Source organism: Maricaulis maris (assembly GCF_049116555.1).
GTDB lineage: Bacteria > Pseudomonadota > Alphaproteobacteria > Caulobacterales > Maricaulaceae > Maricaulis > Maricaulis maris_C.
In genome coordinates this window covers 115,343-227,713 of record NZ_JAGDYT010000001.1, presented here as the reverse complement: position 1 = coordinate 227,713, position 112,371 = coordinate 115,343, and the positions used below count along the sequence as shown (strand labels likewise).

The following is a 112,371-nucleotide window of genomic DNA, read 5'->3' as shown; positions in this document are numbered from 1 at the left end:
CGACATGGAGAACTGGCACGCCACGCTGAACAGCCAGGGATGGCTGGCGCCGGGCTGGCCGGTCGAGCATGGCGGCACCGACTGGGACTCGGTCAACATGCACATCTTCGAAGAAGAGTGCGCCCGCGCCAATGCACCACGCACGGTCCCCTTCGGACTCGGCATGCTGGGTCCGGTACTGATCAAATTCGGCACGGAAGAGCAGAAGGCGACCATCCTGCCCCGCATCCTGTCCGGTGAGGATTGGTGGTGTCAGGGCTATTCCGAGCCGGGTGCCGGTTCCGACCTGGCCAGCCTCAAGACCCGCGCCATCCGTGATGGTGATGACTACATCATCAACGGGCAGAAAACGTGGACCACGCTCGGCCAGTTCGCCAACAAGATCTTCTGCCTCGTGCGCACCTCGACCGAGGGCAAGCGCCAGGAAGGCATTTCCTTCATCCTGGTCGACCTCGACACGCCGGGCATTGAAATGCGCCCGATCAAGCTGATCGAGGGCGGTTTCGAGGTGAATGAGGTCTTCTTCACCGATGTCCGCGTGCCGGCCTCCAACATGGTCGGCGAAGAAAACATGGGCTGGACGATCGCCAAGTATCTCCTGGGCCATGAGCGCACCAATATCGCCGGCGTCGGTGCCTCCAGCGAGGCGCTCAGCCAGCTCAAGGCCCTCGCCCGCAAGGTCAAGCGCAAGGGCAGGCCGCTCGCCCAGGACCCGATTTTCGCTGCCAAGGTCGCCGAGGTCGAGATCGATCTGGAAGCCATGCGGATGACGAATCTGCGCATGCTGTCCGGCGTCGCCGATGCGCAGGGCTCGGTCTCCTCCATGCTGAAGATCAAGGGCACGGTGATCCGTCAGGCCATCAATGACCTGTCGCGCCGCGCACTGGGCGCCACCGCATGCCCCTTCCCATCCGAGGACGTGATCGGCAATTACGCCATCGCCCCTGCGGAAGCGGCCTCCAACGCGGCCAATTACTTCAATAATCGCAAACTCTCGATCTTTGGCGGATCGAACGAGATCCAGCGCAATATCATCGCCAAAGAAACCTTCGGAGCCTGATCCATGGATTTCACGCCGACTGAAGATCGCCGCATGATCGGCGATAGCCTGCGTCGCTATCTGGCCGAGCAGTACCCGATCGAACACCGCAATGCTGTTGCTTATGAGGGCGACTTCCACGACCCGGCCAAATGGGCCGAGCTTGCCGAACTCGGCATTCTCGGCGCCTTGGTCTCCGAGGCAGACGGCGGATTTGGCGGTGCCGGTTTCGACATCACCACCGTGTTCGAGGAAATGGGCCGCGCCATCTGTGCCGAACCCATGCTGGGCAATCTCATGGCGCTGCGCCTCTACGCGGCGCATGGCGAGGCCGAGCGGATCGAGGCGATCATTGCCGGGGCCGAGAAGGCCGCTTTCGGTTTTGACGAGAGCGACGCCTATGGGGATCTCGACAGCATCACCACACGGGCCAATGGCGACACGCTGACCGGCCGCAAGACCGTCGTCTATGGAGCGCATTGCGCCGATTACATCCTGATCGCGGCGCAATCGGATGGAGGCAAGTTGGGCCTCTATGAAGTCGCTGCTACGGACGCGGAAGTCCTCTCCTACGCCATGATTGATGGCGCCGGTGCCGCGGAGGTCATTCTCGACAAGACCAAGGCGCGCTGCCTGGCCGAGGATGCCCGCGAGGCGATCGAGGCCGCCCTGGATGCCGGCCGTGTTGCCCTGTGCGCCGAAGCCGTGGGCGCGATGGACGTGCTCAAGGTGATGACCAAGGACTACCTGATGCAGCGCCAGCAATTCGGTCGCCCGATTGCACTTTTCCAGGCCCTGCAACACCGTTTGGTCGATTTCTCCATCGAGATCGAACAGGCCCGCTCAATCACCATCTATGCCGCCGCCAAGCTGGACGAAAGCGACAGCAAGGCGCGGGCTCTCGCAGTGGCACAGGCGAAGAACCTGATCGGTCGCGCCGGCAAGCTGGTGGCCGAGGAAGCCGTGCAGATGCATGGCGGAATCGGCATGACCTGGGAGTATTCCGGGTCTCACTACGCCAAGCGCCTGATCATGATCGACCATCAGCTGGGCGATACCGAAGATCAGCTGCGCACCGCCATGGCGTTATCAGACATCGCTGACGGCGTCTGACGAATTGAGAGGCAGGCAAGGCGGATTCGCCACCTGCCTCTCATTTCCTATGCAAGCCATTGTCGCCCTGAAGGAATTGCGGTTCAATCCTGTTTCGGGGCCGGTCCCGGCTTCGTTGGGCGGGAGGCGATTGCGCGCATGCGTGATCTCAAGGCAAGCGCGATAGTCCTGACGGCCATCCTGGTCGCTGGCATCGCCTCGTTTCTGCTGGCCATCCCACCTGGTTTCCTTGCGCCGATCTGGTTGCCCGGCGCCGTCACTCTGACTGCGGTCCTTTTGATCGGATACCGCGCCTTGCCCGCCATAGGCCTGGGCGTTTTTCTGCTGACCCTGACCTACGGTTTCCATGTCCTGGACGCGGGAATCTGGCGCGCCGCGGGGGGCAGCGTTGGCTTCGCAATCGCGGCCATTATCCAGGCTGCGATCGCGCGACGTCTTGTCCGGCCGGCCCCGGACCGAAGCGTCGCGCTTGAAACCGGCATGGAGCTCGTCCGTCTGATCGGGTTCGGCGCCATTCTGGCCAGCATGGTCGGCTCCGCTTTTGCTGCCGCCTGGGTGACTCTCGGTGGTTTCAGCGCATCCGAAATCGACTTCTGGTCCGCCTTCGCGCGGAACTGGGCCGGAAATGCCGTAGCTGCCGCCGCGATTGCCCCGGTCCTGCTCGTCCTGTTCGAGACCAATCGCGTCAGTCGCCGTCGCAAACGCAATATAGGCTTCGTCTTCACGATTCTGGCGACCATCAGCCTCACCACATTTGCGCTCACGCGATTGAATGGACTCGAACTGCGCCAAGAGCATTTCGAAGCGGAAGTCGCCGAAGACCATATTGCCTTGCAGGAAAGCCTGAATGCGGCGCGGCGCAGGCTGGAATCCCTGCAGGGTTTTTTCGCAGCATCTGAAAATGTTTCCCCGGAGGAATTCTCCACCTTCGTCGATATCGCCTTCGACCAACTCGACAGCGTGAGCTCCGTGCACTGGATGGTGGTCGATTCGGATGAGAACATGTCGCGCCACGCCCTTCTGAGGCCGGTCGACGGCGTTCGCAGCACTCCCGGTCGCCGGCTCATGATCACGCCCGATCGAGTGCTGGCCACCGACTATTTCTTCGATGACCTGCCCGACCTCATCGACGCCTCGCTCGCCAGCGGGGCGTTTTCCGCATCGCCTCTGAATGCAAGCGGACCGGCCGCATGGGTTGGCCTTGCCATTCCGGCTTTCGCCGGACGTCAGATCCCCGCAGAACTGTCTGAGCGACGCGAAAGCCTGCGCAGCGTCGCCGTCGGAACCTTCCGTGTCGAGGCCATCCTCGGGTCAGCCTTCTCCAGCGAAGCCGCCCTCTATTCCTATCGCATCCGCGGTCTGGATGCGCAGCGGCGCCCGCTTTGGGAACACGGCCGGCTTCCCGACGGTTTCGCGCTCACAACACGTCGGGAGTTTTCGGTGGGAGGCGAGCTCTGGCAGGTCGATTACATTGCCAATGAGAGCTTCCTGCAGGGCGAGCAGGACTGGGTTTCCTGGACCGTGATCGTGGTCGGATTCTGCTTCATTTCCATTCTCAATGCCCTCGCAATGCTCTCCACGGCTCGCACCGACCTGGTTCAGCGCCTGGTTGATGAGAAGACGGCCGAGTCCCGGAGTCTCTCCAATAATCTCTCACTGATTCTGGAGCATGCCGCCGATGCGATCATAAGCTTTGATCAGGATGGGCGCGGTGTACTTATCAATCCCGCGGCCGGGAAGCTGTTCGGATATGCACCGGATGAACTTGTCGGTGAAGTCATTCATGATCGCATCCACCCGGTCGACATGCGCGGGCGACCGCATACACGTGATGAGTGCGCAATGGTCCAGGAAGCGCTGCGAGACAGCCCCAATTCGGGATATGATCGTTTTCGCCGCAAGGATGGCAGCGATTTCTTCGCCGAATACGCAACCGAAACCATGCGCGACGACGCCGGTCTGCCGATCGGCGCGGTGACCGTTGTGCGCGACATCACAGAGCGAATCCAAGCCGAGGCCGACCGCGAGCGCTTCATCGAGCGCCTGACCCGCGCCAATGAGGAGCTTGAACGCTTTGCCTTCGTCGCGAGCCACGATCTGCAGGAACCCCTGCGTCTGATCTCGAATTTCACCGGCCTGCTCGCCAACCGGTATGGTGACCAGCTTGATGATGCCGGCCAGACCTATATCCGGCACACGCTGAATGCCACCGTGCGGATGCAGACCCTCATCACCGACCTGCTCGCCTATGGACGTCTGAACTCCGATGCCGATGCCACACGGACCGAGGTCGATATGGGCCAGCTGGTTGAAGAGACGTTCAAGACCCTGGGCCCATCGGTGCAGGCCGCGCGGGAGCGAATCCATATCGGCGATCTGCCGGTTGTTCGGGGACACCCGGCCAGGCTGGGTCAGCTGATGCAGAATCTCATCAGCAATGCCGTGAAGTTTCAGCCCGAGGGCCAGGCTGCGGAGGTCTGGATCGGTGCGGAAGACACCGGCGATTTCTGGACGCTTTCCGTGGCCGACAACGGAATTGGCATCAAGCGTGAGTATCGCGAACAGATTTTCCAACCCTTCAAACGCCTGCACTCGCCCGATGCCTATCCCGGCAGCGGTATGGGTCTCGCGATCTGCCGAAAAATTGTTGAATCCCATGGCGGTGTGCTTACCATTTCCGACAATGAGCCTCATGGAAGCGTTTTCCGTTTCACGCTGCCCAAAACCGCTCCCAAGCCCATGCCGGCCCTCGGGGCCGAGCCACCGGAAGCCGAATAATGAAGATTCCCCGCGCTGCCAAAATACTGATTGTTGAAGATAATTCCGGTGACGAATTTCTGGTCCGCGACGCCTTCGAGCGCGGCAAGGCACGCCATGAGCTTGAGGTCGCACGCGACGGCGAGGCCGCCTTGGACCGCCTGCGTGGTCTGGGTGAGCACGCTGAAAAGCCCGTGCCCGACCTCATCCTTCTGGATCTGAACCTGCCGAAGATCGACGGTCGCGACGTCCTCAAAAGTCTCAAGAATGACGATCAGCTTGCCAGTATCCCGGTCCTGATTCTGACCACCTCATCATCCGAGGCCGATGTCGAGCGCTGTTACGCGCTGCACGCCAATGCCTACATGACCAAGCCGTTCGACGCGTTGGGCTATGAGGAGATCGTGGCAGCGGTCGAGGTCTTCTGGCTCGCAACGGCCGTCCTGCCAACAGCGCTGGGCCGGCCTTAAATCTCGTCCACTTTCTGGTCAGCCCATCTGGACGCAGCCGTCCCTGCGGCTATGTTTTGTCCATGACACCCTTTCTCCTATCCGGCCTCCTCCTGCTGACTGGCGCCCAGGACGCACCCGATGCGGACGTCCAGATTGCTCCGCAGACAGAATTCCAGACACCGGAAGAGCGCCTGGACGAGCGTCTCGACGCGCTGGCCATGGCCGGTCCGCGAGAAGCCCCGCCCCTGGTCGACGAGATCCATGCTCTATGGGCACATTCAGGCAGCGACACTGTCTCATTGCTCATGGATCGGGGACGGGTGGCGGAACAGGCCGAGAATGCCGATATCGCCGCCCGCATGTATGATCATGTCACCCAGCTGGATCCGGATTTCGCCGAGGGCTGGTTGGCGGCCGGGCGGATGGCCGCCCAGGCTGAGGACTGGGGTTATGCCCTGGAAACACTCAACACCGCACTGACGCTCGAGCCTCGCCGCTATGACGCCTATCTGACCATCGCGCGACTGCTTGAACGCGCCAATGAGGCCGAGGCCGCCCTGGAAGCCTATGAAGACGCGCTGGCCATCTATCCGGCTCATGAGGCCGCCACCGAGGCTCGCGACCGGCTGCTTGCCCTGTTGGCCGGGCGGGCGCTCTAGCCCTTGCCCCTGACCGACCTCATTCCAGCGGGCCTGGTTGTCGGCCTCGCCGCCCTGATCGCCATCACCTGGACACTCGCCAGGCGAGCCATCACGCGCATCGAGACCCGCTTTCCTCCGAAGGCCGAATTCATCACCGTCGACGGCGTACGTCTGCATGTTCGCCAGACCGGGCCGAAGACCGGCCCTGCCGTCCTCGTCCTGCACGGTGCCGCGTCCAATCTGGAAGAACCGCATCTCGCCCTCGCTGACACCTTCACCGGGGAAAGGGTCATCTGGCTGGACCGCCCCGGCCTCGGCTGGAGTGACCGGCCAGACGGCCTTTGGTCGCCGCAACGCGAAGCGGCGCTCATCGCCCGCCTGCTGGAGACGATCGAAACCGGTCCGGTGACGGTCATCGGACATTCCTGGGGCGGCGCCATTGCCCTGCGCCTGGCGATGGATCATCCCGATCAGGTCGAAAGTGTCGTCCTGATCGCACCGGCCCTCTCTGCCTGGATCGGCGATGCAGCCTGGTTCAACACCGCCAGTTTCTGGCCGGTTCTGGGTCCGTTGATCACGCATTTCATTGTCCCGCTCATGGGTGAGGGACAAGCTCGCTCCGGCGCCGTCAGCGCATTTCACCCGGAGCCGGTCCCGGACAACTATCTGGAAAACTCGGCCCTGCCGCTCCTGCTTCGCCCCTCCACCTGGCGCGCCAATGCCCGGGACATGATGGAAGTGAACCACCATCTGGAGACGCAGGAAGACCGCTACGAAGACACACACCAACCCACCGCGATCATCAATGCGCGCGCGGATACGGTCTTATGGGCCCATCGACACGGCGGAATGGTGTCGCAGCGCATGCCTCGCGCGTCGCTGCATTGGGTGTCCGGTGCCGGTCACAATCTGCACCATCACCACCCCGCCATCATACTGGAAGCCGTACACAAAGTGCGCGAGCAGGCCCGCAACACGGCGGGAAATACCGCGATGACTGGCCCCGCCGCTTGAGGCTGGGCAGGGCTGGAACTAGTCTCCGCCTCCGTCCACCAGAAAGGCTTCTCCCATGGCATTTACCGATACCGCGCCCCAGACCCAACGTGACGAATCCGACGCCATTGGCGGCGCCGCCCGCGAGCAGCTGAAGGCCTTTGTGGCACGCATCGAACGCCTCGAAGAAGACAAGGCCAATGTCATGGCCGACATGAAGGAAGTCTATGCCGAGGCCAAATCCTCCGGCTATGACACCAAGATCCTTCGCAAGGTCATTGCCCTGCGCAAGATCGACCGCCATGAGCGCCAGGAAGCCGAAGCGCTGCTGGAATTGTATCTCGGTGCTGTCGAGGGCTAGACTGACGGCCTCACCAGGAGGCTCGCTTGGTCCGCAAGATCGACGAAAAGAAGACGCGACGCGCCTTGCGGCGGCTCGAAAGAGCCCGCAAGGCCGCCGCCGATTCCGACGCGGCCAAGATAGACCTGTCCGAATGGGAGGGCGAGTTTCTCGGCTCGCTGGAAGAAAGGCTCGAGAAGTTCGGCTCGGCCTTCAATGACCCGGACAAGGGCAATACCGACGAGGCCCTCTCGGCCCGCCAGGCGCTGAAGCTTCGCGAGATCGAAAAGAAGGCCAAGGGCAAGGCCCGCAAGCCGATGTCACGCGGCAATGGCTTCAAGCGCAAGTCCGGCGGGCCCGCTCCACGCGGTCGCGACATCTACGACGACATTGCCGAGGATCGGGAGACTGAGATCGGCGCGGCCGCGCCGGTCGCGGAGACGCCGGGCCCGGACCGTTTGCCCCCTGACACATCACCCCAGCAAAGGCGGGCCGGCTTTCGGGTAATATCCGGTGGCAATGACACCCCGGATGGCTCGGAGTCCTGATTAGCACTTCATTCAGGGTTAATCCGTGTTTCGCGCGCGCGCCGGACCCGGCCTGCCTATCCTGATCTTCAATAGAGATCGGGATAAGTGCCATGTTTCAGGACATCGACGTCTTCAACCACCACGAGCAGTCCCTGTTCGAGGACCTTGAAAAGGCCCAGCGCGCCGGAATTACCAGCGCGGCAGGTCGCGAGGCCTTCTCCAATGCCATGACCGAGCTTGACCGGCTGGTCGAGGACAAGGAGACCCAGATCTACAGCCATCTGGCAGCCGACCCGCTGACGCGCGATTACATCTCCCGCCTCGACGGACAGATTCACGGGCTCTCCAGCCGGATCGACATCCTGCGGACCCATATCGAACTGGGTCTGATGGACAGCAGCGATGAGCGGCCCGACCTCGACCCGTCCCTGCATCGACTCATGCGCCAATTGCGAGCCCGTTTCCGCCGTGAAGCCGCACTTATGCCGATCTATGCCGGCTGGCTCGATCGCAGTGCCAACCAGGCCGCCGCCCCACATTGACGTCACCCGGCCGATGACGCACCAAGGCAGGCCTGCATCGGAGGCCTGCCATGACGCCCGCCCAATCCGCTTACTGGCGGGATTTCTGCGACGCGACCGGACACGATCGCGCGCCGGACGATATCTTTGCCTTTGGCGACAGCGAAGCACTGGCAGATGAATTGCTGGCTCTTGTCCTGATCGACCGCAAGAAGGCGACCGCCTCACATGTGCGCTGGTACGGGCCCGACAAGGAGCCGCTGCCCAAGCCGGGCGATCTGGCCCTGGTTCTCGATGGCCGCGCCGCACCGGCCTGCATCATTCAGGCAAGCCGGGTCGATATCCATCCGGTCCGTGAGACGACTGAGGAATTCGCCTGGACCGAAGGGGAAGGCGATCGCTCCCTCGCCTGGTGGATGGCAGCCCATATCGACTATTTCCAACGCGAAGCCGAACGAGAGGGTACGACTTTCGATGTTGGTGACGAGGCCGTCTTTCACCGCTTCAACCGTGTCTGGCCGCTGCCCGCCAGCGCCCTCACACCATGAAAACGGGCCGGCGCGCATGGCAGCGCCGGCCCATTCCGTCCCCCACCCCCGCGGGGCAGGCCTCCTCCCGTGGCGGGGAGGCTTTTTTCTGTGATCAGCCGGCGGCGCGTACGCCGTCGACATCCAGCTCGTACTCCCGGACCTTGCGATAGAGCGTCGAGCGCCCAACGCCGAGACGGCGGGCAACTTCACTCATCCGGCCGGCATAGGTCTCGATGGCAAACTCGATCAAGTCACGCTCGATATCCTCGAGTGAGCGCAGATGTCCGCCTTCATCCATGATGTCGACCGGTCCGAACTCGGCGCCCGCCGCGACATCACCCGCAGCCAGCGTCTCCGCCATATTGGCCAGAGCCCCGGTATCCGGCATCTCGCCAATCTGCGGCGTCAGTCCGGAAATCTGCGGGAAGTCCTCCGGCTTCAGCACATCGCCGTCCGAAAGGACGACAGCGCGGAAGACGGCATTCTCCAGCTGGCGCACATTGCCCGGCCAATCGAAATGGGTGAGGAGGGCGTGCGTTTCCGGTGCCGCGTCCTGGATCGACTTGTTCTCCTGGGCATTGAAGCGACCGATGAAGTGGCGCACCAAGGCCGGGATGTCATCCTTGCGTGATCGCAGCGACGGCACCTCGATCGGAAAGACATTCAGACGGTAAAAGAGGTCTTCGCGGAAGGCGCCAACGGCCACTTGCTCAGCCAGGTCGCGATTGGTCGCCGAAATGATGCGGACATTGACCTTGACCGGGCGCTTGCCGCCAACCGGGTCGACTTCGCCTTCCTGCAGGGCACGCAGCAGCTTGACCTGCATGTCCAGCGGCAGTTCGCCAATCTCGTCGAGAAAGAGCGTTCCGCCATCAGCTTCCTGGAACTTGCCCATATGCTTGCCGACCGCACCGGTGAAAGCGCCCTTCTCGTGACCGAACAGGGTGGATTCAACGAGGTTTTCAGGAATGGCACCGCAATTCACGGCCACGAACGGGCCACCGGCGCGCTTGGACGCGGCCATGATGGACCCGGCGACCAGCTCCTTGCCGACGCCGCTTTCCCCGGTGATAAGGATCGGAATATCCGACTGCGCTGCCCGTTCACCAAGGCGAACGACCTGACGCATGGCCGGTGCACCGGCAATCATGTCGGAAAAACCCAGCGTACCCTCGGCCTTGCGGCTGAGCCGCTTGACCTCACCCGACAGGTTCTGCACGCGCAGCGCGTTGCGGATCGACACTGTGATGCGTTCCGGGCTGGCGGGCTTCACGAAGAAATCGACCGCACCGGCGCGCATCGCTGCCACAACCGTCTCAATACCCCCACTCGCGGTCAGCACGATGACAGGCAGGTCCGGCTGTTTGCGCTTGAGCGCCTCCAGCGTCTCCATCCCGTCCATGCCGGGCATGATCAGATCGAGCAGCATGACATCAATCCCCGGCGATGCCACGCGATCCAGGGCAGCCTCACCGCTGTCGGCGGTTTCGGCCCGATAGCCCTGCTTCTCGATCACCGCCTGAAGAAGGCGGCGCTGTGTCGGATCGTCATCGACGATCAGAACTGATTTCACCATCACCCACGCCTTTTCGGTCGCTTTGTTATCTCGCCGGGCCTTTTGGCCTCACCACTCCTGCGAGCGGGGCGTCTATGCGAACCGTTATGGGACACTTGTCTAAATTTGACGTTTAAGAGACGGCAACGACCGGTTAAGCATAAGGATCAAGACCGTCTTAACGGACTGGCCCACGCAGGATGCCTGCTCGCTTATCATGGCTGTTTCTCCCGGATCCCCGACCCGCTGGCCGTTTGCGCGGCATGATGTCTTTGCCAACCTGGCGGAAGAGTACCGCATGCGGGTTATCCGATCCCTGCCGGGGATGATCGTCTGGCCGGCGCTGATGTTCGCCCTGGTCATCGCTGCGCAGCTGGCGACCGTGATCAGTTGGGGCGCGGCCGGCGGCCCGGAGACCGGCTTGAGCCAGGGCAGTGCCATCTTTCTTGGCAATATCATCGGTTATTCCGGCCTGGGCCTGATCATGTGGGCCTGGATGAAGCGCTACCAGGCGCACCGGCCGGTCTTCGCAATTTTCCCCCTGCGCCTTTCAGATTTCCTGGCAGCGGCTCTGGTCATGGTCTTCATGGTGTTGATTGCCAGCCCGCTGACCCTGAGCTTCCACGAGTTCGCGATGGCCGAACCGGACCTGACACTCGCCGGCGGGGCCAGCCGGGACGACCTGTCCAATGTCGACGATTTCATCGGCGCGGAAGCCAGCCTCTGGCTGCTCATAGGCCTGACCCTGATCGCCGCCCCGATTGTCGAGGAAGTCCTCTTCCGGGGCTGGATGCTGCCCATGATGATGGCCCGCGGCGTGCCCGCGCTTTTCGCGATCATCATCTCCGCCCTGGCCTTTGGGCTGGTTCATATCGCCCAAGGGCTGATGGTGATGACGTCGACCTTCTTCCTGGCGCTGGCGTTGGGTGCCGCACGGGTTTGGACAGGTCGCCTTGCCGCCCCGATCCTCGGCCATGTCGCCAATAATGCATGGGCGGTATTCGCGGTGCCCTACCTGATCTCACTCGCTCCGGCGACCACGGGCAATTGACGCCACCGCCCCTCGGGTCTAGCGCTAGGTCATGAGCCAAAAAGCCGCCACCTCCCCCCGCCCGCCAGCTCCCCTTGTTCAGTTCAATGGCGCCAGACCGCCAACCCCGGACTGGTTTCTCAAGGCCCTTGATGTTCCGACCGATCGCGGCAGCGTGTCGGTCGAGGACGCAACGATTTGCTGGAAGGCCTGGGGCAAGCGCGGCGCGCCCGGCCTGATCCTTGTCCATGGCGGGGTCGCTCACAAGGACTGGTGGGACAGTATCGCCCCCTTCCTGTCCGAGACCCGCCGCGTGGTCGCGCTCGACCTCTCAGGCATGGGAGACAGTGATCATCGCGACCGCTACAGCATGGCGACCTACGCGCTGGAAGTCCTCGCCGCGGGCCAGGATGGCGGTGCCTTCGAGGCCGGCAAGCCCTTCCTCGTTGGCCATTCCTTTGGCGGTTTTGTCTCTGTCGCCACGGCTATGGAACATGGCGACCAGCTGGCCGGGATTGCCGTGCTCGACAGCCCCATCCGGCCCAGCCAGGAACAGCGCCGCTCGTCACCGCCCTCGCGGGGCGGCATGATCTATAATTCCTTCGACGCGGCATTGGCGCGCTTTCGCCTCCTGCCCGAGCAAGGCTGCGAGAATGCCTTCCTGCTGGACCATATCGCCCGGCAATCTCTGAAGGAGATCACTCGGCCGGACGGCACGCAGGGCTGGACCTGGAAATTCGATCCCAAGCTCTGGGACAAGCTGGATTATGACCGCCCGCCACCAGCCGATATTGTCGACGCTCTGAAAACCCGGATCGCCCTGTTCCGGGGCGCGGATTCGCGTCTTGTGAATGACGAGGTCTGGGCCTTCATGGGCGACCTGTTCGGACCGGAAACGACCATGGTGTCGATCCCGAATGCGGAACACCATCTCATCCTCGATCAACCGGTCGCCGTCGCGGCCGGATTGGAAGTCCTGACCGGTCCGGGCTGGGGCTGAAGCTCCGGTTTTTGTCGATCAGTCTTCCGGGTGACGCCGGAGCTCGCGAGCCACATCATCCGGCAGCGCGTCCGGCGAGGCCGTCGTGGCCTTGCGCAGACCGCCAATGATCGTGACCACAATCACCAAGGCCAGCCAAACGCCACCGATCTTGAGCCCGATGGGCCAGAGATAGGCGAACTCGATCGAGCCGAAATTGAGGAACTCCCGCGCTGCCATCCCGGCAAAGACCAGAAGGGCGATCACGGCCGACCAAAGGGCGAAGGGAATGCGCATGCGGAACTCCGGACTGGCAGCAGCCCGACCAGTCTAGGCCAGTGGATTTTCTACAACCACCCCTTTTGTCGGGCCCGCCGTGCAGCCTCGATCCGGTTGGCCGCGCCCAGCTTGCTGATCGCGCTGTGCAGGTAATTGCGTACGGTACCGCGAGCCAGACCGGACGCCTCCGCCATGGCCGCACTGTCGAGCCCGGCCTCGGCCAGTCGCAGGAGACGACGCTCGGCATCACTGAGCGGATCAGCTTCGTCCCAGGCGCGCGCTGCCAGCTCCGGTGCCACCACGCGCTCGCCCGCCATCACCCGCCGGATCGCGCCGGCCAGGTCAGCTGACGGTCCATCCTTGAGAATGAAGCCGGACACGCCCGCCTCCATCGCCCGACGCAAATAGCCGGGCCGATCAAAGGTCGTCACGATCAACACACGGGTGCGCGCGTCCTCCCGACGCAGGAGGTCAGCCAACTCCAGCCCCGTCATGTCCGGCATCTCGATATCAGTGAGGACCAGATCGGGATCCTTGCGGCGAACAACGTCATGGGCTTCGCGCCCATTGCCGGCGAGTCCGACCACCTCGATATCGCGCTCCAGGCCCAGAAGCGTCGCCAGCGCGTCGCGCAATAGGGTCTGGTCCTCGGCGATCACGACCTTGATCATTGCTGCGCTCCGAATCCTTGCGTCTTGGTCGGCAGGGTCGCCGTCAGAACCGTTCCGCGGCCATCACTGCCCGGCGCCACGTCAAGTGCACCACCCAGCGCTTCAAGGCGAGCGCGCAGACCGCTCAGCCCGCCCCCGGACGGGTCGGCATCGCCGCACCCATCATCCTGGATAGCAAGGCAAACCACATCACCCTGTTTTGAAAAGACAAGCGCCGCGTCACCTGCGTCGGCATGGCGGATGATATTTGTAACAGCCTCGCGCACAACCATGGCGAGGGCGGTCGAGACCTCGTCCGAAAGCTGCGCGGCATCCGCGGCGCCATCAAGACGGGCCGAGACGCCGGTATCGGCGAGGCGCTGGACGCCTTCGCTCATCGCCTCGCCCAGCTTTCGGCCGCGCAGGCCGATCACCGCTTCCCGCATATCGGCCAGTGCCTGGCGGGAGATCGTCTGGATCGCCCTCAGCTCGGTCAGCGCCCGATCGGCGTCCTGGCCAAGAAGGCGTTCGGCGATCTCCGCCTTCAAGGTAACAGTCGACAGGGTCTGGCCAAGCAAGTCATGCAAGTCGCGGGCAATGCGCTGACGTTCGGCCTCTGCTCCCTCGCGGGCGGCGCGACTGCGGGTCTCCTCGGCTTGATCCGCCTCGCGTTCATGGCGCGCCGCGATCATCGACCCGCCGGCGGCCATCGCGCCCAATCCCGCCAGGGCAAGCGCGAAGAGCGGGGTCGGCGCGTAGATCCAGATGGCGCTGATCCCGGTCACCGCAAGAAGTGCCATGGCCGCCCACAGGCGCAGCGTCCAGTCGAGGCGGCCCAGCATGGCCGCAGCGAAGACGAAATAGACGCCGCCACCAAGCGTCTGTGGAACCAGCAGCAATCCAAGCAAGCTGGTGATGAGGGCTGCAGGATAGACCGTCCAGTCCATCCGCCGCATGACAAAGACATACAGACCGATGAAGCCGGCCATGCTGACCAGCCCCAGGGCCGCTTCGAGTCGCGTCGGCGGCAGGTAGAGCCAGCCGAAAAAGAACATGCCCAGATAGAGCAGGTGTATCCACGGCCGGTTCGGCGATATCAGCGTGCGCAGGGCAATCACGGATCCGTCAGCCTTTCTCAGGCCATTGCCGCAATCAGGCGGCGATAGCGGTTCGATTCCCATGAAAGCCCGGCAGCGGCCAGCAGGTAAAGGCCGCTCACCACGAGCGGAATGCCGACCAGGCTGTATTGCGGCGCGAGGAAGAAGATCGCGGTTACGGCCGCGACCCGGACAATCGCATGGACCATGCAGACCCTGGAGGCATAGCCCCAGCCGATGATTGGCCAATGCAGGCTCATCCCGATCGCGAGGGTGAGCGGGGCGGCCTGGGGCGCGGTCCAGATGACGATCATGTGGATCGGCCAGAGCAGGTTGATGGCAACAATGGCGGCTGTCGTAACTCCGGATAGGGGCGATTTCGCCTTCATGAAGGGGGATTTGAAAACACCCTGCAAGAGGATGCCAAGCGGGAAGATGGCGCCCGAGAAGGCGGCCGCCGTATAGGCCCAGTCAGTCGGATCCATATAGGCGCCGGCAATGGCGAGGCCTGCCCAGTAGATGGCGCCAGCGACCGGCAGTGACACCCCGCCACCGGCTTCAGCGCTGTAGCGGCGGCGTTCATTGAGGAAGACAGTTTTGAGATCGGTCATGGGGAAACTCCTTTGTCTGTCCTCATGCTGGACGGGGCGCTCGGCGACGGGCAGACACAGGCGTCACCTTTCGCGCATGACAGCTGTCACCTGCGGCAAATGGCGCTGCCATCTTGGCGGGGCTTTCAACGCGTGCTATCCGCTCGAAACTGAATTTGACGGAGGTAGAGACCAATGGCGTCTGATTATGTTCGTGGCGAAATGGACATCGCCGACCAGAAAGCCACCTTTGGCGGATTCATCGCGGTTTCGGTGTGGGGCAGCCTGCTCACCGTGGTGAGCGTGCTCTACCTCACCCTCGTCTTTGCTGTGGGCATGGACTGGCTGGGCGGCCTGATCGCCACCGCCGTGGTCGGCGGCGTGCTCGGCCTCGCACTCGGCATGAAGACATCCTGGTATGTCACCCTGGGCGGACTTTTCTTCTTCAGCCTTGTCTGCGGCGGCATTGTTCAGTTGTTCGGTATGGTGTTTGGCGGCTGATTTCCTCGCCGCCCCTTCGCACTGCACAAAATTTCCCAGTTTCCGGTCTAGAAATTTCCCGGAGGGGCCTTCCCCTCACGGGAGAATTCGCGCATCCTCGCCGCATCGAGCCATGAGCGGCGGGACGAAATGCGAATTGCCATTCTGAAAGAACGACATGCGGGCGAGACTCGCGTGGCAGCCACCCCTGAAACCGTCAAGAAATTCGTGGCTGCCGGCCATGAAGTCGCCATCGAGAAGGGCGCGGGCCTGACCGCCGCCGTGACCGATGAGGCCTTTGCTGATGCAGGTGCGAAGATCGGCACCGCAGCCGCAACACTCAAGGGCGCCGACGCGCTCTTCGCGGTGCGCAGCCCGGACGAGGCGACGCTGGCCAAGCTGAAGGGCGTCCTGCTGGTCTCCCATCTCAGTCCGCACGGCAATACCAAGATGGCGGAAGGCCTGGCCAAGGCCGGGATCGACGCCCTCGCCATGGAATTCGTGCCGCGCATCACCCGCGCCCAAGCCATGGACGCGCTGTCATCGCAAGCCAACCTCGCCGGCTACCGCGCCGTGATCGAGGGTGCAGAGCTTTATGGCCGCGCCTTCCCGATGATGATGACAGCGGCCGGCACGGTCGCCCCGGCCAAGACCTTCGTGATGGGGGTCGGCGTGGCCGGTCTGCAGGCCATCGCCACGGCGCGCCGCCTCGGCGCCATTGTCACCGCCACCGATGTCCGGCCGGCGGTGAAGGAACAGGTCGCCTCGCTCGGTGCAAGATTCATCGCCGTCGAGGATGACGAGTTCAAACAAGCCGAAACCGCCGGCGGCTACGCCAAGCAGATGTCACCGGAATACCAGGCCAAACAGGCCGAACTGGTGGCCAGCCACATCGCCAAGCAGGACATCGTCATCACCACGGCGCTGATCCCCGGCCGCCCGGCCCCGACCCTGGTCAGCAAGGCCATGGTCGAGACCATGAAGCCGGGCTCGGTCATCATCGATCTCGCCGCCCCCAATGGCGGCAATTGCGAACTGACCAAGGTGGATGAAGTCGTCGAACACAAGGGGGTCAAGATCGCCGGCTATGGCAATCTCGCCGGCCGCCTCGCCGCTGACGCCTCGGCGCTCTACGCCAAGAATCTCGCCAATCTTCTGCCCCTCCTCGTCAATGAGGACGGCGGCCTCGCCCCGCACTGGGATGATGAAGTCATCCAGGGCATGGCGCTGACCAAGGATGGTGCCATCGTGCATCCGAGCCTGGTGAAGGACAACGCGTGAATCGACTTGTAGGATACGCACAGCTGGGATTTGGAGCCACGAGTTGCGTGCTCGTCGGTCTGAGTGTTGTGGCCATGTTCGACGTGGTGGCGATCTCTGGCAGCGCCGATGCGAGCGGCGTACACGGCAACCAGTTCGTCCAGTTCAACCTGTTCGCTTTCGGCTGGAGCCTGATCGGCTCGATTCTTCTTATTGTTGGTGGACTGCTTCTGACGAAGCGCACCACGACCGCGGAGTAAAACGAAATGGAAGCCGTTGATCCCGTCATCTTCCGCCTGGCGATTTTCGTCCTGGCGGTCTTCGTGGGCTATTACGTCGTCTGGTCGGTGACGCCGGCCCTGCACACGCCGCTGATGGCCGTCACCAATGCCATCTCCTCGGTCATTATCGTCGGCGCGCTTCTGGCCGCCACGGCGACCGCGACCGGTGGTGGTGATGCCGCCGCAACGGCCGAGGCCGCCGGCGGTGCCGGCTTCTCCCGAGGCCTGGGCTTTGTCGCCATCATCCTCGCCAGCGTGAACATATTCGGCGGCTTCCTGGTCACCCAGCGCATGCTCGCCATGTACAAGAAGAAGGAGCGCTAGGGATGTCCGCGAATCTTGCAGCTCTTCTCTACCTCGCCTCGGGGATCCTGTTCATCTTCGCGCTGCGGGGCCTGTCCAATCCGGAAACCGCGCGCCACGGCAATTTCTTCGGCATGGCCGGCATGGCCATCGCCATTGTCACCACATTGCTGGCCGTCAATCTGGACTGGACCTCGATCGCCCTGATCTTTGTCGGCGTCATGATCGGTGGCGGGATCGGAGCGATCATCGCCCGCCGCATCCCGATGACCGCCATGCCGCAGCTGGTCGCCGCCTTCCACTCGCTGGTTGGCCTCGCCGCCGTGCTGGTGGCTGCCGCGGCCCTGTTCGCTCCGGAATCCTTCCACATTGCCGATGCGATGGGTGGTCTGAAACCGCTTTCCCTGTTCGAGCTGGCGGTTGGTTCAGCGATCGGTGCCATCACTTTCTCCGGCTCGGTGATCGCCTTTGCCAAGCTGAACGGCAACATGTCCGGCGCGCCGATCCTGCTGCCGGCCCGTCACCTGCTGAACATCGCCATGGGTGGCTTCATCGTCATCATGATCGCCTTCCTAATGGCGTCGGGCGGCGACGCAAAAACCGCTTTCTGGCTGATCACCCTGGCCGCTTTCGTGCTGGGCGTGACGCTGATCATCCCGATCGGCGGCGCCGACATGCCGGTCGTGGTGTCGATGCTGAACTCCTATTCCGGCTGGGCCGCCGCCGCGCTCGGCTTCACGCTGGAGAACACCGCGCTTCTGGTCACCGGTGCGCTGGTCGGCTCGTCCGGCGCGATCCTGTCCTACATCATGTGCAAGGGCATGAATCGCTCCTTCATCTCGGTCATCCTGGGCGGGTTTGGTGAGACCGGCGACGCCGCCGCTGCCGCCGGTCCGCAAGGCAATGCCAAACAGGGCTCGGCTGAGGACGCCGCCTTCGTGATGAAGAATGCCGGCAAGGTCATCATCGTGCCGGGCTATGGCATGGCCGTCGCCCAGGCCCAGCACGCGCTGCGCGAGATGGGCGACATGCTGAAGGCCGAGGGCGTCGACGTCGCCTATGCCATCCACCCGGTCGCCGGACGGATGCCGGGCCACATGAATGTCCTGCTGGCCGAAGCCAATGTCCCCTATGATGAAGTGTTCGAGCTGGAAGACATCAATTCCGACTTCTCGAACGCCGATGTGGCCTTCGTGATCGGTGCCAATGACGTCACCAATCCCGCCGCCGAGGACGATCCCGGCTCGCCGATCTACGGCATGCCGGTCCTGCAGGTCTGGAAGGCGCGCACGGTCTTCTTCATCAAGCGCTCGCTGGGCTCCGGCTATGCCGGCGTCGAAAACCCGCTCTTCTTCCGCGACAACACGATGATGCTGCTGGGCGATGCGAAGAAGATGACAGAGAGCATCCTGAAGGCGCTGGACTAGATCCTTCAGCTGCGGTTCAGCCTCGCTGAGGCAGGCTGGACCGCATGCTGGCCGAACTCGCCCTCCTCTTCACCGATCCCGTTGAGCCTGACTGTACGTTCAATGGCATGCCCCTGCATGGGCGGGTCCAGGTGGTGGAGAGCTTTCCCGATATCCGGGTTGAGGTCGTCACCAGCTTTCCCGACCTCAAGGTGGAACGCGTCACATCCTTCCCGGACGCGTGCGGAAAGTGGGAATTCGTCGACAGCTTCCCGGATTTCACGATCGAGCTCGTGACCAGCTTCCCGGACCTCAAGATCGAGTATGTGACGAGCTTTCCGGGACTGCCGTAAGGGGCCGGACCCTCCAATCACATCCGGGCGTCAATCGGAAACATATCCGCACTTGAACTCCGAAACGAGGAAGGACGGCACATCCGAATCGACAGCTCCCTCGATGGTCGACCCACTGACAAGCCTGACCTCACCCCAAAAGTCGCATCGACCACCAAGGGCAGGGAGGCCTTGGTGGCGACCGAAGTATTTGATGTAAAGCCGCTCTTGGTCGCCATTCGGGGCTGCGACGTCGACAAACGCCAACGAGCTTATATATCCCGATCCAATGCGAGGCACTGAGACTCCGACCACACGCTGATTTCGCAACTCGGTTTGATTCGCGAGGGCATTGCCGGATGCAAGGGATGTCGCGACACCGAGGATCGTGAAAACGGAAATCGCCATTATAGTGGTTGCCTCCCGGGCACACACCCCACCAAAAATCACTTGCCGAGATAAAGCCGTATCCGTTTCTTCAGCTCAAGGGGCTTGCCCGCGTAGCGGCCGCTTTGCGGCCCTTGACCTGAAGAAACGGATACGGCCCGCTGGCTGACAAGAGATCTATGGTCCCCTCTGCGCAAGCCGCCTCGAGGCGATCCACCTCGCCGCAAAGCCGGGCGGAAAATCCGTTCAACGAACCCCCGCCAACCCGCGATAGACATAACCGGCAAATTTCGGCGTCCGCGGCTCATAATCCGCTTCCAGCCGGTCGATCCGGAAACCGCCTTGCTCGATCAGACGGTCCATCGGGCGGGTCAGATGACAGCCACCGCCGGTGAGTTTCCAGAACGGCTCCAGGCGTCTCTGCCAGCGCACCACACCCTCATCCGGAGCCAGACCATGCTCCATGAAGACGAGCCGACCGCCGGGCTTGAGGACGCGCCGCATCTCGGTGAGGGCCTGGGCATAGTCAGGTATGGTGCAGAGCGTGAAGGCGAGCAGAACCGTGTCGACGGAGCGGTCCTCAACAGGCAAGGCCTCGCCGGGCGCATCCAGCAGCTCGACCGGGATGGATTGCCGGTCTATCGCACGCCGTGCCTTGCGCCGCATGCCAGACGACGGCTCCACGCCGATGATCTGCGAAACACGGGAGGCGTCGTAGAAGGGCAGATTGGGACCTGACCCCATCCCCACTTCGAGAACCCGGCCCGAAGCCTCCGGCACCATGATCTTGCGGTGATTGGCGACCGGCTTGCTGCCGCAGGCGCAGGCAATGAGATTGGGTAATATGCGTTCCTCGTAAAATCCCATGTCGTCCTCTTTGATTGGACCACAGGCTGACCCGTGGACGCTCACCTGTCCATGCACACAATCGTTAGCGGACCGGATCGCCCGGACTGTATTGACAGGACGGGCATGACGCGCGAGATCGCCGCCATGAGCGATGAGCCCCTTCCCTGCAGCCAAGTGCGCCAGATCATGTCCCGTCACGGCCTGATGCGGCGTCTCGCAGCCTTCACCCCGCGCTGGGTCGGCTCCATCCCGCTGAATATTCACGGGCCGGGCGCGGATATTGATTTGGCCTGCTCGGCGACGACCGGGCTCGATACATTCAAGGCCGCCTTGTGTTCGCTGTGGCCGCATGCCGCCGTAAAGGACAATGTCCATGCCGGGGAAGCCTCGGTGATTGCAAAGTTCGAGCTTGAGGGCATACCGGTCGAGGTGTTTGGCCGGCTGCGGCCGGTTGAGACACATGAGAGCTATGTCCACTGGCTGGCCGAACATCGCCTGCTCCAGCTTGCCGAGGACCAGCTGAGGCTTGACATCCGGGCAGCCAAGGCCACCGGTCTCAAGACCGAGCCAGCCTTCGCGCAATGCCTGAAACTGGGCGGCGACGCCTATATGGAATTGCTGAAACTGGCCTCACCGGGCGATGAGGCGCTGCGGGCCCTCATCGGCCAGGCCGGGTACGCGACACGCTAGTCGCCCGCTTGCGGTCCCGGATCCTTGCCGGTTCGCAGCCAGCCAGTAATGGAAACGCGATGTGCGCTGACTGTCTTGGCGACCGGGGTCACTTCATGGGGCTGCGGCACCTTGAACAGGGACAGCGTATTGCCGCGCGGAACGAAATTCTCGATCACGCGACCATCCAGGGCCTGGAAGGCCAATGCCCCGCCCCAGTCCTTCTGCCACCCCTCGGTCAGTGTGAGGACAAAGGCGGCGACACGATTCTTGCCGGCCACGCCATCATCATGCGTGGTCAGGAAATGGCCCGCGCGGTAGCGGGTCAACTGGGCATCGGCAAAGCTGATATCCGGCGCATCCAGCACCGCGCGCATGGGGTCGAGAAACGCGGCGCTATTGAGCACACCGAACAGTTCGGCAAAGACCGGAGCCTCATCGCCCAGCACGCCGCCATGCCATTTGTCGTAGAGCGGATAGGTCTCGTAGAGATATTGAAAGCCCTGGGCTGCCCCGGCCCGGACACGGACATCAAACTCCTCGCGCTGCGCCTTGGGCATCTGCGCCATCGCCTCGGCATCGAGATCAAGATGCCGTCCGGCAAGACGGGTCACCAGCGTCCAGCGCGGGATTGCGTCGACCGCCTTGAGCAGGCGTGTATGGGCCGGGCCGAGCAGCGCATTATCGATCTGGCCGCGCGACAGTGCGCGCAGGTGATTGGCGGCGTCCTTGCAGCGGTCCGGTGTCAGGTCGAACATGATCTCATCCCTTCGCCTCCAGTCTTCCAGACCGCGCGGCCAGACAGAAGTGATAGATCAGCAATTTTCCGGTCCGATTGCAGTGGTCGACGCCAGGCCGTCAGGCGCAGGCGGCGCAGCGCGGGGCGGCGGGGTCGATCTCAAGGCGCGGCGGTTCTATGGCTTCCCCGCATTCCACACACCAGCCGAATTCATCCTCGTCGATCCGCGCCAGCGCGGCGTCTATACGGCGCAATTCCTGGACACGGCGGGCATTGGCGGCCTTCGCCATGGCCTGGACCTGCATGGAATCCTGACGCGAAAGTCGGCCGACCGATTGCTGGTCGAGTTCGACCGGCTTGCGGTCCTCGCTGGAGGCGTCGGAATGATCGAGCAATTCCTGGCGCAGGGCGTTGAGCCGTGCGCGGGCATCTTCAGGGGTCATGTATCCTCACCCTTGCGTGCCAAGACGGCGCAGGCACTATCGGCCTCCGATTGCCCCGCGGCCAGCGCCGCGCACAGCCTGGAGCCCGCCATGCGTGATCACTTCCTGCAACTCGCCGATTACAATGCCTGGGCCAATCGCCGCATCTACGACGCGGCACGCGAAATCGGAGCCCAGGCACGGACGCGCGATATCGGCGCCTATTTCGGCTCCCTGCAGGGCACGTTGACCCATATTCTGGTCGCCGACCAATTGTGGATGGCGCGTTTGCTGGCCCAGCCGGCCCCTTATGCAAGGCTGGACGAGACGCCGACCGACGTGTTCGAGACTTTGTGGACAGCCCGGCGCGACCAGGACGCGGCAACCTATGCCTTCATTTCCGGACTGGATGACACCGCCATCGCCGCCGAGCTGGCCTACCGCGACATGTCAGAAATGCCGCGACGCCTGCCACGCCGGATCATCCTTACACACATGTTCAATCACGCGACCCACCACCGTGGTCAGGCCCATCACCAGCTCACCCAGCTTGGCCTGGCCGAGCCGCCACCGCTGGACCTGCCCTATTTCGTGCTCGACCTTGTGTGAGGATACGCCACGGGGGACGCTGTGCTGCGCAATACCGGTGGTGACAGGCGGCCAGGCTGACTAGGCTCCGCAGCGATCAGAATAGGGGGCATTATGTCCGAGACCATTCTCGAACTGTCGAACGTTTCCAAGACGTTCAACGGCAAACCGGCTGTGCGCGATGTCAGTTTTGGCGTCCAGCGCGGCCGCATCACCGGTTTTCTCGGCCCGAACGGTGCCGGCAAGACCACAAGCCTGCGCATGTCGCTGGGTATTCTGACACCCGACAGTGGCTCGGTGAGCCTGTTCGGAGGCAAGCCGCGGCCAGCCGCCCTCGACCGTGTCGGCTTCCTGCCGGAAGAGCGCGGCATCTATCGCAAGATGAAGGTGATCGATGTCATCACCTTCTTCGCCCGCCTGAAGGGTGTTGGCGCTGCTGAGGCTCGCAAGCGCGGCCTTGCCATGCTGGAGGAGTTCGAGCTTCCCGGCGTCGCCGACAGCAAGGTGAAGACCCTCTCCAAGGGCATGGCCCAGAAGGTTCAGATCATCTCGACCCTGGTGCACGAGCCGGAGTTCATCATTCTCGACGAGCCCTTCTCGGGCCTCGACCCGGTCAACCAGAACGCGCTCGAACAGATCGTCCGTCGTCAGGCGGAGGCGGGGCGCACCGTTCTTTTCTCGACCCATGTCATGGAACATGCCGAACGCCTGTGCGACCAGATCGTGCTGGTCGCCAAGGGCCGCAAGGTCTTCGATGGCAGCGTCAAGCAGGCGCTGGGCGAGGTGCCGCGCCGGGTGACCGTGGAGGTCACCTCCGACCATGACCTCAGACAACTCCTCGTCGGGAAAGGCCAGGTCGCGCGCGAGGCACCGGTCGACGGCAATGCCGTCTGGACCATTGACCTCGCGTCTGGCGCCGATGCCCAGGACGTACTGAAGGCTTGTGTCGACGGCGGCGTGAAGCTCGCCCGCTTCGAGCCCGTACGCGCGCATCTGCACGATGCCTTTGTCCATCTTGTCGGCTCGAGCGCCGCAGCCGAAACGGAGACTGTGTGATGCGTGCCATCTATCTCATAGCCCGCCGCGAATTCCTCTCCTACGTCGCGACCTGGGGCTTCTGGCTGTCACTCGCCTCAGTGCCCATGTTCATGGCGCTGGGGATCGGCATGCCGATCCTGATCGAGAACTCCCAACCGACCCGCTATTACGTCCTCGTTGACGAGACAGGCGGCACGCTGGAGGCGGCCCTGGAAACCCAGGCCGAGGCCAGCCGGGCCGAAGCGCTGGAGCGAGCACGCGAAGCGGCTCAAGCAATGTTCGGCGACCTGCCCCAGATCGAAGCTGCGCTCGCTTCCCAAACACAGTTTTCAGACGAGCGCTATTTGCGCGTTGATGTCGGCGAGACCGAATTGGAGGCGCTTCGACCCTATCTGAACGGGAGCGCAAGCTTTACAGCAGCCGATGGCGAGCACGACCTGTTCGCCGTCATCTTTTTGCGCCAGGGCGCGGATGGTGCGATTGAGGTGGATTACTGGAGCACCAATCTCTCGGACGGTAATTTGCGGTCGCAGATTCGCAACTCGCTGCGCAATCACATGCAGACCCAATATCTCATCGATGCTGGTGTAAACCCGCAATTGATCGAGACCGCCGACGACCTCTCACCCACGGTGCGCGAACTCAACCCCGAGCGCTCCGGCGACACGGCTGAGGTGACCGAGGCGGACAGGATTCCACTCTTTGTGAGCTTGTTCACAGCCCTTGGTCTCTGGGTCATCATCTTCTCGGTCGTCAACATGCTGCTGAGCGCCATGATCGAGGAGAAGGGCAACAAGATCCTGGAAATGATGCTGGCATCGACCCGGCATCACGAGATCCTGACTGGCAAGCTGCTCGGCGTCGCCGCGGTGTCAGCCACACTGCTGGTTGTCTGGGGCGGAATGGGCCTGCTGGGTACGATCGGCATGCAACAGGTCGCAGCCTCAGCCGACATGCCGATCGCGGAGATTCTGGCTGCCGTGCTCAACCCCGGCCTGCTATTGCCGGCCCTGGGTTATTTCATCATCGGCTATCTGATGTATGGCGCGCTTTTCCTGGCCATCGGTTCGCTGTGCGAAACCCTGCAGGACGCCCAGACCCTGATGACCCCGATGATGCTGGTCATGATGGTCCCGATCTTCCTGGTCATGATGGCCTTCGAATCCCCGGACTCGCCGGTCGTCGCAATCGCCAGCTGGGTGCCGCTTTGGACCCCCTTCATCATGCTGGCGCGCCTGCCGCACGAAGTCGGCATGGTCGAAGTCGTTGGCACCAGTGCCGCGATGATCGCTTTCGCCGCCTTCGTGATCTGGGGCTCCGGCATCCTGTTCCGCATGGGCGCGCTCAACCAGGCCAACCAGGATACGGTGAAGGGCTGGTTCGGGATGGGCGGCGAGAAAAAGCCTGCCGCCTCCTGACGCACCGGTCGCCGGCTGCCCTTCGGGGCGGCCGGTGGGCACCGTCAGGCGCTCCCTGAATCCCGGGCAAAAGGAAACCGCCGTGCCCGATCGGACACGGCGGTTTCACTTTACTCGCAATGAGGTCTGGCGACCCTAGCGGCGCGCGCTGCCACCGCCACGCTTGGCGATCAGGCCTTCGCGCTGTGCCCGCTTGCGGGCCAACTTACGCGCCCGGCGAATGGCTTCAGCCTTCTGGCGAGCCTTTTTCTCCGAGGGCTTCTCGTAATGATTACGACGCTTCATTTCGCGGAAAGTACCTTCCCGCTGCATCTTCTTTTTCAGCGCGCGGAGCGCTTGCTCCACGTTATTGTCGCGCACAACGATCTGTACGATGGCTCTCTCTCCATTAGGTTGGACGCGAGGGCCATTCCTCACGCCGCTAGTTCGCCAGAGGCGGGGCTACTAGCAGGCCTGCGACCACGTGTCCACACTATCAGCACACACGGGCGAGGTGACGAAGTCACTGCACTGGTCTAGACAGATCGACATGATGGAAGCCGATACCCTGCCCCGCTCCGTGAAGGATAGCACACGCGACGCGCTTTTAGAGTCGATTCTACCGTTGGCCGCCTTTGATGGCTGGACCGATGACAGTTTCGACCAGGCCTGCGCCGATGCCGGCATAGACAAGGGCCAGGCCCGGCTGGCCTGCCCGCGGGGATCGCTCGATCTGATCGCGCGCTGGTCGAGACAACTCGATCAAGCCGTTGTGGCCGCCGTGCGAGAGGCGGACATCAAGGCGATGAAGATCCGCGAGCGGGTCCGATTCGGTGTGATGGCCCGACTGGAAGCCATCGGCACGCATGAAGAAGCCGCCCGCAGGGCGCGTTCCCGCCTGATGCTGCCGGATGCCGCCAGCGAGGCGCCGCAGCTCCTCTGGGCGACGGCAGACACGATCTGGCGGGCCATTGGCGACACATCCACCGATGTGAACTTCTATTCCAAGCGCACCATCCTCGCCGGCGTCTATGGCTCGACCCTGTCGAGCTGGCTCAATGAGGCCGACACGGAGAAGCAGGAAGCCCAGGCCTTCCTCGATCGCCGGATCCAGAATGTGATGGATTTCGAGAAAACCAAGGCCAATATCGCCAAGCTGACAGCGGAGCTGCCAGACCTCGCCGGCCTGCTGGGAAAGCTGCGGCACGGCCCGGGCCCCCGGGTCTAGTCCACCCGGTCCCGGCATTTCCCCGGTTTAAATCCACGCCGACAATACCCACATTCGGTTTGCGAGTTTTATCGACGCGCGGCGCCGTGCCACCTGTCGCCCGCCCTGCGCCGGGCGCATTGTCCTGGCATGCACCGTCCCAACCGGGAGACCGACATGCCAACGACGGACCACATCATTCTCGACCGGCATCGCAAGCCGGAAGGCCTTGGCGACCACTTCGCCTTCGGCTTCGTGAAATTCCTGCGCTTCATTGCCGACACTTTCTTTGCCAAGCGCTATGGCCACCGCGCGGTGGTGCTGGAAACCGTCGCCGCGGTGCCCGGCATGGTCGGCGGCTTGTTGCAGCACCTCAAGGCGATACGCCGGATTCGCGATGATGAAGGCTGGATTCGCACCCTGCTGGACGAGGCGGAGAATGAGCGCATGCACCTGATGACCTTCATCGAGATCGCCAAGCCAACCCTGTTCGAGCGCATCGTCATCATGATCGTCCAGGCGATCTTCTATAATTGCTATTTCTTCCTCTACCTCTTCGCCCCGCGTACGGCGCACCGGGTGGTCGGCTATTTCGAAGAAGAGGCGGTGATCAGCTACACGCAATATCTCGAAGGCATCGATGCCGGAAAGCACGAAAATGTGCCGGCCCCGCAGATCGCCATCGATTACTGGAAACTTCCCGCCAATGCCCGACTGCGCGATGTCGTGGTGGCGGTCCGGGCCGATGAGGCCGGCCATCGCGACGTCAATCACGACTATGCCGACCAGCTGAGCCGGAAGCCGCGCGAACAGACAGCCTAATTTTCGGCCGCCGACCAGCGCGGTGAATGGAACCAGGTATTGTGCGCCTCGACCTGGACCAGATCGCGCTCTGGCCAGCGCAAGGCTGTCAGGTGGCCGCCAAAGACACAGCCGGTATCAATGCAGAGGACATTATTGCGCTCGCGCACTTGCGGCTCGGCGACATGGCCGTGCACGACGGTCGGCTCGCCCACATAATTACGCGCCCAGTCATGCCGGACCGGCAGGCCGTGATGGTCACGCTCGCCGGTGACCTCTCCATACATGGCAAACGTGCGCACGCGTCGCGTGTCCTCGCCATGCATGTCGGCGGTAACGCCGGCATGGGCCACAATCAGCGCACCTTCGTCCAGGATCAGGTGATGCGGCAGGGAGTCGATAAAGTTGGCCATGTCGCGGTGAAACGCGTCCGACTCGGCGGCCATCTGTTCGATGGTCTCCTCGATCCCGTGCGTGATTTTGACGTCGCGACCGGCCAGCCATCGCCGGAACTTGTCGTCATGATTGCCGACCACGCAATAGCCACGCCCCGCCGTCACGGTCGCATGCACGGTACGGAGAACGCCGGGACTGTCCGGCCCCCGATCAACGAGATCGCCGAGAAAAACCGGCCGGCGCCCGTCCGGGTGATGCCAGTCATGCACACCACGCCGGTCATAGCCGAGGGTTTCGAGCAGAACCGCAAGCTCGTCGAAGCAACCGTGAATATCGCCAATCAGGTCGAACGGTCCGCGGTCATCAATATAGGCGCGCGGGTCGGGGGGCGTTCGCATCATGCCCTTAACATAAGGGGTCCGGCGGGCTTTGTAAGGAGGCTCAGAGCGCCGACAACCGATTCACATGACCCATCTTGCGGCCGGCGCGGATTTCGCGCTTGCCGTAGAGGTGGAGGCGAACCTGCGGGTCAGCACTGAGGGCTGCCCAGCCATCGGCATCATGGCCGATGAGATTGGTCATCACGCAGGCCGAATGCGCAGCCGGGTCACCCAGCGGCCAGCCGGCAACAGCGCGCATATGCTGTTCAAACTGGCTGCAGCCGCAGCCATCCATGGTCCAGTGACCGGTATTGTGAACCCGCGGCGCGATCTCATTGACGATCAATTCGCCATCGCCGAGATCAAAGAGCTCCACCGCAAACACGCCGACATGCTCGAGGCCATCTCCCAGGGCCCGGGCAATTGCCAGGGCGCGGTCCTGGGTCTTCCTGTCGAGGCCGGGCGCCGGGGCAGTGGTCGTCTTCAGTATGCCGTCGCCATGGACATTCTCGGCCAGCGGGAAGGCCAGGACCTCGCCGGTCACCGAGCGGGCAGCCACGACGGACAATTCGCGCTTGAAGGCTGCTGCGCCCTCCAGAATGGCCGCCTGGCCACCAATGGCCTCCCAGGCCGCCCCGGCATCCTCGACCTCACGGATCCAGGCCTGGCCCTTGCCATCATAACCAAAGCGCCGGGTCTTCAGCACAGCCGGCAGGCCAATATTCTCGATCGCCGCTTCCAGGCTGTCGACATCATCGACCTGGGCAAAGGGAACCGTCTTCACGCCCTGTCGATTGATAAAGTGCTTCTCGATGAAGCGGTCCTGGGTCAGTTCCAGCGACCTGGCGCCGGGTCGCAGCGACGCTGCCGCGGCGGCGATGGCTACGGTCTCGACCGGGACATTCTCGAACTCATAGGTGATGGCATCGCAGCGACTGGCAAAGTTCGCGACCGCGCCGGCATCATCCCACGGCGCACAATAGCTGCGCGCGGCGACGCGACTGGCCGGACAATCGGGTTCGGGATCATAGATGTGGACGTCAAAGCCCAGCGCGGCGCCGGCATTGGCCAGCATGCGACCCAACTGACCGCCGCCGAGAATACCGATCACACTGCCCGGTGCCAGCGGCGCATCGCTCATCGCATCAGTCCTCGACTGTCACCGGAACACTATCGGTCTGCGCCTGACGCCAGGCATCCAGACGCTCGGCCAGGCCCGTATCCATCAAAGAGAGGATGGAGGCCGCCAGAAGGCCGGCATTCTTCGCGCCCGCATCGCCAATGGCCAGTGTCCCGACGGGCACGCCACCGGGCATCTGGACGATGGAGAGCAGACTATCCTGCCCGTTCAACGCCTTGGACTTCACAGGAACGCCGAGAACGGGAAGCGAGGTCATCGAAGCGACCATGCCGGGCAGGTGTGCGGCGCCACCGGCACCCGCGATCACGACCTTGACGCCGCGCTCCCGCGCCGTCCTGGAAAAACTGACCAGCCGATCCGGCGTCCGATGTGCGGACACGACCTGGGCGTCGAAGCTGATTCCCAACTCTTCGAGAATGGCAGCGGCCTTCCCCATGGTCGGCCAATCAGAGCGCGAACCCATGACGATGGCGACATCGACGGCTGATGTGGAGAGGTCGGTGGAGGACGGCGAAACTACGCTCATGACGCTTCCTGCGCGTGAAAAGGAAGCGCGCGACCATAGCTCTGCGCGCGTGAAGGTCAAGAAGATCCAGCAAGGCAAGGGCAAGACGGGCCCGCGCTTGACCGTTTCTTAACCACAACTCGCGAGCCTAGGTGCGAACAGATTCGAATAGGATCGAGCCATGCGCATCGGACCGACCAGCCCAACCGGGAATGTCTCCCGCCCCGGAAAAACCGAAACTGCCCGCAAGTCCGGCACGGCGAGCGCGAGTCCGCCCACCTCGGATGCCGCCTCGATCATGGGTGTTCCGGAAGCGGAACTGACACCCAATGTCCAGCGCGCCCTGCTTTCATTGATGGGCGAAGTTGATCAGCTCCGCAAGGAAACCGAACGCTTGCGCGGCCGCGTCCGCGAACTGGAATCCCTGGCTGATCACGACGTCATGCTGCCCGTCCTGAACCGCCGCGCCTTCCTGCGCGAAGTCAGCCGCGCCCTCGCCCTGGCCGAACGCCATAATGCACCGTCTGCCCTGGTCTATTTCGACCTCAACGGCTTCAAGGCAATCAATGACGATTATGGCCATGCCGCCGGCGACGCCGCGCTGCATCATGTCGCCAACCTGCTGACCGCCCATGTGCGCGAGACCGATGCGGTTGGCCGCCTTGGCGGCGACGAGTTTGCGGTCGTGTTGACCCTGACCGGCGCCGATGGCGCTGAAAGCAAGGCCCGTGAGCTCGCCGAGCGCGTCTCGACGACACCTTTCGACTACGCCGGACGCAAGCTGACGGTGGGAACGGCCTGGGGCTGCCAGCCCTTGATGGCCGGACACAAGGCCGAGGACATCATGGCGAGCGCGGATGCGGCCATGTATGCCTGCAAGCAATCACAGAAGTCCGAACAGGACGAAAAACGCAGGCAGGCCTGATCGCCCGGCCGGATGGTCGGCTGCAGATTCAAGCGATGATGTCGGGCGTGATCTGGTCTTCGAGCTGCGAGATCTGATCCTTGATCCGTAGCTTTTCTTTCTTCAGACGGGCGAATTTGAGCTGATCGATCACCCCGTTCTCGGCCAGGACATCGACTTCGTGATTGAGGGTTTCATGCTGCTCCCGCAGGCGCTCGATCCGGTCGGTCAGGGCCTGCTGGTCCAGGAATTCTCCATCCATTCCTCAGCCGTCTCTTTCTGATCTGGTTCTGATCTTGTTTTGATCAACATCGTCCGGCCACCGGACCGGCCACCACGAGTGGCGGCCCACTCAGCCGCGAATGGCGAAGCGCATAAGGTACCGCCATTCGCGGGTCAAATAAATCGCCGATCGCGCTGCAGGTGCGAACATCGCCCTAACGGCGACCACCTTCGAGATCCTCGCCCCAGCGCCGGGTCCCGTCCCAGTCCAGTCCGAACAGGTCCAGTGCCCGCCCGACCGATTGATCAACCAGATCGTCAATACAGGTTGGCTTGGCGTAAAAGGCCGGCAGAGGCGGGCAAATCACGGCTCCCATCTCGGTCAACGCTTCCATTGTGCGCAGATGACCAAGGTGGAAGGGCGTCTCGCGCACCATGAGAACAAGGCGTCGCCGCTCCTTGAGCACCACGTCTGCGGCGCGTGTCAGGAGGCTTGATGTCACACCTGTCGCGATTTCGGACATGGTCTTCACAGAGCATGGCGCGATCAACATGCCGCGCGTCGCAAAGGAGCCCGAAGCGATCGGCGCGCCCACATCGGGCATTTTGTAGACATGGTCAGCCTTGGCCCGGAAGTCCTTGATGGAAAACTCGGTTTCATACCCAAGCGTCATCTCGGCAGCCTTCGAGGCGACCAGATGTGTCTCGACACCCAGCGCCTTCAGCGCTTCCATTGCCCGTATCCCGTAAATGATGCCGGAAGCGCCCGACACTCCGACAATCATCCGATCCGGCTTCACCATCTTCTAACCTCGAAACGTTTCGTGAATAGACATAAGGCGGGAACATGCTTCAATCGAGGTTCCACTTCACAAAAGGGAGACGTCTCCATGCCCATCGAAGCCCGCATCCGTGAGCTCGACGCTAAGCACACGCGTCTGGATACACAAATCGACGAGGTCACGAAGCACCCGTCGGCGGATTCCCTGGAACTGGCGCGACTCAAGAAACAAAAGCTCAGGCTCAAGGAGCAGATAGAAAGTTTGCGACTATCGGCGCACGAGACGCTGACGGGTTAGCGGATTACATCAGAGCAATTATCTGTGGGGCGGCTTTCGGGCCGCCCTTTTTGCGCGCTACACTGACCATCAGGTTATCACGGAGTTGTTGATGCGTTTTCCCGCCGCCCTGGCCGCCCTCGCCCTCATGCTGCCCGCCGGCCTGGCGCCGGCGCATGCCCAGACCGGGGTTGAGACGCCCGCCTGTTCCGCCGGGAGCGCTGCGCTCGGTCTGGGCGATCATGAAGAAGCTGTCCGCCTGCTGCGCGAATGCCTCGATGCAGCCGAGCTGGAGATGAACCAGGAAATTGCCGTCTATGCCGCTCTCGGGGCCGCGTTGCTGGCTCAGCAGGATTTCCAGGCCGCGCTTGAGGCGTATAATTTTGCCTTCGCCATAGTCGAGACACGGGGCGGCCGCATGGTCGAGCCGACCCTCTACCGCAATCGTGGTATCGCCCGCTCCGAGCTTGGCCAATATGACGGCGCTTTGGATGACCTCGCGCTGGCCGCCAGGGCCGCGCCGGATGACACGCTGACCCATGTCTCCCTGGGCGTTGTCTATCAGGCCCTCGACCGGGACGCGGAAGCCGTGGTCGCCTTCGACAATGTCGTCCGCCTTGAACCGGACTGGATCGGTGCCTGGATCAATCGTTCCGGCGCGCTGCTTGACGCGGGCATGACCCGGTCCGCCGTCGACGATGCACGCCGCGCGGTCGAGCTCGATCCGGCCGATGGCAACGCGCTTAACATGCTGTGCTGGACCCTGATCCAGGATAGCCGGGCCGAGACCGCGCTGCCACTATGCGAGCAGGCTGTCGCGGCCGAGCCGGAGGTGGGCGCCATCGTCCATTCACACGCTGCGGCCCTCGAAGCACTCGGCCGCCTGGACGAAGCCCTACCGCTCTATCGTCGCGCCTGGCAGCTCTCACCGGATGACCCGGAAATCACCGAAGACTATGAGCGCACCCATAATCCCTGAGCCCGGGTCGGGTTCGGGGACTTCTGCGATGGATTGCCAGCCGCCCCCGCCTGTGCAAGGTCAGCATCTGGTGGTCACGCGCAAGCGTGGCGGCAATGAGGATTGAGCATGGGTGATCGCGTCGCAATCGTAACCGGAGGGGCCAATGGTATCGGCAAGGCCTGTGCCCGTCGTCTCTCTGAAGATGGCTGCCATGTCGTCATCGCCGATATCGACACGCATGCCGGCCAGGCCCTGGCCGACGAGCTCGGGGCCGACAAGGGCAAGGCACTCTTCGTGTCCTGCAATGTCGCCGACCGGCTTGCCGTGAATAATCTCCTGTCGGAGACCCGCTCCACTTTCGACCGTCTCGATGTGCTGGTGAACAATGCCGGTATCGTGGCAAGCGGCAATATTCTCGACCTGTCCGAGGCCGATTTCGACAAGGTGATGGGCGTCAATCTGCGCGGGGCCTTCCTGGTCGCGCGCGAAGCCGCCCGCCAGATGGTCGACCAGATCGAGGAAGATGGCGAACGCGCCGAAGACGTGCGCCGCCGCTATGCCATCATCAACATGTCTTCGGTCAATGGCGTGATGGCGATCCCGGACCAACTGGCCTATTGCGCCACCAAGGGCGCCATCAACCAGATGACAAAGTCCATGGCGCTCGGCCTGGCCAAATACGGCATTCGTGTCAACGCGATCGGCCCGGGCAGCATCAATACCGATGTCCTCAAGGCAGTGAATGACAATCCCGAGGCGATGGACAAGATCATGTCACGCACCCCGCTTCAGCGGATCGGTGACCCAGACGAGATTGCCTCGGTCGCCTCCTTCCTCGCCTCCAAGGATGCCAGCTACATCACAGGCACGACCATTTACGCCGATGGTGGTCGCCTCGCGATGAACTACACCGTCCCCAGGGGCTGATCAGGCACCAAAGGCAATAGATAGAAAAAAGGCCTGGAACCAGTGGGTTCCAGGCCTTTTCGTGTCGGGTTTGTAACCGGCTATTCAGACTTGTTGCCACCAAACAGGGTTTCCAGGTCGATCTCGGCTTCCTGGACCGGCTTCTCTTCAGCCTGGTGCAGATCTTCCTGGGCCTTGAGCGTGTCGGTCAGCAGCTCCGGGTTTTCTTCCTCGAGCTTGCGGCGACGCGAAGACGCCTTCTTGACCTGCTCATCCAGGTCGATCTGGGTGCACAGACCCAGCGACACCGGGTCCGTCGGCTTGATGTTGGACGAATTCCAGTGGCTGCGCTCGCGCACGGCCTGGATGGTCGTCTTGGTCGTGCCGATCAGCTTGGAGATCTGGGCGTCGGCCAGTTCCGGGTGATTGCGGACAAGCCAGGCAATTGCGTCAGGACGGTTCTGGCGACGCGAGAGCGGCGTATAGCGCGGGCCACGACGCTTGGCCGGCTGGTGAAGCTCGGAATATTTCGGCTTCACGACCGTCATGCGGTATGTATCCGTGTTCTCGGCTTTCTCGATCTCTTCGCGGGTCAGCTGACCGTTGGAAATCGGATCGGCACCACGCACGCCTACGGCGACGTCGCCATCGGCGATGCCCTTCACTTCCAGCGGATGCAAACCGCAGAAATCGGCGATCTGATCGAAGGTCAGCGAGGTGTTGTCGACGAGCCAGACAGCCGTGGCTTTCGGCATCAGGATCTCGGTCATGGTCTCAGCTCCCAGGGGAATGGCAAACAGGGCAGAAAAACAAAAAAAGCCCGACGCGGCGGCCGGGCTTGGGCTTCCGACGCTGGCGGCAGGATCTGCACCATCCAGCGATTTGTGCCTTATATAACGCAGACGCCGGGCCGTGGAAAGCGGGGCCCTGCGCACAATTCAGTCCGTGAGAAGAATTTTTCCAGCATGGGCACCCGAGTCCAGACGCGCATGAGCGGCGCGCACATCTTGCAGGGCAAAGCGGCTGTCAATGACCGGAGCAAGCTGTCCGCTGGCGATCCAGGGCCAGACCGTTTGGCGCACCGCGGCGGCGAGTCGGGCCTTCTCCTCGACCGGTCGGGCGCGCAGGGTGGAACCCGTCAGCGTCAACCGCTTGAGCATGACGCGCATCAGATCGAGCTCGACGCGGCTGCCCGTGAGAAAGGCGATGGAGACGATCCGTCCGCCCATGCGCGCGCAATTGATATTCTTCTGGACGTAGCGCCCGCCAACCATGTCGAGGATAACATCGGCACCCCCGGCCTCATTGACCACAGCCTCGAAGTCAGCAGTCCGGTAGTTGATCGCGATATCCGCCCCCAGCTTCTCGCACAGGGAAACCTTGTCCGCGGTGCCGGCAGACGCGATGACGCGTGCACCCGCAGCCTTGGCCATCTGGATCGCCGTCGAGCCGATCCCGCTTGTGCCGCCGTGAACCAGACATGTTTCACCGTGCGACAGGGCGCCAATCTCGAACACATTCGTCCAGACCGTGAACACCGTTTCGGGCAGACCAGCGGCGTCGGCCACGCTCACGCTGTCCGGAACCGGCAGGACCGAGCCGACCGGTGCGACAGACCAGTCCGCATAACCGCCGCCAGCGACCAGGGCGCAGACCGGATCACCGATCGCAAACCCGTCCACGCCCTCGCCCAGCGCGTCGACATGCCCGGAGACTTCAAGGCCCAGGCCTTCCGGCGCACCGGCAGGCGCCGGGTAGAAACCCAATCGTTCAATCTGGTCGGGACGATTGATGCCGCGCGCAACATTGCGAATGCGGATTTCTCCCGGACCGGGTGTTGGAACAGGCCGCGACACCACGTCCAGCACGTCAGGCCCACCGGGTTCGCGGGCGATCACGATGCGGTTCCGGGCAGATTCGGTCATGGGACTTTGCCTTCCATGGCGCTATGCTGAGCCCCCAACCAGATGTGGAGGCCGACCCATGTTCCATGATGAGGAGAGCATCGCAAGCCAGCGCGCCAAACAGGGCATCATCCCGGGCGAGGATCTGACCGCGCTTTCGCTTGACGATCTGGCCGAGCGTCGGACCCTTCTGGAGGCGGAAATCCGACGGATCGACGAGATTACTGAAAAAAAGAAGGCTGGCCTGAACGCTGCGGACGCCGTGTTTAAACTTTGATCAAACTCTTTGGTCAGACTGGCCCGAGCCTTGCTACGATTCGCTCGTAATCCGTGATCGACGCCTGAATGGACGCGTAATGACCGATAGTCACACACCGACCCTTTTTCCCGCCGGCGGCGCGCCTGCCGCGCGGGCCCAGGACTTTGCCGCTTCGGAGATGTTCCAGAAACTCTTCCGCGAGGGCATGGACCTGGTTGAAGAGACGGCCAGCTATCTCGATGGTCCGGGGCGCGACGACTCCAAGGCGCTCGACCGAGCCGGCGCCCTGTCCTACGCGACAGAGAGCATGAAACTCACTACCCGCCTGATGCAGGCCGCCTCCTGGCTGCTGGCCCAACGCGCTGTCGCCGAGGGTGAAATGGAGGCCGAGCACGCGACCGACGGCAAGTATCGCCTGGCCGCGGATCGTCCGAGCGAAAATCTCTGGCCGGAGGGCGAAACACCACCCGCCATTCTAGCCGACCTCGTCCGTCGCTCACGCTCCCTTTATGACCGGCTGAAGCGGATTGACGACAATCTCTATGTCGATGGCGTGATCGAGGCGGAGGCCAATCCGGTAGCCGACCAGATGGCCATGCTGCGCGGTGCCTTCGGCCAGCGCTGACACGTCATTGGCCTGATAATCGGACAGAAAAAAGCCCGCTCCAGAAGGAGCGGGCTTTTTCTTGCGTCGCAAGGGACGTTGAAAGGCTTACGCGAAGCCCTTGAACTTGTCCTTGAAGCGCGAAACGCGGCCGCCGCGGTCCAGCAGGTGCTGATTGCCGCCGGTCCAGGCCGGGTGCGACGTCGGATCGATGTCGAGATTGATCGTATCGCCTTCCTTGCCCCAGGTGGATTTGGTCTGGAAGGTGGTCCCGTTGGTCATCACGACGTTGACGACGTGATAATCGGGATGGGTATCCTTTTTCATCGGTCCGGCTTTCTCTTGACCGCCGCGCAACGAGATTACGTTGCCCCGCACGCAGCTCATATAAACTCAGGAGCGGGGCTAGTAGCTGATGCAGGCCGCCAAGGCAAGCGGGCTCTGGAGTCGGGTCGGCCGGATCGCAATTCGTGATTTGGGCCGGCGCTCATGTGTGTATATTCATACATACACTGGAGCCCGCCATGACCGACCGCAAATACCCCTCCGCCGAACGCCGCAAGCGCACCAATCTCACCGTCCGCGAGGACGTGATGGCCGAGGCCAAGGCGCTCGGTCTCAACACCTCCCGCGCCGCCGAAGCCGGCATCGAAGCGGCGATCCGCGAGGAAAAGGGCCGGCGCTGGCTGGAGGAGAACCGCGAGGGGATCAAGGCGTACAACGAGCGCTATGAACGCGAAGGGCCGCTGCTACCGCCACCCTGGTGGGCGCAACCGGCGGACGATTGAGTGGCCCGCTTCGATGTCCACCCGGTCACGGGCGACAGCGTCTCACTGGTTGTCGATGTCCAGGCAGACATGCTCAACGACCTGCCAAGCCGGATCGTTGTTCCTTTGATTCTGGTCACACGCCTCGAGCGTCCGATACTGGCGCGGCTTGAACCGATCATCACCGTTGACGGACACCGGCATGTCTTGGCGACCGCCGCTCTGGGCGTGATCTCTGCCAGAGCCCTCCAAGCACCCGTCGCAAACGTGGAAGCCCGCCATCGCGACGACATTGTGAGCGCACTCGACTTCCTGTTCCAGGGCTATTGAATGCGTCGGGACAGAGCAATGACGCCTAATGTGGCGAACGGGGCCATTCGCTTCGCTCGGCGCCATCGACCCGACGCTGCGCATCAGCCCACTTCCCCATGAAGTGGGGAAGAATAGAGGGAGCGCGCTCCCGTCAACACCCGCGCCCGGGCGCACACCCCGCCATAAATCACTTGCCGGGAGTTCGCCGCATCCGGGTCTTCAGCTCAAGGGTGAAACCCCAAAGCGGCGGCTGCGCCGCCCTTGACCTGAAGACCCGGATACGGCCCGCTGGCTGACAAGAGGATTATGGGTAAGTCTGGTCACGCCGCACAAAAGAGTCACCTGCCCTCGCCGACTATCAGGAACAGTTTGGTGCCGGCCCGGACGGGTCGCGCTCGTACTCGGCACGATCAGCATAGGTACACTCGCACTCCGCTGCGTCATAATTCCAACGACCACCGTGATCGAGACATCGATCAATCGGATCGGTTGGCAACGCAAACAACAATATGGCTCCGACCACCAGCATCGAGATGCCAATCAGGACACCTATCGCGATCCGCCGCATCCCCCTACCGCGCCGTCAGTTTCAACTCGATCCGCCGGTTGCGCGCATTCGCCTCTGCACTTCGCCCATCCACCATCGGATAGTGCTCGCCAAAGCCCGCCGCCACGAGGCGGTTGGAGGGGACGCCGAGGTCTTCCATCCAGTTGACCACCGAGATGGCGCGGGCCGCCGAGAGGTGCCAGTTGGACGGGTAGGTGGTGCGGATGGGGACGGGGTCGGTGTGGCCGTCAATGCGGATCACCCATTCCAGGTCGGACGGGATTTCATCGGTCAGCTGGATGATCGCGTCGGCGATCGGACGCAGGCTCTCGCGGCCCTCGTTGGACAGGGCGGCCGATCCCGACGGGAAGAGCACATCCGTTTCGAACACGAAACGATCGCCGACAATGCGCACGCCCGTGCGATTGCCAAGGATGGCGCGCAGGCGGCCGAAGAAGTCGGAGCGGTAAACAGCCAGCTCGGCAGCGCGTTCGGCCAGGGCGGCATTGAGGCGCTCGCCGAGATTGATGACCTGGGCCTCGGCTTCCTGGGCGCGTAGCTCGGAAGCGTCGAGGGCGGCATTGAGCGTGGCGATCTGGTCGCGCAGGGCCTGGATTTGCAGATTGAGCATCATCAGGGCGCGCTGGCTCTCCTCGGACAGCTCGCGTTCGGCATCGAGTTCGGCCTGAAGTGAAGCGGTCTGGGTACCTGCCATGGCCAGCGCACTGCTCAGCGCGTCGCGTTCGGTCTCCAGACCGGAGACGCGCAGTTCCAGCTCGGTGTTTTCTTCCTGGGTCAGAGCGAGCTCATCGGCCAGCCGGGCGAGCTGGGCGTTGAGGGCGGCAAGCTGTTCATCACGCCCTGTCAGGGCCCGTGACAGGGCAAACTGACCGGCGACGAAGATTGACAGCAGAAAGACGATGACCAGCAGCAGCGTGGCCAGGGCGTCAACAAAGCCCGGCCAGTGATCGCCATTATCGGCTTCCTGGAAACGCGCGAAACGCGGCGAGGCCATGGTCTATTCCCCTCCCCGCTCCCGCGATTGCAGGGCCCGGATCAGCACCCGGATCTCGTCGCGCAGCGCGCGCATGGCTTCTTCCTGACTGGCACGACTGTCTTCGGCAAAGCGCTGCAGCGTGGTGTCCATCTGCCGCGAATTGCGTTCCAGCGTGTGGGAAAGGCGGTCGAGTGTCTCGGCAGTCTGTTGCAGAAGCGCGCCGACATAAGCGGTCGACACCTCACCATCATCACCCGCGCTCGGACCGGCCGCCGCGAGCCGCGAGATCGAAGACAACCATTCCTCGATCTCGTTATAGAAGCGGTTCTGGGCGCGGCTGGCCTGCAAGTCGAGAAAACCGATGACCAAAGACCCGGCGAGACCGAAGAGCGAGGAGGCAAAGGCGGTACCCATGCCCTGGATCGGCTCTTCAATGGCCGACATCAGCCGCATCACATCCGCTTCGCCGCCGGTCGAGCTCTCGGTCACCGCGCTGACAGCGGCGCCCACGGCGCCCACGACATCAAGCAGGCCCCAGAAGGTGCCAAGCAGGCCGAGGAAAATCAGCAAGCGTCCGAAATATCGGGTAAAGGCCCCGGCTTCCGACATCCGCGCCCCAACCGAGTCGAGGACCGTACGCACCGAACCGGCAGAGAGCGAGACCCGGCCATCGGCCTGGGAGATCATCGAGGCCATGGGCGCGATCAGGGCGGGCGGCTTGGGCAGGCTGGCCGGATCCTCCGCAGAGCGGAAGCGGACCAGCCAGCTCGCGGCCGGACCGATCCCCAGCGCCTGGGCGAAAGTGTAGAGCACGCCGATCACCAGCACACCCAGAATTAGACCATTGATCGCCGGATTCGCCCGAAAGGCGGCTTCCAGTGGTTCGAACAGGAAGAGGCCCAAAGCCGCCACACCGGCCGTGAACACGGCCATCCAGATGATGTAGCGCCAAGGCCCGGTGAACCGGACGCTGGGTGCCTGGGAGATATCCTGATCGGAATTGAGAACGGGCATGCTGACCCCTCATTAAAGCCGCCGTCTTTCCTACCCTTCCGATTGGGACAATTTGGAGGCGAGGTCAAAGGGCAGGTGTGAACTAATCCGACCTATTCTCATGAAATCTCGACCACGCCATCCCGATTGCGTCCGGATTGGAAACAATAAGTCGCCAGCTGGCTGGTTACTCGGCGCCGGCATTATAGCCATTTTCCAATCATTGCTTTTAAGGGCCGCTGGCCCGCCGCACGATGATGGAGTTCCACATGACCCGGAATACACCCCGCAACATCCTTCGTATTGATGCCAGCATGCGCCGAGACGGATCCGTGACCCGTCAACTCGCCGACAATGTGATGGCCCGGCTCATCACCAACGAAATGGAGACCATCGTGGCCCGGCGGGATCTGGCCGAGAATCCGCCTGCCTTCATTGATGAAAGCTGGATCGGTGCCAACTTTACCGATGCGGATGCCCGAAGCGACGACCAGAAAGCCGTGCTGGCACGTTCGGACGCGCTGATTGCCGAGCTGAAGGCCGCCGACACGCTGGTCATTGCCACGCCGGTCTATAATTTCGGCATCCCGGCGGCGCTCAAGGCCTGGGTCGATATGGTCGCCCGCGCCCGTGTGACGTTCAAATACACCGAGAACGGCCCGGTCGGCCTGCTCGAAGGCAAGCGCGCGATCATCGTCACAGCCTCAGGCGGCACCAAGGTCGGCAGCGAGATTGACTTTGCCACGACCTATCTCACCCACGTGCTCGGTTTCATCGGCATCCATGACGTGGACATCATCGCCGCCGACCAGCTCGGCCAGGGCGCCGACGAAAAACTCGCCGCAGCCGGCGACGCGATCGAAGGTCTGGCCGCGTAATGGTGAGGAAACAGGTAGACTTGACGCACGGCCTGATCCGGTGACCGGATCAATGCCGTGGCGCGTCAATTCTACCAGACCCGGTCTATAGCGGCAAAAAAGCAACCGACAGGACGCCGCCATCGCCGAGTGTCGTGTCGAAGCGGGTTTCGCCGGCTGGCGACACGACAATCCCGCGGACCGTCGCCGTTTCCATCTCGCCGTTATCGTATTCCCAGACGCTCAGCACCGCATATGAACCGCCTTCCGGGCAGGACACGCCGGCGTCCGCGTCGCAAGGGGAAACCGTCAACGCATAACGCAGCCCCTCGCCCAGCGTGTCGCCAACGGACGTACGATCATCGAAATCAGCCTCGCCCTGGGACACGATCCGGCCGACGCCATCGTGGACGGCGACCTGGTAGGCCAGCCGCATGTCAGCCGCGGCTCCCGGGGCCAGCAGGCCGACCGTCAGGGCGGCCGCCACGGCAGCCGATGAGAGAAGGGCGCGCACGGGACGATGAAGAAGCTTGTTCAACATGGCAAAAATCCTTTGTCTGAGGGTCAATAGCGCAACGAACAGCCCCATCAGACGACGCAGAACAAAGCTCGCCGGTCTATTGACAGTCTGACAGGCGCTCAGAAAGGCGGATTTGTCCTCCTCGCTGACCCGCACTTCAACCGACACCGTCTTCTTCGGTTCACGTCGTCTAGACCTGTTGTTTCGCATGGCTCAGACCAAATGGTTGCTTTGCCCCCGGATTGTAACGCGTTTCATGTCCGGCTGAACGAATTTCGTGTCCGGACAATGCTGACAGCGGTCGGCGAGGCTCTGATGCACTCGCGGCTGAACCGCCCGGCAAACCTACTCCCCGGGCCCCCTGACCGGGCGGCTGCGGCCCAGCTTGGGGAAGAAGGCACCCGCCTCGTCGCGATAGTCCAGATACTCATCGCCAATCTCGGCGATCAGGTCCTTCTCCTCAAAACGATAGACTGCGACCACCATGTAGGCCGTGGTCACAATGGCGAAGAGGAGATGGCCCAGCGTCATCACCGGTGCTGCCCAGAAGGCAATCATGAAGCCGGTCATCATCGGGTGCCGCACCAGGCGGTAAAACAGGTGCTTGCGGAATGGAGCGCCCTTGAACGGACGCTGACGCAGATTGGCGTAGATCTGGCTCAGGCCGAACAGGTCGAAATGGCTGATCAGGAAGGTCGAGATCAGCACGATCAGCCAGCCGAGCCAGAACACGCCTTGTACAAGATAGGTCGCGGCGCCCTGCGGCACGGACCAGATCACGCCCGGCATGGGCTGCCAGAAGGCATAGATCAGCGCCAACGCGATCGAGGAAAGAAGCACGTAGATGGTGCGCTCCAGATAGGCGGGCACCAGTCGGGTCCAGGCCGACTTGAACGCCGGCCGCGCCATGACGCTGTGCTGGACCGCGAACACACTCAACAGGACCAGATTGACGATGGCCGCCATCGCGAACGGCCCGGCCGCGCCGGAATCGATGGTCTTCGGCACCAGTAAATTACCGACAAAACCGATCGAATAGAGGAATACTGCGAAGAAGAATGCGTAGACGGCTATGCCGAATACAAACCCGAAAGCCCGGCCCATACTGAGCCCCCCTGCCTTGCTGACGACCGAAACAGCACGTCATGATTGCAGGTTAGGCCAATTTCGTCGGAAAAGATGCCCCGCTGGCGATGCGATCTTATGACCGGACCGAAAGCGAGGATGGGTGCTTGAACAAGCTAGCCCGCAGCCTTCTTCAGGCGCTCGGTGATTTCCGCGAGGATGGGCTCGTTGCCCGCGGCGATATTGCCGGTTTCCAGAAGATTGTCCGCACCGTCAGCCTCGGCGACGAACCCGCCGGCTTCGCGGACCAGAATGATACCGGCCGCGATGTCCCAGGATTTCAGATTGCGTTCCCAGAAGCCGTCATAGCGGCCCGCAGCAACCCAGGCGAGATCGAGCGCGGCGGAGCCCATGCGCCGGATGCCGGCGCAATGCGGCATGATCTGGTGCAATTCCTTGAGGAAGCGGGCCTGACCCGGCCGGCCGATAAAGGGCGTGCCGGTGGAGATCACGGCTTCGTCGAAATGCTTGCGTTCGGCCACGCGCAGACGGCGATCCGCCAGCCAGGCACCTCTGCCCTTCTCGGCGTGGAACATTTCGTCGGTAGCCGGGTTGTAGATCACGCCGGCAACCAGCTCACCCTCACGCTCGAGCGCGATGGAGACGGCGAAATGCGGCATGCCATGCAGGAAGTTCAGTGTGCCGTCGAGCGGGTCGACAATCCAGCGGTGCGACTTGTCGCTGCCTTCAACAATCCCGCGCTCTTCCATCAGGAAGCCATAGCCCGGGCGGGCCTGACTCAGACGGTCAAAGATGATGTCCTCGGCCTTGTGATCCGCGACCGAGACGAAGTCCGCCGGTCCCTTGCGCGAAACCTGCAGGTGCTCAATGTCGCGGAAATCGCGGGTGAGCGACCGGCCGGCGCGCGCGGCAACATCGGTCATGACAGTGAGGAGCGGGGAAAGCGTACCCATGGTATCAGTCCGCCCGCTTCACATAGGAGCCGTCTTCAGTCGCGACGATGATCCGCTCACCAACGCCAACGAAGGGTGGAACGGAAGACCGCACACCATTGGACAGCGTTGCCGGCTTGTAGGAATTGGCCGCGGTCTGGCCTTTGACGACCGGCTCGGTATCGGCGATTTCCAGGGTCACGTGCTGGGGCAGGGAAATGCCGATCGGACGCTCCTCGTGGAATTCGACCACAACGGTCATACCATCGGTGAGGTAGGCTGCGCGCTCTTCACCGACGAAATCGGTTTGCAACTCGATCTGCTCATAGGTTTCGGCATCCATGAAGGTGAGCATGTCGTCACTGGCGAACAGGAAGGTGTGATCCTTCTGCTCCAGGCGCACTTTCTCGACCTTGTCGGCGGCGCGGAAACGTTCATTCAGCTTGCGGCCATCGAGCAAATTCTTCAGCTCGACCTGGGCAAAGGCCCCGCCCTTGCCCGGCTTGACGTGGTCCGTCTTGACCGCAACCCAGAGCGTGTCCTGGTGCATCAGCACATTGCCGGGGCGGATTTCGTTACCGTTGATTTTCATACGTCACCTGTTGCCGCCCGAAGACGGGTCATCTCTCGCGCCGACGCGCACGCGCGGCAAGGTGGCGCTCTCCTATCAGTGAGGACCGGGAACGGCAAGCGGCGCGGCACTTTCGGCTCAGCGCAACGCCTCGAACTCGGCCCGGATCCGCTGGCGGACATCCGGCGGCAACGCGCCTTCCAAAGCGGCTTCGAGCCGATCGCGCTGACTGTCATGGACGGGCGCACCCAGATAGTCGACCGAAGCGAGAAGGACCCAGCGATAGCCAAGCTCGAAGTCCTGGGTCACGCCTTCGCCGCGGTAAAGTGCGTAGGCATAGAGGAACTGGCTCTCGGCATCGCCACCGCGTGCACCGCGCGAGAACCAATAGGCGGCAAGTTCGATATCGGTCTCGCCACCACGACCCTGATACATCATCAGCCCGTACTGACCCTGGGCTGGCGCATAACCACTCTCCGCAGCGATGCGCAGCCAATCGCGGGCGGTGGCGTCATCCTGTTCGCCGCCTTCGCCATCGGCCGACATCAGGCCAACCTGGAATGCGGCCTCAGCCAGATTCTGATTGGCCGCGCGCTCATACCAGACGCGGGCACCGGCTGCATCACGCGCCCCGCCCTGCCCGGAATCCAGCAATTGAGCCAGCTGGTACATGCCCTCGGCGGAGCCTTGCTGGGCTGCACGCCCCGCCCATTCGCGCGCCGCGATGGCATCCTGGGGGACCGGCGAGTCGCGCAGCGCAATCGCATGAGCAACCATGGCCGGGATATGTCCGGCACGGGCGGCGCGTTCGAACCAGGGCTCGGGTCGCCCAAGCTCCAGCGAGGCGTCGCCCAGCGCAGCAAGCAGGCCGAGATTGTAAAGAGCCACCGGATCATCGCGGTCGGCGGCCCGGGTGAACCAGCGTGCTGCGGTCGACAGATCGACCGGCCCGCCTTCGCCATTGCGCGCCATGATGCCGGCCAGCAGGGCCGCATCGATAATGCCACCTGCTGCGGCGGTCTCGGCATAATTGCGGGCAGATGCCCAGTCTTCACCCACATAGGCGACCTGGGCGCGATACCAGGCAGCATCGGCACCTCCCAGTCCGGATGGGAGTTCAGCTGACTCAGCACCCATCCCGGCCTGGGCCGCATTCTGCACATCTTCCGGCAGCAGGATCAGCTCCTGGGGGAAGGTGGGTGCGACAATATCGGGGGTCACATCATCCTCGAGCGGCGGCGCGTCCTGGAGAGTGAGCGCTTCGGCAGAGGGCAGAGCCGGACCAAGGACGGCCAGCACGATGATGACGGGGAGTATATAACGCAGAACCATACCCTTCTAGAACGCCGGGAATGCGGCATCGTCAAGGCCGGGGCGCCTCAGCTGGGTGAAATGTAATCTGCCGGACCGGGCCGTGGCGGGCCTTGCCGGCGTCAACTCCCGCCAGTCAGGCTTCCAAAGGCTTTCACTCCCGCGGCGGGCCCATCCGGGTGAGACCAGACAGCGGACGAAACTGCCAGGAAGTCGGCACCGGCCTCGACGAGTGGCGCCGCATTCTCGGCCGTGATCCCGCCGATGGCGACGCAGGGCAACTCAAAAATCTCCACCCACCAGGCCAGAATGTCCGGTGTCGCCACATGTTCAGTCACCTTGGTCGGGGTCGGAAAGAAGGCGCCAAAGGCGACATAATCCGCTCCGGCTTCCCCGGCGACCATGGCGAAGTGACGGCTGTCATGGCAGGTCACCCCGACCGTTCGGCCCTTGCCCATGATCGCTCTGGCATCCTTCACCCGGCCATCGGACTGACCGATATGAACCCCGTCGCACCCGAGCGCGTCGGCCAGCTCCGGACTGTCATTGAGGATCACCGCGACACCACGCTCCTGCGCGGCCTTGATGAGCGGCGGCGCAAGACGGCGTATCGCCGCCTCGTCATGATCCTTCAGGCGGATCTGCAATGCGGAGACCGGTCCCGCATCCAGGGCCACTTCAAGTTTGGCGAGGAAGTGCTCATCAATGCGCGGCGGGGAAATCAGGTAAAGCTGGCTCATGCGGCGTCTTTTGGCAGCCCTGTCCGGCAAGGACAATGGCGCAGCGAAAAATCTAGATGAACATCACCCAATTGGGTCATTCATCTTCCTTTCATCGAGTTTATACAAGTGTGTCGCTGAACTCGGGCAAGTGTGTTGCCTGACAGTCTGTTCAAAGGGGAATTCTCATGTCCATCAAAACCATTCTCGCCGCCGGCATCGCCGCCGCTTCCTTCGCCGGCGTCGCCGCAGCCCAGGACTGGTCGCTGCAGCCGACCTTCGGCACCGTAAACCTGAATTCGGGTTTCCAGCCGGACCCTTATACCACCTCGATCACAGCCGGTGGCACCATCCAGGCGTCCAACCTGTCGCCGTCCTGCGCCGGCATGATCGCCAACGCTCCGGACTTCCGCCTGAACTTCAACGCCGGATCGCTTCCGCTTTACATCAGCGCTTACTCCAATGCCGACACCACGCTCGTGATCAACGGGCCGGACGGCTCCTGGTACTGCAATGATGACACGCACGGCCTGAACCCGTCCGTGGCGTGGGGCAGCCCGCAGTCCGGTCAGTACGACATCTGGATTGGCACCTACGGCACCAATTCCGACCTCGCTTCCTCGACGCTCCACATCTCCGAGCTCGGCGGCTAAGCCAATCGGTCATTGAAACCGGGCGTCAGCGCTCGACTGGCGGGACGCCCCGGATTTTCACCAGGCCTTTTTTCTACCCGGATCGACCCCGCTGCCTTCTTCAAGGCTGCGGGGTCGGTTTTCCATTTTCAAGAGAAGCACCATGTTCATGAAATCCGCGGCTACAGCCATCGTCGCAGCAGCCGCTTTCGCCGGCCTTGCCACGGCCCAGGACTACAGCCTCAGCCCGAACTTCGGCGAAGTGTCGCTGAGTGCCGGTTTCGCACCAGATCCGTACGGCGTTTCGATCGTCGCCGGCGGCAGTGTCAACGCCAGCAATGTCGGATGTGCCGGGTCCATTTCCAATGCCCCGGATGTCCGGCTTTACTGGTCTGGCGGCGCAGTCACCATCGGGGCTGAATCCGGGTCGGACACAACCCTCGTTATCAACGCGCCAGACGGCAGCTGGTATTGCGCTGACGATGTGAACGGCCTCGACCCTGCCATCCGCTTGTCTGGCTCTGGTCAGTACGACATCTGGGTCGGTGTGTACGGTGGCGGCACAGCCAACGCGGTCGTCTATTTCACCGAGTTCTGATCCCGCTTGAGTGACGCAGAGAGCGAAAACGGGGCCCGGCGGGCCCCGTTTTTTTGTATTGACCCGCGTCGCTGCCGATCCCGGATCAGCGGCGCTCGGTCCGACGCGGGACGCACCACCTCGTTGAGGGCATTGGGTTTCCGAAAGCTATGATGCTAGCCTGCGCACGGATGATGGGTCGAACGCATCACCGGCACCGGATCGCGCGACCGTCAGCCAACCAGGGGGAATTTCATGTTATCAAAGACACTATTAGCCACATCACTTGCCGTGATGGCCGGTGTAGCGACGGCAGGCTTGGCCGAAGGGCAGACCGCCGCGCGTGAACCCGTCTCCGGCACGCTAAGGCTCGACCCCTCACAAGGCCCCCAGCGATTCGACATGTCGATCTCGGCCGGCGGCGATATCGAGGCCGATGATCTCGGCCGCGATTGCGCAGGCGAAATCGCCGACGCCCCAAGCCTGCGACTGCACTATGGTTCAGGCGGCGATATGCTGCGGGTATTCGCCATGTCGAATACCGACACCTCGCTGGTCATCCAGACACCGTCAGGCGATTGGCTGTGCAATGACGACGCCATGGGCGGGCTGGACCCAATTCTCAGCCTCTCATCTCCACAAGAAGGTGAGTACAACATCTGGGTCGGACGGGTATCGTCATTCTGGGGAGGCGGGGATTCCGAGCCGGTCGAGCTGGGCATCCTCAACATTGATAGCAATGCCGAGATGCCACGATACCTTCCAACCTACGCCACCCTCCGGCTGACCTCCGGTTTCCAGCCCTCAGAACTTGACGTCAGAGCCCACGCCAATGGCGCGGTACGTCCGCCTGCCTGGGACAACCGATGCGGCGCGGTCTCGAGCGAAACACCGGCGCTGAACCTGGAGTTCGACGGGAATGGGTCAGGCCTGATGGTTCGTGCCAACGGCTCCGATGACCTGACCTTGATGGTCCGGACACCCAACGGCGATTTCGTGTGCAATGACGAACTGGAGGCCGCTGACTTCGTCGACCTCCCTTCAGCCCTGTCCGGTGCCTACACGATCTGGGTCGGCCCCCAGGTCGATCGCGCCCGCTCGGCACTGATCCCGGTCAGCCTGACGCTGACGGCAAACTGACCCATCCTGTCCAAGCAGACATGAAAAGCCCCGGACAGCGCTGAGCTGTGCGGGGCTTCATTGAGAGCGAGATGGCCAGTTCAGTCCTAGGCCGTCTCTTTTTCCATTTCCGGCGTGTACTCGCCCAGCGAGGCGAGGCCGTTCATCCGGGCGCGGTGGTTGAAGGCGGCTTGGGCGGCTTCGTAGTTCGACGCATTGCCGGCCCAGGCCTGAAGCGGGGCGGCCTGCAGGGCACGGCCATAGGAGAAGGTCAGCGGCCAGGGCAGGTCATAGGCCTCATTCATGATCGAGAGGTGCTCGGTGGCTTCCTCATCGGTCTGACCGCCAGACAGGAAGGCAATGCCCGGCACGGCGGCCGGCACGCAATTGGCCAGGCACTGGACAGTCATGTCCGCCACTTCCTCGGCCGAGGCGCGATCGGCATTCTTGGTGCCGGAGATAACCATATTCGGCTTCAGGATCGTCCCTTCCAGCATGACACCCTGGTCAAACAGCTCGCGGTAGAGAGTCTTGAGCGCGAATTCGGTGACTTCATAGCAGCGCTCAATTGAATGATCGCCATCCATGATGACTTCCGGCTCGACGATCGGAACGATATTGGCCTCCTGGCACAGGGCCGCATAGCGGGCCAGGGCGTGCATATTGGTATTGATGCAGTACTGGCTCGGCACGCTTTCATCGCCGTTGTCACCGATATTGACCACGGCACGCCATTTGGCAAAGCGGGCGCCCAGATCGTAATAATCTGCAAGGCGGTCACGCAGGCCGTCGAGTCCCTCGGTGATTGTCTCACCTTCCGCACCGGCAAGCGGCTTGGCGCCCATATCGACCTTGATGCCCGGGATGGAGCCGGCATCGGTGATCAGCTTGGTCAGTGCGGTGCCATCCTTGGCGCTCTGGCGGATGGTCTCATCATAGAGGATGACGCCGGAGATGTGCTTGCTCATGGCCGGTTCGGTGCGGAAGAGCATGTCACGCCAGTCACGGCGATTATCCGGCGTATTGTCCAGGCCGATCGAGGCAAAGCGCTTGCCGATCGTGCCAGTCGACTCGTCAGCCGCCAGAAGACCCTTGCCCGGAGCCACCATGGCGCAGGCGATTTCGTTGAGTTGATCGAGATCCATCAGGATACCCCCAGCTGTTCATGCATGTTGCGGCAGGCGCCCGCCTGCCCGTTCCGATTATCGCCCTTTTACCCCGGGGCGAAGCGATTTCCCACCGGGCGTACGCGGATTTTCGCGCATTTCCGACATTCCATGTTAGCGATACCATGAAGCTCAGGGACTGTCATCCCGGTCCGGCATGGCGCCAGGTCAGGCCACCAGTTCGGCATCACCCATGACCGCCGCGACGCCCGGAAGCGTCTTGCCTTCCATCCACTCCAGGAAAGCACCGCCGGCCGTCGAGATAAAGGTGAAATCGTCGGCGACACCGGCCTGGTTAAGCGCCGCGACCGTATCACCGCCACCGGCAACCGCGATCAGGTCGCCCTGGGCTGCTGCGCGCGCCGCGTGGCGGGCGGCCTCAACGGTAGCCGTGTCAAAGGGAGGCGTTTCAAAGGCGCCGAGTGGGCCATTCCAGATCAAGGTTTTCGCCTTGTCGATCGCCTGACCCAGCGCGACCACGGTGGCCGGTCCGCAATCGAGGATCATTTCAGTCTCGGCGACATCGGTCGCGGCGGCCAGACGGGTCTCCGGATTGGGCTTGAATTCCTTCGCCAGCACGACATCGCTCGGCAGCATGAGCTTGCAACCACTTTCCTCGGCGGCGGCCAGAATGGCTCGCGCGGTGTCCACGAGGTCCTTCTCGCACAGGCTGGCGCCGACCTGGATGCCGTGGGCGTAAAGGAGCGTATTGGCCATGCCGCCGCCGACGAAAAGCGTGTCGACCTTCTTCACCAGGTTCTGCAGGAGATCAATCTTGGTTGAAACCTTGGCCCCGCCGACGAGGGCGATCACCGGACGCTCCGGGCTTTCCAGGGCCGCAACCAGATGGTCGATCTCGCGCTGCAGGGCCAGACCGGCATAGGCGGGCAAATGACGGGTTACGCCTTCAGTCGAGGCATGGGCGCGGTGCGCGGCGGAGAAGGCATCATTCACATAGATGTCACCGAGCGCTGCGAGGGCCTTGGCAAAGCCGGCCTCATTCTTCTCTTCGCCCGGCTCATAGCGCGTATTCTGCAACAGCAGGACATCGCCATCGGCCAGGCCGGCCACGGCAGCGGCGGCGTCGTCACCCGCGACATCATCCACAAAGCTGAGCTCGGCGCCCATCAGGTCCGCCAGGGGCTGGCAGACCGGCTCCAGCGACATCTCGGCGACGCGCTGCCCCTTGGGGCGGCCGAAATGGGCCATCAGGATTACCTTCGCACCGCGCTCGACGAGATGGTCGATGGTTGGCAGGGCAGATTCCAGACGCGTTGCGTCTGTAACCTGCCCGTCCTTCATCGGCACGTTGAAATCGACACGGACAAGCACACGCTTGCCAGCGACGTCGGCATCCTGAATGCGGCGGATCTCGGTCATGGCGAAGCCTTTCAACGCTGGAACTACAGGAATTTGCCCATGGCCACGGTCGTATCGACCATGCGGCAGGCAAAGCCCCACTCATTGTCATACCAGGTCATGACCCGGGCCAGGCGCTCGTCGATGACCTTGATCTTGTCCAGCGCCACGATCGAGGACCGGCTGTCATGGTTATAGTCGATCGAGACCAGCGGCAGGGTGTCATAGCCCAGAACGCCCTTCATCGGACCGTCGGCGGCGGCGCGGACGGCGGCGGCCAGCTCTTCCGCCGTGGTGGCGCGGCCCGGCGTGAAGACCAGGTCGATCAGCGACACATTCGGTGTCGGCACGCGCACGGCGGCGCCGTCGAGCTTGCCGACCAGTTCCGGCAGGACCAGACCGACAGCCTTGGCAGCGCCGGTCGAGGTCGGAACCATCGACATGGCAGCGGCGCGGGCGCGGTGCAGATCCTTGTGATTGCGGTCCAGCGTCGGCTGGTCGCCCGTGTAGGCGTGGATGGTGGTCATGTGACCACGCTCGATGCCGACCGCGTCATTGAGCACCTTGGCGACCGGGGCCAGGCCATTGGTCGTGCACGAAGCGTTGGAGACGATGATGTCGTCGGCGGTCAGCTGGTCATGATTGACGCCATAGACGATGGTCTTGTCGGCATTCTTGGCCGGCGCGGAGCACAGCACGCGTTTGGCGCCCGCCTCGATATGGGCCATCGAGGCCTCTTTCGAGTTGAAGGCTCCGGTGCATTCCATGACAATGTCGACACCCATATCGCCCCAGGGCAATTGCGCCGGATTGCGATTGGAGACCTTCTGGATCTTGCCGAAGCCGGCATCGATCCAGTCATCACCGACCTTGATCTCGCCGGGATAGCGACCGTGCACACTGTCATAGGTCAGGAGGTGGGCATTGGTTTCGGGGGTGGAGCTGTCATTGATCGCAACGATCTCGACTTCGTCCCAGCGCTTGCTCTCAAGAACCGCGCGCAACGCCAGACGGCCGATACGACCAAAACCGGTAATCGCAACCCGAAGGGCCATACTCATCTCTCCATGTCAGAACACCGGACCGGGGGACGTCCGGAGGAAGTTGGCGCGGATTTAGCGACCTTTGAGGTGCTAGTCCACCAATGCTGTGCGGGAATCCGTCGGAGACGGAATTTTTCCCAATTCAGGGCGCTGCAGTCGTTTAACCCCAATTTGCGCAATGCCTCGCAATTTTGATGCCGAGAAAGCGGTCTTTTCGCACCAATCCTCAATGATACCGTTACCGGTTGCACCATGCCGCTCCGCGCCTGAGGGCCTCATTGCCGGTCCCGGCTGCATTTGGGTGCAACAGTCCCCAACGCAGGCGACCTCTTGCCATGCCCGCGCGCCACTGCGAGAACAAAAAGTCTAGGGATCTAACGTCGAGGGCAGACGTCGCATGAAAGTAATCGTTCTGGGCGGAGACGGCTTCTGTGGATGGCCGACCGCGCTTCACCTCTCCAATCTCGGCCATGACGTCGTCATCGTCGACAATCTTTCGCGCCGCAAGATCGATATCGAGCTGGAGGTCGAGAGTCTGACTCCGATCCGGCCCATGTCGGAGCGCCTGGCTGCGTGGAAAGAGGTGTCGGGTCGCGACATCGCCTTCGTGAACATGAATATCGGCAAGGACTATCAGGAACTGGTCGATCTCATCGAGGCCGAGCAACCCGACACGATCGTCCATTTCGCTGAACAGCGCGCGGCGCCCTACTCGATGAAATCGGCCCGCCACAAGCGCTATACGGTCGACAATAATCTCAACGCCACGAATGACGTGCTCGCCGCCATCGTCGAGAGCGAGCGTGACATCCACCTCGTCCATCTCGGCACGATGGGCGTTTATGGCTACGGCACCGCGGGCATGAAAATTCCCGAGGGCTATCTCAAGGTGAAGATCGAAACGGATGAGGGCCTGAAGGATCAGGAAATCCTCTATCCGGCCAATCCGGGCTCGATCTATCACATGACCAAGACCCAGGATCAGCTCTTCTTCCATTTCTACAACAAGAACGACAAGGTGAAGATCACCGACCTTCACCAGGGCATCGTCTGGGGTACGCAGACGGAGGAAACAAAGCGCGATGAACGCCTGATCAACCGTTTCGACTATGACGGCGATTACGGCACCGTGCTCAACCGCTTCCTGATGCAAGCCGCCGTGAACTATCCGATGACCGTGCATGGCACAGGCGGTCAGACGCGCGCCTTCATCCACATCCAGGACACCGTGCGCTGCATCCAGCTGGCGGTCGAGAACCCGCCCAAGGCTGGCGACAAGGTCCACATCCTCAACCAGATGACCGAGACCCACCGGGTCCGCGATCTGGCCAAGATGATTTGCGATCTGGCCGGTGCAGAGATGCAGCTGGTCCCCAATCCGCGCAATGAGGCGGACGAAAACGATCTGCATGTCGAGAACGACACCTTCCTCCAGCTCGGTCTCAAACCGACCACGCTGGCCGATGGCCTGATGGAAGAAGTCACCGACATCGCCCGCAAATACGCGGACCGCTGCGATCACTCGAAAATCCCGTGCATCTCCTATTGGGGCAAGGGACGGGAAGATGCGGCCAGCGCCAAGCCGACTGGAACTGCAGCCGAGTAGTCGATGCAGGAGGTCTGGAACCTGCGATGGAAGCGACACGCATCAGCGAGGCCAATGGCCGATTGCAGGCATTTGACCTGGGCCAGCTTCCCTTCATCGCCGCCCGGGTCTTTCTGGTGGATTCGGTCCCGGTCGGCAGCGAACGCGGCGGGCACGGGCACCGTACCGGTCATCAATGGTTGCAAGTCACCCGGGGGCGCGTCGCTATTCGCGTGCTCGGACCGGACGGGGAAACCCGCTCAGAATTGCACGCGGGCGGTCCGGGTTTTCACCTGCGCCCCAACGTCATTGCCTGGCAGCGGTATTTGGAACCGGGTACTCAATTGCTGGTTTTCGCCAGCAATCCCTACGACCCGGAAGACTATCTGTCCGAGGCCCCAGAGGCGCAGATGTGATGGGCGCGCGTCCCACCGTCTCGATCTGCATTCCGACCTGGCAGGGCGAGGATGTCCTCGGAAATGCCATTGATTGCGCCTTGGCCCAAACCGTCACCGACAGCGAAATCATCATCGCGGTGGACGGAAGCACGGATGGCACTCGACAACTTGCCGAGTCCCGTGCCCGAGCGGAGCCACGCATCCGCGTGATCGCGCAACCGCATCGCGTGGGCTGGTCGCGCAATGTCAATGCGGCACTGGCCGCAGTCGAGGGCGAGCACTTCTTTCTCTATCCGCATGATGACACCATCACGCCGGATTATGTGGAGCGGTTGCTGGCGGTCCTCGACGCCAACCCGGACGCTGGCAGCGCCTGCGGTGCCGTCCGCCTGAGACTGCCCGATGGGCGTGAAAGCCTCACAACCGGCGAGAGTTTCAACGAGCGCCCGGTCGGCCGCATGCGGCGCTTTCTCATCGGCGATGACCGCGGCGCCGTTCTGCGGGCGTTGACGCATCGCCGCCTGCTGACCAACAGGCTTCGCTTGGCTGAGGGGTCGCTTTCGGGCTTCCGGGCGCATCTGGCATATGTCTTTGAACTCATCGCCGCGGCGCCCTGCATCCAACTGCCGGACGAGCTCTATATCCGTGATGCGATGCGGCCGAGCGGCTTGGTCAAGACCTGGGTCGATCTGGGTGCGGACACGGTCGTCGGGGACCTCTCAAAAGTCGCGGCATCCCTGTTGGCGACCATCACCGCGCACGCCCCCAAGCGGGCGCGCGAACACCTCGCAACGCTCGTATTGATCGACGTGACCGAGCGGATGCACCAGGCTTTCAAGAGCCTGAATCTCGGTGCGCCGCCGGCGATCAAGCATCTCCATCCGGACTTCAATGCCAATGCGGTTGAAGCCCGGATCGCATCTTTGCCGGACGGGTGGGCGTCCAGGGCGGCGGCCAAATGGCGAAAGGCAAAACGCCTGGCCGAAAGCGCGGCGAGGTCATGACCGCGTCGGCCCCGATCGCCATTCTCGGTGGCGGCATCATGGGCTGCCTGCTGGCCCTGTCGCTTGCCCGACGCGGGCGCACCTCAATTCTTCTCGAACGCGATCACGCCCTGCTCAACGGTGCCAGTCGATGGAATGAGGGCAAGATTCATCTCGGCTATCTGTATGCGGCCTCGGGATCGCTCGACACGGCCCGCCGCATCCTGCCCGGCGGGCTCCAATTCCGCTCCCTGATCGAACGTTGCCTGGACCATGATATCGGCGCGTGGATCACACCGGGCGTCGACCATTACCTGCTCCACCCCGACAGCCTTGTAGACGCGGCCCAGACCGATCGGTATTTCCGCAAGGTGGATGCCTTGCTGGCAGAGGCTTGCGGCCCGCAGTCCGGTACTCCGCCGCCACGCTCGAACCGTCTCGACCCGGCTGACCTCGCCGATTGGGCTCCGGGCCTCGCCCGGTCTGGCGGGTGGCAGATACCGGAATACTCGGTCGACACGCGCGCGCTCGCCGATGCGCTGAGCGCCCGCATCCTTGGCGAACCACATATCGAGGTGCGCTGCGACAGCGAGATTCTTGCCGTCGAGCCGGCCGGGACCGACACCTTCCGGATCAAGCTGGCCAACCAGGCGCCCGTGATCGCCGGCACTGTGTGCAATGCGCTCTGGGCCGGGCGCCCGGCCATCGATCAATCCTGCCTGGGGCAAGCCGATGCGCAACCGCATCACCGCTACCGCGTCTCGGCCTTCATCGACGGGGCCGCCACCACAACCCACCCCTCTGCCGTCCTGGGCTTTGGGGCATTCGGCGATGTAAAATCCTACGGCGCCGGTCGCTTCTACGCCTCCTGGTATCCCGCCGGCCTGCTGGCGGAGGGCCCGGACCTCACGCCGCCACCGCTCACCGCATTGACGCCACAGGCCCGGGACAAGATCCGGGACGGTATACGCGAAGGACTGACGCGGCACCTGCCACAAGCTGACAGGATTTTCGAGACCGCAGAGGCGGTCCGGATCGAAGGTGGATGGGTCTATGCCCGTGGTCGCGGCCAAATCAGTGAACGCGGCGCAAGCCTCCACAAGCGGGACAAATGGGGCGTTCTTCGGTCCGGCAATTACCTGTCGATCGACACGGGAAAATACTCGGTAGCGCCCTGGATGGCCGAACAACTCGCCGCAAGCCTGACCGACTAGCGGAAACGGCGCCGCGCAAGTTTAGCCCCCTGCCCGGGCGCACCGGAGGTGGCTTGCCTCATTCCCGGATCCTCGATCGGCGATCGCCTGCGGCTGTGCCGGCCGCGATATCAGGACGCCATCTTCCGGACCAGCTGCTCCAGAAAGTCACAACAGGCCGCCAATTGGTCAATTGCAACGAACTCATCCGGCTGGTGAGCCTGGCTGATTGAGCCCGGGCCGCAGACCACAACACTCAACCCGGCTGCCTGGAACTGGCCGGCCTCGGTGCCGTAGGAGACTACCCGAGTGGAATTGTCGCCGGTCAGCTGACGAGCGAGGCGCTCGGCGGCGCCCTCGATCTCCGGCGCGAAGGCGGGCACGTCGGATCGCACCTCGACCCGTATCGAGGCTTCCGGCGCGCTCGTCCTCATCCCGGCTTCGATCGCAGCGGCGCGCGCCCGCAGCCCGTCAGCGATGGCGTGGGGATCATCCCAGGGGCAAGGGCGCATCAACGAGCCGAACTCACAATCCAGCGCGAGAATATTGAGCGCGGTACCGCCGTTGATCTCCCCGATCGTGAGCGTACCATGCGGCGGATTGAAGGGGCTGTCGTCCGGCGCAGCCACTTCCATCTTCTTCGCTTCTTCGACCAGGTATTGCATCAGCGGAACGGCATGGGTGATGGCGCAGGCACCGTCCTTCACCAGTGAGGAGTGCGCCTCGCGACCACGCACTGTCACCACCATCGAGAACAGGCCCTTGTGGGCGGTGACGACCTTCATGTCGGTCGGCTCACCCACCACCACCATGGCGGGTTTGACGGGGCCTGCCATGATGCGGTCGATCAGGGCCGGCGCGCCGAGACATCCGACCTCCTCGTCGAAGGACAGGGCGATATGAACAGGCCGCTTGAGATCGGCTTTGGCGATGTCAGGCGCCAGTGCGAGAATGCAGGCAGAAAAACCCTTCATGTCGCAGGTCCCGCGGCCGTAGAGCAGGCCGTCGCCCTTGTCGGTCAGCACCCAGGGGTCGGACGTCCAGGGCTGACCGTCGACCGGCACAACATCGGTATGACCGGACAGGACCACCCCGCCATCCACCGCCGGGCCGAAGCGCGCATGAAGGTTGGCCTTCGTGCCATCCTCATTGGGAATGCGCTCACAGACTGCGCCCAGGGCGAGGAGCTTGGCCTCGACATGGTCGATCAGCGGCAGGTTGGAGTTGCGCGAGGTTGTGTCGAAGGCGACCAGATCACGCAATTCGGCAATGGCAGTATCAAGATGGGTCATGATGCCGGTCTGCCAACGCCCTGCCCGCACGTCAACGCATTTGCCTAGCTGGCAGGCATGGGCACTGCGGTATCAACCGAGAAATGGGCCTGAATCGTATCCAGCATCGGCAAAGCCACCGGATAGGCGTAGTTGACCGTGATCCGCCCAACCGGCACGACGCCGCTATCGTCGACCAGAAAAGCGACATCCACCTCCAAGTCTTCACCCATCTCCATCAGGTCAGCCTCGATGATCTCACGAAGGCGGTCACTGTCCACGCTGCTGTCCAGCATGGCTGTCCGCACGGCGCGCTCGGCAACCCATTGCACCGTCGAGCCCTTGTAGAGCGCAATTGATACCTGGATGACGCCGACGATCATGAAAATCAGCGCCGGAGCGATCAGGGCAAATTCCAGCGCGCCGGCACCAGAGCGCTCACGGAGAAAGCGCCGCAAGAAAGCCGCAGGATCAACGCGCACGGACCGTCTCCTCAACCGACACTTCATATTCGCCGAAAACGCCCGTGAAGAAAGCCGTAGCCTGGAGTTCATGCATGATGTCCGGCACCGACCCGTCAGGGCAAAGCTGGCCACAGGGAGCGTCCACCTCAGCACATTTGCAGCAGCGCTCGACCGAGACCTGAGAGATTTCGGGCCGATTGGTCCAGGACTGCTCAACAATGGCGCGGGCCTCGTTGATATCCTCGCCACCAGCCATGAAATACTGGGCGCCCGAGCGTACGGCCGTGTGCAGGTCGGTCCGGTCATAGGTCATCTGTCCGAGATCGAAGACACCCAGAAGGAGCGCCGCGAGCACCGGGACAATCAGCGCAAACTCGACAGCGGCGGCCCCGCGACGCGCGCGGAAGAATCTGCCAAATACGGACATTGGGCGACGTCGAAAACGCGGCATCAGCTACTCCACCAATCTCACATCACTCGGGACTTGCGGAAACTGCACGCCGACGCCTGTGCAATCGGTTGTAATGTTGGCGTTCCCACCGATCCGGACAGTATAACCGACCAGCTGCATGCAGCCTTCCTGGCCCGAGAAATCGCCCAGAAAACTGATATCACCCGCGGGCAGGTAAACGGCCCCGGTGATCAGAGAATCCGCCGTCCCATTGAATGTGTGGTTGACGCCGAAATCAGTTCGGTCACCGAAGAAGACAAGGCCGGCGTAATCACCGCTGGGCGGAGCTGTCAGCTCGATATAGGCCGAGCCATTGAAGCGCGTGCGTGCGCCATCGGTGAGATAGAAAGTGACGCCATCACCATACACGCTCGCCCCGGCTCCGATGCGGAAGTCCCCACCGTCAACGATATAGACCCCGGGCTCGAACACCGTGTCACCCGTCAGATTAACGCCATTGCACAACCGCGCTACGCCGGACGCACCTGCGCTGATGGTCTGGGTCGTATGAGGATTGCCGCCATTGGTATTGGTGCAGCTGGAAGGCATGCCGGGCGGCGCCACATCGGCGTAGGGGTCGCGGGCCCGTGGCAGATCGGTACGCGGCGCCGCGCAACCGGTCAGCTCGTAATCCGCGCTCCCACCACCGACAGCAAAGCCGCCCACAGAATTGATACAGGGCGCGATGACATCAGTCGAACCGCGGAGCAGAACCGCATCCTCGGCGATCGAGTTAGACATGATTTCGCACTCAATCAACGCCACATTGGACGAGCCAAACAGATCGATCGCCGCAGCCGTGTCATGGCTGAGCGCGAGAAGGCAAGCGTCAGCGGTTTCCTCATAGGTCGCAACGGCGCGCACGGCGACGCCCATCGGGCTCTGATCGAACATGGAGGAGAAGAAGCGAGGCAGCGTCTGGCTGATTGTGACTTCCATCGAGCGCCGGTTCTGGAAATTACCGGCCTGCGGTGGTGTGGTCGCGGCCAACACACCGGCGGACGCATCAAACCCATGCAGTGCCGCCTCGGCAGCCGCCTCATCGCGCGCCTGATCGGCCGGCTCGCTATTGCGCAACGAGACCGCTCCGGCATAGGCGGCCAAGTCGGCGGCGGTCTGGGCCTCACGCTGGCGGTATTGCCAAAAGCCAACTTCAACGCCCAGCCCTGCACACCCCATGATGACCGGCAGGCAAAGCGCAAACACGACCGTGGTATTGCCTTTGGTATTGTTGAGCCAGCGTTTGAACATGATGCGAAGAGCCATCCAGAATTCCTGACAGGTAGTTGAACAGGAATTCCTTCGACCGAAATGAAACCGGGGGGCGTGTTTTTCGGCAATCTTTTCGCGTTTTTGCGTAAAACTGTCTCTACATATAAAGCCCTGAAAACAATTATTTTTTCAACTCTTCGCTCGCGATGAAACGAGATGCTGCGCGTTGCGGGCGACAGCCCAGACGGGTTCTGAGTCGAATGCTCAACCTGCCATTATCCCGGCCTTTACCGCGATCGCCGGTTTCGCTTTGAAAACGTCCGCACACGCGAGACGCTCAATCCCCAATTTAGCGGACAAGGCATGATGACCGGTTTCCTGAACACATGGCTGCAACGACTGGGCGCGGACCGGCGCGGCAATGTCGCGATGCTGTTTTCGCTTCTCCTGGTGCCGATCACCGTGCTGGCCGGCGGCGCGGTTGATCTGAACCAGGCGCTGAACGCGCGGACCCGTCTTTCCAGCGCCCTTGATGCCGCAGCGCTGGCCGTCGGCGTACGAACCTCGATCAGCGAGACAGATGCCGCCGGTCTCGCGGAGGACTTCATCAATGCCAACTACCCCGACCGCGAACTCGGCGCGATCCAGAACGTCACTGTGGAGCTCGATGACAATAACGACCGGGTGACCGTGCGGGCGGAAAGCCGGGTCGACACAATCATTCTCGGCCTGATCGGCCTAGACTACATCACGGTCCATTGGGAAAGCGAGGTCCAGCGCGCCCGCTCCTCGCTCGAGCTCGTCATGGTGCTCGACAATACCGGCTCGATGGGCGGCTCGAAGATTGCCAGTCTGCGCGATGCCGGCCTTCTTCTCACCGACATCCTGTTCGACGGCGCTGATGCCGACCGGCTGAAGATTGGCCTCGTTCCTTTCTCCGCCACGGTCAATGTCGGGACCGGCTTTGCCCGCGACTGGTGGCTCGACCCGGAGGCACGCTCGCCGCTGCACTCGGAGAATTTCGACCCCTCAGCCAATCGTTGGGAGATATACGACACCATCCAAAACCGCGGCTGGACCGGCTGTGTCGAGGCCCGCGTCATCCCGCATGATGTGGAGGACACAACGCCGGACACCTCGGACCCGGACACGCTCTTTATCCCGTACTTCGCCCCGGACGAGTCGAATTACGCCAGCAATTCCGGCTATTCGAACTCTTATCTCAATGACGGGATCGGTGGGTATGACGAGCGGGCAAGAATGCGCAACACCCCGAAATACACCAATGCCTGGATCAGTTCGAGCAGTCGCGGTCCACAAAGAGGCTGCACGGCGCGGCCGATCACGCCGCTGACCGATCACCGGCGCACAATCGATGATGCGATCGAAGACATGATAGCCAGCGGCACGACCAATATCCCGATCGGAGTGAGCTGGGGCGTGCGCGTACTCTCGCCCGGAATGCCCTTCACCGAGGGCGTTTCCTTCGAGGAGGACGACACGATCAAGGCGATGGTCGTGCTGACCGACGGCGAAAATTATCTCAATGGCCGCAACAACGCCAACTACTCGGACTACTCCGGCTATGGCTATGTGCGGGACGGGCGGCTCGGTGTTGTTTCAACCTCGGATTCAACGATCCGCAACGCGCTCAATGAGCGCACGGCAGCAGCCTGTGACTATGCCAAGTCACTCGGCATCCGGGTCTACACCATCACCTTCCAGGTCTCCTCGAGCCGGACGCGGGACTTGATGCGCGACTGCGCCTCCCATTCGACGCTCTATTTTGACAGCCCATCCGATGCGGCCCTGCGCTCAGCCTTCGAGATGATCGCCGGTGATCTGACCAATTTGCGCCTGTCCCGCTAACGTCGGGATTCATCTCTCAATAACCGTGGCATATAACGCCCCCTTAATCCCGATCCGGTAGGATTTCCGAGAATTCTGCATTGGATCACCGCCATGGCTTTCAAAGCCCTGAAAAATCTGGCTGCCCGGTTCCGCCGCGAAACGCGCGGGAATGTGGCAACGATTTTTGCGCTGTCATTGGTCCCAGTGGCCCTGTTGTCCGGCGGGGCGGTGGATCTCAGCCAGTCGATGAATGCCCGCTCCCGCCTTGCCCAGGCGCTGGACGCCGCGGCCCTCGCTGTCGGTGTGAACACCTCGCTGTCAAACGCGGATGCAACCAGCATCGCCAATGATTTCATCGCGGCGAACTATCCAGGCCGCGAACTCGGCGTGGTGCAGAACGTCAACGTTAACATCGACGATGAGTCCGACACGGTCACCGTGACCGGTGAAGCCCGCGTTCAGACAACCATGCTGGGCATGGCCGGCATCGACTACATTACCGTTCACTGGGAGAGCGAGGTCCAGCGGGCCCGGCAGCGCCTGGAACTGGTCATGGTGCTCGACAATACCGGCTCGATGGGCGGTTCCAAGATCCGTGACCTGCGCGACAGCGCCGAGCTTCTCACCGAAATCCTGTTTGATGCCGCCGATGATCCGACAGACGTGAAGATCGGCCTCGTGCCCTTCGCCGCAACGGTAAATGTCGGCACTGAATACGAGCGTGCCTGGTGGCTCGACCCGAATGCCGAGTCGCCGATTCACGCGGAGTGGGCGGGCGGCAATCCGGTCGAGGTGGAGACTTGCAGCGGGCGCGGACGTCGCCGCCGCTGCACGACCGAAGAAGTTGTCGTGAACCACTGGGACTTATTCGACCAGCTGCGCAACACGTCCTGGGACGGCTGCGTCGAAGCGCGCTCGATCCCGATGGATATCGATGATACGACGCCGAGCCGCAGCGACCCGGAAACCCTTTTCATTCCCTATTTCGCGCCAGACGAGCCGGACATTGGCAGGTATTCCAACTCCTACCTGTCCGACGGCGTCAGCGGCGGCGTCGATACGCGCCTCGAATATCTCGACAAATACGACAATGGTCGCCCGAGCCGCGAAGGCCCGAACCGACGCTGCACCACGACGCCCATAACACCGCTGACCACCAATGAGCGCACCGTCCTCAGCGCAATCGACGACATGGGTGCCAGCGGAACGACCAATATCCCCAATGGCATTGGTTGGGGTGTCCGCACGCTTTCACCCGGCGCCCCCTTTACCGAAGGCGCGGCCTGGTCCGACGACGAGTACATCAAGGCCATGGTGATCCTGACCGATGGCGACAATGTCATGAGCGGCCGAAATACCAATCAGATGTCTGACTATGAGGCCTACGGCTTTGTCGCCGACGGCCGACTGGGCCGCCGCTCCTCCAGCAGCAATGTACTATCCGGCGAGCTTGACGACCGGACAGAGGCTGCCTGCGACTACGCCAAGGCGCAGGGTATTCGCGTCTACACCATCACCTTCCAGGTCAATTCCAGCTCGACCCGGGACTTGATGCGTGATTGCGCCAGCCATTCGAGCCTGTATTTCGACTCGCCATCGGCCGAAGCGCTGGAAGACGCCTTCGAGATGATCGCCGGTGATCTGACAAACCTTCGCCTGTCGCGCTAGGCGACAGGCGTCAGGCCGGCTCATACAATTTCCAGCGTGGCGTAATCAGCCTGGCAGGTCGAGCAATTCTAGCTCGAAGACCAACGCCATGTTGGGCCCGATCGGTCCGCCCGGCGTGCCGCGCATGCCATAGGCCAGGTCCGGATGGATGAAGAGCTCCCAGCGCTCACCGACCTGCATCAACGGCAGGGCTTCCACCCATCCGGCAATCAGGCGGTCAGACGGAAACGTCGCCGGCTCACCACGCGTCCAGGAGCTGTCAAACTCTTCGCCATTGAGGAGTTGACCGCGGTAATTCACCGTTACCATGTCGCCGCGCGTCGGGCTGTCGCCCTCTTCTACCGCTGTCCGGATCCGGAAAGTCAGGCCAGAGGGTAGCTGGAACACGCAAGGCTCGCCCACGATATAGTTGAGATACTGATCGGCCAGCGCGCCATTGGCGGCGGCATCGGCCGGATCCTCGGGCAGATCAACCAGCGGAATGGTGACGCTGTCATCAACCGAACAGGACCGAGCCTCGTCGACAATATACTGACGCGCAATCAAGGCATCGAGATTGGGAACAACGCGCTCCGCCATGGCCAGGCGCTCACGTATCGCAGTCTCATCGCCGGACGCCGTCGTCTCGGCGCGGGTCGTGGTGTCGGTCATGGTTTCGGTCTCTGTCTCGTCTGGAGTCGAGCCGGTCGGCTCGGAACAGGCTGACAACGCCAGGGCGCAGCAGCTTGCGGCAAGGGCAAATCGGATCATCAGGTCTGTCCTGTCGGCTGAATGCTACTCGGTATCTCTCGGCAGGATGGTGACACGCCAGCTAAGTTCGGGCGAGAGGTAAGTCGCAGCCAGATCAATCAATTGCTCACGCGAGACGCTTTCATAATCACCGCGCAAAGAGCGAATTCGGTCGAGGCGCTGCGGGTGGCTCCATGACTGGGACAACCAGCTCATCCAGGCGCCATTATTCTCCATCGCATTCTCGATCTGTTCGATCAGCGGGCGCCGGGCGCGCAGGACTTCGTCCTCGCTGATGGCACCGGACGCCAGATCAGCCGCAAGTTCATTGATCGCGGCATAGGTCTGGTCGACCGTTTCGATCCGGACATCAGCCCCGACATAGAGATATCCGTAATCAGGATAGACATCCGACTCCGACGCTGCATTCGACGCCGAATAGGTCAGGCCTTCGCGTTCACGCAGACGCTCGGTCAGCTTGAGGTCGAAGACGGCGTTGAGCAGGGCCATGGACCGGGTGCGTTGAGCATCACTGTCGTCGAAGGTCGGCCAGTAAACATTGGCTCGCGCCTGGTTGGCCGGACCGTTATGTCGCAGCACGACCGGCTCTTCGACGGCTGGCGGGAAAACAATCGTGCGAGCCTCGTCATAATCAGGCCAGCTCTCGGCACGGGCCGGCAGGGCGCCGAGTGTCGGGGCCAGGGCCTCGATCAGGGCCGCTTCACTGACATCACCGACGATCGTCACCTCGATCGGCGCATTGTCGAGCGCCGGCGTGAGAAAGTCGCGAACCGCGGCCATATCAACGCCCGCAACCTGTTCCGGATCGGGCAGGCCGTAACGCTCATCACCCGATCGGATCATGCGCGACACCTCGGCCGACATGACGCCGCCCGGGGTCGAATACGAATTGCGGCGGATCTCCGGAATCAGGGCGCGGAACTGGTCCAAACCTTCCTGGCGCCAGCCCGGATCGGTGAGGAAGGCTGTCAGCAAATCCATCTGGATCCGCAGATCACCCGGTGTGGTGGCGGTATTGAAGCTGAAACTGTCATCGCCGACATTGAAGCTGTAGCCAACATTACGGCCCGCCAGGACACGGCCCAGCTCATCGGAGGAATGCTGGCCCAGACCGGATGCGGTGAAGACCGAGCCGGCGATGATATCGACGGCCGGCATGGCGCGCGGCTCAAGTTCGCCGCGGCCAAAGTCGAGGCGTACGCGAACCGTCCCGTCCTCGAAACTGGTCGGCTTGAATGTGACCGCCACACCGTTTTCAAACTGCAGGCGTACCAGACCGAGATCCTCGATCTCCTCGCGCGAGACTATCGAACCTGCAGACCCGAAATCAGTGTAGGCAAAGACCAGGTCGCCATGGTCTTCCGGTGCCTCGACTGGCGTTTCGGCGCTTGTCTGCCAGGCCTCGATCAGCCGCGTCTGGGCATCATCCATCTCCTCGGAGCTGGCCAGGAAGAGCAGCGGCTCAACGCCCTCCCACTGGGCCTGGAAGGCTGCGCTGACAGACTCGGGCGTGACTTGCGGCAAGGTTTCTTCGAAGCGCGCGAGCATGGATTGCGAGGTCGTCAGCACCTGGTCGGAGCGCCAGTTCGACCAGATCTGGTCAGACAGGCTTGAGCTTTGACGGGTACCCGATTGCTCGGCCGCATCGCGCAGGGCGGTGTGGAGATTGGCAATCTGCTCATCGAGTTCCGCCTGGGTGAAGCCGTACTCCATGGCCCGGCGCAATTCCTGCTCCAGAGTCGCGACAGCGTCTTCCCAGCGCTCCGGTCGAGCAATGGCCAGCACAGATGCGCGATCCGCGAGGCTGAAATCGGTGCCGTGATTGGCAGCCGCCTGGATCAGAGGCGAACTTCCCGAACTGGTCAGCGTGGCAAAACGACGGCTGAGAATGGCATCGCCGATATTGGCCAGATTGTTCTCGAAGCGGGTCTGCGAACTATCCAGGCGAGGCGCATGTGGACGCACCGCATCCACAGTGATGATGGTGTAAAGTTCCGGGTCGTAGAAATAGCCCGCCGAAAGAGGACGGTCTGCCGCGACGCTGCCGAGCTCCGGATTCGGACGCGCATCATCAATCCCCTGCCAATCGGCAAAACTGGCCTCGATCTGCGCGGCGACGGCATCCGGATCGATATCGCCGACCACAACGACCATACCCCGCTCGGGCGTGTAGAAATTCTCGTAATAATCGACAAAGCGTTCGCGCTGGGCATTCTCCAGAACCTCGATCGTACCGATCGCGTCACGCTCCGGGATCAGCGTGCCGGGCAGACGGAAATGCCAGAGGGCATTATTCCAGCGGCGGATTGGCGTATTCCGCACGCGCTCCTCGGAGAGAATGACGCCGCGCTCTCGATCAATGGCCTCCGGATCAAACAGCATTTCACTGGCTGTCTGACGCATCAGGAAAAGCGCCGTGTCCACCGCCTCATCGCCGGCATCCGGCAGATCGAGCTGGTAGCCGACTGTCTCATAGCCGGTGAAGGCATTGGTGTCGGGGCCGAACTGGAGACCATAGCGTTCCAGCAACGGCACCATCTCGCCCTCGGGCACGTCGGTCGTGCCGTTGAACGCCATATGCTCGATGAAATGAGCCAGGCCACGCTGATCCTCGGCCTCGCCCAGCGAGCCCATGTTGAAGACCATGCGCACCGAAGCGACATTGGGCGGCGTCTGGTTGGCGCGAACCGCATAACGCAGGCCGTTCTCGAGCTGGCCGTAGAGAATATCCGGATCGGCGGGAAGGTCGGTGACCTCATGCACAAAGGCATAATCGGACGGCAAGCTTGTATCGCTGGCCTGACTGTCCTGAGCGGGTTGGCATGCCGCCAGACCCAGGATGAGGGCCAGGCTTGCGACGCCCAGTGTCCTGCCGATTTTCTCTGCCATTCCTGCTCTCCCGGACATGTTCAAGGGTTCGGAACCTAGAGGCGTCCGAGCCATTGTCGAGTGAATTAGCTGCAAACTGCGGGTCAGACCGACGCTTGTTCGAATGGGTCGTGCTCGGCGACCCAATGGCCTTCCGCGACTTCCATCAATTGCGGACGGTACTGCTCCACATCCGGGTCATCGACCAGTTTCGACTTCATGAAACGCAATTGGGCGCGGGTATCCATTGGGGAGGGCAATTCCCCGTCCAGCTTGACACGCACGCGCGCTTTCTCGACCACGGGATCAGGAACCGGCACGGCCGAAATCAGGGCCTGGGTATAGGGATGGCGGGCATCCTCGTAGATCTGATCACGGTCAGCCATTTCAACGACGCGGCCGAGATAGAGCACCATCACGCGATGCGAAATCTCGCGCACGACCGAGAGGTCATGCGAGATGAAGATCATCGACAGGTCCATCTCCTGCTGGAGCTTGATCAGAAGCTCCACAATCTGGGCCTGGATTGACACATCGAGCGCCGACACGGCCTCGTCACAAATAACGAGTTTGGGACGCAGGATCATGGCGCGAGCAATGCCGACACGCTGGTTTTGTCCACCGGACAGCTCGTGCGGATATCGATTGATCATGTTCGGGTCGAGTCCGACCTTCTCCATCATCTCCTTGACCACGACTTCGCGCTCCGTGCGCCGCATCGCCTTGCGGAAGGTGAGCAGCGGTTCCTCGATCGAGGCGCCGATCGTCATGCGCGGATCGAGCGAAGCGAGCGGGTCCTGGAAGACGATCTGGAAATCCTCGCGCGCCTTGCGCAGATCATTCGCCTTGAGACCGAGCAAGTCGCGACCGATCCAGGAGACCGCGCCTTCCTGGGCCGGAACCAGCCGCAGGACAGCCCGCGCCAGTGTCGACTTGCCGCAGCCCGACTCGCCAACCACGCCCAATGTTTCGCCGGGCTGCAGGTCAAAGCTGATCCCGTCGACGGCCCGCAGTGTCTTGTAGGTCGGGCGCAGTCCACCAGAGACCTGGATAGGAAATTGGACTTTCACGTCCGACACCGAGAGGAGCGGGTCGGCATCGGCCTCGCCAGCGACCGGCTTGAGCGCCGTATGGCCGGGGCGATCGGGACGATCCAGGCGCGGCATCGCTTCAAGCAACATGCGAGTGTAGGCGTGTTGCGGATCAGCAAAGATGTCCTCGATCTTGCCGCCCTCGACATAGACTCCGTGCTTCATTACCTGGGCCCGGTCGGCCATCCGCGCCACCACACCCATATCGTGGGTGATCAGAGCCAGGGCAGCGCCGGTTTCGTGTTTCAGCTCATCCATGATGTCGAGCACTTCGGCCTGGACGGTCACATCCAGCGCCGTGGTCGGCTCATCACAGATCAGCAAATCCGGCTCGCACAGCATCGACATGGCGATCATGACACGCTGACGCATGCCGCCGGAGAGTTCGTGCGGGTATTGCGCAAGGCGGCGCTGGGCCTCGGGAATACGGACCCGGTTGAGCCATTCCAGAGCGCGCGCTTCCGCGTCCTTGCCGCGCATCTTCATGTGAATGCCCAGAACTTCCTGCATCTGGTCGCCAACGGTCATGTGCGGCGTCAGCGAGGTCAACGGATCCTGGAAAATCATTGTCATCGAGCGACCGCGCACCCGGTTGAGCTTGCGCGGCGACAAACCGAGGATCTCATCACCGCGGTACTTGATCGAGCCGGTTGCCTTGCCGTTCGAGGCCAGCAAGCCCATTGCGGCGAGGAAGGTCTGGCTCTTGCCCGAGCCTGACTCACCAACCACAGCCAGGCACTCACCCGCCTTGATCTCCAGCGACACGCCCTTCACGGCCTGGACCACACCGTCCGGCGTCCGGAAATCGACGTTAAGGTCGGAGACCTGAAGGATCGGCGATTCGCCGGCGGCATTCTGATGGGCGTCGGGCACAATAATACTCCCCAAATACTCGGTGACGAGGGAGCATATCGACACAATTGCGCAAGGCCAGCCTCGTTCTCATTCACAACTGCCCCAGACGTGGAATGTCTTTGCGTGACCCTTCTGCAGCGCGAATGCTAAGTTTCCGCGCTGTAAAACCTTTTTAATACGAACCGGACAGGCTCAAACTGTCTCACCCTTCTCGTCCAAGAGGCCACGGATGACTCAAAGCGCCGGAACATTGCCGCGATGACCACCCGGTCCGCCGACATGCAGCGGGCGCTGTTTGCGTGCTCCCCGCTGCCCATCCTTGTCCTCGATGCGCGTGGCACCATCACCGCGATCAACGCCGCCGCATCGGAACTTCTGGGCTATGACCGGGCCGAGCTGGCCGGCAAGCGGGCGCAGATCGTGTTCGCCGACCCGCGGGCCTATGACCAGCTCGAGGACGCGGGCTTCGATATACCGGACGGTCTTTCGGAAGGTCGGTTCACGGCCCGCTACCGCACCCGCAACAGCCGTGTCTTCGACGGCGAAACCGTGGCGACCCGGTCCGCCGCCGACGGGACGACCGACGCCTCCATCTTGCTCTTCATTCGTGACGTCACGGCCGAACTCACGCTGAAGGCCCGGCTCGAGGCGAGCGATATCCAGCTGCGCGCAGCCCTCGCTTCGGCCAATGAGGGGGCTTTCTCGCTGAACCTGGTGACACGGCTCGGGTCGACCCGTGGCTTTATCAACGAGTTCATGGGCATCTCGTCCGCCGACGCCACCATCTCGCTCGAACGCTGGCTGGAAATCACCCACAAGGACGACCGCACCCGCCTCGCCCAAGCCATCGAGGAACAGCGTACCAACCCGACCCGCCCGCTCGATATCGTCTTCAAGGCCCAGCGCGTCGACGACGCCTGGCGCTGGCTGCACATGCGCGGCAAGGTCACCGAGTTTACCCGCGAGGGTCACGCCCTGCGGATTTCAGGCGTGGTCGCCGATGCCACCGAACGCCAGGAACTGGAAGTCCAGTTGGCGACGCGCGAACGCCAGTTGGCCGACGCCATCGAATACGGATCCAGCGGCGTCTGGGAGGTCGACCCCAGGACGCTGAAAGTCACCCCGATCGGGCCGATCCGTGCCATGTTGGGAGTCCTGGACGGCGCCGATGCAATTGACGGCGCGCTCTGGCTGGAGCGGACACATCCCGACGAGCGCAAGGATGTTGCCCGACAGCTCGAGGCCATCGCGGATGGAACCGCCGACACGCTGGATGCCGAATACCGCCTGCTCGACGCCCGGTCCGGTGAGTGGATCTGGCTGCGCTCTCGCGGCGGCCTGAAACCGAACACCGATCCGCCTGTGGTGGTAGGAGTCCTGCTTGACATCACCGAGCGCAAACAGCTCGAGATCAAACTCATCGAAACCGAAAGATTGATGCGGGAGGGTCTTGAAGGCGCCAATGACGGAGCCTGGAGCCTCGATGTCAAACACGACCAGTTGCACGTTTCCGGTGTTCTCGCCCGCCTTCTCGATGTCGAGGACGGCAGCATGGTTTCGTCCGATGCCTGGTATGGGCTCATCCCGGAAGAAGGTCGAGCCAGGGCTCGAAAGCGCTTCGACGAGTTCCTCCATCGACCCCGCGTGCGACCCGACTCCGGATCCAGTCAGAGCCTTGGGCGCTTTCGGGTGATCAGTCCGGACAGTTCTGAGGTCTGGTTGAGTTCGCGCGGACGGGTTGTCGAGTGGTCCGCCGACGGTTCGGCGAAACGAGCCGCCGGGATTGTCAGCAATATCACGGAAGAACGCCGTCTTGAGCGAGCACTCGCAGAAAGCGACCGGCGCCTGCGTGAAGCTCTGCTGGCTGCCGGCGAAGGCGCGTGGCGGATCGATCTCAAAACGCGTGTCGGCGAAGTCAGCGCGATAGTGGCCGAGATGATGGGCCTGCCCTCTGGTGATGCCCGCGTCACTTATGACGACTGGCTATCGCGCGTGCATCCCGACGACATGGAATTGACGCGCGAATCCTTCCAACAGCTCGAATCTGGCGAGCGCGACTCCGTTGATCTCACATTGCGGTATCAATCGGAAAAGAGCGGCTGGATACGCATCCACAATCGTGGCCGCATCTCGGAGCGGGACAGTCGTGGCGTCCCGACCGTCGCGTCCGGCTTCATTGCCGACATCAGCGAACGCCTCGCGACGCAGGAAGCCTTGGCGGATCGCGAGCAACAGCTCTTCCAGGCCGTCACCGCGGCCGCGTTGGGGACCTGGCGTATTGACATGGCCCACCAGACCATTGATCTGCGCGGCACCATCGTTGCCGAACTCTTCGGAGAGAAGGATGCCTGCACGATCGGTCTCGACGAGTGGCGCGAGCGCATTCACCCGTCCGACATCGCCGGCGTTGATGCCGTCGTCGCGCACATCATGACGACGCCAAACGTTCAGGCCGACGACCAATACCGATTGCGCGACTGGAAGGGGGACTTTGTCTGGCACCGCTTGACCGGGCGGATCATCGAACGAGACGAACAAGGCCGCGCCCTCGCGGCGTCCGGCGTGTTGTGGAATGTCGATGCCACACGCCAGCTCGAGGCCATGATGTCGGAAGAACGGGCCCGGTTCGAGCGCATCTATCGCGCCACACCGGCCATGATGCACACGATCGATGCTGACGGCCATATTGTGGAGGTTAGTGACTACTGGCTCTCGCACCTGGGTTACAAGCGATCGGAAGTCATCGGTCGCAAATCAACCGACTTCCTCGATGCTGAATCGCGGGAGCGGGCGATCAATGTTGAACTGCCGCACCTGTTCCAGGTCGGCCACAACACGCATACGCCCTACCGATACGTCCGAAAGAATGGCGATCTGGTCGATGTGCTGCTCTCGTCTTTCCTCGAACGCGACACCGACGGCAATCCGTCGCGCAGTTACGCCATTCTCACCGACGTGACAGAATTGCGCGCGACCAATATCCAGCTGGAGCGCACGAATCGCGAGCTGGACCGGTTTGCCACCGTCGCCTCGCACGATCTCCAGGAACCCCTGCGCAAGGTCGCAGCCTTCTCCTCACTGGTGAAGCGGCGCTATTCCGACAAGCTGGACGAGGACGGGGTTCGCAGTCTGGACTTCCTCGCCGACGCGGCCCAGCGCATGCAGCGACTGATCACTGAGCTGCTGGATTACTCCAAACTGTCCAGCCAGCCACTGAATCTCGAAGAAGTTGATACGCATGCCCTCGTCACGGACGTGCTGGACCAGATCGAAACCCGGATCACCGAGAATAACGCGATCATCCAGATCCAGACACTTCCCACGCTGCAGTCCGACCCGGTTCTGCTCACCCAGATTTTCCAGAACCTGATTTCGAATGCGGTGAAATACCGTGGCATCGCCGACCCGGAGGTCATGATTTCGAGCGAGGCCACGGCGACGGGCTGGACCTTCACAGTGGCAGACAATGGAATCGGCATGGACATGCGCTTCGCCGAAAAGATATTCGCGCCCTTCCAGCGACTTCACACGCGCGAGGAATATGAGGGCACAGGCATCGGACTGGCGGTCGTTCGGCAAGCCGTTGAACGCCTCGGCGGTACGATCCGCGTCGAGTCCGAGCAGGACGAAGGCACACGCTTCACCTTCGATCTGCCGCGAACACCGCCGCGCCGGAACGCGCCGGATACCTGACCCTATTCGAAGCGCAGGGCGTCGATCGGATTGAGTCGCGACGCGCGGTGCGCCGGGTAGAGACCGAAGAAAACCCCGACCAAGGCAGACGCGCCGATCGCAATGGCGACGATCACCGGGTCGATGACGATGTCGAGCTGGCCGACCTCGGCATAGATGAGCGTTCCGCCGACCCCGACCACCAAGCCGGCCAGGCCACCAATCACACACAGAACAATGCTCTCGATCAGGAATTGGTTGCGCACATCTGCGCGCCGCGCGCCGACGGCCAGTCGCAGACCGATCTCCCGTGTGCGTTCAGTGACCGAGACCAGCATGATATTCATGATCCCGATCCCGCCAACCAGTAGGACAATGCCGGCACCCACAGCCAGCAAAAGGCCGAGCTGACTCTCGGTCTCATTGCGCGCTCGAATGAATTCGGCAAGTGAACCGACAGCGAAATCATCCTCGGCACCGGGCTGGATTTCGCGTCTTATGCGCAGGAGGTCCTGAATATCCTCGATCACGCGCGAGGTGGATTCACCCGGCGCGATATCGGCATAGATGGTCGAGACCGCATCGCGCACGGTCGCGCTCATGCCGGCACCGAAGCGCTGGCGAACCGTCGACAGGGGGGCAAAGACGACATCATCCTGATCCTGACCCCAGGAGGTCTCACCCTTGCGTTCAAGTGTACCGATGACTTCGAAAGGCTGGCCGCCAATCCGGATGGACTGGCCCAGCGGACTGGCCCCGTCGAACAATTCCTGGACGATGGTCTGCCCGACCACGACAAAGCGACGCCCCGACACATCCTCGGCGCCGGAAAAGGCACGCCCTTCGCCGATGACCCAGCCACGCGCGGAGAAATAATCGGGATTCACGCCCTGGATCCGTGACGTCCAGTTAATGCCGCCGAAGACCAGAGTGGTCCCGGCCGACACTTCGCCCGAGACGCCCGCGAGGCCGGCGATTTCTGTTCGGATTGCTTCCACATCGCCATCGGTCATCGGGTCCGCAGAGCCCGCGCCACCCCGACGTCCGCCAAACATGGAAGAGCCTGGGCGAATGATCAGAAGATTGGCGCCGAAGCTCGCAATCTGGGCCTCGACCGCCTGCTTGGTTCCTTCGCTGATCGACACCAGGACGATAACGGAGGCCACACCGATAATGACGCCAAGCATGGCCAGCGCACTGCGGAGCGCATTGATGCGAAGCGCGGTCAACGCCACGCGCAAGGATGCGAGCGCATTCATGAGCGGTCCTCCACTATCTCGCCATCGCGAAACACGATCTGGCGACGGGCATGGTCGGCGACTTCCTGCTCATGAGTCACCAAAATCACAGTGATTCCCTCCCGGTTGAGCTGGTCAAAGATTGCCATGATGTCTTTGGAGGTCTTGGTATCAAGTGCGCCTGTCGGCTCGTCAGCGAGCAGGATTTTCGGGTCATTGACCAGCCCTCGCGCGATGGCGACTCGCTGCTGCTGCCCACCCGAGAGCTGCGCCGGATGATGATCCGTCCGCTCGCCCAGTCCGACCTGCTCGAGTCGCGCCATGGACCGCTTGACGCGTTCAGCATGCGGCAGACCGGAATAGATCAGGGGGAGAGCGGCGTTTTCCAGTGCACTGGTGCGCGGCAGGAGGTTGAACTGCTGAAAGACAAACCCGATCGTGCGATTGCGAAAGCGCGAAACCGCATCCGGCCCCAGCGCCCGGACATCCTCACCGGCGATGCGCAATTGCCCCGATGTCGGCTGATCGAGCGCGCCGAGCAGATTCATCAGGGTCGATTTGCCTGAACCGGAGGTCCCCATGATGGCCACATACTCACCCGCCTCGATATCCAGCGAGACGTCATTGAGTGCGTGCACGACCTGGTCGCCCATCTCATAGGTCTTGACCAGATTCCGGCACTCGATCAGCGCCGGCATTATTCACGCACCTCGCGAGCGCGGGTGATGACAGCGTCACCGGCCTCGAGCTGACCTCCCACCACTTCGGTCTTCTGGGTATCATTGATGCCGACCCGGACGCGTCGTTCGACGAGAGCGCCATCATCCTCGAGCACCCAGATCGTTGCCGAACGGGTCTCTCGCATTTCGCGTTGCATGTCACGATAGGCGGCCATCTGCTCCGGCGTGAAGACGGCTTGCAACTCGCGGGTGATCTCGGCCTGGGCTGCGTCGCGGTTCGGCGTCTCGCCAGCCTGAGCCGCTGCTGCCATACGGCCGAAGACCTGACGGAAAATGGCCCCAGCCTGCTCCTGCTGGTCGAGTGTCAGTTCCAGACGCTCGGCCATTTGCGCCATCGGATTGCCGCCACCGCGTCCGCCACCGGGACCACCGCGACCGCCGCCCGCACCATCTCCCACGGGCTGGGCACGGCTTTCCAGCGCCGGGGATGGTCGGAAGCGCAGGGCTGAATTCGGGACGGTCAGCACGCCGGAACGTTCCCCGGTAATGATATCCATATTGGCGGTCATGCCGGGCAGGAGGCGCTGGCCGGGATTGGCCGCCGAGATCACCACCGTGTAGGTCACGACATTGTTCAGTGTCTGCGGCGCCAGTCGGATCTGGTCCACCACACCGGTGAGCTCGAGACCGGGATACGCATCGACCGTGAAAGCAACAGGCTGGTTTTCAGCGATCTGACCGATATCGGCTTCATCGACCTGGGCATCGATCTGCACCTGGCCGAGATCCTGGGCGATGGTGAAGAGGGTCGGGGCGGACAAGCTTGCAGCAACGGTCTGCCCCTGATCCACGGCCCGGTCGACCACGATCCCGTTGATCGGTGCGCGAATGGTCGTGCGCTCCAGGTCAATCTGCACACCTTCCATGGTGGCGTCACGCTGGGCCAAAACGGCCTGGGCATTGCGGATCTGGGCGTCGGACACAGCCAGGCTGGCCTGGGCAGCCTCATGCGCGGTCAGGGCATTGTCCAGCGCCGACTGGGCTGAAATACCCCGATCGAACAGGGCCTGGATACGGTCATATTCCTGACGGGCCGATCGTGCATTGGCTTCTGCGGTGAGCCGGTTCGCACGCTGCAGAGACAGATTGGCCGCCGCCGTGGCGCGATTGGCCTCGGCCTCGCGAATGCGGGTTTCATAGGTCTCCGGATTGAGTTGGGCGATGATCTGCCCGGCTTCCACCGTGTCGTTGAAGTCAACGAAAAGCGACTCGATCTGGCCGGATAGCTGGGAACCGACTTCAACCGTGACCAAAGCCCGCACGGCACCGGAGGCAGATACGATCCGGCGCACCTCGCCTGCCGCGACCGTCTCGGTCTCGATCACAACCTCACCCGCCGCGTCGCCGCCGCGGGACATCCACCACCAGCCGGCCGCAACCAGCACAAGAAGACCGGCCAAACCGATCAGTATCGTTTTCGTCGACATCATGCCTGCCAATTGGCCCCCGAGCCTGCTCTTTCTGTAACACGGGCCGGAAACTCCGATCCGTCGCTACACCTGCCATCTCCGCCCATCTAGTCCGAACGAAGCCCGCATCCACCTGCGCATGTAGCGCGCAGGTTGCGGAAAGGCTAATGAGGAATATGCATGCCGAAGGGGTCATGAATGTTTGAAGAGTTGCAGGCGCTGCTCAACTTGCCCGGTATGGACGTGGCGATCCGGCTCGCGCCGATCGTCTGGGCCGTTATCTGGGTCATGCTGACGGTCCTCCTCTGGCGAGGTGGCTTCACCGACCTGATCGAAAAACTGACACGCCCGCGCTGGGCCGGACCTGCTCGGGTCGAGGCTGTCATGATGATGCCGATCCGCGCCCTGATGCTGACCGGAGTTGCCGCTGTCACCGGGATCATCACGACGCTCGGAATCGGCTTCAACGCCGCCGTCATACTCGGCGTCATGCAGGCCATCCGCGCCGGAGGCTGAGCGCATGACCTTGATTGACAGCGTGCAATTGCTTGCCGCCTATCACGCGGCCCTGCTGGCGCTTTTTCTGGTTGCGCGCCGGATATCGCCCAGCCTTGGCCTGCTTTCGCTGGTCTTTGCTGCTCACATGCTGGCCAATCTGATCACCGGCCAGGCCGACTTGCCCCAGAGCGCCGATATCACCAGCGCCTTTGGTCTGCTTTACGGGCCGGGCCTTTGGCTCTTCGTGCGCGAACTTTGCTATCGCGATGCCCGGCCAGGCTGGCGTGATCTCCTGCACACCATACCCGCACTACTGGTCGTGGTGTTCCGTCCTGCCGACCCGCTGCCCCAGCTTGCCGGACTACCACTCCTGATCGGATATCTTGTCGCCATCGCTTTCGCACTGCGAGAACACCAGCGGCTGACCGGCGAGATCCGGGCCGATGATGACCGGGTCCATTTGCGCTGGGTGCGGCATGCCTTCTACGCCTTTATTCTCATTGCCGCCTTCGATATCGCCCGCTCCGCCCTCGCGGCACGCCTTCCGACACTGGACGATACCGGGCTGGCGCTCGTCCTGGTCGCGGTGACATCGCTGCTCTCCGCGTTGGCCTGGCGTACGCGTGATCATGTCCGCGCGCGAGGTGCGCTGTCACCCAAGGGTCTGGAAGCGGGACGTGCCGGCGCGGCCTCCCGATCCGCGCCGGATGACGCCGATGTGCTGGATGATTTCGCCCGCATCGACGAGATCGTTCGCGAGCGTGAATTATGGCGCGAGCCGCGCCTCTCCCTCGCGGATATCGCGCGTGAAGCCGGCGGGACGAGCCGAGATGTGTCGCGGGCCGTCAATGCCGGCAGTGGCCGGAGCTTCTCGGCCTATGTGAACGGGCTGCGCGTTGACGCTGTCGACACCATGATGGCGGATCCAGAACGTGCCGATGAGACCTTGCTCACGCTCGCCTTCGAGGCCGGGTTCAACTCCAAGTCAGCCTTCAACCGCCTCTATCGCGAACTTCGCGGGGAGACACCGAGCCGGGCCTTTGACCGGGCGCAGACCCGACGTGCCAGATCGGGCTGAGGTCCCGGATCATGCCTCGCACCGTCCCATATCCTGATCCGGGACGACCCAATTGGCTTGGCCGGGCAGAGAGAGGGTCCCAAATCGCTGACCCGAAGGACCCCAGCATGACTGCCAAAGCCGCCCCCCTGAACCAACTCGCCCTCGCGACCGCTGCGATCACACTGGCCGCCTGCGCCACCACGCCAAGCCCGGCCCAGGCCGGTCCGGAAACGGCACCAGCGATGGCCAGGTTCGGAGCCAGTCTCGAGAGCATCCGACCAATGTTGGACGCCGCCTGTGACACACTGACCATCCGCGACCTGCCGCTCGAGGAGATGCCGGTCGCCCAGACCAGCCACATCCAGGCCGATTGTACGGGCCTGGACCATGCTGGCGCCCCGCGAGAGGCAGAATTTGTCTTCGCCGATGATGCCTTGGCCTTTGTCTGGGTGCTGACCGACGCGGAGGAGGCCGGCGATCTCCGCGCAGCCCTGGAAGCCGCCCATGGCGCGCCAAGCCACGACCTGCCCCCGGCCACAGCCTTCACGCAGGCCAATCTGGCGCTGCGTCACGACACCCCGGAACTGCTTTATTACGGGGCTCATGTCGCGCCGATGTATCAGGGCTGGTTCGACCAGATGGCGTCGCAATTCGCGGATTGACCCTGTATCCCGGTTCTGGACCTGGGCAGATGGAAGGCGTCTAAGGATGCCCTCCGTCCGCCCGTCCGATCCGAAAGGCCCGACCCATGAGCGAATTGCCGCCCTGCCCGAAATGCGACTGCCCGTGGACCTATGAGGACGCAACTCTGCTTGTCTGCCCGGAATGCGCTCATGAGTGGTCGCCCGACGCGGCCGCCAACAGTGAGGATGCAGCGGGCGGCAAGGTGTGGCGCGATGCCAATGGCACCGAGTTGACTGATGGCGATACGGTCACCGTGATCAAGGATCTGAAGATCAAGGGCACAAGCCAGGTCGTGAAAGTCGGCACCAAGGTGAAGAATATCCGCCTCGTCGATGGCGACCACGACATCGATTGCCGCATTGATGGCGTTGGCCAGATGGGGCTGAAAACCGAGTTCGTGAAGAGGGTTTGACGGCACCACATTACAGGAAATTTACTTCACCCGGACGGCCTACGGTCTACATGTGTCGCTACATGAACTGGTAAGGTGGGAGAGACTGATGCCACGTATTCTTGCGGCGACCCTTGCGGTCGCCCTGTCCTGGACTGGGCTGGCTACGGCCCAGGTTCCGGACGTCGACATTCCTTATGAGAGCTTTGAGCTCGAAAACGGCCTGACCGTTGTTGTGCACGAGGATCGCAAGGCCCCGGTCGTCGCGGTCAGCATCTGGTACGGCGTCGGTTCCGGCTCCGAGCCGGCCGGCAGCACCGGCTTTGCGCACCTGTTCGAACACCTGATGTTCAACGGGTCGGAAAACTATAATGACGACTATTTCGGTCCGTTCGAGGATGTCGGCGCGACCGGCATGAACGGCACGACCTGGTTCGACCGCACGAACTATTTCCAGACAGTGCCGACGCCGGCGCTGGAAATGGCGCTGTGGATGGAATCGGACCGCATGACCCACCTTCTGGGCGCGGTTGACCAGGAGCGCCTCGATGAGCAGCGCGGCGTGGTCCAGAATGAAAAACGCCAGGGTGACAACCAGCCTTACGGCATGGTGAGCTATTCCCGACTGCGTGCGCTTTTCCCCGAAGGCCACCCCTATGCCCACTCCACGATCGGCTCGATGGAAGACCTTGATGCCGCTTCGCTGGAAGATGTGCAGGAATGGTTCCGACAGTATTACGGCGCCTCGAATGCTGTCCTGGTCCTGGCCGGTGACATCAATGCCGAGGAAGCTCGTCCGCTGGTTGAGCGCTATTTCGGGGACGCCCCCGTCGGCCCGCCGCTGAACCGCATTGAATCCTGGATCCCGGAACGTCGCTACAGCACCACCGAGATACTGTATGATGATGTGCCGCAATCGCGCATCTACCGGACCTGGGTCGTTCCGGGCCGCATCACGGCAGAGCGTGCCGACCTGCAGCTCTTCGCCACCGTTCTGGGTGGCGGCCGCACCTCGCGCCTCTATCAGGACTTCGTCTTCGGACGCCAGGTCGCAACCAGCGCCTTCGCCTATGTTGAGGCACACCAGCTGGCCAGCCAATTCCATATCCAGGTCACGCTGAACCCCGGCGAAGACGTCGACGCGGCTTCGGCACGGATCGATGAAATCGTCGCGGAGCTTCTGGCCGAAGGTCCGACCGACGAGGAATTGGAAACCGCCCAGACCCGGATCAATGCCGGCGTCGTGCGGGGTCTGGAGCAGATCGGTGGCTTTGGCGGCAAGGCCGTCACCCTTGCCGAGGGCGCGCTCTATGCCAATGATCCGGCGTTTTGGCGGACTCATCTGGAACGCTTGAACAACGCCACACCGGACAGCATCACCGAGACCGCCAATGAGTGGCTTACCACGGGTTCCCATGAGATCACCGTGTTGCCCTTTGGTGATTATGCCAGCGTCGAAACCGATGCCGATCGCTCGGCCCTGCCCGTCGTCGCGTCGACGCCGGAGCTGGTCTGGCCGACGGTTGAAACCGGTGAATTGTCCAATGGCGTCGATATCGTCTTCGTGCGACGTGACGCGGTGCCGGTGGTCGAGATGCAGATGGTCTTCGACAGCGGCTATGCAGCCGACAGCGTCGAAGGTGGCCAGCTGGGTCTGACCAGTTTCACCATGAACATGCTGGATGAAGGCGCGGGTCGGATGGACGCCACGGACATTGCCGCACGGGCCGAAAGCCTGGGTGCCAACCTGTCCACCGGTGCCGGTCTCGACACCGCCTCCGTCAGCCTCTCGGCCCTGCGCACCAATCTGCGCCCCTCGGTCGAGCTCATGGCCACGGTCATCACCGATCCGAGCTTCCGTGACGAGGACATAGACCGCGTCCGTTCGCAGACGCTGAATGGTATCCAGCAGGAAATGGCCAACCCGATCTCGATCGCGCTGCGCCTTCTGCCGCCGGAAATGTATGGCGATGGCCATGCCTATTCGGTGCCGTTCACCGGTTCGGGAACGCCAGAAGCCGTCAGCGGCTTCATGCGGGACGATCTGCTGGCACACCAGGCCACCTGGCTGCGTCCTGACAATGCCACCCTGTTCATCGTCGGTGATACGACGCTGGACGAAGTGACGCCGATCCTGGAGCGGGCCTTCCGCAACTGGCGGGCTCCGTCGACCCCGCTTCCGGCCAAGAACCTGGCGGAAGCATCCAATGGCGACAGCGCCCGGGTGATCATCGTTGATCGTCCGAACTCGCCGCAATCGCTGATCCTCGCCGGCCTGATCGGCCCGTCGGGCTCGGTCGACAATCCGGAAGTCTACTCGGCCATGAATGACGCCATCGGCGGCTCCTTCTCGGCCCGGGTCAACATGAACCTGCGCGAAGACAAGGGCTGGTCCTATGGTGCGCGTACCCTGCTCTGGGGTGCCCGCGGCCAACGTCCCTGGATGGTCTATGCGCCGGTCCAGACCGACCGCACGACTGACTCCCTGTCCGAACTTCTGCGCGAGTTCGACGAATTCACCTCCTCCAATCCGGCCACGCCGGACGAATTGGAGCGCTCGGTGAACAATAATACCCGTTCGTTGCCGGGCCAGTTCGAGACGGCCGCCGCCGTCCGGAACTCGCTGGTTTCCAGCCAGAATCTGGGTCGTGACTGGAACTTCCCGGCCACGCTGACTGCGCGCTATCACGGCCTCGACCTCGACGAGGTTCGTGCCGCGGCACAGGACGTCGTGAACCCGGAACAGCTTGTCTGGCTTATCATTGGCGACGCCGCCGAAATTGAAGCCGGTATTCGCGAGCTGGGAATGGGTGACGTCGAAGTCCGCCGCATGGGTCAGTAACCCGAGCGACGAATCACAACCGATCCTGAAACGCGGGCGCCGGAGACCTCTCCGGCGCCCGTTTTCTTTGGATTCAGACGCCGACCCATCAGCCGTGAAACATGCGGCAAGCGACGTGGCGAGAATGCCTGTATCGGCGCATGAAAAAGGCGGGGCTGCCACGCAGCGCCCGCCCCTTCACCAGTCAGATGTCAGTGAGAATTCTAGAACGCGCCACGCGCCTGGGCCACACCACCGTCAACAACAAGGGTCGAACCGACCACATAGTCACCGGCCCGCGAGGCCAGGAAGATCGCGGCACCGGCCATGTCGGATGGTTCACCGACCCGGCCGGACGGAACACCCTTCGAGACCATGTCGGCATGGTCTCGCGCGACCTTGTTCATGCTGGACGCGAAGGCACCGGGCGCGATCGCGGTGACATTGATGTTCTCCTTGGCCATCTCCATGCCGAGGCGCTTGGTCAGATGGATGATGCCGGACTTGGAAGCGGCGTAGGAATAGGTCTCCATCATGTTGACCGACAGCCCGTCAATAGAGGCGATATTGATCACCTTGGCCGGTTGCTGCGGCGAGGCGGCAGCCTTGAGCGCACCGTGCAGGGCCTGGATCAGGAAGAAGGGAGTCTTGACATTGAGGTCCATGACCTTGTCCCAGCCACTCTCGGGAAACTCGTCCAGCGGCGCGCCCCAGGCGGCACCGGCATTATTGACCAGAATATCGAGTTTGCTCTCATGCTCGAGAAACTTCGCCGCAAGCGCTTGGGCCCCACCCGCGCCCGAGGCATCACCCGGCAGGGCGATACAAGTGCCGAACTCCGACAGACGCTCGGCCGTGGCCAGGCAATCCGGCGCCTTGCGGGCCGTGATGTAAACCTTCGCACCAGCACGCACATAGCCCTCGGCGATCATCTCGCCAATACCCCGCGACCCGCCAGTGATCAGCGCCACACGCCCCTCAAGGCTGAAAAGATTGTCAAACATGTCGGAGACCTCCCGCTCGGGTTCTGTGATTTTCTGATCTGAGGCCTAGCGGCTGCGAGCGCGCCTGTCGAGGGTTCGGTATGGGATGCGGTGCATTCAGCGCTGAATGGGACACATGATGCCTGCCCACGGGCCGGCGGCATTCAGAGCCGGAAAACGAACGGGGCAGGCAGCCCACTCGCAGAGCCGGCCGAGATCGGGTCAGGCCGCCACCCTCGGACGGGCGCTTCCGAGATATTCCGCCAGGGCTTCCAGCTGGAGCGGCTTGCCGATACAGCCATCCATGCCCGCTTCTCGATAGCGCGCCCGGTCCTCGTCCAGCGCGCTGGCGGTGACCGCAAAGATCGGGGTCTCCGCGTTGAGCGCCGCCTCCTGTCGTATCAGCCCGGTCACGCCCAGGCCGTCCATGCCCGGCATCTGGATATCCATCAGGATCACGTCGAACGCCTCGGCATGGGCGAGTGCAATGGCTGTGTCCGGCCCTTCGGCCAGACAGGGATCGTGCCCAAGATGGGTCAGAAGGGCGGCGGCGACGGTCAGGTTGATCGGCTGATCATCGACGACCAGGACCCGCAAGGAACGTCCGCTGGGGCGAACCCGCTCGGCGGTTGCGCCGGCATCCACAGCCACAGCGGTGAGCTCGAAACGGAATGTGGAGCCTTTGTCGACCACGCTCTCGACACGCAGTGCCGCGCCCATCAGCGCCGTCAGATCACGGCAGATCGCCAGGCCAAGGCCGGTGCCGCCATAGTCCCGGGTTGTCGTTTCGTCGGCTTGCGCGAAGCGGTCGAATATCCGGTCCTGGGCCTCACTCGACAGACCAATACCGCTATCCTCAACCTCTACCAGGAGGCGATCAGACTCGCGATCATGGGCCGTCACGCGCAATACGACGCGGCCGTGCTCGGTGAATTTCACGGCATTGCCGACAAGGTTCCACAAGACTTGCCGGACGCGCACCGGATCCAGCATGAGCCAGCGCGGCAGACTGTCGTCATAGTCCAGGCTCAGGATCACATCCCGGTCCGCGACCTGGACCGCAAACAGGGCGATAACATCCGAACACAAGCGGCGCAGATCGCACGCCTCGCGATTGATAGTAATACCGCCCTGATCAAGCTTGGTGACGTCAAGGATGTCGTTGAGAACCGTCACCAATGCCGTCGCCGAAGCATGGACAGTGGCAACGCCCTGCGGGTCAAGAGTGCCGTCCTCGCTCTCGCGAGCGAGTTCGAGGAGTCCCAGGACGCCATTCATTGGCGTGCGAATTTCGTGGCTCATATTGGCAAGAAATGCGGACTTTGCCTGTTCGGCCTTGCGGGACTCCCTCAGCAGGCTCTCTTGCGTCCGGACGAAACCGATCACGCAGATCAGGCTGAGAATACTGACCATGCTCAACAGGAAAAACGCTGCCGCGCGTTCAGCATCCACAGAGTAAGGCGTGGGCGTGACAACGCCCTGCACGCCAAGCAGGAACAGAAGCCCGAAGAGAATGACCGAGCTGACACCATAAACTGTTGCGGCCCTGGCACTCAGAAAAAAGCCAGCCGCGAGCGGGGCGATGAGCTGCAACGGCGCGACATATCCCAGCAATCCTCCATTGGTCAGCGAGGCTGCAAACGCCATCAGCTGTGCTCCGAGAATGAAGGTATGGGCCACCCAGCGATACTGGTTGGCCGTCCAGGCTATGACGCCCAGCGAGATGAACAGGCCGGATGCGAAAAGGCCGAGAATCTTGGCCGGCGTCCAGCCGGGGAGGACGAGTGAGACCGCGCCCAGATAGGACACCAAAATCAGACCGAAAACGATACAGGTGATCGCCAGAACGCGACCCTTGCCATTGGTTGGACTATCGGAATGCCGGACCATCGAACAACCATTGCTGCACGCTCTCCCCGAGCGCCAGTGACGTTGTAGCCGGCAAGGCCTAGAAAAGGCTTAATCGACAAAGAGGCAGGCGATCCCGGGAGTCGCTTTCCGATCGACGGGCGCTGTGCGTCGTCCTGTCCACCCCGAATCCCGGCATCCGCCCACAGCACCGCTTGACACATATAAACATATCTTTATACGTGAAGTCGCGCCGATTTGATGTCTAGCTTGCGGGCGCGGAACAAGTGCGGCTAAAGCGGATCGATCGAGGCACGGCAATCGCCACCCTTTTCATTCGCCTCGTCAGTATCCCGCAATCGGCGTGTCCGCGCTTTCCGCCCAGACGGAATGTGGAAGCATGTCTCTTCTTGCGGCACTTGATTATCCCCTCGATACGCCTCCGGCGACGGCTCTGACGCCGCGCCTGCGCGTCGTGCTTCTGGGTTGCGGCACGGTGAATGCCGGCGTCCTGGCCGGGCTGGAAGCGATGGAGACGCAGGTCGAAATCGCCGCCATCGTCACCCGCAAACCGCGCCCCAGGGGCGATGAGCGCTATGCTTGGCTGACCGATATCACCGCCGCCTTCGATACCGGACCGGACCTCGTCATTGACGGTCTGCCCGATTGCGCGGCGGCCGAGAAAGCCCTAACCCTCGCGGTTGAGCGCGGCATTCACATCATCTCCGCGAACAAGGCCGTTCTTGCGCGGCGTCCGGACCTGGAAGCGCGAGCCCGACGGGCCGGAACAGGCTTCGCGTATTCTGCGGCAGTCGGAGGTGGCGTCCCGGTGCTGGAAACCGTGGCCCGGCTGAAAGTCGCTGGCGAAACCGTGACCCGGGTGCGTGGCGTCCTCAACGGCACTTCGAATTTCGTCCTGGGCTTGCTGGAGAAGGGCGTCGGGTTTGATGATGCAATCACAGCCGCACAAGCCGCCGGCTTTGCCGAAGAAGATCCCAGCGCTGATCTCGACGGTCTGGATGCTGCCGCCAAGCTGGCCCTGATCGCCCGCGCGGCCTTCGACATTGCCCCGGATGCCTATGCCATCGCCGCGGACAGCCTGTTCGACCTGTCAGTCGGTCACGTTCTGGGTGCTCGGGAGACTGCGCTGCGCTATCGCCAGGTCGCCGAACTCGTCGCAGGCGAAAAAGGCGTGACGGCCAGTGTCCGTCTGATCGCGCTGCCCGAGGACCATCCGCTGGCCCGGGTCGAGAATGAGGAGAATGCAATCGAGGTCTGTTGTGCCAGCGGCACCACGATCGTGCTCAATGGCAAGGGTGCCGGCCAAGCGCCGACAGCGGGCTCTGTCCTCTCCGACGTCCGCGCCTTGCTCGCCGAAGGTCGTCACCGATGAGCGTCACCCTGGAACATCCCCCAGCCCAGCGTTACCGGGACATCTCCACCATCGCCCTCACCGGCACGGGTTCGCCGGTCAAGGCCAGCGGGCGGGTGACCGGACCAGACGGCGCGCCCGCAATCCTGGTGCTTGGCGGGATTTCCTTCGGTCGTATCGTCTCGGACACGGCTCAGGAGAATGGCTGGTGGCGCCAGCAGGCGGGGCCCGGCAAACCCATCGACACCAATCGCTACCGCATCCTGTCCTTCGACTTCATCGGCGCAGACGCCCATCCCTTCCCGACCACACAGGATCAGGCGCGCGCCATTCTCGCGCTCGCCGATGCGGCCGATATCCGTGAGTTCGCCATTGTCGGCTCCTCCTATGGCGGCATGATCGCACTCGCCCTCGCGCAATTGGCGCCTGAGCGGGTGCGGCAGCTGGTGGTCGTGTCCGCCGCTGATCGGGCGAGCGAGATGACCAAGGCCTGGCGGTCCATCCAGCGCGACACGGTCGAGCTGGCCCTGCGCCTCGGTGATGGCAAAGCCGGGCTGGACCTCGCCCGCCGCATCGCCGTCACCACCTATCGCACGCCGCAGGAATTCGAGACGCGCTTCTCCGAGCCGGACCCTGAGAGTCGCGATGCCAGTGGTGTCGCGGGCTATCTCGCTGCCCAGGGCAAACGCTATGCCCAGACGGTCGAGCCCGAGCATTTTCTGGCACTCTCGCGCTCCATGGATGAGCACTGCGTCGATGTCCGAGCCATTCCCTGCCCGGTGACCTGGCTGGCAGCGCTGGAGGACCGACTGGTGCCGGTTGACCAGATCGCCGAGGCCGCCAAACGCACCCCCAATGGTCGCTTGATCACCTTCAGTTCGCTCTACGGCCATGATGCCTTCCTCAAGGAAGACGGGATCATCGCCGCCACGCTGAACGAAATATTCGGGAGCTGACATGTCGAGCGATCAACGCACAAAGGCAATCCGGGCAGGATTGAATACCGATCGGAGCTGGAATGCCGTCATTCCGCCGCTCTCACTCTCAACTGCCTACCGGCGTGAGGACCCGGCCATCCAGCCTGCTTTCGACTATGCCCGCACTGGCAATCCGGGGCGTACCCTGCTTGCTGACGCCATTGCCGAACTGGAGAATGCCGCCGGTGCGATCGTCACTGGATCAGGCATGTCAGCGATCGACCTTCTCCTGCACGGACTGCCCCACGGGGCGCGGGTCCTGTGCTCGCATGACGCTTATGGCGGCACTCGGCGCCTCCTCGATGCCCGTGGGCGCGGCGGTCGTCTGGTGCCGGTCTATGTTGATACATCCGATCTCGACCAGGTCGCCAACGCGCTCAACCAGGACGCCGCCCTCATTATTGCCGAGACACCGTCCAATCCACGCCTTCGTATCTCTGACCTGAAGGGCCTGGCCGGCCTGGCTCGCAAGGCCGGAACCGAGCTCGCCGTAGACAATACGGTGATGTCGCCCATCCTGCAGCGGCCGCTGGACTGGGGCGCGGACTATTCCGTTCAGTCCGTGACCAAACTGCTCAACGGGCATTCCGACATGGTGGGCGGCGCGCTGTGCTGCGCCGACCCGGAACGCCTGGCCGAGCTCGCCTGGTGGGCCAATTGCGTTGGCGTCGGCGCCGCCGCCTTTGACAGCTATCTCGCCCTGCGAGGCCTGCGCACACTTCCGTTACGCGTGCAGGCCCAGTGCGAAAGCGCGCTCGCCGTGGCCCGCTGGCTGGACGCCGATCCGCGCATTGCCCGCGTTGATTATCCCGGACTGGAAAACCACCCCTGCCATGAACTGGCCGCACGGCAGCAGGACGGTTTCGGTCAGTTGATAAGCCTGGAACTGACCGGGGACGCCCCCGACCCGCGTGATGTCGTCGCCTCGCTTGAAATTTTCACGCTGGCGCAATCGCTCGGCGGGGTGGAAAGCCTGTGCTGCATCCCGGCCCTGATGACCCATGCCTCCATGTCGCGCGAAGCACGTGCTGAAGCCGGTGTCGCTGACAGCCTGATCCGGCTCTCGGTCGGGCTGGAAAGCGCCGAGGACCAGATCGCCGACCTAGACCGGGCCTTGTCTTCAGGCCTCTGAACCCGACCCGTCGGTCACGAAGACAAGCCGGCAAAGCGCACGCCACTCAGGTCAGCCATGTCGCGCTTCCAGGTCGACAGGTCGGCCGGAGACAGGGCTGACAACTCGGCATGGCCGCAAGCGCGAGCGAGCACTCGCATCAGATCGACCGAGGCACCGAAATAGCGGGCCAGACGCTCGGCTGCGACCTGAACATCAAGCCGCGCTCGCAATTCAGGTTTCTGGGTTGCGATCCCGACCGGGCAATTATTGGAATTGCACATCCGCGCGGCAATACACCCGACGGCCTGCATGGCCGAATTGGACACCGCGATCGCATCCGCGCCGAGCGCCATTGCCTTGACGAAATCCTCGGCAACCCGGAGCCCGCCGGTAATCACAAGCGTGACCTCTCGCCCCGCCTTTGCATCGAGATGCCGCCTCGCCCGGGCAAGAGCGGGAATGGTCGGCACCGAAATATGGTCTCGAAAGATGAGTGGCGCGGCGCCCGTCCCACCGCCACGTCCATCCAGGATGATATAGTCCGCACTCGCGGCGAGGGCGAAATCGATATCATCCTCGATATGATTGGCCGACAGCTTGAAGCCGATCGGGATGCCGCCAGAGCGCTCGCGAACCTCGTCAGCGACACGGCGATAGTCATCCGGGGTGACAAGGTCCGCAAAGGTAGCCGGGGAAATTGCACTTTCGCCGGGCTGCAAACCCCGTACTTCGGCGATCTTGCCCTGCACCTTGTCGCCCGGCAGGTGTCCGCCGGTACCGGTCTTGGCGCCCTGGCCGCCCTTGAAATGAAAGGCCTGCACGTCGGCCACCAATTCCGGTTTCCAGCCAAAACGAGCGGAGGCCAGCTCATAGAAGTAGCGGCTGTTCTCCGCCTTCTCTTCCGGCAACATGCCGCCCTCGCCGGAACAAATCCCGGTCCCCGCCAATTCGGCGCCGCGCGCCAGGGCTATCTTGGATTCTTCCGACAGGGCGCCAAAGCTCATATCGGAGACAAAGAGCGGCATATCGAGTTGGAGCGGCTTGCCGGCCCTCGGCCCGATCACGGTTCGGGCATCAACAGGGTGGTCATCGAGCAGCGGTTTGCGCGCCATTTGCGCCGGCAGGATCTGAATATCATCCCAATGCGGCAAGTCCTTCCGCGGGACCCCCATCGCTCCCATCTCGCCATGATGGCCGAGCTTGGACAGACCATCGCGCGCCAGGTCGTGAATTCGCAGAACCGTTGGCTCCTCCGGCGTCGGCGATGCCGCGGGAATCGTATCGCCTGTCGACACCGGGACAGCATCGCCAGGTTCCAGCGCACCCAGGCCAGCATGACTTCCATCGCAGAAGGGCGCGTTTCGGCTGGCCTTGCATTGGCAGAGACCTGCCGGGCCGGCTTTCTCGGCAGTAAAGGTCAGCGGCTTGATATCCGTACCGCGATGCGAGCCGTCACAGAAGGGCTGGTTGGCCGAACGGCCACAGCGACACCAAGAGTAAGACTTGCCAGCTTCCAGCTCGACCTTGCCCGGTCGTTTGGCGGCGATGATCGGCGTGCTTGTCATGGTGCCTTGTCCTTCGCGTCTGATTTCCGCGTCAACAGCGCCACAATCCGGCAAGTCTGTCCATCGACAAAGCCTATCGCCCGGCATTCCACGGAACTCGGAAATCAGGGCTCAGCCCGCCGCGCGATCACGACCGGGCCCGCGCCACCGCCCTGTGCCAGCCCTTGCGATCCGTGTCGCGGCGTTCCGCGTCGCCGCCGGGCGCAAAGCTGCGGTCCGCGTTCCAGATCTTGCGACCATCTTCCAGAGAAGCGAAGAGGCCGCAACCCAGACCGGCGAGGAAAGCCGCGCCCCAGGCGGTCGCCTCGACACTGGCGGGGCGCACGGTTTCGATACCGGTGAGATCAGCGAGACGTTGGAGGAAGGCATTATTGCGCGCCATACCACCATCGACCCGCAAGCTGCGCGCCTCGACGCCGTCGGCCGCCATCGCGTCGAGCAGGTCGCAAGTCTGATGAACCGAGCTATCCAGCGCCGCACGGGCGATCTCGGCCCGGCCCGACCCTCGGGTCAGACCGACCAGCGCGCCACGCGCCTCGGCATCCCAATAGGGCGCGCCCAGACCCGTAAAGGCCGGCACGAGATAAACACCGCTATCGGGATCGGCACTATCGGCGAGGGCTTCTATCTCCGACGCCTTGGCGATCAGACCAAGCCCGTCGCGCAGCCATTGTATAGTTGCCCCGGCCGACAGGACCGAGCCTTCCAGGGCATAGGTCGTTTCGCCAGCGATACGATAGGCAATCGTGGCCAGAAGCTTGTTCTTCGACCGAACCGGGCGGTCACCGGTATTGATCAGGAGGAAGGCGCCGGTGCCATAAGTTGATTTCATCTCCCCGGGCTCCAGGCAAACCTGCCCGATCGCCGCCGATTGCTGGTCGCCAGCAACGCCGCAGATCGGCAATTCCCGGCCAAGCACAGTCTTGCCGGCCATGCCGAAGTCACCGGCACAATCGCGCACTTCAGGCAGCAGGGCGGCGGGCACATCGAACAGGTCCAGCAGGTCCGGATCCCAGCGATTGGCGCTGATATCGAACAGGGCCGTCCGGCTCGCATTGGTCGCGTCGGTCACATGTTCCACCCCACCCGTAAGCTTCCAGATCAGCCAGCTATCGACAGTGCCGAAAGCCAGCTCGCCAGCCTCGGCCCGCAGGCGGGCCCCCTCCACATTGTCGAGTATCCAGGCGATCTTGGTCGCGGAGAAATAGGGATCGAGAACCAGGCCAGTCCGCTCGGACACACGCTCGGCATGGCCGGCCTCTCGCAAGCCCGCGCAGGTGTTGGCGGTGCGGCGGTCCTGCCAGACAATCGCGTTGTGAATGGCCTCTCCCGTCGCCCGGTCCCACACCAGCGTTGTCTCGCGCTGATTGGTAATTCCGATAGCGTCGGCCCGCCAGCCGGCCTTTTCTGCGGCGGCGAGGGCTTCGCGCGCGGTCGCGCGGACGGTCGCCCAGATCACATCGGGATCATGTTCGACCCAGCCGGGCTGCGGGTAGATTTGCTCAAACTCACGCTGGGCTGCGCAGATGACCTCACCCTCGGGCGAGAAGACCACCGCCCGCGAACTCGTTGTGCCCTGATCGATCGCCAACAAAGCCTTGCGTTTGGAAAACATCGCCATCCTCCCCGATTGCCCGTTCACCTGATTGCCGGTGTGACTATAGCCCTGACGGCGGACGAGAAAACGCGTTAGGTTCACCACAAACGGGAGGATGCATGAGCGACGCGACATTCAGGCTCGACAGGCTGGCCAGCCCCAGCGGCGCCGATCTGGCGGTTTACACGCAGGATGCCGAGGGTACGCCGCGCGGCATTGTCCATATCAATCACGGCTTGGCCGAGCACGCCGGGCGCTATGCCCGGATGGCCACCCAGCTGGCCCGGCGCGGCTATCATGTCATCGCCCAGGATCATCGCGGCCACGGCGCCACCGAAGCCGCCGATGGCGGCCCGCGCCGCTTTGCCGACGTCGATGGCTGGGACAAGCTGATGCAAGATGTCGCTGCGGTTCACGCCGAGGCGCGACGTCGCTGGCCCGGCCTTCCGCTGGTGATTTTCGGCCATTCCATGGGCTCGGTCATCGCTTTCAATCATATACTGAGGGCCCCCGAAAGCGTTGCCGCAGCGGCGATCTGGAACGGCAATATGGCGCTGGGCGGCCTGAAAGGCGTGATGCGCTTCGTGCTCTTTTTTGAAGCCCTGTTTGGCGGCGGGAAGCTGGCGACCAGTCACACGCTCGACAATCTCACCTTCAAGGCCTGGAACAAGCGCTTTCCGGAGGGCCGCAGCGATGCCGACTGGCTGTCGCGCGATACCGATGAGGTCGATGCCTATGTCAACGATCCGGTCTGCGGCTGGCCGTCCACGGTCTCTCTCTGGCGCGACTTCCTGTCCGGCGTCGCCTATGCCGAGGATGACGCCCATCTCGCCGCTCTGCCAAAGCGGCTGCCCCTGCATCTGATTGCCGGCTCGAAAGACCCGGCGACCGAAGGCGGCAAGTCGATGGAAATCCTGGCCAAGCGACTGAAGAAGGCGGGACTCACCGAGGTCCGGCTGGAAGTGCTCAAGGACTTCCGCCACGAGACCATGAATGAGATCGGTCGCGACGCCCAGATTGATGCCTTCGCCGACTGGCTCGACCAGGTCACCGGCTGATCCATGGCCAGCCGGGATGTCGTTATCATCGGCGCCGGCGCGGCCGGCCTGATGTGCGCCATCGAGGCGGGCAAGCGCGGACGCTCGGTCACCCTGATCGAGCATTCCAAGGCTCCTGCCGAGAAGATCCGCATTTCTGGAGGCGGTCGCTGCAACTTCACCAACATGTATGCGACGGCCGGGAATTTCCTGTCGCAGAACCGGCATTTCGCCAAATCAGCGCTCAAGCGCTATACGCAGTGGGATTTCGTCGACTGGGTCAACGGCCACGGCATTGCGTGGCATGAAAAGACGCTGGGACAGCTGTTTTGCGACCACTCGGCCAAGGACATCATCGCCGCCCTGCTGAAAGACCTGGCCGCAACCGGCGGAGACTTGCGCCTCTCGACCTCGGTGACTCAGGTCGAGCGCAAGGGTGAGGGTTTTGCGCTTTCCCTCTCGGACGGCGCCTCACTGGACTGCGCCTCCCTGGTTGTCGCCTCGGGCGGCAAATCCATTCCCAAAATGGGTGCGACCGGTTTTGGTTACGATATCGCTCGGCAGTTCGGACTCGATCTCATAGAGACCCGGCCCGGCCTGGTTCCGCTGACCTTTGCTCCGGAAACTCTGGCGCGCTTCAAGCCGCTGGCCGGTGTCGCCGTCGATGGGGTCGCCTGTCATGGCAAGACCCGGTTCGAGGAGGCGATGCTGTTCACCCATCGCGGCCTGTCGGGACCGGCGATCCTCCAGATATCCTCCTACTGGCGCGAGGGCGATGACATCAGACTCCACCTTCGACCCGACCTGGATTTCTTCGCTCTTCTGCGTGACGCCCGGCAGGTCAATGGTCGACAGGCGATGCAAACCGCGCTGGCCGAGCACCTGCCGAAGCGCCTCGCACAGATGCTGGTCGAGGAAGCGGAAATCACCGGCAATCTGGCTGACCAGTCTGACAAGCGCTTGCGGGTTTTTACCGACAGGCTGGAATCCTGGCCCCTGACGCCGACTGGATCCGAAGGCTATCGCACGGCCGAGGTGACGCTAGGCGGGGTCGATACAGCAGGGCTCGATAGTCGAACCATGGCCGCGCGACACGTGCCCGGCCTGTATTTCATAGGAGAAGTTGTTGACGTCACGGGCTGGCTTGGCGGATACAACTTCCAATGGGCATGGTCCTCCGGCTGGTGTGCTGGTCAGGTCGTGTGACAAGAATAATGAGGCGGGACAATTCTAGGATTTGTTCTCGCCATGCAACGGGATGGGGGGTATCTCTTGGGACGTGAACGACGTTCGCCCTGATGGCGAAACGTCGACCGATTCCGGCGAGACACATTTGGTCATGAAGTTCAATTCGTCCTACCTCTACGCGGCTGGTATTTTCGTCGCGGTAGTTCTGCTGTTTACGGTCGGGACCGCCTTGCGCAGCGATGCTGTCATCCAGTCGGACGACGCGTCCGATGCCCACCCGCTTTTTGAAGTGGTTACCCGGACTGTGGCCGCGTCGCCGCGCCCGGCGGAGCTGCGTTTGCGCGGCCGCACCGAGACCATCCGTGCCGTGACCGTCCGCGCCGAAACCGGCGGTCGTGTTGTCGAGGCGCCCATTCTCGAGGGCAGCCCGGTGTCTGCCGGCGATGTCGTTTGCCGACTCGATGTCGATGCCCGCGGTGCCGCTGTGGACCAGGCCGAAGCCGATCTACGAGCCCGCCAACTGGAATATGATGCCGCGGCCGAACTAATGGCGCGCGGCCACCGCTCGTCCAACCAGGTCGCGGCGATGGAAGCCGCCCGGGATGCTGCCCGCGCCCAGTTGCGCGCCGCCCGCGAGGAATTGGCGAATATCGAACTGCGTGTGCCCTTTGATGGATATTTCGACGGTCGTGACGCCGAAATCGGTGATTTCCTGCGGACCGGCGACCCGTGCGGCACCGTGCTTCAGCTCGACCCGATTCTCGTGATCGCCGAAGTCGCCGAACGCGATATCATGTCCCTGGAGCCTGGCATGCCGGGCAGCGCGCGCCTGCTTAGCGGCCAGCAGGTGGACGGAACGATCCGCTTTGTCGAACGTCGTGCCAATCCTGCAACCCGGACTTTCCGGGTCGAGCTGGAAGTGCCCAATCCTGACGGCGCCATCCGCTCCGGCATCACAGCGGAAATCCGGCTCAACCTGCCATTGGAACCGGCCCACCGTGTGCCGGCCTCCATTCTCGCCCTCAATTCCGAAGGCGATCTGGGTGTCCGGATCATCGAGAATGGCGACACCGTGCGGTTCCTGCCCATCGAATTACTGAGCGATGATGGGGAGCAGGTCTGGGTTAGCGGACTGCCTGAGACGGCCCAGATCATCGTGGTGGGCCAGGATTTCGTGTCGGACGGTACGCGTGTGGAAGTCCGCGAGGCCGGAGCGAGCCGGTGACCGGTCTCGTTGATTTCGCCATTGGCCGGGCACGCATGATCCTGGCCATTTTCGTCTGCGCACTGATCGCCGGACTGTTTGCCTTCGCCACATTGCCCCGCGAGGCCGACCCGGACATCCCCTTCCCCTTCGTCATCGTCGCCGTCCCGCTCGACGGGATTTCACCGGAAGACGCCGAACGCCTCATCGTCCGCCCGACCGAAACCGAGATGCGGGCCATCGAGGGACTGGAAGAGCTCAACGGGACGGCGAGCCTCGGCGTCGGAACCCTGGTGGCGGAATTCGATGTCCCCTTCGATGCCGACCAGTCCGTTCTGGATGTCCGCGAAGCCGTTGACATGGCGCGCCGCGAATACCCGGAAGATGTCCGCGAGCCCGTCATCCAGGAATTCAACTCGGCCCTCGCGCCGACCATCGCCGTGCAGATTTATGGTGAAGCTCCGGAACGCGCCCTCTACCGGATCGCTCGCACCCTTGAGGATGAGCTGGAGGCGCTGCCGCAAATTCTTCAGGTCGATATCCAGGGCCTGCGCGAGGAAGTGCTGGAAATCGTCATCGATCCGGCCCGGCTGGAGACCTATGGCGTCACCTATGCCCAGCTCTTCAATGCGGTTCAGTCCAATAATCGCCTGATTGCGGCCGGTTCACTGGACAGCGGCGAAGCCCGTTTCCAGGTCAAGGTGCCCGGCCTGTTCGAAGAGGCGGAGGACGCGCTCAATCTGCCCCTGACCCGGTCCGGCGATACGGTCGTGACCCTGCAGGACGTCGCCACGGTGCGCCGGACCTTCAAGGATGCCGACAGTTTCGCGCGCTATAACGGCGCCCCGGCCTACACTCTTCAGGTCGTGCGCCGATCGGGCGAAAACATCATGGACACCGCCGCGGCCGTGCGGGCCCGGACCAATGAAATTGCCGAGGCCTGGCCGGAAACCATCCGTCACGACTTCTCGCTCGACCTCTCAACCTATGTTCGAGACAGCCTGCAGAGCCTGACCTCCTCGATCATGCTGGCGATCATCCTGGTCCTGATCATCGTGGTGGCCGCACTCGGCCTGCGCTCGGCGCTTCTGGTTGGCATTGCCATTCCATCCAGCTTTCTCTTCTCCTTCCTCCTGCTCGACATCTACGGTCTGACCGTGAACTTCATGGTGATGTTCGCAATGGTCCTCGCCGTCGGGCTGCTGGTCGATGGCGCCATTGTCGTGGTCGAATATGCTGACCGCAAACTGGCCGAGGGTGCGACCCGCAAGGAAGCCTATGCCAGCGCGGGCAAGCGGATGTTCTGGCCGATCGTCTCGTCGACCGCGACCACGCTGGCGGCCTTCGTGCCCTTCCTGTTCTGGGATTCCATCCCGGGCCAATACATGGCCTTCCTGCCGCTCACCCTGATCTTCGTTCTCACCTCAGCCCTGGTCATGGCGCTGGTCTTCCTGCCGACGCTGGGCTCGGTCTTCGGCCGCAAGGGTGGCGTCGTCGATGCCGACAGCGCCGTCGCGCACCTCAACGCCCAGGAAGACAGCGACCCGACTGGTCTGCCCGGACTGACCGGCCGCTATGCACGCCTGATCACCCATCTGGTCAAACGCCCGGTCATGGTCGCACTGGCCGCGGTCACAGTCGTCGTCGGCGTCGTCGTCAGCTTCGGGGCCACCGCCTCGAACATGCGCACCGAATTCTTCCTCGATGCGGAACCGGAGCAGCTCTATGTCTTCGTCCGCGCACGCGGAAATCTCTCGCCGGCAGAGCAGTATGAGCTAGCCCTCGAGGCGGAAAACCGACTGGCCGGCATTGAGGGGATCAAGGGCTATTACACCGTGGCCGGAACTCCACCTGGTCGCTCGCCCTTCGACGGGGTCGGCGCGGCGCCGGCGGACAGTGTGGCGCGCATCTTCGTCGAGTTCGAACCCTTCGGCCAGCGCCCCAATGGCCGCCTGATCGAACGGGAAATCCGCGACGCCATGGTTGGTATTCCCGGAGTCATCATTGAGGTTCGCCCCTTCCAGCAGGGCCCCCCCGTGGGCAAGGACATCCAGGTCGAACTGCGCTCAAATGATGCCGAAGCCCTCGAGGCTTCGACGCGCCTGGTGCGCGGCTATATGGACCAGATGGAGGGGCTCGCCGACATTGACGACACCCTGCCCCTTCCCGGTGTGGAGTGGCGCCTCGATGTTGATCGCGAGGAAGCCGGTCGCTACGGCGCCGACGTAACCCAGCTCGGCGCAGCGGTGCAGCTCGTCACCACCGGCACGCTGGTCGGCCGCTACCGCCCGGATGATGCCGACGAGGAAGTCGATATCCGCGTCCGCTTCCCGGCAGCCGACCGTGATATTTCACGCCTCGACGATCTGCGCGTGAATACGCAGACCGGCGCCGTGCCGATCTCGAACTTCGTCACCCGGGAAGCTCGCCAACGCCTCGACTCGATCTCGCGGCGCGATGGCAAGCGTGTCCTGATTGTCCGCGCCAATGCCGATGAGGGCTATGCCGGCAATATCCTGCTGTCCGAGCTTCGCGGCTTCATCTCGGATCGCATCGCTGACGGCACAATCCCACGTTCGGTCGAGGTCAATTATCTTGGTGCCGACGAGGAGAATGCCGAGGCCGGGGCCTTCTTCGCCAGCGCCATGGCGGCCTCACTCTTCATGATGGCAGTTATCCTGCTCTGGCAGTTCAACAATTTCTGGCACGTCTTGCTCACACTGCAGGCCGTTGTTCTGTCGGTCATCGGGGTGCTGCTCGGCGTGATGCTGACCTTCCCCTATATCTCCATCCTTTTCCTGGGTACGGGCGTGGTGACGCTGGCCGGGATCGTGGTGAACAACAATATCGTCCTGATCGACACCTTCCAGCGCCTCCGCGGCTTGGGCATGGCGGTGGATGAAGCCATCGTGCGCACGGCAGCACAACGCCTGCGGCCGGTCATGCTGACCACGATCACGACCATTTTCGGCCTGCTGCCAATGGTCTTCCAGCTCAATGCAGACTTCGCGCACGGCACGCTGTCGATCGGTGGCCCGGCCAGTGAATGGTGGGTGCAATTGTCCTCGGCCGTGGTCTGGGGACTCGGCTTCTCGACCCTGCTGACCCTGCTTCTGACGCCGGTCATGCTCGGTGCGCCGTCGCGACTGGCGAAATTCTTCGGCCTCGACCGCAGAACGAGCCATTCGGAATCGGTCGAACCGGCCCCGGCAGAATAGTCGACGCTAGCGCGACACCCGGACCAGGCGTCCGTCCGTCTCGTCCGTGAGCAGCCAGACCGACCCGTCCGGAGCAACACGGACATCACGGATCCGCGCCTCGAGTTCCCCGAAAAGGATCTCCTCGCCGACCACCTCGCCGGCCTCCAGATCGACACGGCGGACATGGCCGGACGGGGTATCGGCATCGCCGGCGATCAGGGCCGCGACGAGGAGGTCGCCCTCCCATTCAGGAAACATGTCGCCCCGATAGAGCGCCATCCCGGCCGGAGCGATGGAGGGCGTCCAGACATGGAGGGGTTCGGTCATCCCGTCATAGCTGTCGAACGGCGTGACCAGTGCGCCAGTGTAATCCGTGCCCGCGCTGACAATCGGCCAGCCGTAATTGCGGCCTTCAATGAGAATATTGATCTCGTCGCCGCCACGCGGTCCGTGCTCATTGGCGTAGAGAACTCCGCCAATCGCATCGTAAAAGACCGCCTGGGGGTTGCGGTGTCCGATGGAAAAACTACCGGGCGCGGCGCCCTCAAACGGCGACGGCATCGGCTCGCCGTCGAGGGTCAGGCGTACGAAGCTTCCCAGATGGCTGGCCGGATTCTGGGCCTGTTCACGAAAGTCAAAGCCGTCGCCGATACCCAGGACCAAGGTTTCGGGAATGCGGGCATGGCTGCCCGCCCGATGATCAGTGAGACTGCCCGGCAAGAAGGTGATCCGACCACCATAATGAACATTGGACCGTCGATGCGGGGTCGCCTCGAACAAGGTCTCGAAATCGGTCAGGGCCTCACCTTCAATCCGGCCCCGCCCCAGATAGAGCGTGTTGTCGTACGGCTCACCGGCCGACCAGGTCAGAAAGACTTCGCCATCGGCGGCAAAGTCGGGAGAGAGCGCCACATCCAGCAGTCCACCCTGACCGGACCACAACACCTCCGGCACACCGCTAACGGGGTCGGAGACCTCGCCCTCAGGCGTCACAATCCGCAGCCGCCCGGGCTTTTCGGTGACCAGCATGCGGCCATCCGGCAGGAAGGCCAGACTCCAAGGATATTCAAGCCCTTCGACCACGGTCTCCAATTGCGGCAGTCCACCCGCCGACTGCCCGGCAGCGGGCCCCGTCGCGACAGCCGCGGCCAAAATCAGACTTGCCCAGATCATGCGCATCGCGCCACTCCCGAATTGTCGCCACCGGCGCCACCCTATAGGCTCTGCGAATAGCTGTAGAGGACCCGAATGGGTCAGGAATATGAACCGATCGCGCATCACGGCAAGTTATCTGGCCGCCGTCCTCATCGGCACATTTCTTGTCAGCTTGACCAATACGCATATCGATCTGCAGGCCCTGATCGCGATTGGTGCCGAAATTCCGCTCACCGTCCGCCTTGACGCCATTGCGCGCGATCTGGCCGGGTTCGGACCGACGCTGGGCGCGCTGACGGCCATCGGATTCGCCATCGCTTTTCCAGTCGCCGGCCTGATTGCCAGACGGCTCGGACCGGGTTGGCGATCAGTGGGGTTTTTTCTCGCAGGTGCAGTCGCCATCATCGTGATGATTTCGGCGATCACGATTTACTATCGTGCGGTTCTCGGTTCGCTGATCACTCCTGTCGCCTCCAGTCGCGAGATCAGTGGCTTGCTGATGCTGTCCCTCGGCGGAGGCGTCGCCGGGCTTCTGTTCTCGCGTCTCAAACCGGCCGCGCATTAACTGCGTCATCGTGCATTCGACTCAATTGCATCTCGAATACCCCTGTTCCGGCAGACCGATCCTTAAATCGCCCCTGCCTAGCCTGCCGGTCACGAAAAGGGATGCCGATGACACGTATTCGCGAAACCGTGCGGTCCGATCTGCGCAATATCGTCAAGGGCGGCGCGACCTCGCGCATCCTCGACCTGCATTCGGTCGCCCGGCGCCATGGCGAGCGCGACGCCCATGCCGACAATCCCTTCTTCCTGAATTCCCGGCTCAATCGCTGCTTCATCGTCAAGCACACAGTGCGCGCCCACGAGCGCCCCTATGTCATGTCGAGCCAGCCCGTGGTGACCAAAATTCTCGTGCCACTCGCGCATGATGATCTCGCCCTGGGTGGACATGCGGTTTTCGTCGAGGAGATCGGTTTTGCCAGCAAGATGCGCACCCTGTTCGAGAGCAAGCAAGACCCCCATCTGATGGATCTCGACATGATCCGTCTGCGCGAACTGGCAGGCCTGCCCTCCTTCGACCCCTTCCTTCTGGCCGAACGCTTTCGAGATCACGTGCGACCCATCGATGAGTGCTATTTTGATATCACCGACGCCGAGGCGGAGCGGATGGAGCAATCCGTCGCCCAGCAAATCGCCTCGGTCGTGGCCCTGGCCTTCGGGACCCGTGATGCCGACCGCGATGATGATCGCGCCATGCGCTTTACGCGCCAGCTCCTGTCCGGCGACCTGGACGGCCGCATGCAGGCCTTGCGGAAATCCCTCGACATGACCGAGATCGAGTTCAAGACCGGCATCTTCGGCTGGAAGGGCATTCTTTATTATCGCTGGAGCATGGGCGAAGCACTCGGCGCGCTGAAATCCTTCCTCAACGCGCTCCAGTCCGTGAGCATCGTCGGGGCCTCTGATCACGAATATAACGAGCTGCAGCACATGCGCCGGAAAATCATCGAGGAAACCCGACATCGCTGGAAAAGCCTCACGTCGGTGATGGAGGAGTATGAGCAGGTTTTCGCGCGTTTCTGCCGCGGTGAGGATGCGAATGGCTTCAGGAAATTCCTGCTCAAGGCGCCGAGCCTTTTCTATGATGTCGGCAGCGATCTTTCGGTCGTCAGCCATATCCCGGGCTATTGGACCTATTGGTCCAAACAGAATGCCAAGGGATTCCTGCAGGCTCGTGAGGCCGTGATGCTGTTCTCTGACTTCATTGCCAGTGTCACCCGGGTTTCTCCGGGTCGTGAACCCGGCCTCGATGGTACCCGCCGGCGCACGCACTCCCTCATTCCCCACCCGGTCGTCCAGGCCGTCAGCGCCGCCTGACGCTTCCATATCCCCACCATCGTCCCGACCGCCAACAGCCGCTGACCCCAGCGGCGCGGCGCGTCGGATTCAGAAACCGCCGCTGGAGCCGCTCGACACGACGAATCCGTCCGGCGCCAAATGCCAGATCCGGTCGGATCGCGGCCATGGGCCGCGCCCGGCAAAGGCGCTGACTTCATAATAAATGACCCGGCGCGTCGACGACGGTTACCGGCTGGCGATATGTCCGCGTTTAGCCTTGCCCGGTGTAGGCTCGGGTTGAACATGGACGCAAATCTAACGCGAATTGTGCAGGGTGGCGGGACGACGCGGATTCTCGACCTCTATTCGATCACCCGCGCGCACAAGCATGATCTCGATTTCGATCAGCGCCCGGTTTTCAGGAATCCCAAGCTCAATCACAGCTTCCTCATCAAGCACACGGTGCGGCCGCACGAACGCGCCTTGATGTCAGTCGATGCGGCCGTCGTCACCAAGGTGATCATTCCAGTCTCCATCGACGACCTCGGCATGGGCGGCCACTCGCTGTTTGTCGAGGAAAGGCGCGGCCTGACGAAGTTGCGCCTGTTTCTCGACCTGGCGGTCGAGGGCGGTGACAACATTGATGACGACCTCACCCGCCTTCGCGAACTCGCGAAGCTTCCATCCTTCGATCCCTTTCTGCTTGCAGACCGCTTCTTGAAACATGAGCGGCCGGTCGACCCCCGATATCTCCAGATCGCGCCAAAGGAACGCAAGGCCATGCAGGCCTATGTGGCGAGGCAGATTGCCGGCGTGGTCGGCCTTGCTTTCGGACGCGAGAACCTCGCCGAGGACGACGCCCGCGCCATGAAGTTCGCAGTCGAGATCATCGAGGGCAATGACACCGCCAAGATGAACGCGCTGCGCCAGACGCTCGGCATGACGCCCGAGGAGTTTTCCGACGGCATGTACGGTTGGAAGGGTGTGCTGTATTACCGCTGGAAGCTGCACGATGCGACGGACCGGCTCCGCAAATTCGTCATCGAGATGGATGATGTCATCATTCGCGGCGTGACCCCGAGCGAACGGCAGCAGATCAATGAGATCCGTCGTCTCATCCTCAGGGAAACCCGCCAGCGCTGGGCGGCATTGGTCTCCGTTCTCGATGGTTTCCAACAAGAGTTCGACAGGTTCTGCAGGAGCGGCGACGCCGAAACCATTCGCGACTTCCTGCTCAAGGCGGACGGATATTTCTACCATCTGGGCAGCGACCTGTCGGCGCTGAGCCATGTGACCTCATATTGGGAATACTGGTGGCGACATCGTGATCCCGGCTCTCTTTCGGCGCGCGATGCGATGGAGATTTTTCCGGCATTCCTGCGAAGCCTGATCCGCGACAGGGGTGAGGGCGTTCCCAAGGTTCTCGTCAGCTGATCGGCGACGCCGCCCGGCGATACCGATTGACAGGGTCGACCTGATCGAGGGGCCCGGACGTTCCGGCTCAATTGTCCTGAAGCCCTGCGGATCCCGGACAAGAAAAAGGCCGACCTGATGAGGCCGGCCTTTTCCAGTCCCGTCGAGACCCCGCTACTCGATCGTGACCGGCATCAGATTGTCATCCGAATTGCGGTCGATCAGCTTGTTGTAGGGATCGATGCCGGCATAGAGCGGCTCTTCATCCACAATCAGCTCGATGCGCATCGTGGTCTCGTCGATGCGATGCTTTGCCATGTAGAGCACGTGATCATTGCCCTCATAGGCATCATCGAGATTTTCCGTGAACACACCGATATCGATCTGGTAGTCGATGTCCTCCTCGGTCTGCTCGCCGGCACCGTCGGCCTCGTATTTGTGGGCCTCGATCTCCAGCACCAGATCCCAGCGACCGTCCTCGCGCTCGCTCGCCGTGGCCGAGGTCACGTTGAGGTCAAACAAGACGATCCGCTCGAAGAAGTCATGAATCATCGCCTCATGCTCCGGCCCGGCCTCCTCGCGCAGGATGCGCAGGAAATCGAGCGTCGTCGCATAGGGGTCGGACGAGTAGGCACGTTCGTCGATCAGGCGTTCCATGACCCGATTGACAGTCTCCTCGCCGACATAGTCCTGCAGCGCATACATGATCACCGCGCCTTTGCGGTAATGGATATAGGGCTGGTTTTCGACCCGGTAGAGCGGAAGCTCCTCGATCGCTTCGGAACCCCGCGCCGACAAATAGCTGTCGAGCTCGAACTTCAAGAAGCGTCGCATGTGATCTTCGCCGTATTCCTGACGCATGATCATCAGGGCCGAATACTGGGCGAAGGTCTCGATCAGCATTGTGCCGCCCTGGACATTCGCCGACATGACCTGATGAGCCCACCACTGGTGCGCCGCTTCGTGAGCGGTCACGTAGTAGACATAGTCGATGTCTTGCGGATCCCCGAGGTCGGCGATGAAGCCAATCCCTTCCGAGAACGGGATCGTATTCGGGAAAGCCTGCGCGAAGCTCGCATAGGCCGGGAATTCCAGAACACGGTATTGGCGGTACTGATAGGGCGAGAAGTGCTCGGAGAAATATCCGATCGAATCCTCACCGGCCTCCAGCATGCGTTCCACATTCCAGGCGTGATCGGGATGGTAGAAGACCTGGTAGAGGATGCCGTCAGTCTCACGCTCGACCACGTCATACTCGGCCGAGAGCCAGGAGTAGAAGTTCAGGATCGGGCGATCCATGACGTATTCGAAACAGGCTCGCGCCTGGCCATTCTCACCCGTTTCTTCCCAGCTCCGCTCCAGATAACCCGGGGCGATCGCGGTCTGGGCCGCCGATGTGCAGACTTCCGAACGGAAGGTCACATAATCGGAATTGGTGATCCCGTTCTCATACCAACGGCTTTCATCCTCGAGCGGGAAGGCCCGCTCAATCGGTTCCAGCCCCTCACGACGACGTTGCTGCCGGTCGGTCAGGCGCCAGTTTCCGTTGAAGCCGATATTCGGCATGGACTGACCATTATTGAAGAATGTGCCGTTGTGATTGACGGTGGTCACATTCCCCGAATTGCGAAAGCCCGGATTGGCGTTTTCGACCGCGAAGTCGAAACGCCGGGTTTCGCCGGGTTGAAGCGGCGTGCCGAGATCGAAGGAATAGAGGTAGAAACCCTCATCCGACGAGGCCAGCTCACCGCCTTCCACCTCCTGCGAGAGAATGGTCGTGCCCTGGCCGTAGGAGATCCACAGCGTGTCGATCGCTGCGTCTTCCTTGTTCTCCAGCACATAGTGACCGCTCGCCGTATAACGTCGCTCACCCGGATAGATATCGACGTCATAGGCGGTCTCGATAATGGTCGGCTGCGGCTCGTCCTGCAGGTGCAGATACTGACGCTCATACTCCGCCGCCAACGCCCGGGCATCCGGCCCGGAAATGTAGGTGTTGAGGATGTTGGTATTGTAGAAAATCCACCCACCAGTACCGCCAGCGCCGATGATGGCGACGGCCAAGAGCATTGCCGTCGCCGGGGTGTAACCCGAAATCATCCGGCCGATCCGCTGGCGGATCGGGCTGAGCGCACCGCGACTCCACAGCTGATAGGCGAAGACCATCAGCAGCAGTGCCCAGAACGCCCAGTAGGCTGTGTACCAGAGCGAAATCCCGAGGAAATGGCCATAGCCATTCATGTCGGAATAGGGTGCACCCGGTCCGCCACCATATTGGTAGAGATTATGGTCGAAACCGATCTGGCCCATGACCAGGGTAGCGATAAAAAAGACCAACATCGCCGCCATGCCGAGCCAGCGATTGTTGAAAACCACCTGCAAGAAGATCGCCAGCGCCGACAGGATGACGAAGGGTATGATGAGTTCCATCAGGCCACGGATCAGATACTGATCGAACTCCAGCCCACCATAGCCCAGCGCGAGCTGTGACAGCATGCCGGCGATGAGAGCCACCAAGGCGAGCGCCGTGATGACAACGCCCATGGCCACAAATTTCGCGGTAATGAAGACCCAGCTCTCCGTCGGCGTGGAGTCCGTGATCTCGTTGAAACCGAAACGGCGCTCACGCCACATCAGCTCAGCAGCATAATAAATCACGATGACCAGCGGGATGATGGAATAGGCCCCGTTGATCGTGTTCATGATCACGCGGGTGACCGGGAAATTGTCGGTGCCGTAGATCCCGTTGGCGAAGAAGAAGCCCGGGATCGTGTTGAACAGGCCCAAGGCCAAAATGATCCAGAACGCGACATTCAGCACAACGCCCTTCACCTCGAAGCCGACGCGGGCCGCGAACTGTTGGCGCGACGCTGAGCCACCTAGATTGGGCGTGGCTCGCGGAAGATCGATATCCATGATCGCATGGTTCGCACCACCGGCGGCCACAGACGATTTGCGTTTGGCAGCGCCTCCGGAATTGCCGCGACGGAAGCGAAAGGTCAGCAGGTTCACGATCAGCAAACCCAGCCCAATGCCGATCCACATCAGGCGATTGATCAGCAGCGTACCCTCGAACGGGACGACCTGGCTGTTCTGCTCGAAAGCCGTCCAATAGCGGGTCGCCTCACCGAAGGTGTTGAAGCCGAAGGGATCGATCAGGGCGAGAGTCTGGCGCAGGGCCGGCTCCTGACCAGCAATGGCCGAACCGACAAAATACAGAACCAGAAGTCCGACAAACCCCGCCCAGACCATCATGGTCGAACGTGTGAAATTGGCGACTGTGAACAGGATCGTCCCGACCACCCACATATTCACTAGGCCAAAGGCCAGATAGACATAGACGAACCAGTCCAGCCGCGTCGGACCAATCAATTCCTGGTCCAGCCAGGGCATGACAGAACCGATAAGGAAGGCCAGCGGCACGCTGGCGAAGCACAGGGCCGTGGCTAGGAAACCACCGATAAAGCGGCCGAGGACAAAGTCCATTTCCTTGATAGGACGCGAGAAGAAAAGCTCCTCGGTCTTGAAGCTCCGGTCCCGGATCACCCCGGAAGACAGGAAAGCCACTGGGATCAATCCGCCGAAGAGCGAAAAGATGAGGACATTGACGGTCAGGGCGTTGGGCGAGTTGATATTGGTCGCACCGCCGCCACCGACCTGGATATTGTCGATCGTGACGCCGCCATAGACGAGAAGGAAAAAGATCGCGAAAACCGCGATGAATACGGGAGAGAAAAGCTGGTAGCGGATCTCGAACCCGGCGATCTTGGAGAGCATGATGTGCTCCTTTCAGCTGGGTTGAGACTTACGCGGCCGCCGCGTCGGACTGGCCGCCGCGGATGGTCGAGAAATACACATCTTCCAGATCCGGCGTCGCCGCGGCGAAGTCATCGCCCGGCTGACTGTCGGCCAGGACGCGAATCATTACCTGACCCATGGTCAGGCGTTCCGAGATGACATTGTAGCGAGTCCGTTGCTCCGCGAGATCGGCCTTCGCCACGCTCCGGCTCCAAACCTTGCCGTCCAGCTCCTTGACCAGATCGGCGGGGACGCCCTCGGCGACGATCTTGCCCTGGTTCATGATCGCCATTTTCGGGCAGAGGTCGGAGACGTCCTCGACGATATGGGTGGACAGGATGACCACGACGTTTTCGCCGATCTCGGACAGGAGATTGTGGAAACGGTTGCGCTCTTCCGGGTCGAGGCCGGCGGTCGGCTCGTCGACGATGATCAGTTGCGGATCACCCAGCAATGCCTGGGCAATACCGAAGCGCTGACGCATGCCGCCGGAATAGGAGGCAACGGATTTCTTGGCGTGCTGGGTCAGATTGGTCTGTTCCAGAAGGGCTTCGACGACCTGTTTGCGTTCTTTCGCATTGGTCAGCCCCTTGAGGACGGCGAGATGATCGAGCATGGCCCGTGCCGACATGCGCGGGTAGACGCCGAAATCCTGAGGCAGATAGCCCAGCGTGGCGCGCAGCGCCTTGGGATCCTTGACGATATCGAGATCACCGAAGGTCGCCGTCCCGCTATCCGGCGCTTGCAGTGTTGCCAGGGTGCGCATCAGCGTCGACTTGCCGGCGCCATTGGGGCCGAGCAGTCCGAACATGCCCTTGGGAATGTCCAGCGTGACCCCGTCCATGGCGCGTACGCCATTGCCATAGGTTTTCGTGAGATTTTTGATCGTCAGCATGATTGTCACACGCCGGCCCTCGCCCGCGTCCCTCTCCTGTCCCTGGACGCCAGCCTAGGCCGCGCCCCATTATGGCGCAAATGAGGCTTTGTTCAGGATTGGCGATAGGGGGACGCTGGGTACGGATTGTCCCCCCTTTGCAAATTTCTGCCGGAAACGGGTGACCGGCGGGCCGCTGACTAGTATGCGGTGGCACATGGCTCCACCGCTCCTCACGCTTCAGAACATCCACCTGACCTTCGGGGTTACACCGCTCCTCGCGGGGGCCGAATTGCAGGTCGAGGAAGGCGAACGCCTTTGCCTCGTCGGCCGCAACGGGTCCGGCAAGTCGACCCTCTTGAAGGTCGCAGCCGGCCAGGTCGAAGCCGATGATGGCGACCGCTTCGTCCACCCTTCCGCCACCGTGCGCTATCTGGAGCAGGACCCGGACCTCACCGGTCACGCCACATTGCGGGACTATGTCATGGCCGGCCTCGCGCCCGGCGATGCCGACTATCGGGCCGACTATCTGCTGGAAAAGCTGGGACTGACGGGTGAGGAAAAACCCGGCGAGGTCTCCGGTGGGGAAGCGCGCCGTGCCGCGCTCGTGCGGGCGCTTGCGCCGGACCCGGACATTCTCCTGCTCGACGAACCGACCAACCATCTCGACCTGCCGGCAATCGAATGGCTGGAAGAGGAGCTGCGACATTGCCGCTCGGCCCTGGTCCTGATCAGTCACGACCGCCGCTTCCTGGAAAACCTGACCCGCAAGACCGTCTGGCTTGATCGCGGCCAGACCCGGCAGCTGGACAAGGGGTTTGGAGCATTCGAAGCCTGGCGCGATACCGTGCTGGAGCAGGAGCAGGACGAGCTGCACAAGCTCGACCGCAAGATCGTGCGCGAGGAGGACTGGCTACGCTATGGCGTCACCGCCCGACGCAAGCGCAATGTCCGCCGCCTCGGCGACCTCCATGCCCTCAAACAACAGCGCCGCGACCATCGCGGACCGCAAGGTAGCGTCAAGCTGGAGACAACCGAAGCCGGAGATAGCGGCAAGCTGGTCGCCGAGGCCAAATCGGTCTCGCTGAGCTATGGTGACCGGCCCATCGTCAAGGATTTCTCGACCAAGATTGCCCGCCATGCCCGCATCGGACTCGTGGGGCCCAATGGTGCCGGAAAGACGACGCTTCTGAACATCCTCACCGGCCAGCTGGCGCCGGACGAGGGCTCGGTCCGGCTGGGCACAAAGCTGGAGATTGCCTCGCTCGACCAGAAGCGCCTCGCCCTCAAGGACGACTGGACGCTCTCGGAAGCCTTGACCCAGGGCTCGGGCAACCAGGTCGAGGTCGCCGGCAAGACCAAGCACGTCATGGCCTATATGAAGGACTTCCTCTTCCCGCCCGAGCAGGCCAATACGCCCGTCCATGTCCTCTCCGGCGGCGAGCGCGCCCGGGTCATGCTGGCCCGCGCCCTGGCCCTGCCCTCCAACCTCCTGGTGCTGGACGAGCCGACCAATGATCTCGACCTGGAAACGCTCGACCTGCTGCAGGGCCTGATCGCGGACTATGCCGGCACGGTCTTTCTGGTCTCGCATGACCGGGATTTTCTGGACCGCTGCTGCACCTCGGTGATCGTCTCCGAGGGTGACGGCGTCTGGCAGGAATATGCTGGCGGATATGGCGACATGGTCGCCCAGCGCGGCGCCGGCGTCTCGGCGCTCGACAAGTCCGGAGCCAAAGCGTCAGGGTCGGGCAAAGCGCCCGCAAAGACCGCCTCTGCAGACGCCAGGCCTGAACGCCGGCGCATGGCCAACAAGGACCGCTACGCGCTCAAACTCCTGCCCGCCGAAATCGACACGTTGAGTGACGAGATCACACGCCTCGAAACCGAGATGGCCGACCCCGCCCTCTTCGCCGACAGCGCCCGCTTCACCAAGGTCTCCGAACGCCTCGGCACCGCCATGCAGGAGCGCGCCGACAAGGAAGACCGCTGGCTGGAACTGGAAGCCCTGCGCGAGGAGATTGAGGGCGGGGGCTAGGGCTTGGGCGGCTGCCGGCTTGGCGGATTGGCCAGGACGAAACCGATCCAGCGCTCTTCCGAGACGAAGCGCGGACGTTCGTTGAGATGGGAGAAGTTTGGCCCCAGGCCGGTCTCGACGATCTCCGCCTCGCTCAGGCCCTGTTCTGCCATCTGACGGATCACAGAAACAGAGTTGCGCAGCTCGCCTGCCCAGTTTGCTAGGTCGTCCAGTGTCGCCACGCGCGGCGCGTCGGGCCCGAAAGTCGAATGGCCCGGAACGACTCGTGTGTCCGCCGGGAAGGTCGCGACCATCCAGTCGATATTGGCGAAATAGCCCGCCGGATCGCCGCCGCCAATGACGTCAATGATCGGATAGCGATCGAGGAAGAAGTGATCGCCCACGGCCAGAACACCCGATTCCGGGAAATGGATCCAGAGGTCCCCGCCGGTATGGGCCGCCATGTCCGGGAAACTTCCGATCCGCACAGCGCCATCGCCCAGCGTGACCTCGCCGTGCACCGCGAGGCGCGTCATGCCTTGCTGGGCAGGCAGCCCGTCGAACTGGTGTCCCGTGGCGATCTGGACGAGCGGACGCGGCAGGGCCGGCACAGCGTCCATATGGTCCCGGTGGGCATGGGTGGTCACGACATAGAGCGTGCGCTCGCCCAGCTCGCCGGCGACCGCCTCGGCCAGCAGCTCGGCGGTGTGCTCCAGTCCCGGATCGACCACCAGTACAAAACCCTCACCCCGATAGAGCAGGGTCGATGGATTCCCGACCGGCGTATTGGCCCGCAGGAAGTCGAGGTCGTCAGCCAGCGCCAGTGACGAGAAATCCGGCATGTCCTGGGCCGAGGCCGCCAACGGGCAAAGAAGCGTGGCCGCCATCAGCGCCACTGCGAAGCCGGACGGTCCGGCGCGCCATGTCATCATCGCAAACTCCGTCACCGGTCACGGCGCCGTGGCGCCGCAACCTGATTGAAACCGTTTGCCCGAAGGTCTCAGCGCAGGGCGCGAGAGTGTGCCGGCCCCAGAAGTACCGCGTTCAGGAGCAGGAGGTCCAGCCCCTCAAGATAGGCGCGGGTGGTCGGCGATTGGGTGATGGCCACGACCTGTCCGGCGCCCTGGCGGGTGGTAAGCACGAAAGGCTTCAGGGCCAGCTGATCGGCATACTCCTCCCAGAGATAACCGCCGGCGAGCAGCTCATCGCGAGCGGCAAAGCGCAGCGCCGTCGTCGCATCTCCGAGCGAGACCGGGGCGTAGATATCCGACCCCATAACCAACGCCGCGGCTCCGTCTGTATATCCGGCCGACATCCAGGCATTCTCATTGGCCTCGACATGAACCAGTGCCCCCGGCGAGGATTCCGGCAGGGCACCGGCTTCGGCTTCCAGCACCTGCAGCTCATCCTCATTGGCCAGGACCGTACCGTCGACGATTTCGCCGGATCCGGCGGACGCATCACGCGGCGCATCGGCGGCCCGCTCGCGCTGGGCCGGGATCAAGCCGGTATCGGAATCGGCAAGCCAGCGCGTGGCGTCGCCAAGACCGACCAGGATACCGCCACCGCGCACATAGGTTCGAATGGCTGCCGTTCCGGAATTGCCCAGGGCACCGGACAGACCCGTCCAACCCTGCTCGGGAATGATCAGAACATCATAATTGTCCAACTGGGCACGGCTCACCGAGCCCACCCGGATCACCGAAACCGGAATGTCGTAGCGACGTTCGAGCACATAACGGGTCGCGCCAGCGGAGGTCGGGTCAGTGCCTTCATCCCACAGCATGGCCACGCTCGGTGCCCGTATCGTCAGGAAATTGTCGCTGCCCGGATTCGGGCCGTCATCGACCCAGCTCGACTCCATGCCTTCAAAGCGCGCGCCGCTCTCGGCCGCGAGCCGGTTGACCAGGGCATCCAGATCGTCAGGTGCGCCATGGCGCGGAATCACGACCGAACCGCGCGGGAAACGACGGTCGCCGATCCGGAAGGCCAGGTCACTGGTACGCATGGTCACGCCTTCACGCCCCAACGCTGCCACCAGCCGGGCCTGGCCGGCATCGGTCCATGGGATGACATAACCCCAGGCAGCATTGTGATCCGTTGTGACGCGCTCAATCGGGGCTTCCGGTGCAACGGACTCCGTGGTGAGGGAAGGCGTGCGGCGGCAGGATGTGGCGTCGACATTGCTCATCAACGGCAGTGACCAGGCGGTCACATCATAGAGTTCATGCCCAAGCCCATCTGCCCGGCGGGCTTCCTGCTCTTCCATGAAATCAGCGGGCAGGTCAGTGGTCGGCTCCAGCAGGGTCCGGGCCAGCCGGCCGGCCGGCTGGTCGAACCGGACCAGGAATCCACCGTCGTCAAAACGGGCACCGCACGCGGATGTACCCGGCGCGACACGGCCAACCTCAATGCCCTGGGCCGCAAGATTGCGCGCCATGCGTTCCGCGCTCCACCGATTGCCGCTCAAGGAGATCATCATCGCCTGCGGATCCCTCGAACTGGTCGCTGCGCTATCGCGGAAGGCGACAAAATCCGACAGGAAGCGCTCACGGTTCTCGGCCACGACCTGGGCGGTCGACAGGCTGGCCACGAAGTGATGATTGACCCCGTCAGCATAGGTCAGGGTCGAGCCATCGCGGCGGCGCCAGGCCAGTCCGCGGGCCGAGGCCTGCTCATAGGTCATGGCGACTGCACCCTGCAGGGTCGGCCACATATCGCCATAACCGGGATAAAAGGCGTCATAGACTTCACGGGTGAAGAAGGCATAGCCAAGACGATCAAACCAGTCGCCATGATTGCGCCCGATCAGATCCTGCGCGTCGCGCTGCGACTGCACGATCTCCGGATTGAAAGGCTCGGCGGAAGGGGCGAAGAAATAGGTGCTGTCACCGCTCATCTCGTGCGCATCGACCACCACCACCGGCCGCCAGTCGAGAATGGCCTGGGTGCGTCCGCGGGTTTCCGGCTGGGTGCGGGCGAACCAGTCGCGATTGAGATCAAACAGATAGTGGTTATAGCGCCCACCCGGCCAAGGCTCGTCATGCTCGGCGGTATACCGATCGGCACTGGCCTCAAGTCCGCGCGCGGACCGGAAGGTCTGGATGAAACGGTTGCGGCCGTCCGGATTCTGGGTCGGATCGACGACGATGATCGTGTTCTCGAAAATCGTCTCGACGATGGGGTCATCTTGCGCCGCTAGCAGGTGATAGGCGGTGCGCAGGCCGGCATCGGTCGAAGAAATTTCATTGCCATGCACGCCGTAAGACAACCAGACCACCGCAGGCAGGTCGGCTATCAGCGCGTCCCTGCTGGCCGCATCGAGGCCACGCGGGTCGGCGAGACTGGCCAGACCCGACTGGATCTCGTCAATACGGACCAGCGTGTCCGGGCTCGCAATCACAGCATAGGCAAGCGGGCGACCTTCCCAGCTGCGGGCATATTCAACGACCTCGACCCGGTCCGGTGCAGCGGCCTCGAGCGTGTAGAGATAGTCGATTGCGTCTTCGGGCGGGGTGATTTCCTCGCCAAAATCATAGCCGAATGTGGCGCGGAAATCCGGGATCGCCGGATCATAGCGGGTGTCAAAGGGCGTCACCTGCGCCAAGGCACCTCCGGAAGCGGTGATGAAGGCAAGGCTGGCAGCAAGAATGGCGCGGTACATGGAACCCCCCGGGACGATTGATGCGGCAGTTAATCAGGTTTTGAGGCACGCGCAAAAGCCCTCACCCAGCAAATCAGGGCGTGACGATCGCAAATCCCGCGTCGGGCTGTTCCAGCATGGCAAAAAAGCCCAGCAAGGCGAGCCGGTCACCCGCAACAGCGAAGTCCTCCGATCCGATCATTTCCATCAGCCCGGCCTCCTGCTGCAGCAAGCGAAGCCAGAAATCCCGGGTCAGCGTGACGCTCGCATCGGCCCCGTCAACCGGAGGGGCATCATGATGATGCATCACGCCGTTCGACAGGCGGATCACATAATGCTCATCGACATCCGTGAAGGCGAAATTGAACACCCGGTCCTGCCGCGCCGCGGC

The 112,371-nt window shown here is 62.7% G+C and carries 108 protein-coding genes (2 of these 108 only partly in view); 59 read left to right on the top strand and 49 right to left on the bottom strand.

What is annotated here, in order from left to right; translation table 11 throughout:
• The 10 genes from JXQ94_RS00975 to JXQ94_RS00930 form a co-directional block, all read left to right on the top strand.
• On the top strand, window positions 1-1,060 hold the 3' portion of the coding sequence (locus tag JXQ94_RS00975; protein ID WP_421921961.1) for an acyl-CoA dehydrogenase family protein. Its footprint begins 122 nt before the window's first position; 1,060 of the gene's 1,182 nt are visible here — the last part of the coding sequence; its start codon lies beyond the left edge, outside the window; the stop codon is at window positions 1,058-1,060.
• Window positions 1,061-1,063: 3 nt separating this feature from the next.
• The gene (locus JXQ94_RS00970) at window positions 1,064-2,152 is read left to right on the top strand and encodes an acyl-CoA dehydrogenase family protein (protein WP_421921960.1); all 1,089 of its coding nucleotides are present in this window, start codon (window positions 1,064-1,066) and stop codon (window positions 2,150-2,152) included.
• A gap of 138 nt (window positions 2,153-2,290) precedes the next feature.
• Window positions 2,291-4,930, top strand: a complete 2,640-nt coding sequence (locus JXQ94_RS00965; RefSeq protein ID WP_421921959.1) for an ATP-binding protein — start codon at window positions 2,291-2,293, stop codon at window positions 4,928-4,930.
• Window positions 4,930-5,379 carry a response regulator gene (locus tag JXQ94_RS00960; RefSeq protein WP_421921958.1) on the top strand — a complete coding sequence of 150 codons (450 nt, stop codon included), beginning with the start codon at window positions 4,930-4,932 and terminating at the stop codon, window positions 5,377-5,379. Before JXQ94_RS00965 ends, JXQ94_RS00960 begins: the two co-directional genes overlap by 1 nt.
• Window positions 5,380-5,441: 62 nt before the next feature.
• Window positions 5,442-6,020, top strand: coding sequence for a hypothetical protein (locus tag JXQ94_RS00955; RefSeq protein WP_421921957.1), 579 nt, complete (start codon window positions 5,442-5,444; stop codon window positions 6,018-6,020).
• 3 nt (window positions 6,021-6,023) lie between these two features.
• The gene (locus JXQ94_RS00950; RefSeq protein WP_421921956.1) at window positions 6,024-7,016 is read left to right on the top strand and encodes an alpha/beta fold hydrolase; all 993 of its coding nucleotides are present in this window, start codon (window positions 6,024-6,026) and stop codon (window positions 7,014-7,016) included.
• Window positions 7,017-7,071: 55 nt separating this feature from the next.
• Window positions 7,072-7,356, top strand: coding sequence for a DUF2312 domain-containing protein (locus JXQ94_RS00945; protein WP_295692681.1), 285 nt, complete (start codon window positions 7,072-7,074; stop codon window positions 7,354-7,356).
• Between the two features lie 26 nt (window positions 7,357-7,382).
• The gene (locus tag JXQ94_RS00940) at window positions 7,383-7,883 is read left to right on the top strand and encodes a hypothetical protein (protein ID WP_421921955.1); all 501 of its coding nucleotides are present in this window, start codon (window positions 7,383-7,385) and stop codon (window positions 7,881-7,883) included.
• Between the two features lie 92 nt (window positions 7,884-7,975).
• Window positions 7,976-8,407 carry a hypothetical protein gene (locus JXQ94_RS00935; protein ID WP_421921954.1) on the top strand — a complete coding sequence of 144 codons (432 nt, stop codon included), beginning with the start codon at window positions 7,976-7,978 and terminating at the stop codon, window positions 8,405-8,407.
• A gap of 50 nt (window positions 8,408-8,457) precedes the next feature.
• Complete coding sequence (locus JXQ94_RS00930) at window positions 8,458-8,934, top strand: ASCH domain-containing protein (RefSeq protein WP_421921953.1); 477 nt, start codon at window positions 8,458-8,460, stop codon at window positions 8,932-8,934.
• Window positions 8,935-9,028: 94 nt separating this feature from the next.
• Here the strand turns inward: JXQ94_RS00930 and JXQ94_RS00925 are convergent, their stop codons facing one another.
• Complete coding sequence (locus tag JXQ94_RS00925) at window positions 9,029-10,492, bottom strand: sigma-54-dependent transcriptional regulator (protein WP_421921952.1); 1,464 nt, start codon at window positions 10,490-10,492, stop codon at window positions 9,029-9,031.
• A 196-nt stretch (window positions 10,493-10,688) separates the two neighbouring features.
• Here JXQ94_RS00925 and JXQ94_RS00920 point away from each other — a divergent pair, with 196 nt between their 5' ends.
• Together JXQ94_RS00920 and JXQ94_RS00915 are read left to right on the top strand one after the other, a co-directional pair.
• Complete coding sequence (locus JXQ94_RS00920) at window positions 10,689-11,522, top strand: CPBP family intramembrane glutamic endopeptidase (RefSeq protein WP_421921951.1); 834 nt, start codon at window positions 10,689-10,691, stop codon at window positions 11,520-11,522.
• Between the two features lie 31 nt (window positions 11,523-11,553).
• Window positions 11,554-12,501 (top strand): alpha/beta fold hydrolase, encoded by a 948-nt coding sequence (locus tag JXQ94_RS00915; protein ID WP_421921950.1) that lies wholly within the window; start codon window positions 11,554-11,556, stop codon window positions 12,499-12,501.
• A gap of 18 nt (window positions 12,502-12,519) precedes the next feature.
• Here JXQ94_RS00915 and JXQ94_RS00910 read toward each other — a convergent pair whose 3' ends face one another.
• The 4 genes from JXQ94_RS00910 to JXQ94_RS00895 are packed head-to-tail and all read right to left on the bottom strand — an operon-like array spanning window position 12,520 to window position 15,117.
• Window positions 12,520-12,777 carry a hypothetical protein gene (locus JXQ94_RS00910; protein WP_421921949.1) on the bottom strand — a complete coding sequence of 86 codons (258 nt, stop codon included), beginning with the start codon at window positions 12,775-12,777 and terminating at the stop codon, window positions 12,520-12,522.
• A 50-nt stretch (window positions 12,778-12,827) separates the two neighbouring features.
• On the bottom strand, window positions 12,828-13,430 hold the full coding sequence (locus tag JXQ94_RS00905; RefSeq protein WP_421921948.1) for a response regulator transcription factor: 603 nt from the start codon (window positions 13,428-13,430) through the stop codon (window positions 12,828-12,830).
• Entirely contained in the window at window positions 13,427-14,590 is a 1,164-nt protein-coding gene (locus JXQ94_RS00900; RefSeq protein ID WP_421921947.1) for a sensor histidine kinase, read from the bottom strand. Before JXQ94_RS00900 ends, JXQ94_RS00905 begins: the two co-directional genes overlap by 4 nt.
• A complete protein-coding gene (locus tag JXQ94_RS00895; RefSeq protein ID WP_295692658.1) occupies window positions 14,545-15,117 on the bottom strand; it encodes a DUF7010 family protein in 573 nt (190 codons plus the stop codon). Before JXQ94_RS00895 ends, JXQ94_RS00900 begins: the two co-directional genes overlap by 46 nt.
• Window positions 15,118-15,291: 174 nt before the next feature.
• On the opposite strand from JXQ94_RS00895, the gene JXQ94_RS00890 reads away from it, so the two are divergent.
• The 6 genes from JXQ94_RS00890 (at window position 15,292) to JXQ94_RS00865 (ending at window position 19,179) form a co-directional block, all read left to right on the top strand.
• Window positions 15,292-15,597 (top strand): aa3-type cytochrome c oxidase subunit IV, encoded by a 306-nt coding sequence (locus JXQ94_RS00890; RefSeq protein WP_421921946.1) that lies wholly within the window; start codon window positions 15,292-15,294, stop codon window positions 15,595-15,597.
• Between the two features lie 129 nt (window positions 15,598-15,726).
• A complete protein-coding gene (locus tag JXQ94_RS00885; RefSeq protein ID WP_421921945.1) occupies window positions 15,727-16,857 on the top strand; it encodes a Re/Si-specific NAD(P)(+) transhydrogenase subunit alpha in 1,131 nt (376 codons plus the stop codon).
• Entirely contained in the window at window positions 16,854-17,096 is a 243-nt protein-coding gene (locus JXQ94_RS00880; RefSeq protein WP_421921944.1) for a hypothetical protein, read from the top strand. The genes JXQ94_RS00885 and JXQ94_RS00880 overlap by 4 nt, the downstream gene beginning before the upstream one ends.
• A 6-nt stretch (window positions 17,097-17,102) precedes the next feature.
• Entirely contained in the window at window positions 17,103-17,441 is a 339-nt protein-coding gene (locus JXQ94_RS00875; RefSeq protein WP_011644478.1) for a proton-translocating transhydrogenase family protein, read from the top strand.
• Between the two features lie 2 nt (window positions 17,442-17,443).
• Window positions 17,444-18,847: an NAD(P)(+) transhydrogenase (Re/Si-specific) subunit beta gene (locus JXQ94_RS00870; RefSeq protein WP_421921943.1), complete on the top strand. Its 1,404-nt coding sequence runs from the start codon at window positions 17,444-17,446 to the stop codon at window positions 18,845-18,847.
• 44 nt (window positions 18,848-18,891) lie between these two features.
• Window positions 18,892-19,179, top strand: coding sequence for a hypothetical protein (locus JXQ94_RS00865; protein WP_421921942.1), 288 nt, complete (start codon window positions 18,892-18,894; stop codon window positions 19,177-19,179).
• A 612-nt stretch (window positions 19,180-19,791) separates the two neighbouring features.
• Here the strand turns inward: JXQ94_RS00865 and JXQ94_RS00860 are convergent.
• Window positions 19,792-20,412, bottom strand: coding sequence for a class I SAM-dependent methyltransferase (locus JXQ94_RS00860; protein ID WP_421921941.1), 621 nt, complete (start codon window positions 20,410-20,412; stop codon window positions 19,792-19,794).
• A gap of 126 nt (window positions 20,413-20,538) precedes the next feature.
• On the opposite strand from JXQ94_RS00860, the gene JXQ94_RS00855 reads away from it, so the two are divergent.
• The gene (locus JXQ94_RS00855; RefSeq protein WP_421921940.1) at window positions 20,539-21,084 is read left to right on the top strand and encodes a DUF4269 domain-containing protein; all 546 of its coding nucleotides are present in this window, start codon (window positions 20,539-20,541) and stop codon (window positions 21,082-21,084) included.
• Here JXQ94_RS00855 and JXQ94_RS00850 read toward each other — a convergent pair.
• Both JXQ94_RS00850 and JXQ94_RS00845 read right to left on the bottom strand, forming a co-directional pair.
• A complete protein-coding gene (locus JXQ94_RS00850; protein WP_421921939.1) occupies window positions 21,081-21,821 on the bottom strand; it encodes a 2OG-Fe(II) oxygenase in 741 nt (246 codons plus the stop codon). The two genes, JXQ94_RS00855 and JXQ94_RS00850, sit on opposite strands and share 4 nt — an antisense overlap.
• A gap of 100 nt (window positions 21,822-21,921) precedes the next feature.
• Window positions 21,922-22,245: a TraR/DksA family transcriptional regulator gene (locus tag JXQ94_RS00845; RefSeq protein ID WP_421921938.1), complete on the bottom strand. Its 324-nt coding sequence runs from the start codon at window positions 22,243-22,245 to the stop codon at window positions 21,922-21,924.
• Window positions 22,246-22,335: 90 nt separating this feature from the next.
• On the opposite strand from JXQ94_RS00845, the gene JXQ94_RS00840 reads away from it, so the two are divergent.
• The 3 genes from JXQ94_RS00840 (at window position 22,336) to JXQ94_RS00830 (ending at window position 25,268) form a co-directional block, all read left to right on the top strand.
• A complete protein-coding gene (locus JXQ94_RS00840) occupies window positions 22,336-22,833 on the top strand; it encodes a DinB family protein (RefSeq protein WP_421921937.1) in 498 nt (165 codons plus the stop codon).
• A gap of 93 nt (window positions 22,834-22,926) precedes the next feature.
• Window positions 22,927-23,868 carry an ABC transporter ATP-binding protein gene (locus JXQ94_RS00835; protein WP_421921936.1) on the top strand — a complete coding sequence of 314 codons (942 nt, stop codon included), beginning with the start codon at window positions 22,927-22,929 and terminating at the stop codon, window positions 23,866-23,868.
• On the top strand, window positions 23,868-25,268 hold the full coding sequence (locus JXQ94_RS00830; RefSeq protein WP_421921935.1) for an ABC transporter permease: 1,401 nt from the start codon (window positions 23,868-23,870) through the stop codon (window positions 25,266-25,268). Before JXQ94_RS00835 ends, JXQ94_RS00830 begins: the two co-directional genes overlap by 1 nt.
• Before the next feature lie 135 nt (window positions 25,269-25,403).
• Here JXQ94_RS00830 and rpsU read toward each other — a convergent pair whose 3' ends face one another.
• The gene (gene rpsU, locus JXQ94_RS00825; protein WP_366523930.1) at window positions 25,404-25,685 is read right to left on the bottom strand and encodes a 30S ribosomal protein S21; all 282 of its coding nucleotides are present in this window, start codon (window positions 25,683-25,685) and stop codon (window positions 25,404-25,406) included.
• Between the two features lie 46 nt (window positions 25,686-25,731).
• Here rpsU and JXQ94_RS00820 point away from each other — a divergent pair, with 46 nt between their 5' ends.
• Window positions 25,732-26,475 (top strand): COQ9 family protein, encoded by a 744-nt coding sequence (locus tag JXQ94_RS00820; protein ID WP_421921934.1) that lies wholly within the window; start codon window positions 25,732-25,734, stop codon window positions 26,473-26,475.
• A gap of 156 nt (window positions 26,476-26,631) precedes the next feature.
• Complete coding sequence (locus tag JXQ94_RS00815; protein WP_421921933.1) at window positions 26,632-27,276, top strand: alternative oxidase; 645 nt, start codon at window positions 26,632-26,634, stop codon at window positions 27,274-27,276.
• Here the strand turns inward: JXQ94_RS00815 and JXQ94_RS00810 are convergent.
• From JXQ94_RS00810 to purE, 3 genes are read right to left on the bottom strand one after another with little or no spacing between them, the layout of a single operon-like run.
• Window positions 27,273-28,052, bottom strand: a complete 780-nt coding sequence (locus JXQ94_RS00810; protein ID WP_421921932.1) for a metallophosphoesterase — start codon at window positions 28,050-28,052, stop codon at window positions 27,273-27,275. The two genes, JXQ94_RS00815 and JXQ94_RS00810, sit on opposite strands and share 4 nt — an antisense overlap.
• A 40-nt stretch (window positions 28,053-28,092) precedes the next feature.
• Complete coding sequence (locus JXQ94_RS00805) at window positions 28,093-29,172, bottom strand: 5-(carboxyamino)imidazole ribonucleotide synthase (RefSeq protein ID WP_421921931.1); 1,080 nt, start codon at window positions 29,170-29,172, stop codon at window positions 28,093-28,095.
• Between the two features lie 4 nt (window positions 29,173-29,176).
• On the bottom strand, window positions 29,177-29,698 hold the full coding sequence (gene purE, locus JXQ94_RS00800) for a 5-(carboxyamino)imidazole ribonucleotide mutase (RefSeq protein ID WP_421921930.1): 522 nt from the start codon (window positions 29,696-29,698) through the stop codon (window positions 29,177-29,179).
• Window positions 29,699-29,858: 160 nt separating this feature from the next.
• Here purE and JXQ94_RS00795 point away from each other — a divergent pair, with 160 nt between their 5' ends.
• Window positions 29,859-30,602: a GGDEF domain-containing protein gene (locus tag JXQ94_RS00795; RefSeq protein ID WP_421921929.1), complete on the top strand. Its 744-nt coding sequence runs from the start codon at window positions 29,859-29,861 to the stop codon at window positions 30,600-30,602.
• A gap of 28 nt (window positions 30,603-30,630) precedes the next feature.
• On the opposite strand, the gene JXQ94_RS00790 is transcribed toward JXQ94_RS00795, so the two are convergent.
• A complete protein-coding gene (locus JXQ94_RS00790) occupies window positions 30,631-30,843 on the bottom strand; it encodes a YdcH family protein (RefSeq protein ID WP_295691900.1) in 213 nt (70 codons plus the stop codon).
• A gap of 175 nt (window positions 30,844-31,018) precedes the next feature.
• The gene (locus JXQ94_RS00785; RefSeq protein WP_295691902.1) at window positions 31,019-31,606 is read right to left on the bottom strand and encodes a UbiX family flavin prenyltransferase; all 588 of its coding nucleotides are present in this window, start codon (window positions 31,604-31,606) and stop codon (window positions 31,019-31,021) included.
• Between the two features lie 87 nt (window positions 31,607-31,693).
• Here JXQ94_RS00785 and JXQ94_RS00780 point away from each other — a divergent pair, with 87 nt between their 5' ends.
• The 3 genes from JXQ94_RS00780 to JXQ94_RS00770 all read left to right on the top strand — a co-directional run bounded on the left by JXQ94_RS00780 (window position 31,694) and on the right by JXQ94_RS00770 (window position 33,749).
• Window positions 31,694-31,882, top strand: a complete 189-nt coding sequence (locus tag JXQ94_RS00780) for a YdcH family protein (protein WP_421921928.1) — start codon at window positions 31,694-31,696, stop codon at window positions 31,880-31,882.
• Between the two features lie 91 nt (window positions 31,883-31,973).
• A complete protein-coding gene (locus tag JXQ94_RS00775) occupies window positions 31,974-32,840 on the top strand; it encodes a tetratricopeptide repeat protein (RefSeq protein WP_421921927.1) in 867 nt (288 codons plus the stop codon).
• A gap of 108 nt (window positions 32,841-32,948) precedes the next feature.
• A complete protein-coding gene (locus tag JXQ94_RS00770; protein WP_421921926.1) occupies window positions 32,949-33,749 on the top strand; it encodes an SDR family NAD(P)-dependent oxidoreductase in 801 nt (266 codons plus the stop codon).
• Window positions 33,750-33,829: 80 nt separating this feature from the next.
• Here JXQ94_RS00770 and JXQ94_RS00765 read toward each other — a convergent pair whose 3' ends face one another.
• On the bottom strand, window positions 33,830-34,498 hold the full coding sequence (locus tag JXQ94_RS00765; RefSeq protein WP_295694899.1) for a DUF1013 domain-containing protein: 669 nt from the start codon (window positions 34,496-34,498) through the stop codon (window positions 33,830-33,832).
• A gap of 168 nt (window positions 34,499-34,666) precedes the next feature.
• Window positions 34,667-35,653, bottom strand: coding sequence for an NAD(P)H-quinone oxidoreductase (locus JXQ94_RS00760; protein WP_421921925.1), 987 nt, complete (start codon window positions 35,651-35,653; stop codon window positions 34,667-34,669).
• Window positions 35,654-35,711: 58 nt separating this feature from the next.
• On the opposite strand from JXQ94_RS00760, the gene JXQ94_RS00755 reads away from it, so the two are divergent.
• Complete coding sequence (locus JXQ94_RS00755) at window positions 35,712-35,909, top strand: DUF1192 domain-containing protein (RefSeq protein WP_421921924.1); 198 nt, start codon at window positions 35,712-35,714, stop codon at window positions 35,907-35,909.
• Between the two features lie 79 nt (window positions 35,910-35,988).
• Entirely contained in the window at window positions 35,989-36,516 is a 528-nt protein-coding gene (locus tag JXQ94_RS00750) for a DUF1465 family protein (RefSeq protein ID WP_421921923.1), read from the top strand.
• A gap of 87 nt (window positions 36,517-36,603) precedes the next feature.
• Here JXQ94_RS00750 and rpmE read toward each other — a convergent pair whose 3' ends face one another.
• Window positions 36,604-36,822, bottom strand: a complete 219-nt coding sequence (gene rpmE / locus JXQ94_RS00745; RefSeq protein ID WP_421921922.1) for a 50S ribosomal protein L31 — start codon at window positions 36,820-36,822, stop codon at window positions 36,604-36,606.
• Between the two features lie 197 nt (window positions 36,823-37,019).
• Here rpmE and JXQ94_RS00740 point away from each other — a divergent pair, with 197 nt between their 5' ends.
• Together JXQ94_RS00740 and JXQ94_RS00735 are read left to right on the top strand one after the other, a co-directional pair.
• Window positions 37,020-37,283: a type II toxin-antitoxin system CcdA family antitoxin gene (locus JXQ94_RS00740; protein WP_421921921.1), complete on the top strand. Its 264-nt coding sequence runs from the start codon at window positions 37,020-37,022 to the stop codon at window positions 37,281-37,283.
• Window positions 37,284-37,592, top strand: a complete 309-nt coding sequence (locus tag JXQ94_RS00735; RefSeq protein WP_421921920.1) for a CcdB family protein — start codon at window positions 37,284-37,286, stop codon at window positions 37,590-37,592.
• Window positions 37,593-37,932: 340 nt separating this feature from the next.
• Here the strand turns inward: JXQ94_RS00735 and JXQ94_RS00730 are convergent, their stop codons facing one another.
• The 3 genes from JXQ94_RS00730 to JXQ94_RS00720 are packed head-to-tail and all read right to left on the bottom strand — an operon-like array spanning window position 37,933 to window position 40,132.
• Window positions 37,933-38,142, bottom strand: a complete 210-nt coding sequence (locus tag JXQ94_RS00730; RefSeq protein WP_421921919.1) for a hypothetical protein — start codon at window positions 38,140-38,142, stop codon at window positions 37,933-37,935.
• 4 nt (window positions 38,143-38,146) lie between these two features.
• Window positions 38,147-39,136 carry a peptidoglycan-binding protein gene (locus tag JXQ94_RS00725; protein ID WP_421921918.1) on the bottom strand — a complete coding sequence of 330 codons (990 nt, stop codon included), beginning with the start codon at window positions 39,134-39,136 and terminating at the stop codon, window positions 38,147-38,149.
• 3 nt (window positions 39,137-39,139) lie between these two features.
• A complete protein-coding gene (locus tag JXQ94_RS00720; RefSeq protein WP_421921917.1) occupies window positions 39,140-40,132 on the bottom strand; it encodes a hypothetical protein in 993 nt (330 codons plus the stop codon).
• A 248-nt stretch (window positions 40,133-40,380) separates the two neighbouring features.
• Here JXQ94_RS00720 and JXQ94_RS00715 point away from each other — a divergent pair, with 248 nt between their 5' ends.
• On the top strand, window positions 40,381-40,989 hold the full coding sequence (locus tag JXQ94_RS00715) for an FMN-dependent NADH-azoreductase (protein WP_421921916.1): 609 nt from the start codon (window positions 40,381-40,383) through the stop codon (window positions 40,987-40,989).
• 85 nt (window positions 40,990-41,074) lie between these two features.
• Here the strand turns inward: JXQ94_RS00715 and JXQ94_RS00710 are convergent, their stop codons facing one another.
• The 6 genes from JXQ94_RS00710 to thiE all read right to left on the bottom strand — a co-directional run bounded on the left by JXQ94_RS00710 (window position 41,075) and on the right by thiE (window position 46,128).
• Entirely contained in the window at window positions 41,075-41,509 is a 435-nt protein-coding gene (locus tag JXQ94_RS00710) for a hypothetical protein (protein ID WP_421921915.1), read from the bottom strand.
• Between the two features lie 324 nt (window positions 41,510-41,833).
• Window positions 41,834-42,592 carry a methanethiol S-methyltransferase gene (gene mddA / locus JXQ94_RS00705; protein ID WP_421921914.1) on the bottom strand — a complete coding sequence of 253 codons (759 nt, stop codon included), beginning with the start codon at window positions 42,590-42,592 and terminating at the stop codon, window positions 41,834-41,836.
• 137 nt (window positions 42,593-42,729) lie between these two features.
• Window positions 42,730-43,527: an inositol monophosphatase family protein gene (locus JXQ94_RS00700; RefSeq protein WP_295695754.1), complete on the bottom strand. Its 798-nt coding sequence runs from the start codon at window positions 43,525-43,527 to the stop codon at window positions 42,730-42,732.
• Between the two features lie 4 nt (window positions 43,528-43,531).
• On the bottom strand, window positions 43,532-44,098 hold the full coding sequence (efp, locus tag JXQ94_RS00695) for an elongation factor P (RefSeq protein ID WP_295695756.1): 567 nt from the start codon (window positions 44,096-44,098) through the stop codon (window positions 43,532-43,534).
• 117 nt (window positions 44,099-44,215) lie between these two features.
• Window positions 44,216-45,409, bottom strand: a complete 1,194-nt coding sequence (locus JXQ94_RS00690) for a tetratricopeptide repeat protein (RefSeq protein WP_421921913.1) — start codon at window positions 45,407-45,409, stop codon at window positions 44,216-44,218.
• A gap of 101 nt (window positions 45,410-45,510) precedes the next feature.
• Window positions 45,511-46,128, bottom strand: coding sequence for a thiamine phosphate synthase (gene thiE / locus JXQ94_RS00685; RefSeq protein ID WP_421921912.1), 618 nt, complete (start codon window positions 46,126-46,128; stop codon window positions 45,511-45,513).
• A 167-nt stretch (window positions 46,129-46,295) separates the two neighbouring features.
• Here thiE and JXQ94_RS00680 point away from each other — a divergent pair, with 167 nt between their 5' ends.
• The 3 genes from JXQ94_RS00680 (at window position 46,296) to JXQ94_RS00670 (ending at window position 48,456) form a co-directional block, all read left to right on the top strand.
• A complete protein-coding gene (locus JXQ94_RS00680) occupies window positions 46,296-46,760 on the top strand; it encodes a peptidase S1 (RefSeq protein ID WP_421921911.1) in 465 nt (154 codons plus the stop codon).
• 142 nt (window positions 46,761-46,902) lie between these two features.
• Window positions 46,903-47,337, top strand: coding sequence for a peptidase S1 (locus tag JXQ94_RS00675; protein WP_421921910.1), 435 nt, complete (start codon window positions 46,903-46,905; stop codon window positions 47,335-47,337).
• A 234-nt stretch (window positions 47,338-47,571) separates the two neighbouring features.
• Window positions 47,572-48,456 (top strand): hypothetical protein, encoded by an 885-nt coding sequence (locus tag JXQ94_RS00670; protein ID WP_421921909.1) that lies wholly within the window; start codon window positions 47,572-47,574, stop codon window positions 48,454-48,456.
• A gap of 86 nt (window positions 48,457-48,542) precedes the next feature.
• On the opposite strand, the gene JXQ94_RS00665 is transcribed toward JXQ94_RS00670, so the two are convergent.
• The 3 genes from JXQ94_RS00665 to gap all read right to left on the bottom strand — a co-directional run bounded on the left by JXQ94_RS00665 (window position 48,543) and on the right by gap (window position 52,015).
• Complete coding sequence (locus JXQ94_RS00665) at window positions 48,543-49,580, bottom strand: class I fructose-bisphosphate aldolase (RefSeq protein WP_421921908.1); 1,038 nt, start codon at window positions 49,578-49,580, stop codon at window positions 48,543-48,545.
• A 189-nt stretch (window positions 49,581-49,769) separates the two neighbouring features.
• Complete coding sequence (locus JXQ94_RS00660) at window positions 49,770-50,981, bottom strand: phosphoglycerate kinase (RefSeq protein WP_421921907.1); 1,212 nt, start codon at window positions 50,979-50,981, stop codon at window positions 49,770-49,772.
• Window positions 50,982-51,004: 23 nt separating this feature from the next.
• On the bottom strand, window positions 51,005-52,015 hold the full coding sequence (gene gap, locus JXQ94_RS00655; RefSeq protein ID WP_421921906.1) for a type I glyceraldehyde-3-phosphate dehydrogenase: 1,011 nt from the start codon (window positions 52,013-52,015) through the stop codon (window positions 51,005-51,007).
• A gap of 385 nt (window positions 52,016-52,400) precedes the next feature.
• On the opposite strand from gap, the gene JXQ94_RS00650 reads away from it, so the two are divergent.
• Genes JXQ94_RS00650 through JXQ94_RS00635 form a run of 4 tightly spaced genes read left to right on the top strand, consistent with a single transcriptional unit; the run spans window position 52,401 to window position 56,183 of the window.
• Window positions 52,401-53,609, top strand: a complete 1,209-nt coding sequence (locus tag JXQ94_RS00650) for an NAD-dependent epimerase/dehydratase family protein (RefSeq protein WP_421921905.1) — start codon at window positions 52,401-52,403, stop codon at window positions 53,607-53,609.
• 26 nt (window positions 53,610-53,635) lie between these two features.
• Window positions 53,636-54,004 carry a WxcM-like domain-containing protein gene (locus tag JXQ94_RS00645; protein WP_421921904.1) on the top strand — a complete coding sequence of 123 codons (369 nt, stop codon included), beginning with the start codon at window positions 53,636-53,638 and terminating at the stop codon, window positions 54,002-54,004.
• Window positions 54,004-54,990: a glycosyltransferase family 2 protein gene (locus JXQ94_RS00640; protein ID WP_421921903.1), complete on the top strand. Its 987-nt coding sequence runs from the start codon at window positions 54,004-54,006 to the stop codon at window positions 54,988-54,990. Before JXQ94_RS00645 ends, JXQ94_RS00640 begins: the two co-directional genes overlap by 1 nt.
• The gene (locus JXQ94_RS00635) at window positions 54,945-56,183 is read left to right on the top strand and encodes an FAD-dependent oxidoreductase (protein ID WP_421921902.1); all 1,239 of its coding nucleotides are present in this window, start codon (window positions 54,945-54,947) and stop codon (window positions 56,181-56,183) included. The genes JXQ94_RS00640 and JXQ94_RS00635 overlap by 46 nt, the downstream gene beginning before the upstream one ends.
• Before the next feature lie 110 nt (window positions 56,184-56,293).
• Here the strand turns inward: JXQ94_RS00635 and argE are convergent, their stop codons facing one another.
• The 4 genes from argE to JXQ94_RS00615 are packed head-to-tail and all read right to left on the bottom strand — an operon-like array spanning window position 56,294 to window position 59,614.
• Window positions 56,294-57,454 carry an acetylornithine deacetylase gene (gene argE / locus JXQ94_RS00630; protein ID WP_421921901.1) on the bottom strand — a complete coding sequence of 387 codons (1,161 nt, stop codon included), beginning with the start codon at window positions 57,452-57,454 and terminating at the stop codon, window positions 56,294-56,296.
• A 44-nt stretch (window positions 57,455-57,498) separates the two neighbouring features.
• Complete coding sequence (locus JXQ94_RS00625) at window positions 57,499-57,915, bottom strand: TadE/TadG family type IV pilus assembly protein (protein WP_421921900.1); 417 nt, start codon at window positions 57,913-57,915, stop codon at window positions 57,499-57,501.
• Complete coding sequence (locus tag JXQ94_RS00620; protein ID WP_421921899.1) at window positions 57,905-58,324, bottom strand: TadE/TadG family type IV pilus assembly protein; 420 nt, start codon at window positions 58,322-58,324, stop codon at window positions 57,905-57,907. The genes JXQ94_RS00625 and JXQ94_RS00620 overlap by 11 nt, the downstream gene beginning before the upstream one ends.
• Window positions 58,325-58,351: 27 nt before the next feature.
• Window positions 58,352-59,614: a pilus assembly protein TadG-related protein gene (locus tag JXQ94_RS00615; RefSeq protein WP_421921898.1), complete on the bottom strand. Its 1,263-nt coding sequence runs from the start codon at window positions 59,612-59,614 to the stop codon at window positions 58,352-58,354.
• Window positions 59,615-59,923: 309 nt separating this feature from the next.
• Here JXQ94_RS00615 and JXQ94_RS00610 point away from each other — a divergent pair, with 309 nt between their 5' ends.
• Both JXQ94_RS00610 and JXQ94_RS00605 read left to right on the top strand, forming a co-directional pair.
• Window positions 59,924-61,429, top strand: coding sequence for a pilus assembly protein TadG-related protein (locus JXQ94_RS00610; protein ID WP_421921897.1), 1,506 nt, complete (start codon window positions 59,924-59,926; stop codon window positions 61,427-61,429).
• 93 nt (window positions 61,430-61,522) lie between these two features.
• Window positions 61,523-63,079: a pilus assembly protein TadG-related protein gene (locus JXQ94_RS00605; protein WP_421921896.1), complete on the top strand. Its 1,557-nt coding sequence runs from the start codon at window positions 61,523-61,525 to the stop codon at window positions 63,077-63,079.
• Window positions 63,080-63,124: 45 nt separating this feature from the next.
• On the opposite strand, the gene JXQ94_RS00600 is transcribed toward JXQ94_RS00605, so the two are convergent.
• The 3 genes from JXQ94_RS00600 to JXQ94_RS00590 all read right to left on the bottom strand — a co-directional run bounded on the left by JXQ94_RS00600 (window position 63,125) and on the right by JXQ94_RS00590 (window position 68,661).
• A complete protein-coding gene (locus JXQ94_RS00600; RefSeq protein WP_421921895.1) occupies window positions 63,125-63,829 on the bottom strand; it encodes an FKBP-type peptidyl-prolyl cis-trans isomerase in 705 nt (234 codons plus the stop codon).
• A 24-nt stretch (window positions 63,830-63,853) separates the two neighbouring features.
• Window positions 63,854-66,718, bottom strand: a complete 2,865-nt coding sequence (locus tag JXQ94_RS00595; protein WP_421921894.1) for a M16 family metallopeptidase — start codon at window positions 66,716-66,718, stop codon at window positions 63,854-63,856.
• 83 nt (window positions 66,719-66,801) lie between these two features.
• A complete protein-coding gene (locus JXQ94_RS00590) occupies window positions 66,802-68,661 on the bottom strand; it encodes a dipeptide ABC transporter ATP-binding protein (protein WP_421921893.1) in 1,860 nt (619 codons plus the stop codon).
• A gap of 240 nt (window positions 68,662-68,901) precedes the next feature.
• On the opposite strand from JXQ94_RS00590, the gene JXQ94_RS00585 reads away from it, so the two are divergent.
• Window positions 68,902-72,336 carry a PAS domain-containing protein gene (locus tag JXQ94_RS00585; protein ID WP_421921892.1) on the top strand — a complete coding sequence of 1,145 codons (3,435 nt, stop codon included), beginning with the start codon at window positions 68,902-68,904 and terminating at the stop codon, window positions 72,334-72,336.
• A 2-nt stretch (window positions 72,337-72,338) separates the two neighbouring features.
• Here the strand turns inward: JXQ94_RS00585 and JXQ94_RS00580 are convergent, their stop codons facing one another.
• The 3 genes from JXQ94_RS00580 to JXQ94_RS00570 are packed head-to-tail and all read right to left on the bottom strand — an operon-like array spanning window position 72,339 to window position 75,723.
• The gene (locus tag JXQ94_RS00580) at window positions 72,339-73,574 is read right to left on the bottom strand and encodes an ABC transporter permease (protein ID WP_421921891.1); all 1,236 of its coding nucleotides are present in this window, start codon (window positions 73,572-73,574) and stop codon (window positions 72,339-72,341) included.
• Window positions 73,571-74,251, bottom strand: a complete 681-nt coding sequence (locus JXQ94_RS00575) for an ABC transporter ATP-binding protein (RefSeq protein WP_421921890.1) — start codon at window positions 74,249-74,251, stop codon at window positions 73,571-73,573. The genes JXQ94_RS00580 and JXQ94_RS00575 overlap by 4 nt, the downstream gene beginning before the upstream one ends.
• Window positions 74,251-75,723: an efflux RND transporter periplasmic adaptor subunit gene (locus JXQ94_RS00570; RefSeq protein WP_421921889.1), complete on the bottom strand. Its 1,473-nt coding sequence runs from the start codon at window positions 75,721-75,723 to the stop codon at window positions 74,251-74,253. Before JXQ94_RS00570 ends, JXQ94_RS00575 begins: the two co-directional genes overlap by 1 nt.
• A 177-nt stretch (window positions 75,724-75,900) precedes the next feature.
• Between JXQ94_RS00570 and JXQ94_RS00565 the strand changes: the two genes are divergently transcribed.
• The 5 genes from JXQ94_RS00565 (at window position 75,901) to JXQ94_RS00545 (ending at window position 81,177) form a co-directional block, all read left to right on the top strand.
• Complete coding sequence (locus JXQ94_RS00565; RefSeq protein WP_421921888.1) at window positions 75,901-76,218, top strand: hypothetical protein; 318 nt, start codon at window positions 75,901-75,903, stop codon at window positions 76,216-76,218.
• 4 nt (window positions 76,219-76,222) lie between these two features.
• A complete protein-coding gene (locus tag JXQ94_RS00560; RefSeq protein ID WP_421921887.1) occupies window positions 76,223-77,278 on the top strand; it encodes a helix-turn-helix domain-containing protein in 1,056 nt (351 codons plus the stop codon).
• A gap of 107 nt (window positions 77,279-77,385) precedes the next feature.
• The gene (locus tag JXQ94_RS00555) at window positions 77,386-77,922 is read left to right on the top strand and encodes a hypothetical protein (protein ID WP_421921886.1); all 537 of its coding nucleotides are present in this window, start codon (window positions 77,386-77,388) and stop codon (window positions 77,920-77,922) included.
• An 86-nt stretch (window positions 77,923-78,008) separates the two neighbouring features.
• Window positions 78,009-78,356 carry a zinc ribbon domain-containing protein YjdM gene (locus tag JXQ94_RS00550; protein WP_421921885.1) on the top strand — a complete coding sequence of 116 codons (348 nt, stop codon included), beginning with the start codon at window positions 78,009-78,011 and terminating at the stop codon, window positions 78,354-78,356.
• Between the two features lie 88 nt (window positions 78,357-78,444).
• Window positions 78,445-81,177, top strand: coding sequence for a M16 family metallopeptidase (locus JXQ94_RS00545; RefSeq protein ID WP_421921884.1), 2,733 nt, complete (start codon window positions 78,445-78,447; stop codon window positions 81,175-81,177).
• 203 nt (window positions 81,178-81,380) lie between these two features.
• Here JXQ94_RS00545 and JXQ94_RS00540 read toward each other — a convergent pair whose 3' ends face one another.
• On the bottom strand, window positions 81,381-82,160 hold the full coding sequence (locus JXQ94_RS00540; RefSeq protein WP_421921883.1) for an SDR family oxidoreductase: 780 nt from the start codon (window positions 82,158-82,160) through the stop codon (window positions 81,381-81,383).
• Between the two features lie 201 nt (window positions 82,161-82,361).
• A complete protein-coding gene (locus tag JXQ94_RS00535; RefSeq protein WP_421921882.1) occupies window positions 82,362-84,029 on the bottom strand; it encodes an ATP-binding protein in 1,668 nt (555 codons plus the stop codon).
• A 358-nt stretch (window positions 84,030-84,387) separates the two neighbouring features.
• Between JXQ94_RS00535 and JXQ94_RS00530 the strand changes: the two genes are divergently transcribed.
• Genes JXQ94_RS00530 through JXQ94_RS00520 form a run of 3 tightly spaced genes read left to right on the top strand, consistent with a single transcriptional unit; the run spans window position 84,388 to window position 87,468 of the window.
• Window positions 84,388-85,380: a homoserine dehydrogenase gene (locus JXQ94_RS00530; protein WP_421921881.1), complete on the top strand. Its 993-nt coding sequence runs from the start codon at window positions 84,388-84,390 to the stop codon at window positions 85,378-85,380.
• The gene (metX, locus tag JXQ94_RS00525) at window positions 85,377-86,315 is read left to right on the top strand and encodes a homoserine O-succinyltransferase MetX (protein WP_421921880.1); all 939 of its coding nucleotides are present in this window, start codon (window positions 85,377-85,379) and stop codon (window positions 86,313-86,315) included. Before JXQ94_RS00530 ends, metX begins: the two co-directional genes overlap by 4 nt.
• A 1-nt stretch (window position 86,316) precedes the next feature.
• Complete coding sequence (locus JXQ94_RS00520) at window positions 86,317-87,468, top strand: trans-sulfuration enzyme family protein (RefSeq protein WP_421921879.1); 1,152 nt, start codon at window positions 86,317-86,319, stop codon at window positions 87,466-87,468.
• A gap of 14 nt (window positions 87,469-87,482) precedes the next feature.
• On the opposite strand, the gene JXQ94_RS00515 is transcribed toward JXQ94_RS00520, so the two are convergent.
• A complete protein-coding gene (locus JXQ94_RS00515) occupies window positions 87,483-89,015 on the bottom strand; it encodes a glutamate synthase-related protein (RefSeq protein ID WP_421921878.1) in 1,533 nt (510 codons plus the stop codon).
• Between the two features lie 127 nt (window positions 89,016-89,142).
• Window positions 89,143-90,630, bottom strand: coding sequence for a glycerol kinase GlpK (gene glpK, locus JXQ94_RS00510; protein WP_421921877.1), 1,488 nt, complete (start codon window positions 90,628-90,630; stop codon window positions 89,143-89,145).
• Between the two features lie 101 nt (window positions 90,631-90,731).
• Between glpK and JXQ94_RS00505 the strand changes: the two genes are divergently transcribed.
• The 4 genes from JXQ94_RS00505 to JXQ94_RS00490 all read left to right on the top strand — a co-directional run bounded on the left by JXQ94_RS00505 (window position 90,732) and on the right by JXQ94_RS00490 (window position 97,259).
• Entirely contained in the window at window positions 90,732-91,670 is a 939-nt protein-coding gene (locus JXQ94_RS00505) for an alpha/beta fold hydrolase (protein WP_421921876.1), read from the top strand.
• Between the two features lie 3 nt (window positions 91,671-91,673).
• Window positions 91,674-92,855 (top strand): NAD(P)/FAD-dependent oxidoreductase, encoded by a 1,182-nt coding sequence (locus tag JXQ94_RS00500; RefSeq protein ID WP_421921875.1) that lies wholly within the window; start codon window positions 91,674-91,676, stop codon window positions 92,853-92,855.
• Between the two features lie 73 nt (window positions 92,856-92,928).
• Window positions 92,929-94,062, top strand: coding sequence for an efflux RND transporter periplasmic adaptor subunit (locus JXQ94_RS00495; protein WP_421921874.1), 1,134 nt, complete (start codon window positions 92,929-92,931; stop codon window positions 94,060-94,062).
• Complete coding sequence (locus JXQ94_RS00490; protein WP_421921873.1) at window positions 94,059-97,259, top strand: efflux RND transporter permease subunit; 3,201 nt, start codon at window positions 94,059-94,061, stop codon at window positions 97,257-97,259. The genes JXQ94_RS00495 and JXQ94_RS00490 overlap by 4 nt, the downstream gene beginning before the upstream one ends.
• Window positions 97,260-97,265: 6 nt before the next feature.
• On the opposite strand, the gene JXQ94_RS00485 is transcribed toward JXQ94_RS00490, so the two are convergent.
• Window positions 97,266-98,420: a PQQ-dependent sugar dehydrogenase gene (locus JXQ94_RS00485; RefSeq protein ID WP_421921872.1), complete on the bottom strand. Its 1,155-nt coding sequence runs from the start codon at window positions 98,418-98,420 to the stop codon at window positions 97,266-97,268.
• 82 nt (window positions 98,421-98,502) lie between these two features.
• Here JXQ94_RS00485 and JXQ94_RS00480 point away from each other — a divergent pair, with 82 nt between their 5' ends.
• The 3 genes from JXQ94_RS00480 (at window position 98,503) to JXQ94_RS00470 (ending at window position 101,669) form a co-directional block, all read left to right on the top strand.
• The gene (locus tag JXQ94_RS00480) at window positions 98,503-98,961 is read left to right on the top strand and encodes a hypothetical protein (RefSeq protein WP_421921871.1); all 459 of its coding nucleotides are present in this window, start codon (window positions 98,503-98,505) and stop codon (window positions 98,959-98,961) included.
• A gap of 107 nt (window positions 98,962-99,068) precedes the next feature.
• Window positions 99,069-100,274 carry a hypothetical protein gene (locus tag JXQ94_RS00475; RefSeq protein WP_421921870.1) on the top strand — a complete coding sequence of 402 codons (1,206 nt, stop codon included), beginning with the start codon at window positions 99,069-99,071 and terminating at the stop codon, window positions 100,272-100,274.
• Window positions 100,275-100,394: 120 nt separating this feature from the next.
• The gene (locus JXQ94_RS00470; RefSeq protein ID WP_421921869.1) at window positions 100,395-101,669 is read left to right on the top strand and encodes a hypothetical protein; all 1,275 of its coding nucleotides are present in this window, start codon (window positions 100,395-100,397) and stop codon (window positions 101,667-101,669) included.
• Window positions 101,670-101,822: 153 nt separating this feature from the next.
• Here JXQ94_RS00470 and JXQ94_RS00465 read toward each other — a convergent pair whose 3' ends face one another.
• Both JXQ94_RS00465 and JXQ94_RS00460 read right to left on the bottom strand, forming a co-directional pair.
• Window positions 101,823-105,425 carry an ABC transporter permease/M1 family aminopeptidase gene (locus JXQ94_RS00465; RefSeq protein ID WP_421921868.1) on the bottom strand — a complete coding sequence of 1,201 codons (3,603 nt, stop codon included), beginning with the start codon at window positions 105,423-105,425 and terminating at the stop codon, window positions 101,823-101,825.
• A gap of 28 nt (window positions 105,426-105,453) precedes the next feature.
• Window positions 105,454-106,341, bottom strand: a complete 888-nt coding sequence (locus JXQ94_RS00460; RefSeq protein ID WP_421921867.1) for an ABC transporter ATP-binding protein — start codon at window positions 106,339-106,341, stop codon at window positions 105,454-105,456.
• Between the two features lie 196 nt (window positions 106,342-106,537).
• Between JXQ94_RS00460 and JXQ94_RS00455 the strand changes: the two genes are divergently transcribed.
• Window positions 106,538-108,358 carry an ABC-F family ATP-binding cassette domain-containing protein gene (locus tag JXQ94_RS00455; protein ID WP_421921866.1) on the top strand — a complete coding sequence of 607 codons (1,821 nt, stop codon included), beginning with the start codon at window positions 106,538-106,540 and terminating at the stop codon, window positions 108,356-108,358.
• On the opposite strand, the gene JXQ94_RS00450 is transcribed toward JXQ94_RS00455, so the two are convergent.
• The 3 genes from JXQ94_RS00450 to JXQ94_RS00440 form a co-directional block, all read right to left on the bottom strand.
• A complete protein-coding gene (locus tag JXQ94_RS00450; protein WP_421921865.1) occupies window positions 108,355-109,269 on the bottom strand; it encodes an MBL fold metallo-hydrolase in 915 nt (304 codons plus the stop codon). The two genes, JXQ94_RS00455 and JXQ94_RS00450, sit on opposite strands and share 4 nt — an antisense overlap.
• 68 nt (window positions 109,270-109,337) lie before the next feature.
• Window positions 109,338-112,001 carry a M14 family zinc carboxypeptidase gene (locus JXQ94_RS00445; RefSeq protein WP_421921864.1) on the bottom strand — a complete coding sequence of 888 codons (2,664 nt, stop codon included), beginning with the start codon at window positions 111,999-112,001 and terminating at the stop codon, window positions 109,338-109,340.
• 73 nt (window positions 112,002-112,074) lie between these two features.
• Window positions 112,075-112,371: the 3' end of an alkyl/aryl-sulfatase gene (locus JXQ94_RS00440; protein WP_421921863.1), read on the bottom strand. The gene runs 1,683 nt beyond the window's last position; the window shows 297 of its 1,980 coding nt (coding positions 1,684-1,980); the start codon falls outside the window, past its right edge; the stop codon is at window positions 112,075-112,077.

What these genes read in the sequence shown, in the direction of transcription:
- JXQ94_RS00710 (WP_421921915.1), bottom strand. Translation starts at nt 41,509, where the DNA reads ATGTTGAACAAGCTTCTTCATCGTCCCGTGCGCGCCCTTCTCTCATCG.
- JXQ94_RS00480 (WP_421921871.1), top strand. Translation starts at nt 98,503, where the DNA reads ATGAACCGATCGCGCATCACGGCAAGTTATCTGGCCGCCGTCCTCATC.
- JXQ94_RS00915 (WP_421921950.1), top strand. Translation starts at nt 11,554, where the DNA reads ATGAGCCAAAAAGCCGCCACCTCCCCCCGCCCGCCAGCTCCCCTTGTT.
- JXQ94_RS00850 (WP_421921939.1), bottom strand. Translation starts at nt 21,821, where the DNA reads ATGTTCGACCTGACACCGGACCGCTGCAAGGACGCCGCCAATCACCTG.
- JXQ94_RS00595 (WP_421921894.1), bottom strand. Translation starts at nt 66,718, where the DNA reads ATGGCAGAGAAAATCGGCAGGACACTGGGCGTCGCAAGCCTGGCCCTC.
- JXQ94_RS00945 (WP_295692681.1), top strand. Translation starts at nt 7,072, where the DNA reads ATGGCATTTACCGATACCGCGCCCCAGACCCAACGTGACGAATCCGAC.
- mddA (WP_421921914.1), bottom strand. Translation starts at nt 42,592, where the DNA reads ATGGGCCGGGCTTTCGGGTTTGTATTCGGCATAGCCGTCTACGCATTC.
- JXQ94_RS00885 (WP_421921945.1), top strand. Translation starts at nt 15,727, where the DNA reads ATGCGAATTGCCATTCTGAAAGAACGACATGCGGGCGAGACTCGCGTG.
- JXQ94_RS00520 (WP_421921879.1), top strand. Translation starts at nt 86,317, where the DNA reads ATGTCGAGCGATCAACGCACAAAGGCAATCCGGGCAGGATTGAATACC.
- JXQ94_RS00675 (WP_421921910.1), top strand. Translation starts at nt 46,903, where the DNA reads ATGTTCATGAAATCCGCGGCTACAGCCATCGTCGCAGCAGCCGCTTTC.
- JXQ94_RS00785 (WP_295691902.1), bottom strand. Translation starts at nt 31,606, where the DNA reads ATGGTGAAGCCGGATCGGATGATTGTCGGAGTGTCGGGCGCTTCCGGC.
- JXQ94_RS00585 (WP_421921892.1), top strand. Translation starts at nt 68,902, where the DNA reads ATGACCACCCGGTCCGCCGACATGCAGCGGGCGCTGTTTGCGTGCTCC.
- JXQ94_RS00575 (WP_421921890.1), bottom strand. Translation starts at nt 74,251, where the DNA reads ATGCCGGCGCTGATCGAGTGCCGGAATCTGGTCAAGACCTATGAGATG.
- JXQ94_RS00690 (WP_421921913.1), bottom strand. Translation starts at nt 45,409, where the DNA reads ATGGTTCTGCGTTATATACTCCCCGTCATCATCGTGCTGGCCGTCCTT.
- rpmE (WP_421921922.1), bottom strand. Translation starts at nt 36,822, where the DNA reads ATGAAAAAGGATACCCATCCCGATTATCACGTCGTCAACGTCGTGATG.
- JXQ94_RS00870 (WP_421921943.1), top strand. Translation starts at nt 17,444, where the DNA reads ATGTCCGCGAATCTTGCAGCTCTTCTCTACCTCGCCTCGGGGATCCTG.
- JXQ94_RS00460 (WP_421921867.1), bottom strand. Translation starts at nt 106,341, where the DNA reads ATGCTGACGATCAAAAATCTCACGAAAACCTATGGCAATGGCGTACGC.
- gap (WP_421921906.1), bottom strand. Translation starts at nt 52,015, where the DNA reads ATGGCCCTTCGGGTTGCGATTACCGGTTTTGGTCGTATCGGCCGTCTG.
- JXQ94_RS00845 (WP_421921938.1), bottom strand. Translation starts at nt 22,245, where the DNA reads ATGACCCCTGAAGATGCCCGCGCACGGCTCAACGCCCTGCGCCAGGAA.
- JXQ94_RS00920 (WP_421921951.1), top strand. Translation starts at nt 10,689, where the DNA reads ATGGCTGTTTCTCCCGGATCCCCGACCCGCTGGCCGTTTGCGCGGCAT.
- JXQ94_RS00750 (WP_421921923.1), top strand. Translation starts at nt 35,989, where the DNA reads ATGACCGATAGTCACACACCGACCCTTTTTCCCGCCGGCGGCGCGCCT.
- JXQ94_RS00795 (WP_421921929.1), top strand. Translation starts at nt 29,859, where the DNA reads ATGCGCATCGGACCGACCAGCCCAACCGGGAATGTCTCCCGCCCCGGA.
- JXQ94_RS00485 (WP_421921872.1), bottom strand. Translation starts at nt 98,420, where the DNA reads ATGCGCATGATCTGGGCAAGTCTGATTTTGGCCGCGGCTGTCGCGACG.
- JXQ94_RS00475 (WP_421921870.1), top strand. Translation starts at nt 99,069, where the DNA reads ATGACACGTATTCGCGAAACCGTGCGGTCCGATCTGCGCAATATCGTC.
- JXQ94_RS00725 (WP_421921918.1), bottom strand. Translation starts at nt 39,136, where the DNA reads ATGGCCTCGCCGCGTTTCGCGCGTTTCCAGGAAGCCGATAATGGCGAT.
- purE (WP_421921930.1), bottom strand. Translation starts at nt 29,698, where the DNA reads ATGAGCGTAGTTTCGCCGTCCTCCACCGACCTCTCCACATCAGCCGTC.
- JXQ94_RS00740 (WP_421921921.1), top strand. Translation starts at nt 37,020, where the DNA reads ATGACCGACCGCAAATACCCCTCCGCCGAACGCCGCAAGCGCACCAAT.
- JXQ94_RS00600 (WP_421921895.1), bottom strand. Translation starts at nt 63,829, where the DNA reads ATGATCCGATTTGCCCTTGCCGCAAGCTGCTGCGCCCTGGCGTTGTCA.
- JXQ94_RS00860 (WP_421921941.1), bottom strand. Translation starts at nt 20,412, where the DNA reads ATGGGATTTTACGAGGAACGCATATTACCCAATCTCATTGCCTGCGCC.
- JXQ94_RS00565 (WP_421921888.1), top strand. Translation starts at nt 75,901, where the DNA reads ATGTTTGAAGAGTTGCAGGCGCTGCTCAACTTGCCCGGTATGGACGTG.
- JXQ94_RS00615 (WP_421921898.1), bottom strand. Translation starts at nt 59,614, where the DNA reads ATGGCTCTTCGCATCATGTTCAAACGCTGGCTCAACAATACCAAAGGC.
- JXQ94_RS00635 (WP_421921902.1), top strand. Translation starts at nt 54,945, where the DNA reads ATGGCGAAAGGCAAAACGCCTGGCCGAAAGCGCGGCGAGGTCATGACC.
- JXQ94_RS00570 (WP_421921889.1), bottom strand. Translation starts at nt 75,723, where the DNA reads ATGATGTCGACGAAAACGATACTGATCGGTTTGGCCGGTCTTCTTGTG.
- JXQ94_RS00515 (WP_421921878.1), bottom strand. Translation starts at nt 89,015, where the DNA reads ATGACAAGCACGCCGATCATCGCCGCCAAACGACCGGGCAAGGTCGAG.
- JXQ94_RS00875 (WP_011644478.1), top strand. Translation starts at nt 17,103, where the DNA reads ATGGAAGCCGTTGATCCCGTCATCTTCCGCCTGGCGATTTTCGTCCTG.
- JXQ94_RS00780 (WP_421921928.1), top strand. Translation starts at nt 31,694, where the DNA reads ATGCCCATCGAAGCCCGCATCCGTGAGCTCGACGCTAAGCACACGCGT.
- JXQ94_RS00855 (WP_421921940.1), top strand. Translation starts at nt 20,539, where the DNA reads ATGAGCGATGAGCCCCTTCCCTGCAGCCAAGTGCGCCAGATCATGTCC.
- JXQ94_RS00895 (WP_295692658.1), bottom strand. Translation starts at nt 15,117, where the DNA reads ATGACCGATCTCAAAACTGTCTTCCTCAATGAACGCCGCCGCTACAGC.
- JXQ94_RS00465 (WP_421921868.1), bottom strand. Translation starts at nt 105,425, where the DNA reads ATGCTCTCCAAGATCGCCGGGTTCGAGATCCGCTACCAGCTTTTCTCT.
- JXQ94_RS00815 (WP_421921933.1), top strand. Translation starts at nt 26,632, where the DNA reads ATGCCAACGACGGACCACATCATTCTCGACCGGCATCGCAAGCCGGAA.
- JXQ94_RS00455 (WP_421921866.1), top strand. Translation starts at nt 106,538, where the DNA reads ATGGCTCCACCGCTCCTCACGCTTCAGAACATCCACCTGACCTTCGGG.
- JXQ94_RS00545 (WP_421921884.1), top strand. Translation starts at nt 78,445, where the DNA reads ATGCCACGTATTCTTGCGGCGACCCTTGCGGTCGCCCTGTCCTGGACT.
- argE (WP_421921901.1), bottom strand. Translation starts at nt 57,454, where the DNA reads ATGACCCATCTTGATACTGCCATTGCCGAATTGCGTGATCTGGTCGCC.
- JXQ94_RS00830 (WP_421921935.1), top strand. Translation starts at nt 23,868, where the DNA reads ATGCGTGCCATCTATCTCATAGCCCGCCGCGAATTCCTCTCCTACGTC.
- JXQ94_RS00605 (WP_421921896.1), top strand. Translation starts at nt 61,523, where the DNA reads ATGGCTTTCAAAGCCCTGAAAAATCTGGCTGCCCGGTTCCGCCGCGAA.
- JXQ94_RS00610 (WP_421921897.1), top strand. Translation starts at nt 59,924, where the DNA reads ATGATGACCGGTTTCCTGAACACATGGCTGCAACGACTGGGCGCGGAC.
- metX (WP_421921880.1), top strand. Translation starts at nt 85,377, where the DNA reads ATGAGCGTCACCCTGGAACATCCCCCAGCCCAGCGTTACCGGGACATC.
- JXQ94_RS00700 (WP_295695754.1), bottom strand. Translation starts at nt 43,527, where the DNA reads ATGGGTACGCTTTCCCCGCTCCTCACTGTCATGACCGATGTTGCCGCG.
- JXQ94_RS00730 (WP_421921919.1), bottom strand. Translation starts at nt 38,142, where the DNA reads ATGCGGCGGATCGCGATAGGTGTCCTGATTGGCATCTCGATGCTGGTG.
- JXQ94_RS00530 (WP_421921881.1), top strand. Translation starts at nt 84,388, where the DNA reads ATGTCTCTTCTTGCGGCACTTGATTATCCCCTCGATACGCCTCCGGCG.
- JXQ94_RS00660 (WP_421921907.1), bottom strand. Translation starts at nt 50,981, where the DNA reads ATGACCGAGATCCGCCGCATTCAGGATGCCGACGTCGCTGGCAAGCGT.
- JXQ94_RS00865 (WP_421921942.1), top strand. Translation starts at nt 18,892, where the DNA reads ATGCTGGCCGAACTCGCCCTCCTCTTCACCGATCCCGTTGAGCCTGAC.
- JXQ94_RS00905 (WP_421921948.1), bottom strand. Translation starts at nt 13,430, where the DNA reads ATGATCAAGGTCGTGATCGCCGAGGACCAGACCCTATTGCGCGACGCG.
- JXQ94_RS00470 (WP_421921869.1), top strand. Translation starts at nt 100,395, where the DNA reads ATGCCAGATCCGGTCGGATCGCGGCCATGGGCCGCGCCCGGCAAAGGC.
- JXQ94_RS00925 (WP_421921952.1), bottom strand. Translation starts at nt 10,492, where the DNA reads ATGGTGAAATCAGTTCTGATCGTCGATGACGATCCGACACAGCGCCGC.
- JXQ94_RS00580 (WP_421921891.1), bottom strand. Translation starts at nt 73,574, where the DNA reads ATGAATGCGCTCGCATCCTTGCGCGTGGCGTTGACCGCGCTTCGCATC.
- JXQ94_RS00650 (WP_421921905.1), top strand. Translation starts at nt 52,401, where the DNA reads ATGAAAGTAATCGTTCTGGGCGGAGACGGCTTCTGTGGATGGCCGACC.
- JXQ94_RS00720 (WP_421921917.1), bottom strand. Translation starts at nt 40,132, where the DNA reads ATGCCCGTTCTCAATTCCGATCAGGATATCTCCCAGGCACCCAGCGTC.
- JXQ94_RS00620 (WP_421921899.1), bottom strand. Translation starts at nt 58,324, where the DNA reads ATGTCCGTATTTGGCAGATTCTTCCGCGCGCGTCGCGGGGCCGCCGCT.
- JXQ94_RS00715 (WP_421921916.1), top strand. Translation starts at nt 40,381, where the DNA reads ATGACCCGGAATACACCCCGCAACATCCTTCGTATTGATGCCAGCATG.
- JXQ94_RS00835 (WP_421921936.1), top strand. Translation starts at nt 22,927, where the DNA reads ATGTCCGAGACCATTCTCGAACTGTCGAACGTTTCCAAGACGTTCAAC.
- JXQ94_RS00670 (WP_421921909.1), top strand. Translation starts at nt 47,572, where the DNA reads ATGTTATCAAAGACACTATTAGCCACATCACTTGCCGTGATGGCCGGT.
- JXQ94_RS00960 (WP_421921958.1), top strand. Translation starts at nt 4,930, where the DNA reads ATGAAGATTCCCCGCGCTGCCAAAATACTGATTGTTGAAGATAATTCC.
- JXQ94_RS00755 (WP_421921924.1), top strand. Translation starts at nt 35,712, where the DNA reads ATGTTCCATGATGAGGAGAGCATCGCAAGCCAGCGCGCCAAACAGGGC.
- JXQ94_RS00935 (WP_421921954.1), top strand. Translation starts at nt 7,976, where the DNA reads ATGTTTCAGGACATCGACGTCTTCAACCACCACGAGCAGTCCCTGTTC.
- JXQ94_RS00810 (WP_421921932.1), bottom strand. Translation starts at nt 28,052, where the DNA reads ATGATGCGAACGCCCCCCGACCCGCGCGCCTATATTGATGACCGCGGA.
- glpK (WP_421921877.1), bottom strand. Translation starts at nt 90,630, where the DNA reads ATGTTTTCCAAACGCAAGGCTTTGTTGGCGATCGATCAGGGCACAACG.
- JXQ94_RS00540 (WP_421921883.1), bottom strand. Translation starts at nt 82,160, where the DNA reads ATGTTTGACAATCTTTTCAGCCTTGAGGGGCGTGTGGCGCTGATCACT.
- JXQ94_RS00890 (WP_421921946.1), top strand. Translation starts at nt 15,292, where the DNA reads ATGGCGTCTGATTATGTTCGTGGCGAAATGGACATCGCCGACCAGAAA.
- JXQ94_RS00450 (WP_421921865.1), bottom strand. Translation starts at nt 109,269, where the DNA reads ATGATGACATGGCGCGCCGGACCGTCCGGCTTCGCAGTGGCGCTGATG.
- JXQ94_RS00555 (WP_421921886.1), top strand. Translation starts at nt 77,386, where the DNA reads ATGACTGCCAAAGCCGCCCCCCTGAACCAACTCGCCCTCGCGACCGCT.
- JXQ94_RS00445 (WP_421921864.1), bottom strand. Translation starts at nt 112,001, where the DNA reads ATGTACCGCGCCATTCTTGCTGCCAGCCTTGCCTTCATCACCGCTTCC.
- JXQ94_RS00560 (WP_421921887.1), top strand. Translation starts at nt 76,223, where the DNA reads ATGACCTTGATTGACAGCGTGCAATTGCTTGCCGCCTATCACGCGGCC.
- JXQ94_RS00505 (WP_421921876.1), top strand. Translation starts at nt 90,732, where the DNA reads ATGAGCGACGCGACATTCAGGCTCGACAGGCTGGCCAGCCCCAGCGGC.
- JXQ94_RS00970 (WP_421921960.1), top strand. Translation starts at nt 1,064, where the DNA reads ATGGATTTCACGCCGACTGAAGATCGCCGCATGATCGGCGATAGCCTG.
- JXQ94_RS00535 (WP_421921882.1), bottom strand. Translation starts at nt 84,029, where the DNA reads ATGGTCCGGCATTCCGATAGTCCAACCAATGGCAAGGGTCGCGTTCTG.
- JXQ94_RS00965 (WP_421921959.1), top strand. Translation starts at nt 2,291, where the DNA reads ATGCGTGATCTCAAGGCAAGCGCGATAGTCCTGACGGCCATCCTGGTC.
- JXQ94_RS00775 (WP_421921927.1), top strand. Translation starts at nt 31,974, where the DNA reads ATGCGTTTTCCCGCCGCCCTGGCCGCCCTCGCCCTCATGCTGCCCGCC.
- JXQ94_RS00500 (WP_421921875.1), top strand. Translation starts at nt 91,674, where the DNA reads ATGGCCAGCCGGGATGTCGTTATCATCGGCGCCGGCGCGGCCGGCCTG.
- JXQ94_RS00840 (WP_421921937.1), top strand. Translation starts at nt 22,336, where the DNA reads ATGCGTGATCACTTCCTGCAACTCGCCGATTACAATGCCTGGGCCAAT.
- JXQ94_RS00790 (WP_295691900.1), bottom strand. Translation starts at nt 30,843, where the DNA reads ATGGATGGAGAATTCCTGGACCAGCAGGCCCTGACCGACCGGATCGAG.
- JXQ94_RS00805 (WP_421921931.1), bottom strand. Translation starts at nt 29,172, where the DNA reads ATGAGCGATGCGCCGCTGGCACCGGGCAGTGTGATCGGTATTCTCGGC.
- JXQ94_RS00665 (WP_421921908.1), bottom strand. Translation starts at nt 49,580, where the DNA reads ATGGATCTCGATCAACTCAACGAAATCGCCTGCGCCATGGTGGCTCCG.
- JXQ94_RS00680 (WP_421921911.1), top strand. Translation starts at nt 46,296, where the DNA reads ATGTCCATCAAAACCATTCTCGCCGCCGGCATCGCCGCCGCTTCCTTC.
- JXQ94_RS00930 (WP_421921953.1), top strand. Translation starts at nt 8,458, where the DNA reads ATGACGCCCGCCCAATCCGCTTACTGGCGGGATTTCTGCGACGCGACC.
- JXQ94_RS00770 (WP_421921926.1), top strand. Translation starts at nt 32,949, where the DNA reads ATGGGTGATCGCGTCGCAATCGTAACCGGAGGGGCCAATGGTATCGGC.
- JXQ94_RS00910 (WP_421921949.1), bottom strand. Translation starts at nt 12,777, where the DNA reads ATGCGCATTCCCTTCGCCCTTTGGTCGGCCGTGATCGCCCTTCTGGTC.
- JXQ94_RS00765 (WP_295694899.1), bottom strand. Translation starts at nt 34,498, where the DNA reads ATGACCGAGATCCTGATGCCGAAAGCCACGGCTGTCTGGCTCGTCGAC.
- thiE (WP_421921912.1), bottom strand. Translation starts at nt 46,128, where the DNA reads ATGAGCCAGCTTTACCTGATTTCCCCGCCGCGCATTGATGAGCACTTC.
- JXQ94_RS00955 (WP_421921957.1), top strand. Translation starts at nt 5,442, where the DNA reads ATGACACCCTTTCTCCTATCCGGCCTCCTCCTGCTGACTGGCGCCCAG.
- JXQ94_RS00550 (WP_421921885.1), top strand. Translation starts at nt 78,009, where the DNA reads ATGAGCGAATTGCCGCCCTGCCCGAAATGCGACTGCCCGTGGACCTAT.
- JXQ94_RS00645 (WP_421921904.1), top strand. Translation starts at nt 53,636, where the DNA reads ATGGAAGCGACACGCATCAGCGAGGCCAATGGCCGATTGCAGGCATTT.
- JXQ94_RS00900 (WP_421921947.1), bottom strand. Translation starts at nt 14,590, where the DNA reads ATGGGAATCGAACCGCTATCGCCGCCTGATTGCGGCAATGGCCTGAGA.
- JXQ94_RS00760 (WP_421921925.1), bottom strand. Translation starts at nt 35,653, where the DNA reads ATGACCGAATCTGCCCGGAACCGCATCGTGATCGCCCGCGAACCCGGT.
- efp (WP_295695756.1), bottom strand. Translation starts at nt 44,098, where the DNA reads ATGAAAATCAACGGTAACGAAATCCGCCCCGGCAATGTGCTGATGCAC.
- JXQ94_RS00640 (WP_421921903.1), top strand. Translation starts at nt 54,004, where the DNA reads ATGGGCGCGCGTCCCACCGTCTCGATCTGCATTCCGACCTGGCAGGGC.